The following is a 113269-nucleotide window of genomic DNA, read 5'->3' as shown; positions in this document are numbered from 1 at the left end:
CGCGCTCGCGGACGTCATGACGGCTTCCGTCCGCAGCGGGTTGATCTCGGAGACCGCGCCGACGAACGTGGTCTTGCCCACGCCGAAGCCGCCCGCCACCACGATCTTCGCGGAGGTGGTGGAGCGAGGAGCCGCTCCGCCGTCAGAGCTTGCGAAGTCCACTGAGAACCCTCTCGAGCAGCGTTACATCCGGCGTTCCGCCGGCCTCTCCATTGCCCGGCTGGTGGATGGCCACCATTCCGGCCTCCGCCAGGTCGGCGACGAGGATCCGGGCGACACCGAGCGGCATCGACAGCAGTGCGGAGACCTCCGCGACCGACTTCACCTCGCGGCACAAGGTGCAGATGCGCTGGTGCTCGGGGAGCAGGTTCGAGAGGTGCATCGGGTCGGCCGTGGTACTGACCAGCGCCTCGATGGCGAGCTGGTAGCGCGGCCGGGTACGGCCGCCGGTCATCGCGTACGGACGCACCAGCGGCTGGTCGCCTTCCGAGTACGCATCTCCGTACGCATCGGGATAGGCGGGGGGCGGGGTCATTGATCCTCCGGGCTGGACAGCAGTGGTCAGCGTGCCGTCTGACGGGGCGGCCGGTGGGGGGACGTGATGACGGCCTGGCGGGGGTACTGGGTTCCGGGTCGGGCCCGGCCCCCCGGCCGGAAGTACCGTCCGGCCGGGAGGTGACGAGTCAGATGAGCAGGCTTCCCTGGAGCTCAGCGCGCAGGTCCGGGGTGAGGACGCTGCCCGCGCGGTCCACGAGGAGGGCCATCTCGTAGCCCACGAGGCCGATGTCGCACTCGGGGTGCGCGAGCACGGCCAGGGACGATCCGTCGGAGACGGACATGAGGAAGAGGAATCCCCGGTCCATCTCGACCACGGTCTGGTTGACGGCGCCGCCCTCGAAGATCCGGGAGGCCCCGGCGGTCAGCGAGGTCAGCCCGGAGGCCACGGCCGCCAGCTGGTCGGCGCGGTCACGGGGGAACCCTTCGGACATCGCCAGAAGGAGTCCGTCGGCGGAGACCACCACGGTGTGGGACACCCCTGGGGTGTTGTCCACGAAGTTGGTGATCAACCAGTTCAGGTTCTGTGCCGCCTGGCTCATCGAACTCAACTATCGCTCCTGCTGGTAAGTGGGGTCGATGTGGTAACTGCCGGTCGCGGGGCCGGAGGTACCGGCCTGACGCCCCTGCTGGATACCGCGTCGGAGGTTGGTGAGACGGCCGCGGACGTCGTCCGGGGCGCGCGATACCTGCGGGCCCGCCTGGGCCTCGGCCTGCTGCTGCGCGGTCCCGGCGACGAGGTTCGCCCGCGGGACCCGACGGGGCAGCCCCGAGGTCGTGATGCCGCCGGCGGCGGGCTGGCGCACGCGCTCGGCCTGCCTCATCAGCTCGTCGTTCGGGGACGACTTCCAGCTCACCGTCGGGGAGCTGCCCGTGACCGCCGCGGCGGGCTCGGCCCCGAACTCCTGGCCGCGCTGCGGCTGCTGCTGCTGCGGAGCGGCCGACTGCTGGGGCTGCTGGGGCTGCTGGGGCTGCTGGGGCTGCTGGGGCTGCTGGGGCACGGCCGGGGCCTGCCCGGAGGACGGGGCGCCCTCCTGGTGGACCCAGTTCGACTCCAGCGTGTCGAAGATCGGGCTGCGGACCTCGCCGGTGTGCTGCGCCGGGGCCGGCGGCAGCGCCTCCGGCTGGTACGACTGCGGCGGCCGCGGAGCCTCGGCCCGCGGCAGGTCGGCGCGCGGAGCCGGCACGGGCGCCGGGAGGTAACCGCCCGGCTGCTGCGCCTGCTGCTGGTGGGCCTGCTGGGCCTGCTGCTCGTGGGGCTGGGGCCGCTGCTCGCCGTAGCCGCCCACACCGGGGCCGCCCGGACGGGCGAACTGGCCGGTGGTGGACGGGTCCAGCGGGCCGCCGAGCTGGGGGCGCTCGAACTGGCCGGTCGTGCTGTTGCCCGGGTGGGGGGCGGCGGCCTGCGGGGGCGGGCCGTTGAAGTCCGGACGGGCGAACTCGGCGGTGGAGCCGGGGCCCGACAGCTCGTCGTGCCCGCGCGGTGCCTCCTGGCCACCCTGGCCGGAGCCCCAGCTGGCGGCCTGCGGCAGACCGGCGGGGGAGGCGCCCGTACCCGGAAGCTCCGGGCGGGGGGCGCCGCCGCGCGGCGGCAGCTGCGGACGCCGGCGCTGGACCGGGGCCTGGGCGGAGGACTGCTGCGGGGACTGCTGGGGCTGCGACTGCTGCCCCTGCTGCCCCTGCTGGCCGAACTGGCCCGGCTGCGGCTGCTGCTGCGGCCGCTCGAAGCCGTTGCCCTGCGGGAAGCCGGGGGGAGGCGACACCGGCGGCACGCCGGCCGGCCGGGCCTGCGGGCCACCGCCGAGGAGACCGCCCTGACCGCCCGAGGGGCCGCCCTGGCCGCGGGCCGGCAGCGGAGCGCCGGTGCCGAAGGCACCCTGGCCCTGCGCCTGGCCCGGAGCGCCGCCGGGACCGCCCTGCGGGCGCTGCCCGGGACCGCCCTGCGGGCCCTGGCCGCCGTCGCGTCCCGGCAGGGCGGCGCGCTGGGCGCCGCCGGAGACCTGGCCGCGCTGCTGGCCGGCGCCCACGGGGGGACGCGTACCGGCGCCCGGCACGGAGGCCTGCCCACCGGGGCCGCCCTGAGCGCCCTGGCCGCCCGCGGGGCCGCCCTGGCCGCCCGGACCGCCCTGGCCCGGCATGGGACCCGGCTTCTTGCCGCCCTGGGCGACGTCCACCGGGAGCATGACGAGGGCCGTCGTACCGCCCGAGTCGGAGGGGCGCAGCTGGATGCGGATGCCGTGTCGCAGGGACAGGCGGCCGACCACGAACAGACCCATGCGGCGGGAGACGGAGACGTCCACGGTCGGCGGCGCCGCGAGCCGCTCGTTGATCGCGGCGAGGTCCTCGGGGGAGAGGCCGATGCCGGTGTCGTGGATCTCGACCAGGACGCGCCCGTCGGGCAGCGCGTGACCGGTGACCTTGACCTTGGTCTGCGGGGAGGAGAACGAGGTGGCGTTCTCCAGCAGCTCGGCGAGCAGGTGCACGAGGTCGTTGACGACGCGGCCGGCGACGTCGGTGCCGGGCACCGACGCGAGTTCGATGCGCTCGTACTGCTCCACCTCGGACGCCGCGGCGCGGAGCACGTCGACGAGCGGGACGGGGCGGGTCCAGCGCCGGCCCGGCTCCTCGCCCGCGAGGACGAGGAGGTTTTCGCCGTTACGGCGCATGCGGGTCGCGAGGTGGTCGAGCTTGAAGAGCGAGGACAGCTGGTCCGGGTCGGCCTCGCGCGACTCCAGCTCGGAGATGAGCGAGAGCTGGCGCTGGATGAGGCCCTGCGAACGGCGCGAGAGGTTGGTGAACATCGCGTTGACGTTGCCCCGTAGGAGGGCCTGCTCGGCGGCGAGGCGGACGGCCTCGCGGTGCACGTCGTCGAAGGCCGCGGCCACCTGGCCGATCTCGTCGCGGGTGTGCAGGCCGACGGACTCCACGGAGGTGTCGACGTCCTGCGGGTCCGACTCCGAGAGCTGCTTGACGAGCTCGGGCAGACGGTCCTGGGCGACGCGGGTCGCGGTGTCCTGGAGGCGGCGCAGCGAGCGGATCATGGACCGGGCCATGATGAAGGCGCCGACGAGCGAGACGCCGAGGACGAGGAGGATCAGGGCACCGTTGATGATGGCGTCCTGCTGCGACTCGCTCTTGAGCTCGCGGGCCTTCTGCTCCATGTCCTCGAGCAGGGTGAGCTCGATGACGCCCATCGCGCGGAGCTTGGTGTCGTCGGCGTCGTACCAGTCCATCCAGGACCGGTTCTTCTCCTTGCCGAACTGCCCCTGGGTGCTGAGCACGCGGCGGGCGTAGTGGTCGGCGGTGCCGATCTCCGTGTTGCCGTCGCCGAGCGCCGCGAGGAGTTCCTCGGGCTTGCCCTGGTAGACGAGTTCGAAGGTCTTCTTCTGCTGGCTCTCGCCGCGCAGCGCGGAGAGCGCGTAGAGGCGGTCGTTCTCCTCCAGCTTGCCCGGCTTGTCACCGCTCTCGGGGAGTGAGGCGGCGACGATCGCGCGCTGGATGGAGGCGTACTCCTTGGCGGAGGAGAAGGCCGCGAGGGCGCGGGTGCGCTTGATCATCTCAGGGCTGGACGTGGCCTGGGCCATGTCCTGCGAGAGCGACAGCAGCGAGACGATCAGCGCGTTGTACTCGGTGACGGTCTGCTGGGCACCGTTTTGGTACGCCTTCTTGCGGATGTCCTCGATGCCGGTGAGCTGGCGGCCGATCTGCAGGATGTTGTTGCGGATCGACTTGAGGGTCTCGTCCTTGTCCTGCGCGTTGTCGACCTTGTCGGTCGCCGCGGCGAAGGCCTTGGCGGCGGCGTCGGTCTGGTCGCGGACGCCCTGGACGAGGCTGTTGGGCTTGTCCGCCGGCGGCTTGTCGGGACCCTTGGCGGCGGCGTTGGCGACCGACAGCGGACCCGCCGACTTGTCCCGCTCCTCCTGGAGCATGGCGGCCAGGTTGGTGGCCTGCCGGGTCATCGTCGTCAGCAGCTGCATGTGCTCCAGCTGGGCGATGTCGTTGAGCGAGTCGTTGATGCGGAAGCCACCGAGCGTGGTGGCGGCGACGACCGGCAGCGTCAGCAGCGACACCAGTCGCGTGCTGATGCGCCAGTTCTGCATGGCGAGACGGGAACCGGGCCCACTGGGGGCCTTCGGTATCGCCGTTTCGGGCTGGGCCGGTTCGCCCGGACCCTTGCCGCGCACGGGCTTGGCCGCCTTGGCGCCCTTACCGCGGCCCTTCGCCTTGGCCGGGGCCGGAGCGAGGGGGCCCGCTCCTTCGACAGCCGGCCCGCGGTTCTGGGCGTGCTGGGGTGAGGAGCCACGGTCGGTCCCGCCGCGCGGCTCCTGCTCCGCAGCAGCGTCCCCACGTCCCTGGCGGGCCTGGGGAGACCCCTTGCCATCCCTCTTGAATCGTCCCTGCACTAGCGTCGCAACCTCTGGACCAGGCGCCCCGCCGGATGAACGGCGGGACGGTGTCGAGTCGTGGGGCACTGACGGCCCCATGGTGGTCGTCGGTGACCGGCGCGTCTCCCTCTCCTTGCCACCGCGCTCGGCGCTGTCTCGCGCCACCTGCGCGCCGGCTGATTCCCGCGGCGGTCCCGCGAATTCCAGCACAGTGGCGGATCTCCAACAAGGTGCGCGTGCCGCCCCGGCGAGCCGGTCACGTTTCGTGATGGACGGGCTACGCGACGTGGAACCGCTATCGGGACGAACCGGACTTACGCCAATCAAAGCTTGCGTCTGGCAAGGTGTCCCAGTCCTGATGATCAGGAGCGGAATGGTTGATTCAGTGGCGCAATGTCCGTTTCGCCAGGCGGAATTGACTGTACGTTATGCCCGGAATGCCCGGTCATTGGTGAGCAAACTCACACGGCCATGGCCATTACTTCCCGGTTCAGCCGGGGATTCAGATGTTTAGCCTTGCCTTTTAAAGGGTTGGCGCCACACCCGGCGCATCCGACGACCCCCACCCCACGAGCGAGCCGAGGGCCCGAAACTCCGATGAAGACGACGATGATGTTCCGCAACATAGCCAACCCCCGCCGCACCACCCTCGCGCACCTCAAGGACGCCGAGGAACTGCAGGCGGCCCCGGCCACCCCGGAGCACTCCGTCGAGCTGCCGGCCCAGACCGCGAACCCGCGCCGCACCGTCCTGATGGACGCGCCCGTCGCCGTCGCCGCGCCGTAGCGGCCCGGCGCAGGACGCGAAGCGCCCCCGCCCGCCGCGTTAGCCTGGAGTCCGCAGACTCCAGCCAGCGGAAACACAAGAGGGGCAGACGCAACACGTGCGCATCGCCAGGTTCTCGATCGACGGAAACGTCGCCTTCGGCGCGGTCGAGGGCGACGCCGCCCCCGGTGCCGGGTCGGAGCTCGTGCTCGACATCATCAAGGGCATCCCCTTCGCGGACTTCGAGCTCTCGGGCACGAAGGTCCCGCTGAGCAAGGTCCGGCTGCTGCCGCCGGTGCTCCCGAACAAGGTCGTGGCCGTGGGCCGCAACTACGCGGAGCACGCGGCGGAGCTCGGTAACGAGGTCCCGGACGCCCCCCTGACCTTCTTCAAGCCGTCCACCTCGGTGGTCGGCCCGGGCGACCCGATCACGTACCCCTCCTTCTCCCAGGACGTCCACCACGAGGCCGAGCTGGCCGTGGTCATCGGACGCATGTGCCGCGAGGTGCCGAAGGAGCGCGTCAAGGACGTGATCCTCGGCTACACCTGCGCCAACGACGTCACCGCGCGCGACGTCCAGCAGCGGGAGAAGCAGTGGGCCCGGGCCAAGGGCTTCGACAGCGCCTGCCCGCTCGGCCCCTGGATCGAGACCGACCTCGACCCCGCCGACCTGACCATCCAGTGCACCGTGAACGGCGAACAGCGCCAGCTCGGCCGCACCAGCGACATGGTCCGCTCGGTCGAGGACCTGATCGTGCACATCAGCGAGGCCATGACCCTGCTCCCGGGCGACGTCATCCTCACGGGGACCCCGGCCGGAGTCGGCCCCCTCAACGTCGGCGACGAGGTCGCCGTCACCATCGAAGGCATCGGCACTCTCACCAACAAGGTGATCAAGCGTGGCTAACGCGAACGTCCGCGTACGTTTCTGTCCCTCCCCGACCGGCAACCCCCACGTGGGCCTGGTCCGCACCGCCCTCTTCAACTGGGCGTTCGCCCGCCACCACGGCGGTACGTTCGTCTTCCGCATCGAGGACACCGACGCGGCGCGCGACTCCGAGGAGTCCTACGCCCAGCTGCTCGACTCGCTGCGCTGGCTCGGCTTCACCTGGGACGAGGGCCCCGAGGTGGGCGGCCCGCACGCCCCGTACCGCCAGTCCGAGCGCATGGACATCTACGCGGACGTCGCGCAGCGCCTGCGCGACGGCGGCTACGCGTACGACTGCTACTGCACGACCGAGGAGCTGGACGCCCGCCGCGCCGCCGCCCGCGCGGCCGGCAAGCCCTCCGGCTACGACGGCCACTGCCGTGAGCTGACCCAGGTGCAGCTGGAGGCCTACCGGGGCGAGCACCGCCCCTCGATCGTCCGCTTCCGGATGCCCGACGAGACGATCACCTTCACGGACCTGGTCCGCGGCGAGATCTCCGTCACCCCGGAGAACGTCTCCGACTTCGGCATCCTGCGGGCCAACGGCGCCCCGCTCTACACGCTCGTCAACCCGGTCGACGACGCGCTGATGGAGATCACGCACGTGCTGCGCGGCGAGGACCTGCTGTCCTCCACCCCGCGCCAGATCGCCCTCTACAAGGCGCTCATCGAGCTCGGCGTCGCCAAGGGCGTGCCCGAGTTCGGCCACCTGCCGTACGTCATGGGCGAGGGCAACAAGAAGCTCTCCAAGCGCGACCCGGAGTCCTCGCTCAACCTCTACCGCGAGCGCGGCTTCCTGCCCGAGGGCCTGCTGAACTACCTCTCGCTGCTGGGCTGGTCCTTCTCCAAGGACCAGGACATCTTCTCGATCGAGGAGATGGTCGCGAAGTTCGACATCCCGGACGTCAACGCGAACCCGGCCCGCTTCGACCTGAAGAAGGCCGAGGCGATCAACGCCGACCACATCCGGCAGCTGGACCCGAAGGCCTTCGCGGACGCCTGCGCCCCCTGGCTCACGGCCCCGCACGCCAACTGGGCGCCCGAGGACTTCGACGCCGAGGCCTGGGCGCGCATCGCCCCCCACGCCCAGACCCGTGTGACGGTGCTGTCCGACATCACGGCGAACGTGGACTTCCTCTTCCGCAAGGAGCCGGTCGAGGACCAGGCGTCCTGGGACAAGGCCATGAAGGGCGAGCCCGCGGCCCTGCTGACCACCGCCCGCGAGAACCTGGCCGGCGCCGACTGGTCGGACCCGGAGTCCCTCAAGCAGGCCGTCCTGACCGCGGGCGAGGCCCACGGCCTCAAGCTGGGCAAGGCGCAGGCCCCGGTCCGCGTCGCCGTCACCGGCCGCACGGTCGGCCTGCCGCTCTTCGAGTCCCTGGAGATCCTGGGCAAGGAGCGCTCGCTGGCGCGCATCGACGCGACGCTGGCGAAGCTCGCCGCCTGATCCGCACCCCGGGGAGGGGGCGGCGGCCGACCCGGCCGCCGCCCCCTCCGGCGTTTCCGGCGCCGGGACGCGGGCGGCGCGGTCGCCCGTTCCGTCACGGACTTCTCCGTCGTGCCCGCGCCCGGCGACGCGGCGGCGTAGGCTCGCCCGTATGCCGATCCGCGCCGTGCTGTGGGACATCGACGACACCCTGTTCGACTACACGGGTGCGGACGCGGCGGGCCTCGCCCGGCACCTCGTCGACGAGGGCCTGGGCGGGCGGTACGGCACCCCGGCGGAGGCCCTCGCCCTGTGGCGCCGCCTCACGGAGCTGAACTGGGCCCGGTTCGCCGCCGGCGAGGTCACCTTCCGGGGCCAGCGCCAGGACCGCGTACGGGACTTCCTCGACTCACCCGGCCTGACCGCCGAGCTGGCCGACGCCTGGTTCGACCGCTACGTCACGCACTACAAGGCCGCCTGGGCGCTCTTCCCGGACGTGGTCCCCGCCCTGGACGCGCTGGCCCACGGCTACCGGCACGGCGTGCTCACCAACTCATCGGCCGCCAACCAGGACCCCAAGCTCCGCCACCTCGGGCTGCGCGACCGCTTCGAAGTGCTGGTCTGCGCTGCCGAGCTGGGCGTCAGCAAGCCGGACGCCGCCGCCTTCCTGGCCGCCTGCGAGGCGCTCGGGCTGCCCCCGGGCGAGGTGGCGTACGTCGGCGACCAGCCCGAGATCGACGCCCGGGGCGCCCGCGACGCCGGGCTGCGGGCGGTCTGGCTCGACCGCGACGGCGGCCGCGGCCCGGGCCCGGCGGGCGTGCACCGGATCGCCGGACTGGAGCACCTGCCGGAGCTGCTGGCCACAGATACCCGTTTTGGAGCACGGTCAGGCATCCGGTAATGTTCTTTCTGCGCCGCCGGTGCGGGCCGAAAGGCCGGACACGGAGGCGCTAACCAAACGAAAGCCCCTCAAGGGGTTGAAGTTCGGTGGGCTATAGTGTAATTGGCAACACGAGGGTTTCTGGTTCCCTTATTCTAGGTTCGAGTCCTGGTAGCCCAGCGCAGTTCAGCAGTAACGCAGTGCTTGCCCCCGTTGTGTAGCGGCCTAGCACGCCGCCCTCTCAAGGCGGTAGCGCCGGTTCGAATCCGGTCGGGGGTACAGATCCTTCCCGTGAGATGTCCAGGGTCGCACCCAGACGTTTTGATGCAGGATCGCTAGGGCCCCCGTTGTGTAGCGGCCTAGCACGCCGCCCTCTCAAGGCGGTAGCGCCGGTTCGAATCCGGTCGGGGGTACGGTGTCTAGCTGGTCTAGACCTTTGGGCTATAGTGTAATTGGCAACACGAGGGTTTCTGGTTCCCTTATTCTAGGTTCGAGTCCTGGTAGCCCAGCGCAGTACCGCAGTAACAGCTAGCCCCCGTTGTGTAGCGGCCTAGCACGCCGCCCTCTCAAGGCGGTAGCGCCGGTTCGAATCCGGTCGGGGGTACGCACAGAAGAGGCCCTCCGCGATGATCGCGGAGGGCCTCTTCGCCGTTCCCGGCCCGGCCGGGGCGAACGGGGAGGGCCGGCGGCGACAAGTACGGGCCCGGAGGCGCGAGTCAGGACGTGTGCGGCGTCGTTCGCGCCCCCGGACCCGGGGGTGGTGGGAGGTCGGAGGTGAAGGCCTCAGCCGGAGCGGCGCAGGGCCTCCGTCAGGCGGGCGGCCGCGTCGATGACGGCCTGGGCGTGCATGCGCCCCGGGTGCCGGGTCAGGCGCTCGATCGGCCCGGAGACCGACACGGAGGCCACCACGCGGTTCGACGGCCCGCGCACCGGCGCCGATACGGAGGCCACGCCGGGCTCCCGCTCGCCGATCGACTGGGCCCAGCCCCGGCGGCGTACGCCGGACAGGGCCGTGGCGGTGAAGCGCGCGCCCTGCAGGCCGCGGTGGAGCCGCTCGGGCTCTTCCCAGGCCATCAGGATCTGCGCGGCCGAGCCGGCCTTCATCGGGAGCGTGGAGCCCACCGGGACCGTGTCCCGCAGGCCCGACAGCCGCTCGGCGGCCGCCACGCAGATGCGCATGTCTCCCTGACGGCGGTAGAGCTGCGCGCTCTCGCCCGTCACGTCGCGCAGGTGGGTGAGCACCGGTCCGGCCGTCGCCAGCAGGCGGTCCTCGCCGGCCGCGGCGGCAAGCTCTGCCAGCCGCGGACCGAGGATGAACCGGCCCTGCATGTCCCTCGCCACCATCCGGTGGTGTTCCAGTGCCACGGCGAGGCGATGTGCCGTGGGTCGTGCGAGCCCTGTCGCCGCGACCAGCCCGGCGAGGGTGGCCGGACCGGACTCCAGTGCGCTCAATACCAGAGCTGCCTTGTCGAGAACGCCGACGCCGCTAGAGTTGTCCATGAAACGATATTCGCGTCTCACACTGTGAAACGCAAGTTCAATTTTTCCAAGAACCAGCGAGTCTGTATGTGCGGGTCCACGAACCACTGGGTCCGAGCCGTCGTTCCGCACGTGGGGTAGCGGGCGATCAGGCGCTACAGATCTCTAATAAGCGCCGGCCCGACCGGCCGGCCGGAGGGAAAGCGATGGGTAGGACACTCGCGGAGAAGGTCTGGGACGACCATGTCGTCCGGCGCGCCGAGGGCGAGCCCGATCTCCTCTTCATTGATCTCCACCTGCTGCACGAGGTGACCAGCCCGCAGGCCTTCGAGGGCCTGCGTCAGGCCGGCCGCAAGGTCCGACGCCTCGACCTCACCATCGCGACCGAGGACCACAACACCCCCACCCTCGACATCGACAAGCCGATCGCGGACCCGGTCTCCCGGGCCCAGCTGGAGACGCTGCGCAAGAACTGCGCGGAGTTCGGTGTCCGCCTGCACTCCCTGGGCGACGTCGAGCAGGGCGTCGTCCACGTCGTGGGCCCCCAGCTGGGTCTGACCCAGCCCGGCACCACCGTGGTCTGCGGCGACTCGCACACCTCCACGCACGGCGCCTTCGGCGCGCTGGCCTTCGGCATCGGCACCAGCCAGGTCGAGCACGTGCTGGCCACCCAGACGCTCCCGCTGGCCCGCCCCAAGACGATGGCGATCACCGTCACCGGGTCGCTGGCCGAGGGCGTCACCGCCAAGGACCTGATCCTGGCGATCATCGCCAAGATCGGTACCGGCGGCGGCCAGGGCTACGTCCTGGAGTACCGCGGCGAGGCCGTCGAGAACCTCTCGATGGAAGCCCGCATGACCATCTGCAACATGTCGATCGAGGCCGGCGCCCGCGCGGGCATGATCGCCCCCGACCAGACCACCTTCGACTACCTCCAGGGCCGCGACCACGCCCCGGTCGGCGAGGACTGGGACGCGGCGGTCGCGTACTGGAAGACGCTGCACACCGACGAGGACGCGGTCTTCGACGCGGAGGTCGTCATCGACGGCGCCTCGCTGTCCCCGTTCGTCACCTGGGGCACCAACCCGGGCCAGGGCGCGCCGCTGTCGGCGAACGTCCCCGACCCGGCTTCGTACGAGGACGCTTCGGAGCGCCACGCCGCCGAAAAGGCCCTGGAGTACATGGGGTTGACCGCCGGCCAGGCACTGCGCGACATCCGTGTCGACACCGTCTTCGTAGGTTCCTGCACCAACGGCCGCATCGAGGACCTGCGGGCCGTCGCCGGCATCATCGAGGGCCGCAAAGTCGCCGACGGCGTACGGATGCTGGTCGTCCCGGGCTCCGTACGGGTGGCCCTGCAGGCCGTGGAAGAGGGCCTGGACAAGGTCTTCAAGGAGGCCGGCGCCGAATGGCGGCACGCGGGCTGCTCGATGTGCCTGGGCATGAACCCCGACCAACTGGCGCCGGGCGAGCGTTCCGCGTCCACCTCCAACCGCAACTTCGAGGGCCGGCAGGGCAAGGGCGGACGCACCCACCTGGTCTCCCCGCAGGTGGCCGCCGCCACCGCGGTGCTGGGCCATCTGGCCTCTCCCGCCGACCTGTCCGAAGCCCCCGTGAACGCCGGAGTCTGAGAACCATGGAAGCCTTCACCAAGCACACCGGCCGGGCCGTCCCGCTGCGCCGCAGCAACGTCGACACCGACCAGATCATCCCGGCCCACTGGCTGAAGAAGATCACCCGCGACGGGTTCGAGGACGGCCTCTTCGAGGCCTGGCGCAAGGACCCGGAGTTCGTGACGAACCGCCCCGAGCGGGCCGGCGCGACCGTACTGGTCGCCGGTCCCGACTTCGGCACCGGCTCCTCGCGCGAGCACGCCGTCTGGGCCCTGCAGAACTTCGGCTTCAAGACGGTCATCTCCGCCCGCTTCGCCGACATCTTCCGCGGCAACTCGCTGAAGAACGGTCTGCTGACCGTCGTCCTGCCGCAGGAGACGGTCGACCGGCTCTGGGCGCTGACCGAGGCCGACCCCACTGCCGAAATCACCGTCGACCTCGTGGACCGCAAGGTCCGAGCCGAAGGTGTCGAGGCGGAGTTCGAACTCGACGACAACGCCCGCTGGCGTCTCCTGGAGGGGCTGGACGACATCTCGCTCACCCTTCAGAACGAAGGGGACATCGACGCTTACGAAAGCACCCGTCCGTCCTTCAAGCCGCAGACGATTCGGGCGTGATTCCAGCCTGATCAGCGCTTATTCACCCCCGGGTGATCACATCGGCAACACTGTGCCCCCCGCCTTCCGGCGGGGGGCACAGCCGTATGTTGAGGCCCCGTGAGGCGACAACTCGCCCCAGATGGCACAATCTGTGCATGGAACGCGACAGTCAACTCGAGCTCTACGAACTCGTCGCGGACCGCCTGAAAGAAGCACACACACTGGTGCGCACACTGCAAGTCCCGGAGGGCGTAAGGATGGCGCTGTCCCGGAAGCTGTTGGTCGTCACTGCCGCGGCGAAGCACGATCTCGTCGATGCGGCAAGGCGCCTGGACAGGTTGATGAAGGACCTCGACGAGGGTCGATTCCCTGAAGGCGACTGATGCGAAGGAACTCCGTAACGGCCTACAACGTTGCGGCACTAGGGTGATTAGCCCGTTTCGTGTTTGATTTGCGGTATATATCCGCCTAACGTGCGAAATAAGCTTGAACACATTCGTTCTGGCGAAGTCTCCGAAGGGGAAGACGTGAACAAGGCGCAGCTCGTAGAAGCGATTGCCGACAAGGTTGGCGGCCGCCAGCAGGCCGCGGACGCTGTCGACGCGGTACTCGACGCGATCGTCCGCGCGGTCGTCGCGGGCGACCGGGTCTCGGTCACGGGCTTCGGCTCGTTCGAGAAGGTCGAGCGGCCGGCCCGGTACGCCCGTAACCCGCAGACGGGTGAGCGCGTCCGGGTCAAGAAGACCTCGGTTCCCCGCTTCCGCGCTGGTCAGGGCTTCAAGGACCTGGTCAGCGGCACCAAGAAGCTCCCCAAGGGCGGCGAGGTGTCCGTGAAGAAGGCGCCGAAGGGCAGCCTGTCGGGCGGTTCCGCGTCCGCGACGGTCAAGAAGGCCGCGGCCAAGAAGGCCACCACCGCCAAGAAGGCGGCGGCCAAGACCGCGGTCGCGAAGAAGGCCACGCCGGCCGCGAAGAAGACCGTGGCCAAGAAGGCCACCGCGACCGCCAAGAAGACGACCGCGGTCGCGAAGAAGGCGTCCACGGCCGCCAAGAAGACCACCGCCGTCAAGGCGACCACGGCGAAGAAGGCCACGGCCACCGCCAAGAAGACCGCCCCGGCGGCCAAGAAGGCCACCCCGGCGACCAAGGCGCCCGCCACGAAGAAGGCGACGGCGCGCAAGACCACCGCGAAGAAGACCACCGCCCGCAAGAAGTAAGGGGCACGAGTCACACACGCCGGGCCGGCTTCCCCCACGGGGGAAGCCGGCCCGCGGTGCGTTCCGCCGGGGCCGTCCGCCCCGCGTCGGCGCAGGTCAGAAGGTTTGCAGGGTCACCAGGGTGATGCGCAGGGCGGGGCCCTCGCCGTCCGTCTCGACGCGGACGCGCTGGCCGGGACGCAGCAGCAGCAGGCCGCCCGCGTCGAAGGCGGCGGCCTCGAAGGGCACCGGGGTGCCGTCGTCCAGCAGCACACTGCCGCTGCGGGTCCGGGAGTCGTACGTGTACGCGGTCGCCTGCATACGGGCACTGTATCGGGCCGTGTGCCGCCCCACGCCGAGGGAGAGGGCCGTGCGCAGGTCCGCCGCCGTGTCCACGTCCCGGCGCACGCTGTCGACGTCCGGCAGGGCGATTTCCACCGCCCCCGAGGCCGAATGGCGGGCCCGGGACGCGCCGCCGAACGCGGGTGCCAATTCCACGCCGGGGCCGGCGGAAAGCAGGGTCGTCCCGATTCCGGCCGCATCCGCCAGGAATGCCCGGGGAAATGCCGCGGCGCGGTCGAGCACGCGTAGCAATTCCGCCGGGCGCAGAGCGGGCAGATCCGCGTTGACGGCCGCGAGACGGGCCCCAGGACGGCCCGCGCGCACGGCCCGCGCGCCGTGGTCCAGCGCGGCGTTGAGGCCGCCCCCCGGGGAGTCGGGAAGGATCCGCGCCCCCAGTCCGGCGAGTTCCGCACCGGCCGCGCGGTCGTTCGTGACGACCACCACATCCACCACCGAAGCGCAGGCCAGCGCCCCCGCCACGGTGTCCTGGGCGAAGGCCAGCGCCAGCCCGGCGCGGGAGGTGCCGACGGCCGCCGCGAGACGGCTCTTGGCCAGCGCCAAGGGCTTCAGCGGCACGACGAGACTCCAGTCGGCGTTCGTGACGCACCCCTTCCCTCCGGTGCGCTCGCGCACCCGCCCCGGCCGTCGGCGGGCCGCGGCCCGGCCCCCGGTCGGCCCATTGTCGCCGCAGAGCGGCCGGAGGGAGCCCCGGCGGTGCGAGCGGGGCGTACGGTGTCCTCGACAGAGAACGGACCCGGGGCGACACTTGTCCGGCCCACAAGGTGCCCAAGCCACGCACCGGTCCTAGAGGAAGGTGTCCGAGTGTCCCGCCGCAGAATCGGCTTCTGGTACCGCCTGGCGGCGGTCATCGCAAAACCGCCGCTGGTAGTGCTCTTCAAGCGGGACTGGCGGGGAATGGAGCACATTCCGGCCGAGGGCGGATTTATCACCGCCGTCAATCACAACTCGTATCTGGACCCGCTCTCCTACGCGCACTTCCAGTACAACACCGGCCGGGTGCCCCGATTGCTCGCGAAGGCCGGCCTCTTCAAGGTGCCTTTCGTGGGGATGATCCTCCGCGGCTCCGGCCAGATCCCCGTCTACCGGGAGACCACCAACGCCCTGGACGCATTCCGGGCGGCCGTCGACGCCATCGAGCGCGGCGAATGCGTGGCCTTTTACCCGGAGGGAACGCTCACCCGCGATCCCGAGATGTGGCCGATGGCCGGGAAGAGCGGCGCCGCCCGCGTGGCACTGATCACCAGGGCCCCCGTCATTCCGGTGGCCCAGTGGGGCGCCAACCTGGCGATGCCGCCGTACGCCACCGAGAACAAGGTCCGGCTGTTCCCGCGCAAGACCCTCCAGGTCCTCGCGGGGCCGCCCGTCGACCTTTCGGCGTACTACGACCGGGAACCCACCCCGGAGGTCCTCAAGGGGGCCACCGAGGCCATCATGGCCGACATCACCAAGCTCCTGGAGGAGCTGCGCGGACAGAGTGCGCCCGCGCAGCCGTACGACCACCGCAAGGCCAGGGCGCAGCAGCGGCGCGACGCCGCGGGGAAGGGCGACAAGTGACACGTCCCGTGAAGGCGGCCGTCTTCGGAACCGGCTCCTGGGGCACGGCCTTCGGCATGGTGCTCGCCGACGCCGGCTGCGAGGTGACCCTGTGGGGCCGCCGCCGGGAACTCGCCGACGCCGTCAACAACGGCCGGACGAACCCCGACTACTTCCCCGGCGTCGAACTGCCCGCCGGCCTGCGGGCCACCACCGACGCGGCCGAGGCCGCCCGGGACGCCGACTTCGCCGTCCTGGCCATCCCCTCGCAGACCCTGCGCGACAACCTCGCCGCCTGGGCCCCCCTGCTGCCCGCCGACGCCGTGCTCGTCTCCCTGATGAAGGGCATCGAACTCGGCAGCGCCAAGCGGATGAGCGAGGTCATCGAAGAGGTGGCCAAGGTCCCCGCCGAGCGCGTCGCCGTCGTCACCGGCCCCAACCTGGCCCGCGAGATCGTGGACCGGCAGCCGGCGGCCTCCGTCGTCGCCTGTGTGGACGAGTCCGTGGCGCGGCGCCTCCAGGCCGCCTGCCACACCCCGTACTTCCGCCCGTACACGAGCACCGACGTCATCGGCTGCGAGCTCGGCGGCGCCGTCAAGAACGTCATCGGCCTCGCCGTCGGCATCGCGGACGGCATGGGCCTGGGGGACAACACCAAGGGCTCCCTCATCACCCGCGGCCTCGCCGAAGCCACCCGGCTGGGCCTGGCCATGGGCGCCGACCCGCTGACCTTCTCCGGTCTGGCGGGCCTCGGCGACCTCGTCGCCACCTGCTCCTCGCCGCTCTCCCGGAACCACACCTTCGGCACCAACCTGGGCCGCGGGATGACCCTGGAGGAGACCATCGCGGTCACCAAGCAGACCGCCGAGGGAGTCAAGTCCTGCCAGTCGGTGGCGGATCTGGCCGGCCGCTACGGGGTGGACATGCCGATCACCGACACGGTGGTCGACATCGTGCACCACGGCAAGCCGCCCCTGGTCGCGCTGAAGGAACTGATGGGGCGCAGTGCCAAACCGGAACGTCGCTGAGTCCTTTCCGGACGTCTGAGCGGGTACCCTCGTGGCGATATGAGCAGCGAGAACCTCCCCCAGACCCCTGAGCAGCAGGGCCGCAAGCCCCGCGTGGCCGTCGTGTTCGGCGGCCGCAGTTCGGAACACGCCATCTCGGTCGTCACGGCGGGCGCCGTGCTGCGCTCCATCGACCGTGCCAAGTACGAGGTGCTGCCCATCGGCATCACCACGGACGGCCGGTGGGCGCTGACCGCCGACGAGCCGGACCGCATGGCCATCGCGGACCGCGCGCTCCCGAACGTGGAGACCCTCGCGGAGTCCCCGGACGGCACGGTCGTGCTCTCCGTGGACCCCGCCAGCCGCGAGGTCGTCTACACCGAGCCGGGCGCCGTCCCCAAGGCACTGGGCGAGGTCGACGTCGTCTTCCCCGTGCTGCACGGCCCCTACGGCGAGGACGGCACCCTCCAGGGCCTCCTGGAGCTGTCCGGGATCCCGTACGTCGGTTCCGGCGTCCTGGCCTCGGCCGTCGGCCAGGACAAGGACTACATGAAGCGGGTGTTCACGTCCTTCGGGCTGAAGGTCGGCCCGTACGTGACCATCCGGCCCCGCGAGTGGGAGGGTGACCGGGCCGCCGCCACGGCGAAGATCCTGGACTTCGCCGGCGAACACGGCTGGCCGCTCTTCGTCAAGCCCGCCCGGGCCGGCTCCTCCATCGGCATCACCAAGGTCGAGGACGCCTCCGGCCTGGAGGCGGCCGTCCGCGAGGCCCGCCGCCACGACCCGAAGATCATCGTGGAGGCGCTGCTGCGCGGCCGCGAGATCGAGTGCGGCGTGCTGGAGTTCGAGGACGGTCCGCGGGCCAGCGTCCCGGCCGAGATCCCCCCGGTCTCCAGCCACGACTTCTACGACTTCGAGGCGAAGTACATCGACTCGGCGTCCGGACTCGTGCCGGCCCCGATGACCCCGGAGCAGACCGCGGAGGTGCAGCGGCTCGCGATCGAGGCCTTCGAGGCCGCGTCCTGCGAGGGACTGGTGCGCGCCGACTTCTTCCTCACCGAGGACGGCGAGTTCGTGATCAACGAGATCAACACGATGCCGGGCTTCACGCCGATCTCCATGTACCCGCGCATGTGGCAGGAGTCGGGCATCGAGTACCCGGAGCTGGTGGACCGCCTGATCCAGGCGGCCCTGCGCCGCTCCACCGGGCTGCGCTAGCCGCGCCCGGCCCCGTACAGCCGACCGCCCGCCGTCCGCCCCGCGAGGGGCGGCCGACGGGCGGCGGTGTGAGCGGGGCCGGACCGGAAGGACCGGTACCGGTTCCGTCCGAGGAGCAGTCCGAGGATCAGTACGAGGAGATGCCCACCGGCACCGCCCCGGCCACGGCGGCGGACAGACCGACCAGCATGCCCGCGTCCGTGGCATGCTCCTTGTCGACCCGGACCTCCGTGTACGCCAGCCGCGCCCCGGTGGTGAACCGGAAGCCGCCGTCGGACGTCTTCTCCAGCAGCCAGCCGACGCCGTTCACCTCGACGCCCTCCTGCTTCGGATCCGCCATCGCGGGGGGCTTGGGGATACCGCACCGCAGTACGATCGCCGAGCCGCCCCACGAGGCGGTCAGATCCGACTCCGGTTCGGTGGTGGTCCGCGCCAGACCGGCCACCGTCTCCGGGAGCCCGGCGTGCAGCTTCGCACAGAGCCCGGCGACGTCGGCCGGGGGAGCGGCCGGCGGCTCCACCCGGGCCCCGGAATCCCCCGGGGCGCAGCCCGCGAGGGCCAGCAGGGCCAGCAGGGCGGCTAGACGGAACGGCCGGCGGTGGAATGACATCACCGGCCAAGAGTAGACGGGGGCTACAGATGGACCACGGGGCAGGTCAAGGTGCGGGTGATGCCCTCCACCTGCTGGACCTTGGCGACCACCATGCGGCCGAGATCGTCGACCGTGTCGGCCTGGGCGCGCACGATCACGTCGTACGGGCCCGTCACGTCCTCGGCCTGGATCACCCCCGCGATCTTGCCGATGGACTCGGCGACCAAGGACGCCTTGCCCACCTCGGTCTGGATGAGGATGTACGCCTGTACCACGGAACCTCCAGGGCGGCCACGAGGATCATTTCCCCTAACCTTCGGATGGGCCCGGGAAGATCGGGCGGGCCCGGGGAAGAAGGGACGCCACGGTACCGCGTCGCCGTGCGCCGCGGGGAGACCCGCGGGCCCGGCGACGTGCGGGGCGGGGCGCACGGAGAGCTGAAGTTGACGTATCTGTTGACGGTACCCAGAGCTGTGACGGCTCGCGACCGCAAGCGGACCTGCCTAGAAGGGGCACAGCGATGAAGGGCACTGTGGGCGAGCTGGGGGAGTTCGGGCTCATTCGGGAGCTCACCTCACGGCTCACCACCACCCCGGCGGTCCGGCTCGGACCCGGCGACGACGCCGCGGTGGTGTCGGCCCCCGACCGGCGGGTCGTGGCGAGCACGGACATCCTGCTGGAGGGCCGGCACTTCCGGCGTGACTGGTCCACCGCCTACGACGTCGGCCGCAAGGCCGCCGCGCAGAACCTGGCCGACATCGCCGCCATGGGCGCGGTGCCGACCGCCCTCCTCCTCGGCCTCGTGGTCCCGGCGGAACTGCCGGTCACCTGGCCCACCGAGCTGATGGACGGCATCCGCGACGAGTGCCAGGTCGCGGGCGCGGCCGTGGTCGGCGGGGACGTCGTGCGCGGCGACACGATCACCGTAGCCATCACCGCCCTCGGCGACCTGCGCAACCACGAGCCGGTGCTGCGCTCCGGCGCCCGGCCCGGCGACGTCGTCGCGGTCACCGGATGGCTCGGCTGGTCCGCGGCCGGCTTCGCGGTGCTCTCGCGCGGCTTCCGCTCCCCGCGGGCCTTCGTCGAGGCGCACCGCCGCCCCGAGCCGCCCTACCACGCGGGCCCGGCGGCCGCCGGGCTCGGTGCCACCGCCATGACCGACGTCAGCGACGGTCTGATCGCCGACCTCGGACACATCGCCGAGGCCAGCAAGGTGCGGATCGACGTGCGCTCGGGGGCCGTGGACATCCCGACGCAGATGCACGACATCGGCCAGGCGGTCGGCGTGGACCCGCTCCAGTGGGTGCTCACCGGCGGCGAGGACCACGCCATCGTGGCCACCTTCCCGCCCGACGTGAAGCTCCCGGCCCGCTGGAAGGTCATCGGGGAGGTCCTCAACCGTTCCGCACTGCCCCAGGTGACCGTGGACGGTGCCCCCTGGACCAGCACCGGCGGCTGGGACCACTTCGGGGCCGACCCGGCCGACGAGGACGCCGCACGATGACCGCCGGGGCCCCCGCGCTGTGCCTGACCGTCGCCGGATCCGACTCCGGCGGCGGCGCGGGCATCCAGGCCGACCTCAAGACCATGATGGCGCTCGGGGTGCACGGCATGAGCGTGCTCACCGCCGTCACCGCGCAGAACTCCCTCGGCGTGCACGGCGTCTGGGAGCTGCCGCCCGAGGCCGTCACCGCCCAGTACCGGGCGGTGGCCGACGACATCGGGGTGGGGGCCGTCAAGACCGGCATGCTGTCCTCCGCAGCCCTGGTGGAGACCGTCGCCGGCCTGCTCGCCGCCACCGCGGCCCCGGCCGTGGTGGACCCCGTCGGGGTCTCCAAGCACGGGGACCCGCTGCTGGCCGCCTCCGCGCTGGACGCCGTACGCCGGGAGCTGCTGCCCCGCGCCACGGTGGCGACCCCGAACCTGGACGAGGTGACGCAGCTCACCGGGGTGGACGTCCGCGACGAGGACGGCATGCGACGGGCCGCCGACGCGATCCTCGGCTACGGGCCCCGGTGGGCGCTGATCAAGGGCGGCCACCTCGCCGCGCACGGCGACGAGGCCGTGGACCTGCTGACCGACGGCTCCGAGCAGCTGTGGCTGCGGGCCCCCCGGTACGACAACCGGCACACGCACGGCACCGGCTGCACCCTCGCCAGCGCCATCGCGGCGGGCCTGGCCAAGGGCCAGGCCGTACCGGAGGCGGTCACGGCGGCCAAGGAGTACGTCACGGGCGCCATCGCGGCCGGCTTCTCGCTCGGCGGCGGCATCGGCCCGGTCGACCACGCCTGGCGGCAGCGCTAGACCCGGCCCCCCGGGCTCACCGGGGAGCGTCCGGGCAAGGCAAAAGGCCGGTTCACCAGAGGTGAACCGGCCTTCTTGGCAACCGGAAGGGCTGCGCTTACGACGACGTAAGGCGTCAGCGCGAGACCTTGCCGGCCTTGATGCACGAGGTGCAGGCGTTGAGGCGCTTCGGCGTCCCATTGACCACGGCACGAACGCGCTGGATGTTCGGGTTCCAGCGACGCGAGGTGCGGCGGTGCGAGTGGGAGATGCTGTTGCCGAAGCTCGGCCCCTTGGCGCAAACGTCGCAGTTGGCAGCCACAGGTCACTCCAAAGACTTCAGATGCAATTACAGTGAAATCCGGCGCACCGGAATCAGAGATCTGAAGTGGCTTGCCGGACGAATGTCCCGACTCTCGCCGGGCAACCTGAGCAGCATACAACGACTGCTTCGGTCCAAGAAAACTACCACGACCGGACCCCCCTCCGCCCCGGGGTCCCGAGCCGCGGGCCCGCCTTCGTTACCCTGCGGTGAACCCTGGCCCGCACAAGGAGGAACGCCCGGTGGCGCACGAGCCTGGCCCGCACACCCTCGACGCCGAAGCGGTGCGCACCTGGAGCTCGCTGGCCCTGGCCGCACTGGGCCGGGCCCGCGAGGACATCGACGCGATCAACGTCTATCCGGTCGCGGACGCCGACACCGGCACCAACCTCTACCTGACCGCGGAATCCGCCGACCGGGCCCTGGCCGCGGCCTTCGGGGAAGGCCGCGAGGAGCCCGCCGGCGTGACCGAAGGCACACCCGCCGCCCCGGCCCCCACCCTCTCCGACGCCGTACGGGCCTACGCGCACGGCGCCCTGATAGGCGCCCGCGGCAACTCCGGGACGATCCTCGCCCAGCTGCTGCGCGGGGTCGCCGACGTCCTGGGCGCCGAGCCCGCGGGCCGGGCGGCCGGCCCGCTGCTGGCGCAGGCCCTGACCCGGGCCGCCGAGGAGGCCTACCGGGCCGTCGCGCACCCGGTCGAGGGCACCATGCTCACCGTCGCCGGCGCCGCCGCCCGGGCCGGAGCGGCCGCCGGGGCCGTCGCAACCGTCGCCGAGAGCGCCGCGGCGACCGCCGCCGACGTCGCCCGGGCCGCCTACGACGGGGCCCGGGCGGCCCTCGCCGAGACCCCGGGGCAGCTGGCCGCGCTGGGCCGGGCCGGGGTGGTCGACGCGGGGGGCTGCGGGCTGGTCGCCGTACTCGGGGCCCTGTGGCAGGCGCTGTCCGGGCAGGAACCCGCCGCCGAGCCGGTCCGCGGCCGGGCCGTGTCCGTACCGCCGTCGCCGCGGCCCTGCGCGCAGGAGCAGGACGGGCCCGCGTACGAGGTGATCTACCTGCTGGAGGCCGGCGAGGGGGCGGTGGGCGAGCTGCGCGCGCGCCTCGACGGGCTCGGCGACTCCCTGGTGGTGGTCGGCGGCGACGGGCTGTGGAACGTCCACGTGCACGTCGACGACCCGGGCGCCGCCGTCGAGGCGGGGGTCGTCGCGGGCCGGCCGTACCGGATCCGCATCACCCACTTCGGCGACGAGCGCCGCCGCGCGACGGCCCCGCGCGTCCAGCGGGCCGTGGTCGCCGTGGTCCAGGGCGAGGGGCTGGCCGGGCTCTGCGCGGAGGCCGGCGCCACCGCCGTGCCGGCCCGCCCCCAAGAGCCGCCCTCCGTCCCCGAACTGCTCGACGCGATCCGCCGGGCGCACGCCCGCGAGGTGGTCCTGCTGCCCGGCGCCGCCGAACTGCGCGCGGCCGCCGCGGCCGCCGCCGAACAGGCCCGCGCCGACGGCGTACGGGTGGCCGTCATCCCCACCCGCTCCGCGGTACAGGGCCTGGCCGCCCTCGCCGTGCACGACCCCGACGGCAGCTTCGACGAGGACGTCGTCGCCATGACCGCGGCCGCCGGCGCCACCCGCTACGGGGAACTCGCCGTCGCCGAACGGCAGTCCTTCACCTCCGCCGGCATCTGCCAGGCCGGGGACGTGCTCGGACTCATCGACGGGGACGTCGCCGTCATCGGCCGCGGCCTGCCCGAGACCGCCGAGGCCGTCCTGGCGCGGATGCTCGGCTCCGGCGGCGAACTGGTCACCCTCGTCCTGGGACCCGAGGTGCCCGACGCCCTCGCCGCGCGCCTGGAGGCGTACGTCCAGCACGCGCACCTCGCCGTCGACACCGTCACCTACCGGGGCGGGCGGCATTCGGCGCCGCTCCTGATCGGGGTCGAATAAGGGTCGGACGGCGGGCTTGTCAGCGCGATGGTGTGCAATGGAACACGTGCCCGCGCTCGACGAAGACCTCAAGAAGACCCTCGGCCCCGCCACCGCCAAGGTGCTGGCCGAGCAGCTCGGCCTGCACACGGCCCTGGACCTGCTCCACCACTACCCCCGGCGGTACGCCGAGCGCGGCGAGCTGACTCCGCTGGCCGAGCTCGCCGACCAGCTCGACGAACACGTCACCGTCGTCGCCCAGGTCGCCGACGCCCGCGTGCTGACCTTCAACGGCGGCCGCGGCAAACGCCTCGAAGTCACCATCACCGACGGCAGCGGCCGCCTCCAGCTGGTCTTCTTCGGCGCCGGCGTCCACAAACCGCACAAGGACCTGCTGCCCGGCACCCGCGCGATGTTCGCGGGCAAGGTCGGCATGTTCAACCGCAAGCTCCAGCTCTCCCACCCCGCCTACGAACCGCTCGGCGCGGACGCCTCCGACCGGGACGCGGCGACCGCGTTCGCGAGCCAGCTGATCCCGATCTACCCGGCCTGCGCGAAGCTGGAGTCCTGGAAGATCACCAAATGCGTCGACGCCGTCCTGCCCGGGGTCCAGGAGGCCGTCGACCCCCTGCCGCCCGCCCTGCGCGAGGGCCGCGGACTGGTCCCGCTCACCGAAGCCCTCCTCAAGATCCACCGACCCGCCACCAAGGCCGACATCGAGGATGCCCGCCAACGCCTCAAGTGGGACGAGGCCTTCGTCCTCCAGGTCGCCCTCGCCCGCCGCCGGCACGCCGACTCCCAGCTCCCGGCCGTCCCGCGCCGCCCCGCCCCCGGCGGCCTGCTGGACTCCTTCGACGCCACCCTGCCCTTCACCCTCACCGACGGCCAGCGCAACGTCTCGAAGGAGATCTTCGACGACCTCGCCACCAGCCACCCCATGCACCGCCTCCTGCAGGGCGAAGTCGGCAGCGGCAAGACCATGGTCGCCCTGCGGGCCATGCTCGCCGTGGTCGACAGCGGCGGACAGGCCGCGATGCTCGCGCCCACCGAAGTGCTCGCCCAGCAGCACCACCGGTCCATCACCGAGATGATGGGCGAGCTCGCCGAGGGCGGCCTGCTCGGCGGCTCCGAGCTGGGCACCAAGGTGGTGCTGCTCACCGGCTCCATGGGCGTGCCCGCCCGCCGTCAGGCCCTGCTCGACCTGGTCACCGGCGAGGCCGGCCTCGTCATCGGCACGCACGCGCTGATCGAGGACAAGGTCCGCTTCCACGACCTCGGCCTCGTCGTCGTCGACGAACAGCACCGCTTCGGCGTCGAACAGCGCGACGCCCTGCGCTCCAAGGGCAAGCAGCCCCCGCACCTGCTGGTCATGACGGCGACCCCGATCCCGCGCACCGTCGCGATGACCGTCTTCGGCGACCTGGAGACCTCCGTCCTCGACCAGCTCCCGGCCGGCCGCTCCCCGATCGCCACCCACGTCGTGCCCGCCAAGGACAAGCCCCACTTCCTCACCCGGGCCTGGGAACGCGTCCGCGAGGAGGTCGGCAACGGCCACCAGGCGTACGTGGTCTGCCCCCGGATCGGAGACGGCGAGGACGAGCCCAAGAAGAAGAAGGCCGCGGAGGAGGAGGACGGCAAGCGGCCCCCGCTCGCCGTCCTGGAGATCGCCGAACAACTGGCGCGGGGCCCCCTCGCCGGGCTGCGCGTCGAGGTCCTGCACGGGCGGATGGACCCCGCCGACAAGGACGACGTCATGCGCCGCTTCGCGGCCGGCGAGGTCCAGGTGCTGGTCGCCACCACGGTCATCGAGGTCGGCGTGAACGTCCCCAACTCCACGGTCATGGTGATCATGGACGCGGACCGCTTCGGCGTCTCCCAGCTGCACCAGCTACGCGGCCGCGTCGGCCGCGGTTCCGCGCCGGGCCTGTGCCTGCTGGTCAGCGAGATGCACGAGGCCAGCCCCGCCCGCGCCCGGCTCGCCGCCGTCGCCGCCACCCTCGACGGCTTCGAGCTCTCCCGGATCGACCTCGAACAGCGCCGCGAGGGCGACGTCCTCGGCCAGGCACAGTCGGGCGTGCGCTCCTCGCTGCGCATGCTCGCCGTCATCGAGGACGAGGAGGTCATCGCGCAGGCCCGGGAGGAAGCCACCCGCGTGGTCGGCGCCGACCCCGAACTGGAGCACCTCCCCGGCCTGCGCACCGCGCTGGACGCCCTCCTGGACACCGAACGGGAGCGGTACCTGGAGAAGGGCTGACAATGGGGGTGCCCGTTGCACGACCCCCCGGACACCGAAGGACCCCAGATGACCCGCGTGATCGCCGGCACCGCCGGCGGCCGGCGGCTGACCGTGCCGCCCGGCACCGGCACCCGCCCGACCTCCGACCGGATGCGCGAAGGGCTCTTCTCCAGCTGGGAGTCGCTGCACGGCGTGCAGGGCTCGCGGGTCCTCGACCTCTACGGCGGCTCCGGAGCGGTGGGTCTCGAAGCCCTCTCCCGGGGCGCGGCCCACGCCCTGCTGGTCGAGGCCGACGCCAAGGCGGCCAAGGCCATCCGGGACAACATCAAGACCCTGGGCCTGCCCGGCGCCGAATTCCGGGCGGGCAAGGCCGAGCAGGTGGTGGCGGCCGCCGCGCAGGCAGCCCCGTACGACGTGGTCTTCCTGGACCCGCCCTACGCCGTCGAGCACGCCGAACTGGGGGAGATCCTCCTCACACTCCGCGCCAATGGCTGGCTCACGGGCGATGCGCTCGTCACCGTGGAACGCAGCACGAGGAGCGGGGCGTTCCCCTGGCCCGAGGGCTTCGAGGCGCTCCGGTCCCGGAAGTACGGCGAAGGCACGCTTTGGTACGGTCGCGCCGCCTTCACCAGCGAAGATTCATGATGCCCGCACCGGGGAGCGAGGGAATTCAGTTGCGCCGCGCCGTCTGTCCGGGGTCGTTCGACCCCATCACCAACGGGCACCTCGACATCATCGGCCGGGCCTCCCGGCTCTACGACGTGGTCCACGTCGCCGTGATGATCAACCAGTCCAAGAAGGGCCTGTTCACGGTCGAGGAGCGGATCGAGATGATCCGCGAGGCCACCGCCGGCTACGGCAACGTCGAGGTCGAGTCCTTCCACGGGCTGCTCGTCGACTTCTGCAAGCAGCGGGACATCCCCGCCATCGTCAAGGGCCTGCGCGCCGTCAGCGACTTCGACTACGAACTCCAGATGGCCCAGATGAACATGGGACTGTCGGGCGTCGAAACGCTGTTCGTGCCGACCAACCCGACCTACAGCTTCCTGTCGTCCTCCCTGGTCAAGGAGGTCGCGACCTGGGGCGGCGACGTCGCCCACCTGCTGCCCGCACACGTGCACGCGGCGCTGACCGAGCGGCTGCGCGCGAAGTGACCCGGCGGCGGCCGGACCGGGCTCACCCGGTCCGCGCCGCGCCCGCGTCCGGTGGCCCTACAGTCGTCTCGTCAGCGGTCCCGTCCGGCACAGGACCCGTCCGAGGCAGAGAGAGTGCGAGCCCCCATGGACGTACAGAAGAAGCTCGACGAGATCGTCGCGGCCGTCGGCGGCGCCCGGTCCATGCCCATGTCGGCTTCCTGCGTGATCAACCGCTCGGAGCTCCTCGACCGGCTGGAAGAGGTGCGCGAGGCCCTGCCCGGCTCGCTCGCCCAGGCCCGTGAGCTGATCGGCGGACGCGAGCAGATGGTCGAGGAGGCCCGGCGCGAGGCGGAGCGGATCATCGAGTCCGCCCACGCCCAGCGGGGCTCGCTGATCTCGGACACGGAGATCGCCCGCCGCTCGCAGGCCGAGGCCGACCGGATCCTGGCCGACGCGCGCCGGGAGGCCGAGGAGATCCGGGCCGAGGCGGACGACTACGTCGACAGCAAGCTCGCCAACTTCGAGGTCGTGCTCAGCAAGACGATCGGCTCGGTGGACCGCGGCCGCGAGAAGCTCCTGGGCCGCGGCCCGGGGCTGGACGAGCAGGGCTTCGCGGACTCGGACGCCCCCGAGCGCAGCCACGACCCGCAGGTGCAGCGCCAGCAGGCGGACGCGTACGTGGACACCAAGCTGGCCACCTTCGAGGCGGTGCTCGCCAAGACCCTGGAGGCCGTCGGCCGGGGCCGCCAGAAGCTGCTCGGCCGGGTGCCCACCGACGACCTCGGGGCGCACATGGCCGCCCAGGACGCGGCCGGCGCCGCCGGTGTCCGCCCGTCGAGCGACGCGGACTTCCTGGCCGGCCTCGCCGAACCGGGCCCCGAAGCGGTCCGCGCGCAGATCCCGGCGCAGGCGCAGCAGCCCGCACCGCAGTACGACGCGTACCCCTATCCGCAGCAGCAGGCCGTCCACCAGCAGGACGGCTACGGCTACCAGGACCCGTACGCCGGCCAGCCCTACGCGGCCCAGCAGCAGCCCGACGCCTACGCGGCCTACCAGCAGCAGCCGGATCCGTATGCCGCCTACCAGCAGCCCCAGGCCCCTCAGCAGGCGCAGCAGATGCAGCAGATGCACCAGCAGCCGCAGCAGCAGCCCGCGCTCGACGAGACCAGCTTCTTCGACACGAGCATGATCAACCTGGACCAGCTGCGCCAGTACGAGCAGGGGCGCTGATCCCGGATTGGGCTCAGAGCGAAGCGCCGGGTATCCTGGCTCTTCGGTCGCGCGTATGCACCGCGATCCATGCTGCCCGTAAGCGTCGTCCGCTTGTGGGGCAGGACTTTGATCTTCAGCGATCTGTGAAAGCAGGAACGGCCCTGAATACCCGCCTCGACCCCCGCAACCCCCTCGTGTTCGACACGCACGAGCTGGGTCGGCGTCCTGGTGCCATGCAGCGGCTGTCCAGCGAGATCGAGACCCCGGCGGACTTCGGTCTGCTCGGAGTCATCGGAGTGCCGGAAGGCGCGCCGCTGAAGCTCAAGCTCCGCCTGGAGTCGGTCATGGAAGGGGTGCTTGTCACAGGCACCGCCCGTGCATCGGCCGTGGGGGAGTGCGTAAGGTGTCTGGAGACCGTCGAGCGCGAGCTCAAGGCGGACTTCCAGGAGATGTTCTCGTACCCTGACGCCGACGACCGGAACCGCTCTCACGCGGAGCCGGCCGACGACGCCGAGGACGACGAGGACACGCTCTTTCTCGAGGACGGCTTGTTCGACCTCGAACCCCTGCTGCGCGACGTGGTGGTGCTCGCACTGCCGCTGCAGCCGGTGTGCCGGGAGGACTGTCTCGGACTGTGCCCCGATTGCGGGCTCAGCCTGAACGACGACCCGGACCACCACCATGACGCCGTCGACATCCGTTGGGCGGCATTGCAAGGACTCGTCGTGACCGATCAGGACGACGAGAAGGACAACATGAGCGGCACTGCGTCTGACGGAGTTCAGAGCGCCGCCGAGAAGCAGGAGAAGTAGCCGTGGCTGTTCCGAAGCGGAAGATGTCGCGCAGCAACACGCGCCACCGCCGGTCGCAGTGGAAGGCTGCGGTCCCCACCCTGGTTTCGTGTGAGCGTTGCCAGGAGCCGAAGCTCCAGCACATTGCGTGCCCGAGCTGCGGCACCTACAACAAGCGCCAGGTCCTCGAGGTCTGAGCGGCTGGTGAGAGGCGCAATGTCTGAGCTGTCCAACGCTGAGAAGCAGGCAGACAGTAACAACGCGGCCTCGTCCCACACGCTTCTGGAAGGGCGGCTCGGGTATCGACTCGAGACCGCCCTTCTGGTGCGTGCACTGACCCACCGTTCGTACGCGTACGAGAACGGCGGTCTGCCCACCAACGAACGCCTGGAGTTCCTCGGGGACTCCGTGCTGGGCCTGGTGGTCACGGACACGCTGTACACGACCCACCCCGACCTGCCCGAAGGCCAGCTGGCCAAATTGCGGGCCGCGGTGGTCAACTCACGTGCACTTGCGGAGGTCGGGCGTGGCCTCGAACTCGGCTCCTTCATCCGGCTCGGCCGGGGCGAAGAGGGCACGGGCGGCCGGGACAAGGCTTCCATCCTCGCCGACACCCTTGAAGCGGTGATCGGCGCGGTCTACCTCGATCAGGGCCTCGACGCGGCCTCGGAGCTGGTCCATCGGCTCTTCGACCCGCTCATCGAGAAGTCCTCCAACCTCGGGGCCGGCCTGGACTGGAAGACCAGTCTCCAGGAGCTCACGGCGGCCGAAGGCCTCGGCGTACCGGAATATCTGGTCACCGAGACCGGACCGGACCACGAGAAGACCTTCACAGCTGCCGCTCGCGTCGGTGGTGTCTCGTACGGCACCGGCACCGGCCGCAGCAAGAAGGAAGCGGAACAGCAGGCGGCGGAGTCCGCGTGGCGCGGGATCCGCGCCGCCGCGGACGAGCGGATCGCGGCAGCAGCCGCGGCCGCCGCCGCCTCGGCGGAGGTCCCGGCCACGGCCGTGACCGAAGCCGGGAGCGAGGACGGCGGGGCCCCGGCTCCGGCCGGCCCCGCGCCGCAGGCCTGACGCTTCCTTCGGGACGCTTCACCGCCCCGCCCCCTGCCTGGCAGGGGGCGGGGCGGACCCGTTTCCGGGGCCCGGAGCGGGGCCGGTAGGCTCGGCGGCAGCGACCGGATCCGTGTCACCCCGGAGGAGAAACCGTGCCCGAGCTGCCCGAAGTCGAAGTGGTGCGGCGCGGCTTGGAGCGGTGGGTGGCCGGGCGCACCGTCGCCGCGGTGGAGGTGCTCCACCCCAGGGCCGTACGCCGCCACCCGGCGGGCGGGGCCGATTTCGCGGCCCGGCTGGCCGGCCGGACCATCGGCGTCCCGATGCGGCGCGGCAAGTACCTGTGGCTGCCGCTGGACGGGCGCGACCTGTCCGTCCTCGGGCACCTAGGGATGAGCGGGCAGCTGCTGGTGCAGCCGGCCGGCGCCCCCGACGAGAAGCACCTGCGCATCCGGATCCGCTTCGCCGACGCCACCGGGACCGAGCTGCGCTTCGTCGACCAGCGGACCTTCGGCGGGCTCTCCCTGCACGAGACCGTGCCCGGCAGCGCCGAGGGCCTGCCGGACGTCATCGCGCACATCGCCCGGGACCCCATGGACCCGCTGTTCGACGAGGGCGCCTACCACCTCGCGCTGCGGGCGAAGCGCACCACCGTCAAGCGGGCCTTGCTGGACCAGTCGCTGATCAGCGGCGTCGGCAACATCTACGCCGACGAAGCCCTGTGGCGCGCGAAGCTGCACTACGAGCGCCCCACCGGCACCCTCACGCGCCCCCGGAGCACGGAACTCCTGACCCACGTGCGGGAGGTCATGGGCGCCGCCCTGGCCGTCGGCGGCACCAGTTTCGACAGCCTGTACGTGAACGTGAACGGCGAATCCGGGTACTTCGACCGGTCCCTGGACGCGTACGGGCGCGAGGGCGAGCCCTGCCGCCGGTGCGGCACGCCGATGCGGCGCCGGGCCTGGATGAACCGGTCGAGCTACTTCTGCCCGCGCTGTCAGCGGCCGCCGCGCGCGGCGTCGTAGACCGTCCGGGCGGCGAGGACCTCGTCCATGCCGCCCTCCACGAAGCGGATCAGGGAGAGCAGGCGGTCGGCGACCTCGCGGCCGAGCGGGGTGAGCTCGTAGTCGACGCGGGGCGGGTTGGTGGGCTGCGCCTCGCGGTGGACGATGCCGTCCCGCTCCAGTGCGTGCAGGGTCTGGGAGAGCATCTTCTCGCTGACGCCCTCGACGCGGCGGCGCAGCTCGTTGAAGCGGCAGGGGCCCTCGCGCAGCGCGCCGACGGTGAGGCTGCCCCAGCGTCCGGTGACGTGTTCCAGGGTCTCCCGGGAGGGGCAGGCGCGCGCGAAGACGTCGAACGGCAGGTCGGCCGCGTCGGTCCCGGTACAGGCAGGTGTCTCCATGAGGATAAGCCTACTCCCAGGTAGCGCTAACTGTCTGCTTGCGCTTTCCAAAAGTTAGTGTTTCTCTTCTCTCGTCGCACCGCCGCCGCTCCGGCGCACCGCGGCGCACCCGAACCGCTTTCGAGGAGTCCCGCCATGTCCACCATCGCCGCCCCCGTCGTCTCCATCGCCTACCACTCCGGCTACGGGCACACCGCCGTCGTCGCCGAAGCCGTACGGGCGGGCGCCGCCGCCGCGGGGGCAACGGTGCACCTGATCAAGGTCGACACGATCACCGAAGCCGAATGGGACCTGCTCGACGCCTCCGACGCGATCGTCTTCGGCTCGCCGACCTACATGGGCACCGCCTCGGGCGCCTTCCACGTCTTCGCGGAGGCCACCTCGAAGCGCTGGTTCGGCGACGCGTGGCGGGACAAGGTGTCCGCGGGCTTCACCAACTCCGCCTCCAAGGCCGGCGACAAGCTCAACACCCTGCAGTTCTTCCAGATGCTCGCCTCCCAGCACGGCATGAGCTGGGTCAACCTGGGCCTGAAGCCGGGCTGGAACTCCACCACCGGCAGCGAGTACGACCTCAACCGCCTCGGCTTCTCCTCCGGCGCCGCCGCCCAGACCAACTCCGACGAGGGCCCCGAGGGCGTCCACAAGGCCGACCTCGCGACCGCCGAGCACCTCGGGCGCCGCGTCGCCGAGCACACCCGCGTGGTCGTGGCGGGCCGCGCCGCCCTGGCCGCCGCGCTCTAGAAGCCGAAGTCCTGGGTCCACCAGGGGCCGCCGTCGGCGAAGTAGACGCCGACGCCCAGGGTGCGGAATTCGCAGTTGAGGATGTTCGCCTTGTGGCCCGGGCTCTTCATCCAGGCGTCCATCACGGACGCGGCGTCACCCTGTCCGCGGGCGATGTTCTCGCCGCCGAGGCCGCCGATCCCGGCGTTGTCCGCCCGCTTCCAGGGGGTGTTCCCGTCCGGGTCGGTGTGGTCGAAGAAGCCCCGGACGGCCATGTCCTTGCTGAAGGCCCCGGCCAGCGCGGCCAGCGGCGGGTTCGCCCGGACCGGGACGCACCCCGCCTGGGCCCGTGCCTGGTTCACCAGGGTGAGGACGGCGGCCTCCTCCGCGGCGTCCCCGGTGCCGGGCTTCGGCGCGGCGGGGGTGGTGGGCGCGGGGGCCGGGGGCTTGGGCGCGACCGGCTTCGGGGGCGCGGGCTTCGTGGTCGCCGGGGCCGGGGCCGGGCTCTTCTCCGCCGCGGCCTCCGGCTTCTTGACCTCGGGCTTCGCGGCCTCCGGCGTCCCGGGCGCGGGGGCGGCCGAGGGGGTCGTGGAAGGCGTCGGTGAGGCCGGGGCCGAGGGGGACGCCGGGGCCGGGGAGGTCGCGGAGGGGCTGCCCGTCCCGGTTCCCGGCTCGGGGGCGGAGGAGGCGCGGCCGGACAGGTTGGCCAGGCCGCCCTGCTGCTCGGCGTCCGATCCCTCCCGGCTCGGGGCGGGCTTCGCCCCGGCCCGCGCGTCCCCGCCGGAGTCCGTGCCGACGTAGGGGAAGGAGCCGCCGACCGGCACGAAGCCGGTCGTCACGGCGGCCGTACCGAGGGCCACCGCCACGGACACGCCGAGCAGGCCGCCCCGCACGACGGTGCGGCGACGGCCGCCGGGGCGCGGCGTGGTGTCGAGTCGGTGGCGTCCCATCGGCGGCGTGCCTTTCCTGCAAGATCGAGCTCCTCACCCGAACGGGTGAGTCATTGGTGGGGGACTGTAGCCGATGAGCCATGGGGGGCGATGTGCTCGAAAAGTGTTTGCCCGGTTAGCGTTCATGCATGAATGAAGATGTCCGCCTGACCGCCTGGGTACGCGGCCGAGTACAGGGAGTGGGCTTCCGCTGGTTCACCAGGGCCAACGCTTTGGAGATCGGCGGCATGGCCGGCTTCGCGCTCAACCTCGACGACGGACGAGTGCAGGTCGTGGCCGAAGGTCAACGTGAGAATTGCCACCGGCTGCTCGACTGGCTCCGCTCCGCCGACACGCCCGGACGAGTGGACGGTGTGACAGAGATATGGGGCACACCGCGCGGCGGTTACGACGGGTTCGCGATCCGGTGACCGATCGACCGATCATGGTCTGATCGGATCGCGGGACGGTGCGCACCCGGTCGGAACTGCGCATTCGTCGCCGACGCGTTGCCCGGGAGCCCGATCCGTGGAAGGCTCGGAGACGAGGCTGATCTCCCCGCCACCGCCGCGGGCCGGGCCGCCCGCCGATACGGGGCGTGATCGTGTTGACCGTCAAACTTTTTGGTGAGACGCTGGAAGCCCCGCGCACCTGTAGCTGTTTGGCAGTGTTGGCAGTAGTAAGCGCAGTGACTGACAGTCGCTGCCGGACATCCGCGGGTGCGATTCCCTCACGACCCACACCGCTTCGGTCGGTCACTCAGTGTGGAGGACCATCCATCATGGCAAAGGCGCTTCTCGGTTACGTCGGCGGTTCCGATCCGCGACTCCTCGCCGAGATGCGACGGCTTCAGCAGCGCGTCCAGGACCTCGAGTCCGAGCTCGGACGGATCCAGTCCGAGAACGACGCACTGAACGCTGCCGCCGCTCAGCACGGAGACTCGCTGCTGGACAGCATTGACCTCGACGTACCCCAGGCGGAGCCTGCGCTCACCTGATCCGCGCGCTTACCCGTCGCTCGACTCCAGCCCCGCAAGATCTGCAAGGGACGCTCCGGCGTCCCTTCTTTCTTTCACCGCCGCAGCCCCGCCGCGAGCCGCGTACGCCCAGGTGGGGGCCGCTTCCTTTAACGTCTGATCTGCCCCCGCCTTCGAGGGCGAATCCCAACGTGAAAGGTAGAGTCCGGCGGCGTGCACCTCAAGTCCCTGACCCTGCGCGGCTTCAAATCCTTTGCCTCCGCGACCACCCTGCGGTTCGAACCGGGCATCACCTGTGTCGTGGGCCCGAACGGATCCGGCAAGTCCAACGTGGTCGACGCGCTGTCGTGGGTCATGGGGGAGCAGGGAGCCAAATCCCTGCGCGGCGGCAAGATGGAAGACGTCATCTTCGCCGGCACCACGGGCCGCCCCCCATTGGGGCGGGCCGAGGTCTCCCTGACCATCGACAATTCCGACGGCGCGCTGCCGATCGAGTACGCCGAGGTCACGATCACGCGGATCATGTTCCGCGGCGGCAGCAGCGAATACCAGATCAACGGGGACACCTGCCGGCTCCTCGACATCCAGGAGCTGCTCTCCGACTCCGGCATCGGCCGCGAGATGCACGTCATCGTCGGCCAGGGCCAGCTCGATTCCGTGCTGCACGCCGACCCGATGGGCCGCCGCGCCTTCATCGAAGAGGCCGCCGGGGTACTGAAGCACCGCAAGCGCAAAGAGAAGGCGCTGCGCAAACTCGACGCGATGAAGGCCAACCTCGCACGGGTGCAGGACCTGGGCGACGAGCTGCGCCGCCAGCTCAAGCCCCTGGGACGACAGGCCGCCGTCGCCCGGCGGGCCGCGGTCATCCAGGCCGACCTGCGCGACGCGCGGCTGCGGCTGCTCGCCGACGACCTCGTCGCGCTGCGCGGCGCGCTCGACGCGGAGGTCGCCGACGAGGCCGCGCTGAAGGAGCGCAAGGAGGCCGCCGAACGGGCCCTCGCCGAGGCGCTGGACCGCGAGGCCGGCCTGGAGGAGTCGGTGCGCCGCCTCGCGCCCCGGCTCCAGCGGGCCCAGCAGACCTGGTACGAGCTCTCGCAGCTGGCCGAGCGGGTGCGGGGGACGGAGTCCCTCGCGGTGGCGCGGGTCAAGAGCGCCTCGGCGCCGCTGGAGGAGGAGCGGCGCGGCCGCGACCCCGAGGACCTGGAGCGGGAGGCCGCGCGGATCCGGGAGCAGGAGGCGGAGCTGACGGCCGCTCTGGAGGCGGCCGAGCGGGCGTTGGAGGACACCTCCGAGCACCGGGCCGAACTGGAGCGGGCCCTCGCCGGGGAGGAACGCCGGCTGCGGGACGCGGCGCGGGCCCTCGCCGACCGCCGCGAGGAGCTGGCCCGGCTGACGGGGCGGCTGGGCGCGGCCCGCTCCCGGGCCGGCGCCGCCCAGGCCGAGATCGACCGGCTGGTGGCCGCCCGGGACGAGGCGCGGCTGCGGGCGGAGGGCGCCCGGGAGGAGTACGAGGCGCTGGCCGAGGAGGTCGGCGGGCTGGAGGACCCCTCGGTGGAGGGGGAGTACGAGCGGGCGCGGGCCGGGCTGGCCGGGGCGGAGGCCGCGCTGGCCGCCGCCCGGGAGGCGGTGACCGCCGCCGAGCGGTCCCGGGCGGCGGTCGCGGCCCGGCGGGAGGCGCTCGCGCTGGGGCTGCGGCGCAAGGACGGAACGGGGGCGCTGCTTGCCGCGCGCGAGCGGCTGGCCGGAGTGCTGGGGCCGGCCGCGGAGCGGGTCACGGTCGTCGCGGGGTACGAGGTCGCCGTGGCGGCGGCGCTCGGGGCCGCCGCCGACGCGCTGGCCGTCGTCTCGCCGGGGTCGGCGGCCGAGGCCATCCGGCACCTGCGCGAGACCGACGCCGGCCGCGCCACCTTCCTGATCACCGGACCCCGCACCCCCGCGGTCCCGCCCCAGCCCGCCGCCCCGGACCCGGACCCGGCCGCGGTTCCCGCCCCGGACCCGGACCCGGCCGCGTTTCCCGCCCAGGCCCAAGGCCCGGACCTGACCGACGGCCAGGACCCTGACCCGTGCCAGGGCCAGAGCCAGGGCCAGGGCCGGGACCAGGACCAGGACCAGGGCCAGGGCCTGAGTCTGGGCCAAGGCCAAGGCCAAGGCCAAGGCCAGCGCCGGGGCCAGGGCCGGGACCAGGACCAGGCCCTGAGTCTGGGCCAGGGCCAGGGCTTCGGTCAGGGGTCGGGTCGGGCTTCGGAGCCCGGGCTCGCCGCGGGGCCGGTTCCGGTGGCGGGAGAGGGGCTGCTGCCCGGGGGCGGCGGGCGGGCGGCCGCGGTGGCGCCGGACGCCGCGCGGCAGACGTGGGTGGAGGCGGCCCGGTTGGTGGCCGGGGACGCCGGGGCGCGGGAGGCCGTGGCCCGGGTGCTCCGGGACCACGTGGTCGTCGGCTCCCTGGAGGAGGCCGAAGCCGTGGTGGCCGCACACCCCGGGCTCGTCGCGGTGACCGCCGACGGCGACGTCCTCGGCGCACACCTCGCCCACGGCGGCTCCGCCGGCGCGCCCAGCCTGATCGAGGTGCAGGCCGCGGTGGACGAGGCGGCCGCGGAACTGGAACGGCTCGACGGCGAGTGCCGGGAGCTGGCCGGGGCCCAGGACCGGGCCCGGGGGCTGCGGGACGCGGCGGCGGCCCTGGCCGAGGAGCTGGCCGAGCGGCGCCGGGCCGGTGAGCAGGCCAGGGCCGGGGTCGCCCAGCAGCTCGGGCGGCTGGCCGGGCAGGCGAAGGGGGCCCTCGGCGAAGCGGAGCGCACCGCCCGGGCCGTGGTCCAGGCCGGCGAGGCGCTGGAACGCGCGCGGGCCGACGTAGCGGAATGCGCCGAGCGGCTCGCGGCGGTGGAGGAGATGCCGGCCGAGCGGGAGCCCGACACCGGCGCGCGGGACCGCCTCGCGGCCGACGGGGCGAACGCGCGGCAGACCGAGATGGAGGCCCGCCTCCAGCTGCGCACCCACGAGGAGCGGGTCAAGGGCCTGGCAGGCCGCGCGGACGGTCTCGACCGCGCGGCCCGGGCCGAGCGCGAGGCCCGGGCGCGCGCCGATCGGCGCCGGCTGCGGCTGCGCCACGAGGCCGAGGTGGGCCGGGCAGTGGCCGACGGCGCCCGGCAGCTGCTGGCGCACCTGGAGGTGTCGATCGGCCGGGCGGACCGGGAGCGTACGGCGGCGGAAGGGGCCAAGGGGCGCTCCGAGCGTGAGCTCGGCGAGGCCCGCGGCCACGGCCGGGACCTGAAGGCCGAACTCGACAAACTCACCGACTCGGTGCACCGCGGCGAGGTGCTCGGCGCCGAGAAGCGGCTGCGGATCGAACAGCTGGAGACGCGGGCGCTGGAGGAACTGGGCGTGGAGCCGACCGCGCTCGTCGCGGAGTACGGCCCCGACCAGCCGGTGCCGCCGTCCCCGGCGGCCGAGGGCGAGGCCCTTCCGGAGGACCCCGGTGATCCCCGCAACCGGCCCGGCCCCTTCGTCCGGGCGCAGCAGGAGAAGCGGCTGAAGACGGCCGAACGGGCCTACCAGCAGCTCGGCAAGGTCAACCCGCTCGCACTGGAGGAGTTCGCGGCACTCGAAGAGCGGCACAAGTTCCTCAGCGAACAGCTGGAGGACCTGCGCAAAACGCGGGCCGACCTCCTTCAAGTGGTGAAGGAAGTGGACCGGCGGGTCGAGGAGGTGTTCACCGAGGCCTACCGGGACACGGCCCGGGAGTTCGAGGGGGTCTTCTCGCGCTTGTTCCCCGGCGGAGAGGGAAGGCTGGTGCTGACCGATCCCGACGACATGCTGGCGACCGGGGTGGACGTGGAGGCCCGCCCGCCGGGCAAGAAGGTCAAGCGGCTGTCGCTGCTCTCGGGCGGCGAGCGGTCGCTGACGGCCGTGGCGCTGCTGGTCTCCATCTTCAAGGCGCGGCCCAGTCCGTTCTACGTGATGGACGAGGTCGAGGCGGCCCTGGACGACACCAACCTCCAGCGGCTGATCCGGATCATGGCGGAGCTGCGGGAGAGCTCGCAGCTGATCGTCATCACGCACCAGAAGCGGACGATGGAGGTCGCGGACGCGCTCTACGGGATCTCTATGCAGGGCGACGGGGTCTCGAAGGTGATCAGCCAGCGCCTGCGGTGATCCTCCTTCTGCGTTCAGAAACTGAAGTCAACCTGCCCCACCGTGCGGATTTCATGACTTTCACATCCGCTATTGACTTCAGGAAATGAACGAATAGGCTCGCTCCGCTGTCTCCCGGCTTCCGGTGGTGCCCGATCTTGACCTGTGCGCCACTAGGAGAACGGACGAACCCCCCACGGAGCACACCTTGACCAGCAGCACAGCGAAGGCACCGACGCCCGGCGGCGCAGGCTCCGGGCAGCCCGACCACCTCGGGCACGTCATCTTCATCACCGCCGCCGCGGCCATGGGCGGATTCCTCTTCGGCTACGACAGTTCCGTCATCAACGGAGCGGTCGAGGCGATCCGGGACCGGTTCGACGTCGGCTCCGCCACCCTCGCCCAGGTGATCGCCGCCGCCCTCATCGGCTGCGCCCTCGGCGCCGCCACCGCCGGCCGCATCGCCGACCGGATCGGCCGTATCCGGTGCATGCAGATCGCGGCCGTCCTCTTCACCGCGAGCGCCATCGGCTCGGCCCTGCCGTTCGCCCTCTGGGACCTCGCCGTGTGGCGCGTCATCGGCGGCTTCGGCATCGGCATGGCCTCGGTGATCGGCCCCGCCTATATCGCCGAAGTCTCGCCGCCCGCCTACCGCGGCCGGCTCGCCTCCTTCCAGCAGGCCGCCATCGTCATCGGCATCGCCGTCTCGCAGCTGGTCAACTGGGGCATCCTCAACCTCGCCGGCGGCGACCAGCGCGGCGAGATCGCCGGCCTGGAAGCCTGGCAGTGGATGCTCGGCGTCATGGTCGTCCCGGCCGTGCTCTACGGCCTGCTGTCCTTCGCCATCCCCGAGTCCCCGCGCTTCCTCGTCTCGGTCGGCCGCATGGAGAAGGCCAAGACGGTGCTGCGCGAGGTCGAGGGCGAGGGCATCGACGCCGACGCCCGGGTCCGCGAGATCGACAGCGCCATCCACTCCGAGGTCAAGTCCACCTTCAAGGACCTCCTCGGCGGCCGCTTCGGCTTCCTGCCGATCGTCTGGATCGGCATCGGCCTGTCGGTCTTCCAGCAGCTCGTCGGCATCAACGTGATCTTCTACTACAGCTCCTCGCTGTGGCAGTCGGTGGGCATCGACCCGAGCTCCTCGTTCCTGTATTCCTTCGAGACCTCGGTCGTGAACATCATCGGTACGGTGATCGCGATGCTCTTCGTGGACCGGATCGGCCGCAAGCCGCTGGCCCTCATCGGCTCCGTGGGCATGGCGATCTCCCTCGGGCTCGCCGCCTGGGCCTTCTCCTACAAGGACACCAGCGGCGGCGAGATCGCCCTGCCGCACGCCCAGGGGCTCGTCGCCCTGATCGCGGCGAACTGCTTCGTCCTCTTCTTCGCCCTCTCGTGGGGCGTGGTGGTCTGGGTGCTGCTCGGCGAGATGTTCCCGGGCCGCATCCGCGCCGCCGCCCTCGGCGTGGCCGCCGCCGCCCAGTGGATCGCCAACTGGGTCATCACGGTGTCGTTCCCGACCCTCTCGGACTGGAACCTCTCCGGCGCCTACGTCATCTACGCGGTCTTCGCCGTGCTCTCGATCCCCTTCATCCTCAAGTGGGTGCCGGAGACCAAGGGCAAGGCGTTGGAGGAGATGGGGTAACCATCCCCCGCCACCACCCCTCTCCTCCACGGGTGCTGCCCCGGCTCAGTCCTTGAGCCGGGGCAGCACCCGTTCGCACAGCAGCTGGAGGCTGCGCCAGCCCTCGTCCACGGGCATCCCTCCGCACAGCGGGTGCAGCACCAGGTTCCCCGTCTCGCCCGCGCTCCGGGCGTACGCCACCGCCTCGTCCGGGGTCAGCACCCGGTAGACGCCCTCGGCGCGCAGCTCGGCCACCGAGCGGGCGCCCGAGCGCACGGCGCTGCGGATGTCCTTGGACTGCCAGGAGGCGTACATCCCGGCCTCGTGCAGGAACCGTTCCCCGTACTGGGCCCAGACCCGGTCCGGGTCCTCGGCGATGTGCAGCAGCGGGGTCTCGGCGGCGGGCATCATGCAGAACCCCTCGGTGCCGTACTCCGCCAGCCGCGCCCGGTAGTAGGCCTCCAGCTCCGGCAGGTGGGCGCTGGGGAAGAAGGGCAGCCCGAGCCGGGCCGCGCGCCGGGCCGCGGCCTCGGAGCTCCCGCCGACCAGGAGCAGGGGGTGCGGCCGGGTCAGGGGGCGCGGGGTGACGCGTACGGTGCGGCCGCGGAAGACGAAGGGTTCGCCGGTCCACGCCTTCAGCAGGGTCTCCAGCAGCTCGTCCTGGAGGCGGCCGCGCCGGCCCCACTCCACGCCCTGCTGCTCGTACTCCTCGGGGCGGTAGCCGATGCCCGCCACCGTCACCAGCCGGCCGCCGCTCAGCAGGTCCAGCACCGCGATGTCCTCGGCGGCCCGGAGCGGATCGTAGAGCGGGCCGATGATCGCCGAGACGGTGACCGCGATCCGGCGGGTGGCGCCGAACACCGCGCCCGCGAAGGCGAAGGGGGAGGGCAGCCAGTTGTTGGCGGTGCCGTGGTGCTCCTCCGTCTGGATGGTGTCGATCCCGCGGTCGTCCGCGTACTTCGCCATCTCCAGGGCCGCCCGGTAGCGGGCGGAAAGGGTCTCGGGAGTGCCGTTCGGGTCGACCAGATTGAACCGGGCCACGGTGATGGGCATGGGGCGGTCCCCCTTCGCCGGAGGTGGGTGGGCGGGCGAAGGGGGACGCTAGCTGACGAAGCGTCAGTTGGACAGGGATCCGACCGGCTCGGGCTCCTCGGCGGGCCCCCGCCCCGCAGGGGCCGCGGTGCGCGGCAGTACGGCGTACAGCACGCCGGAGGTCAGGACGCCGGTCACCCAGCCGAGGCCGTTCTCGCCGATCCAGGTCGAAGCCAGCGGCCCGCTGAACCAGTCCACCTTGGTGAACAGCAGCCCCGCCACCAGGGCGGATCCCCAGGCCGTCATCGCCTGCCAGGCGAATCCGCCCCGGTACCAGTAGGCGCTGCCCGGGGTGGTGTCCAGCAGGGCGGCGCCGTCGTAGGAGGTGCGGCGCAGCATGTCCACGCCGAAGACGCCGATCCAGGCGGAGAAGGCCACGGCCAGCAGGGTCAGGAAGGAGATGAAGGAACCGAAGAAGCTGGTGGCGACGACCATCAGCAGGAACCCGCAGACGAGGCTGATGACCGCGTTGACGCTGACCGCCCAGGCGCGGGGGACCTTGATGCCCAGGGTCTGGGCGGTGAACCCGGCCGAGTACATGGACATCGAGTTGATCAGCAGCATGCCGATGAGGGCGATGAGCAGGTACGGGACCGCGATCCAGGTCGGCAGCAGCTCGCCGATGAAGGAGACCGGGTCCTGGGCCGTGGCCAGGTCCGGAGTGCCGACGGCCATGACCGCGCCCATCAGCACCATCGGCAGGACGACCACGCCCGCGCCGCCGATCGTCGCGCCGACCAGTCCCCTGGAGGAGGCGGTGCGGGGCAGGTAGCGGGTGAAGTCCGGGCCGGAGGGCACCCAGCTGATGCCGCCCGCCGCGATGGTGCCGATGCCCGCGATCATCATCGCCGTCGAACCGGCCGGCTTGCCGAAGACGGCGGACCAGTCGGTGGTGAAGAGCAGGTAGCCGAGGACCAGCACGCTGAACGCGCCGAACAGGTACGTCGACCACTTCGAGCAGACGCGCAGCGCGTTGATGCCGAGTCCCGAGACCACGAAGGTGCAGCCCACGAAGAAGAGCAGGGTGATGACGATGAGGGGGGTGTTGCTCTTGATGCCGAAGAGCAGATCGAGGACGGTCAGCACGGCATAGGCGCCGCTGACGGCGTTGATCGTCTCCCAGCCCCAGCGGGCCACCCAGATCAGGGCGCCCGGGAAGAGGTTGCCGCGCTGGCCGAACACGGCCCGCGAGAGGGCCATGCCGGGCGACCCGCCGCGCTTTCCGGCGATGGAGATGAGGCCGACCATCCCGTACGAGACCACGGGGGCGGCGACCGCGACGACGAGCACCTGCCAGATGTTCAGCTTGTTGAAGATCACCAGTCCCGCACCCATGGTGAGCAGCAGCACGCTGATGTTCGCGGCCACCCAGGTGGGGACGAGCTCGCGGACCCGGCCGCCGCGCTCCGCGTCGGGGACGGGCTCCAGACCGCGGGTCTCGACGGAGGTCTCTTCGGCAGGCATGCGGTACTCCGGTGGGGGAGGGTCGGGGCAAGTCGTCCATCATCGTAGATTTGTCGTTAAAACAACAAATAGAGGCTTACGGCCTGGTGGGAACATCCAAGGTCCGAGGTCCGGGGCGGCTCGTGGCCGATACTGGGGTGGTTATGGAAATCCTGATCCTTGCTGTAGTCATCGCCCTGGTCGCGGTCGGCGCGATCAGCGGGCTCGTGGTCAGCAGCCGCAAGAAGAAGCAGCTGCCCCCCACGGCGCCGCCGAGCACGCCGACCATCACTGCCCCGCCTGCCGAACCGCAGGTGGGGGAGGACGCCGTAGAGACGGCGCAAGAGCCGCGCCGCACCATCGAGGAGGTCGGGCTCCCGGAGGCGGAGCCGGCCACCGAGTCGCCGGTCGCCATCGAGGACCCGGTGGTCGCGGCGCCCGAGATCGAGGTGCCCGAGCCCACCGCCGGCCGCCTGGTCCGGCTGCGCGCCCGGCTCGCCCGGTCCCAGAACTCGCTCGGCAAGGGACTGCTCACGCTGCTCTCCCGCGAGCACCTCGACGAGGACACCTGGGAGGAGATCGAGGAGACCCTCCTCATCGCCGACGTCGGTGTCGCGCCCACCCAGGAGCTGGTGGAGCGGCTCCGCGAGCGGGTCAAGGTGCTCGGCACCCGGTCCCCCGCCGAGCTGCGCGCGCTGCTGAAGGAAGAGCTGGTGACCCTGCTGGGCACCGACTTCGACCGTGCCGTGAAGACCGAGAGCGGCGTCGACACCCCGGCCGTCGTGATGGTCGTCGGCGTCAACGGCACCGGCAAGACCACCACCACCGGCAAGCTGGCCCGCGTGCTCGTCGCCGACGGCCGCAGCGTGGTCCTCGGCGCCGCGGACACCTTCCGCGCCGCCGCCGCCGACCAGCTCCAGACCTGGGGTGAGCGGGTCGGGGCGCGCACCGTGCGCGGCCCCGAGGGCGGCGACCCCGCCTCCATCGCGTTCGACGCTGTCAAGGAGGGCATCGCCGAGGGTGCGGACGTCGTGCTCATCGACACCGCCGGCCGCCTGCACACCAAGACCGGCCTCATGGACGAGCTCGGCAAGGTCAAGCGGGTCGTCGAGAAGCACGGCCCGCTGGACGAGGTGCTGCTCGTCCTCGACGCCACCACCGGCCAGAACGGCCTGACCCAGGCGCGCGTCTTCGCCGAGGTCGTCGACATCACCGGCATCGTGCTGACCAAGCTCGACGGCACCGCCAAGGGCGGCATCGTCATCGCCGTCCAGCGCGAGCTGGGCGTTCCCGTCAAGCTCATCGGCCTCGGCGAGGGCGCGGACGACCTGGCCCCCTTCGAGCCGGAGGCGTTCGTCGACGCCCTCATCGGCGACTGACCGGCGACTGAGGCCCGGCTCCGGGATCAGCCGCCCTTACGCGTACCAGTGCCCCCGCATCCGCGCCGGATGCGGGGGCACTGGCGATCGTGGGGGCGGGGGTCAGGCCCTGAAGCGGTGGCAGGTGTAGGCGAGGGTGCCCAGCAGCAGCCGGGCCTGCGGGGGCCCGCCGGCGCAGTCCAGCGCGGGGCCGCGCAGCCAGCCGGCCGGGCCCAGGCCCGCGTGGTCGCTGGGCGGAGCGGTCAGGAAGGAGCCGTGGCCCAGGGCGCGCAGGTCCAGATCGGCGTCGTCCCAGCCCATCCGGTACAGCAGCTGCGGCAGCCCGGCGGCCGCCCCCGGGGCGACGAAGAACTGCGCGCGGCCGTCCGGGGTCACCGTCACCGGGCCCAGCGGCAGCCCCATGCGTTCCATCCGGACCAGGGCGCGCCGGCCGGCCTCCTCGGACACCTCGATCACGTCGAAGGCGGGGCCCACGGGGAGCAGGATCGCCGCGCCCGGGTACTCGCCCCACACTTCGGCGACCTCGTCCAGGGTGGCGCCGCCGGGAACGGTGGGAGCGAAGTCGAGCGGATGCGCCCCCGGCGCGGGGCAGTTCGTATGACCGCAGGAGCAGTCGCGGCCCGGGGCCGCGGCCCGGGCGCCGGGGACCGCGGCCCAGCCCCACAGTCCCGTGTACTCCGCCACCGTCGTGCACTCCGAAGTCCGGCCGCGGCGCCGGACGCCGGAACGGAACTCCTTGGTGCCGCGGCTGCCGCCGATCGTGAAGCCCATGCCCATGCCCCCTCCAACGGGTCGGACGCGCCGGTGGTTACGACGTCGGCGGGACCGGTCGGCGGACGGGTGCGGTGCGCCCTCCACCGGGGCCGCCCGGCGCACTCCTCGCCGCGCGCGCCCCGTGCGCACTCCCGTCCAACCGTTCCGTTTCGCCTCGGTGTCAAGTGAATCGCGCCTGGCCGGTGGGGAGTTCATTCGAAGGGGTGGCGAATGGTGGCGTTTCCGGGATCGACCTCGCGGCAGGGGTGATCGTAGGATTACTTTCGGTGCACGAACCCGTAGGACGGACCCGGCCGTGGGTATGCCGGAGGCAATCTGTGAAGGACCTGTGAAGGTCCCCGGCGGCGCCACCCGCTCCGGTCAGGGTTCGTGGTGAAGAGGCGATGCAGGATGGGGGCGTTCCAGTGAGCGGCAGCGGCGCAAGCGGAACGAGTGGCGAGGCCGCCGACCGGAACGACCAGCTGACCTCGTGGTTCGTCCGCAGCGGCTGGTCCAAGGGCGAACTCGCCCGCCAGGTGAACCGTCGCGCCCGCCAGATGGGCGCCCACCACATCAGCACCGACACCTCCCGGGTGCGCCGCTGGCTCGACGGCGAGCAGCCCCGCGAACCGGTGCCCCGCATCCTCTCCGAGCTGTTCTCCGAGCGCTTCGGGTCCGTCGTCGCCATCGAGCAGCTCGGCCTGCGCACCGCCCACCAGACCCCCTCCGTCTCCGGGGTCGACCTGCCGTGGGCTGGCCCGCAGACGGTGGAGCTGCTCAGCGAGTTCTCCCGCAGCGACCTCATGCTGGCCCGCCGGGGCTTCCTCGGGACCTCCCTCGCCCTCTCCGCCGGCCCCGCCCTCATCGAGCCCATGCAGCGCTGGCTCGTCCCCGTCCCGGCCGCCGACCCGGGATCGCGGGAGGGGGGCGGTGCGGCGGGCGCCGCCGGACACCGGCCGCCCCGGCTCTCCGAACCGGAACTCGGCCTGCTGGAGGCCACCACCGTGATGTTCCGGCAGTGGGACGCCCAGTGCGGCGGCGGACTGCGCCGCAAGGCCGTCGTCGGGCAACTGCACGAGGTCACCGACCTGCTCCAGGAGAACCACCCGGCCCCGGTCATGAAGCGGCTCTTCAAGGTCGCCGCGGAGCTCTCCGAACTCGCCGGCTGGATGAGCTACGACATCGGCCTGCACCCGACCGCCCAGAAGTACTTCGTCCTCGCGCTGCACGCCGCGAAGGAGGGCGGCGACAAACCGCTCGGGTCGTACATCCTCTCCAGCATGAGCCGCCAGATGATCCACCTCGGACGGCCCGAGGACGCCCTGGAGCTCGTCCACCTCGCCCAGTACGGCAGCCGCGACTGCGCCGGACCGCGCACCCAGGCCATGCTGTACGCGATGGAGGCCCGCGCCTACGCCAACATGGGACAGCCCAGCCGCTGCAAGCGGGCCGTGCGCATGGCCGAGGACACCTTCTCCGACGTCGGCTTCGACGGCGAGCCCGAGCCCGACTGGATCCGCTTCTTCTCCGAGGCCGAGCTCAACGGCGAGAACTCCCACTCGTACCGCGACCTGGCCTACGTCGCCGGGCGCAGCCCCACCTACGCCTCGCTCGCCGAGCCGGTGATGCAGCGGGCCGTCGACCTCTTCTCCAAGGACGACGAGCACCAGCGCTCCTACGCCCTGAACCTCATCGGCATGGCCACCGTCCACCTCCTCCAGCGGGAACCCGAGCAGGCCACGCTCCTCGTGGACCAGGCCCTCGACGTGGCGCGAAAGGTGCGCTCCGAACGGGTGAACAACCGGCTCCGCAAGACCGTCGACAGCGCCGCCCGTGAATACGGCGACGTCGCCGAGGTGGTCCGCCTCACCGACCTGCTCGCCTCCCGGCTGCCCGAGGCCGCCGAGGCGGTCTAGGCGGTCCGCCCCTCCCGGGGGCTCCAGGAGCCTTCGAGTTCCGTTCATTGACGTGTAACACGCACGACCTCTTCGTCATCGCGGCGAAACACCCAGCGGCGCCGCCGGAAACCGGCCTGCGCGAACCTCAGGGCTCATAACCGGCCAGTCCCCAGGCCAGCCCCCCGGCCTACGCCTTGCGCCGCTCAGGTTTTCACGCTCGCCCGCACGCGAACGTACCGACGACGAGGAGACGCCGATGGCATCAGCCATCACGACCCTCGCGGCAGACGCCCCGACCCTGTCTGCCGCGAACACCGGGTTCATGCTCATCTGCTCCGCCCTGGTCATGCTGATGACCCCGGGACTCGCCTTCTTCTACGGAGGCATGGTCCGCGTCAAGAGCAGCCTCAACATGCTGATGATGAGCTTCATCAGCCTCGGGATCGTCACGATCCTGTGGGTCCTGTTCGGCTTCAGCCTCGCCTTCGGCACCGACTCCGGCTCCCTCATCGGCTGGAACTCCGACTACGTCGGCCTCAGCGGCATCGGGATCACCGAGCTGTGGGACGGCTACACGATCCCGGTCTACGTCTTCGCCGTCTTCCAGCTGATGTTCGCCGTCATCACCCCGGCCCTGATCAGCGGCGCCCTCGCCGACCGCGTGAAGTTCAGCGCCTGGGTGCTGTTCTCCGCCCTGTGGGTCACCGTCGTCTACTTCCCCGTCGCCCACTGGGTCTGGGGCGCCGGCGGCTGGCTCTTCGAGCTCGGCGTCATCGACTTCGCCGGCGGCACCGCCGTCCACATCAACGCGGGCGCCGCGGCGCTGGGCGTCATCCTCGTCATCGGCAAGCGCGTCGGCTTCAAGAAGGACCCGATGCGCCCGCACAGCCTGCCCCTCGTGATGCTCGGCGCCGGTCTGCTGTGGTTCGGCTGGTTCGGCTTCAACGCCGGATCCTGGCTCGGCAACGACGACGGCGTCGGCGCGGTCATGTTCGTCAACACCCAGGTCGCCACCGCCGCCGCCATGCTCGCCTGGCTCGGCTACGAGAAGCTCCGCCACGGCTCCTTCACCACCCTGGGCGCCGCCTCCGGCGCGGTCGCCGGTCTCGTCGCCATCACCCCCGCGGGCGGCTCCGTCAGCCCGCTCGGCGCGATCGCGGTCGGCGCCATCGCCGGAGTGCTCTGCGCCATGGCCGTCGGCCTGAAGTACCGCTTCGGCTACGACGACTCCCTCGACGTGGTCGGCGTCCACCTCGTCGGCGGCATCGCCGGCTCCCTGCTCGTCGGCCTCTTCGCCACCGGCGGGGTCCAGTCCGACGCGGCCGGCCTCTTCTACGGCGGCGGCCTGGCCCAGCTCGGCAAGCAGGCCGTCGGGGTGTTCTCGGTCCTCGCCTACTCCCTCGTCGTCTCCGCCGTCCTGGCCTTCCTCCTCGACAAGACCATCGGGATGCGGGTATCCGAGGACGTGGAGGTCTCCGGCATCGACCAGCACGAGCACGCCGAGACCGCCTACGACTTCAGCGGAGCGGGCGGCGGCATCTCCTCCCGGAGCACCACCGCCCCCGCCTCCGCCCCCGCAGCGAGCAAGAAGGTCGACGCATGAAGCTGATCACCGCGATCGTCAAGCCCTACAAGCTGGACGAGATCAAGGAAGCCCTCCACGCCTTCGGGGTCCAGGGACTGACCGTCTCCGAAGCCAGCGGCTACGGGCGCCAGCGCGGCCACACCGAGGTCTACCGGGGCGCCGAGTACACCGTCGACCTCGTACCGAAGATCCGCATCGAGGTGCTCGTCGACGACGCCGACGCCGAGGAACTGATCTCCGTCATCGTGAGCGCCGCCAGCACCGGCAAGATCGGCGACGGCAAGGTGTGGAGCGTCCCCGTGGACTCGGTCGTCCGGGTCCGCACCGGCGAGCGCGGCGCCGACGCGCTCTAGGTGACGGGAGCCCCCGGGTGACGAGCCTCGAAGACACCACCGACGGCACGGCCGGCCCGGGCCGCCCGGACGGTCCGGGACCCGGCGGCTACGCCGCGGCCCGGCTGCGGCTCCTCCAGGAGGAGACGCGGTCCGGGCCCGCCCGGCGTTCCGCCCTGTCCACACTCTCCGACCGGTGGCTGAACGCCCTGTTCACCACCGCGGCCCGGGACGCCGGCGTACGGGGCGCCGCCCTCGTCGCCGTCGGCGGCTACGGGCGCGGGGAGCTCTCCCCGCGCAGCGACCTCGATCTGCTGCTGCTCCACGACGGCAAGGCCCGGCCCGCCGCGCTGAGCGCCCTCGCCGACCGCCTCTGGTACCCCGTCTGGGACCTCGGGCTGTCCCTGGACCACTCCGTGCGGACCCCGGCCGAGGCCCGCAAGACCGCCGCCGAGGACCTCAAGGCCCACCTCGGACTGCTGGACGCGCGGCTCGTCGCCGGGGACGCCGGGCTCCTCGCCGGGGTGCGCACCTCGGTCCTGGCCGACTGGCGCAACCAGGCGCTGCGGCGGCTCCCCGAACTGCACGCCCTGTGCCTGGAACGGGCCGAACGGGCCGGAGAGCTGCGCTTCCTGCTGGAACCCGACCTGAAGGAAGCCCGCGGCGGGCTGCGCGACGCCACCGCGCTGCGCGCCGTCGCCGCCTCCTGGCTGGCCGACGCCCCCCGCGAGGGACTCGCCGACGCCCGGCGGCGGCTGCTGGACGCGCGGGACGCGCTGCACCTGGTGACCGGCCGGGCCACCGACCGGCTCGCCCTCCAGGAGCAGCCCCAGGTCGCCGCCCGGCTGGGGCTGCTCGACGCGGACGCGCTGCTGCGCGAGGTGTACGAGGCCGCCCGGGTGATCTCCTACGCCGGCGACGTGACCTGGCGCGAGGTCGGCCGGGTCCTGCGGGCCCGCGCGGCCCGGCCCCGGCTGCGCGGACTGCTCGCCGCCCGGGGGGCGCCCGCCGCCCCGCGGGCGCCGCTCGCCGAGGGCGTGGTGGAGTCCGACGGCGAGGCCGTACTGGCACTCGCGGCCCGCCCGGACCGTGACCCCGTACTGCCCCTGCGCTTCGCCGCGGCCGCCGCCCAGGCGGGCCTGCCCGTCTCGCTGCACGCCGTACGCCGCCTCGCGGCCCAGGGCAGGCCGCTGCCCGTCCCCTGGCCGGCGGAGGCCCGGGAACAGCTCCTCACCCTGCTGGGCGCCGGGGAGCCCACGGTGGCCGTGTGGGAGGCGCTGGAGGCCGAGGGGCTGATCACCCGGCTGCTCCCCGACTGGGAACGGGTGCGCTGCCGGCCGCAGCGCAACCCGGTGCACACCTGGACCGTGGACCGCCACCTCATCGAGACGGCCGTACGGGCCTCCGCGCTGACCCGCCGGGTGGGCCGCCCCGACCTGCTGCTGATGGCGGCCCTGCTGCACGACATCGGCAAGGGCTGGCCCGGGGACCACTCGGTGGCCGGCGAGACCATCGCCCGGGACACGGCCGCCCGGCTCGGCTTCGGCCACGAGGACGCCGCCGTGCTGGCCACCCTCGTACGCCACCACCTGCTGCTGGTCGACACCGCGACCCGGCGCGACCTCGACGACCCCGCGACGGTCAAGGCCGTCGCCGAGGCCGTCGGCTCCACCGCCACCCTGGAGGTGCTGCACGCCCTCACCGAGGCCGACGCGCTCGCCACCGGGCCCGCGGCCTGGAGCACCTGGCGCGGCTCCCTCGTGGCCGACCTCGTCTCCCGGGTCGCCGCGCTGCTGAGCGGCGCCGCCCCCGCCCCCGCCGAGCCGGAGATCCCGAGCACCGCACAGGAACGCCTCGCCGTGGAGGCCCTGCGCACCGGGGAGCCGGTGCTCGCGCTGCACGCCCGCCGGGAGGAGGACGACGCGGTCGGGGCCGAACTCGTCGTCGCCGTCCCGGACCAGCCCGGGGTGCTCCCGGCGGCGGCCGGGGTCCTGGCACTGCACCGGCTGACCGTACGGGCGGCCGAGCTGCGCTTCCTGGAACTCCCCGACCGGCTGGGCGAGGCCCTGGTGCTGCGCTGGCGGGTGGCCGCCGAGTACGGGTCGCTGCCGCAGGCCGCCCAGCTGCGGACCGACCTGCTCCGGGCGCTGGACGGCTCGTTGGACGTCCCGGCGAAGCTGGCCGACCGCGAGGCGGCGTACCCCCGGCGGCGCGGGGTGGTCCCGCCGCCTCCCCGGGTCGCGGTGGTCCCGGACGTCTCCTCGCTGGCCACCGTCCTGGAGGTGCGGGCGCCCGACGCGGTGGGGCTGCTGCACCGGATCGGGCGCGCCCTGGAAGCCTGCGGGGTCCGGGTGCGCAGCGCCCACGTCTCGACGCTCGGCGCCAACGCCGTGGACACCCTCTACGTGGTCGACACCGACGGCAAACCCCTGCCCGCTCCCGACGCCGCCGCCCTGGCCGCGGCGGTGGCGGCGGCCCTGTCGTAGGCCCCGGCCCGCCTCCCGTACCCCCGTCCGGGGCCCTGGGAGGCGGCCGTGGGGGCCCGCGGGGGGCGGTGCCGGGCAGAAATGCGCCCGCAGGGCCGGGCAGGCGGCGTGGCCCGATACCCTGGGGGACGACCACCACGCCCCCGACCCGAGGAATCGCGACCACCGTGTTCGATACGCTTTCCGACCGCCTCAGCGCGACCTTCAAGTCCCTGCGGGGCAAAGGCCGCCTCTCCGAGCAGGACATCGACGCTGCGGCGCGGGAAATCCGTATCGCCCTCCTCGAGGCCGACGTCGCGCTTCCCGTCGTCCGCTCCTTCATCGCGAACGTCAAGGAAAGGGCCCGTGGCGAGGAGGTCAGCAAGGCGCTGAACCCCGGCCAGCAGGTCCTGAAGATCGTCAACGACGAGCTGGTCTCCATCCTCGGCGGCGAGACCCGCCGGCTGCGCTTCGCCAAGACCGCGCCCACCGTGATCATGCTGGCCGGCCTCCAGGGCGCCGGCAAGACCACGCTGGCCGGAAAGCTCGGCCTCTGGCTGAAGGGCCAGGGCCACTCCCCGCTGCTGGTCGCCTGTGACCTCCAGCGCCCCAACGCCGTCAACCAGCTGTCCGTGGTCGCCGAGCGCGCGGGCGTCGCGGTCTACGCGCCCCAGCCCGGCAACGGCGTCGGCGACCCGGTCCAGGTCGCGAAGGACTCGGTCGAGTACGCGCGCACCAAGCAGTACGACATCGTCGTCGTCGACACCGCCGGCCGCCTCGGCATCGACGCCGAGCTGATGCAGCAGGCCGCGGACATCCGCGACGCCGTCAGCCCGGACGAGATCCTCTTCGTCGTCGACGCCATGATCGGCCAGGACGCGGTCAACACCGCCGAGGCCTTCCGCGACGGCGTCGGCTTCGACGGCGTGGTGCTCTCCAAGCTCGACGGCGACGCCCGCGGCGGTGCCGCGCTGTCGATCGCGCACGTCACCGGCAAGCAGATCATGTTCGCCTCGAACGGCGAGAAGCTCGACGAGTTCGACGCCTTCCACCCCGACCGCATGGCGGGCCGGATCCTCGACATGGGTGACATGCTCACCCTGATCGAGCAGGCCGAGAAGACCTTCTCGCAGGCCGAGGCCGAGAAGATGGCGGCCAAGCTCGCCAAGGGTCCCAAGGAGTTCACGCTCGACGACTTCCTGGCCCAGATGGAGCAGGTCCGCAAGATGGGCTCCATCTCCAAGCTGCTCGGCATGCTCCCGGGCATGGGCCAGATCAAGGACCAGATCAACAACATCGACGAGCGCGACGTGGACCGCACCGCCGCGATCATCAAGTCGATGACCCCGGCCGAGCGGCACGACCCGCACATCATCAACGGCTCGCGCCGCGCCCGCATCGCCAAGGGTTCCGGCGTCGAGGTCAGCGCCGTCAAGAGCCTCGTCGAGCGGTTCTTCGAGGCCCGCAAGATGATGTCCCGCATGGCCCAGGGCGGCGGCATGCCCGGAATGCCGGGCATCCCGGGCATGGGCGGCGGTCCCGGCCGGCAGAAGAAGCAGATCAAGCAGGCCAAGGGCAAGCGCAAGAGCGGCAACCCGATGAAGCGCAAGGAAGAGGAGGCCGCGGCCGCGGCCCGGCGCGAGCAGGGTCCGCAGACGCCGGCCGAGCCCGCCGCCGGCGGCAACCCGTTCGGCCTCCCCGCGGGCGGCCAGGCCGGTCAGGACTTCGACCTGCCGGACGAGTTCAAGAAGTTCATGAAGTAGACCGGGCGGGCGTACCCGGTACGCGAAGAGGGCCCCGGCCGTGCACGCGCACGGCCGGGGCCCTCTCGTTCCTGCGGGGGCATGCGTCCTGTTTGTCGCCTATGGTCGGCCGGGAGGAGACGGCATAAGGAGGCCCCCGTGCCCAGCCCCACCCCCGTACCGCCGCGCGACCGGGCCGACACCCCCTGGCGCTCGGAAGGCGCCCCGCCCGCCCCGCCGCCCAAGAAGCGGATGCCCGGCGGCTGGCGCGGACTGGTCCTCGCCGCCCTGATCGTCTACCTGATCGCCAACGTGGTGCTGTCGTTCTTCAACGAGGGCGACGAGCCGGTCATCTCGTACACGGAGTTCAGCAAGCAGGTCGCCGCCGGCAACGTGGAGAAGATCTACTCCAAGGGCGACGCGATCCAGGGCGAACTCAAGGGCAAGCAGCCCGTCCCCGGCGGGAAGGGCGACTACACCAAGTTCGTCACCCAGCGCCCCGCCTTCGCGGACGACCAGCTCTGGGCCAACCTCACCCAGCACCAGGTCACCGTGACGGCCTCACCGGTCGTCGAACAGCGCAGCTTCCTCGCCAATCTGCTGCTCTCGCTCGCCCCCATGCTGCTCCTGGTCGTCCTGTGGGTGTTCATCGCCCGCCGGATGAGCGCGGGGATGGGCGGCGGCATGGGCGGCCTCGGCCGCAAGACCCCGCCCAAACCGGTCGAACTGGCCGGGACCGAGCGCACCACCTTCGAGGACGTGGCGGGCATCGACGAGGTCGAGGGCGAGCTCAACGACGTCGTCGACTTCCTCAAGAACCCCGAGCAGTACCGCCGGATGGGCGCCCGGATGCCGCGCGGGGTCCTGCTCGCCGGGCCGCCCGGAACCGGCAAGACCCTGCTGGCGCGCGCCGTGGCCGGAGAGGCCGGGGTGCCCTTCTTCTCGGCGTCCGCCTCCGAGTTCATCGAGATGATCGTCGGCGTCGGCGCCTCCCGGGTGCGCGAGCTCTTCTCCGAGGCCCGCAAGGTGGCCCCCGCGATCATCTTCATCGACGAGATCGACACCATCGGCCGGGCCCGGGGCGCGGGCGCCGGCATGGGCGGCCACGACGAACGCGAACAGACCCTCAACCAGATCCTCACCGAGATGGACGGCTTCTCCGGCTCCGAGGGCGTGATCGTGCTGGCCGCCACCAACCGGGCCGACGTCCTGGACCCGGCGCTGACCCGGCCCGGCCGCTTCGACCGCACGGTCGTCGTCTCGCCGCCCGACCGCGCCGGGCGCGCGGCCATCCTGCGCATCCACACCCGCGACATCCCGCTCGCCCCGGACGTGGACCTGGACCAGGTCGCCCGCACCACCCCGGGCATGACCGGCGCCGAACTGGCCAACCTCGCCAACGAGGCCGCCCTCCTCGCCGTCAAGCGCGGCCGCGCGCAGGTCGGCCCGGCGGACCTGTCCGACGCCCTGGAGAAGGTGCAGCTGGGGGCGGAGCGGTCGCTGGTGATGCCCGAGGACGAGCGCCGCCGTACAGCCTACCACGAGAGCGGCCACGCCCTGCTGGGCATGCTCAGGCCCGGCGCCGACCCCGTACGCAAGATCACCATCGTCCCCCGCGGCCGGGCCCTCGGCGTCACCCTCTCGGCCCCGGACGCCGACCGGTACGCGTACACCGAGGACTACCTCCGCGGCCGCATCATCGGCGCGCTGGGCGGCATGGCCGCCGAGCAGGTGGTCTACGAGGTCATCACCACCGGCTCGGAGAGCGACCTGGAACAGGTCACCGGCCTCGCCCGCGGCATGGCCGGCCGCTGGGGGATGAGCGAACGCGTGGGCCGGCTGACCGCGATCCCCTCCGACGGGCAGAGCCCGTACGGCCTGTCCGCCGCCCCCGCCACCCTCGACGCGGTGGACCACGAGATGCGGCGCATCGTCGACGACTGCTACGAGGAGGCCTGCCGCGTCCTGCGCGAGCACCGCCCGCAGCTCGACGCCCTGGCCGAGGCCCTGCTCGCCAACGAGACCCTGGACGAGAAGGCGGCGTACGCGGCGGCCGGGATCACCCGCCTGGAGAAGTAGCGCCGGGGGGCCCGGACCGCCCGGCGGCGCACACCGCCCGGCGGGCCCGCGCCGCCCGGCCTACCGCACGCGGGCGACGACGTAGCGGAAGATGTTCGGCAGCCAGACGGCGCCGTCGGTCCGCTCGTACGGGTGAAGCGCCTCGGACAGCTCCTTCTCCGCCAGCGCGGGATCGGCCGCCGCGTCGTAGAGCCCCGTCGACAGCAGCCCCCGTACCGCGCTGTCCGCGTCCGCGTACCCGAACGGGCAGAACACCCGGCCCGAGCCGTCCGGCAGCAGCCCGGCCCCGGCCGCCAGCGCGTCCAGGTCCCGGGCCACCGGGCCGCCGCCCAGCACCGAGGGGACCGTGCAGCGCTCCGCCGGACCCCAGTCCGCCAGCACCACCGCTCCGCCCCGCCGGACCGCGGGCAGCGCCTCCGCCAGGGCGGCGGCGCCGGGCGAGAGGGCCAGCAGTACGTCGTAGGGCCGCGCGGCGGGCACCGGGGGAGCGGCCACCACCTCCAGCAGCCGTTCGCGGGCCAGCGCCCGCCGGGCCGGGTCCGCCTCCACTCCCGTGGCGGCGGCGCCCCGGCCGGCGGCCAGCAGCAGCGGCAGACCGGCCCCGCAGCCGAGGCCCAGCAGCCGGTCGCCCGGCCCGACCTCCAGCCGGTCGTAGACCGCCTCGTACAGCGGTACCAGCATCCGTTCCTGGATCTCCGCCCAGTCCCGGGCGACGAGCGTCGCCGTCGGCGTCGGTGTCATCGAAAGAGCGCTCCTGATTCCTTTGTCGCCCCCTGGCCCCCGTTGCCAGAGAACTCCCCATTGGCCCCCGCGTCCAGAGGAGTGCGCCACCCGATTCACGCTCGGTGCGCCCGGCGCCGTACCATTCGCGCCATGGCAAAGGCACCCGTTCTCACCCCCCAGGCGGAGGATTTCCCCCGCTGGTACCAGGATCTGATCAACAAGGCCGAGCTGGCCGACAACGGTCCGGTACGCGGCACCATGGTCATCCGACCGTACGGCTACGGGCTGTGGGAGCGGATGCAGCAGGAGATGGACGCGCGCATCAAGGACGCGGGCGCCCAGAACGCGTACTTCCCGCTGTTCATCCCGCAGTCGTACCTGACGAAGGAAGCCGAACACGTCGAGGGCTTCGCCCCCGAGCTCGCGGTCGTCACGCACGGCGGCGGCAAGGAGCTGGACGAGCCCGTCGTCGTCCGGCCCACCTCCGAGACGATCATCAACGACTACTTCTCCAAGTGGGTCCAGAGCTACCGGGACCTGCCCCTGCTGATCAACCAGTGGGCCAACGTGGTCCGCTGGGAGATGCGCCCGCGCGTGTTCCTCCGTACGAGCGAGTTCCTCTGGCAGGAGGGCCACACCGCCCACGCCACGTACGAGGACGCCCGCGACTACGCCGCCCGCATCCACACGGACGTCTACGGCGACTTCATGACGAACGTGCTCGGCATCGACGTCGTGCTCGGCCGCAAGACCGCCAAGGAGCGCTTCGCCGGCGCCATCAACACCCTCACCCTCGAGGGCATGATGGGCGACGGCAAGGCCCTCCAGCTGGGCACCAGCCACGAGCTCGGCACCAACTTCGCCAAGGCCTTCAACACGCAGTACCTGTCGAAGGAGGGCAAGCAGGAGCTCGTCTGGCAGACCTCGTGGGGCGTCTCGACCCGCATGGTCGGCGGCCTGATCATGTCCCACGGCGACGACAACGGCCTGCGCGTCCCGCCGCGGCTCGCGCACGTCCAGGTCGTGGTCATGGCGATCAAGGGCGACGAGGCCGTGGCGAAGGTCCGCGAGCTCGGCGCGCAGCTGAAGGCCGCGGGCCTGCGCGTCCAGGTCGACGACCGCGTCGACACCCCCTTCGGCCGCCGCGCCGTGGACTGGGAGCTCAAGGGCGTACCGGTCCGCATCGAGATCGGCCCCCGCGACCTGGAGGCCGGCACCGCGATGCTGGCCCGGCGGATCCCCGGCGGCAAGGAGGCCGTGCAGATCTCCGCGCTGGCCGACCTGCTGCCCAAGGTCCTCGACGAGGACCAGGCGCAGCTGCTGCGCGAGTCCCGCGAGCGCCGCGAGGCCCGCACCTCGGACGTGGCGACCATCGAGGAGGCGGCGGAGGCCGCCATCGCCGGTGGCTGGGCGCGCATCCCGTGGGCCGACCTGGGCCCCGAGGGCGAGGCCAAGCTGGCCGAGCAGGCCGTCTCGGTACGCTGCCTCGTCGCGGCGGACGGGTCGGTTCCGGAGTCGGACGACGCCCCCGGTACCCTCGCCATCGTCGCGCGCTCGTACTGACGCACCCCACGCCCCCAGCGCGCGGCTCAGGCCGCGCTCCGGGGGCGTGGCCGTCATTGGTACTCCTTACGTACCGACTCCTCCTGAGATCGGCGCACCCGTCCTCGTCAGGACGCATCAGACTGAACTGACTGGTACGTGCAAAAAATTTGGAATGGCCCGGAATCGGAACACCGGGGCACCTCGGCTCGTTGTCACGACGTGAGCACGACACCACCTGTTCTCGCCGCAGAGCTGGCGCAGGCGTGGGCCGATATTCAGCGGTACCACCCCGAGCTGCCTGACCTTGCCGCGCCCGAGTCCCTGATCGGAGAGTCCTCGTCCGCCTGTGGCGCCGAGCTCTCCTTCGAGCGACTGCTGCACGAGGCAGTCCACGGCATCGCCGCCGCCCGCGGAGTCCGTGACACCTCGCGAGCCGGCCGCTACCACAACCGCAGATTCCTCGCGATCGCCGAGGAGATGGGGCTGGACCACTCCGAGGAGCCGCACGCCAGCAGCGGGTTCTCCCTGGTCTCCCTCAACCCCGAGGCGAAGAAGCGCTACCGCCCCACCATGGAGCGGCTCCAGCGCGCCCTGAAGGCGCACACGGCCGCCACGGCCGCCGACACCAAGCGCAGCTTCCGCGGTCCGGCCGCCCGGCACGGATCCTCGGGCGGCGGCGTACGGGTCAAAGCGGTGTGCGACTGCGGGCGCAACGTGCGGGTGGTCCCGTCCGTACTGGCCCAGGCGCCGATCGTGTGCGGCGGCTGCATGAAGCCGTTCCGCATCCCGGAGGTCGCCACCGCGGCGGCCTCCTGACCCCGGCTGGGCGTGCCGCGGGCGTATGGCACAATGGACAGCTGTACTCGACAGTCGCATAGGACCCCTCTCTCCTCCGGCTGACGCGTCCATCGGGCACCCGAGTACCGCAACCCCACGTGGCATCTCATGTGCCCAACCACGTCAAGTTCAGGAGACACCACTCCAGTGGCAGTCAAGATCAAGCTCAAGCGTCTCGGCAAGATTCGCCAGCCGCACTACCGCATCGTCGTCGCCGACGCCCGTACCCGTCGGGACGGTCGCGCGATCGAAGAGATCGGTATCTACCACCCGACGTACAACCCGTCGCGCATCGAGGTCAACGCCGAGCGTGCGCAGTACTGGCTGTCCGTGGGCGCCCAGCCCACCGAGGCCGTGCTCGCCATCCTGAAGCTGACCGGTGACTGGCAGGCGCACAAGGGCCTCCCGGCCCCCGCGCCGCTGCTGCAGCCGGAGACGAAGGAGAGCAAGCGTCGCTCCTTCGACGAGTTCGCCAAGGCCCTCGAGGGCATCGGCGAGACCAAGGGCGAGGCCATCACGCAGAAGGCGAAGAAGGCCGACAAGAAGGCGGACGAGGCTGAGGCCGCCGCCGAGTCGACCGAGGCCTGATCGTGCTCGAGGAGGCTCTTGAGCACCTCGTGAAGGGCATTGTGGACAACCCCGACGAAGTGCAGGTCGCCTCGCGCAACCTGCGCCGCGGACAGGTGCTCGAGGTCCGGGTCCACCCGGACGACCTCGGGAAGGTGATCGGCCGCAACGGCCGCACCGCGCGTGCGCTGCGTACCGTCGTGGGCGCCATCGGCGGCCGGGGGATCCGCGTCGACCTCGTCGACGTGGACCAGGTCCGCTGAGAAGTTGAAGTACCGGCACGGGCCGGGGAGGGCGTTCTTCGCCTTCCCCGGCCCGAGTCGTTTCCGCCCCTGAGGGCGCCGCGCGCCGCCGCGCGGAGCGCCGCCGGGCGATCACGGGCAGAGCGGCCCCTGACTGAGAAACCACAACGGAGACACACAGTGCAGCTGGTAGTCGCGCGGATCGGCCGCGCCCACGGGATCAAGGGTGAGGTCACCGTCGAGGTGCGCACCGACGAGCCGGAGCTGCGGCTCGGGCCCGGTGCCGTACTGGAGACCGAGCCGGCGTCGGCGGGTCCGCTGACCATCGAGACGGGACGGGTGCACAGCGGCCGGCTGCTGCTCCGCTTCGCGGGGGTCAAGGACCGCACCGGGGCCGAGGCACTGCGCAACATCCTGCTGATCGCCGAGGTCGACCCCGCGGAGCTCCCCGCCGAGCCCGACGAGTACTACGACCACCAGCTGATGGACCTCGACGTGGTGCTGGAGGACGGTACGGAGGTCGGCCGGATCACCGAGATCTCCCACCTGCCCTCGCAGGACCTCTTCATCGTCGAACGGCCGGACGGCACCGAGGTCATGATCCCCTTCGTGGAGGAGATCGTCGCCGAGATCGACCTGGAGGAGCAGCGGTGCGTCATCACGCCGCCGCCCGGGCTGATCGACGACCGTGCGGAGGTCGCCTCCGCGCGGGAGGCGGAGGAACACACCGACGGCGAGGCCGAGGGCAAGACCGAGGGCAAGACCGAGGGCAAGACCGAGGGCAAGACCGAGGGTGAGGTCGGGGCCTGATGCGGCTGGACGTCGTCACGATCTTCCCGGAGTACCTGGAGCCGCTCAACGTCTCGCTCGTCGGCAAGGCGCGGGCGCGCGGCCAGCTCGACGTACACGTGCACGACCTGCGGGAGTGGACGTACGACCGGCACAACACGGTCGACGACACCCCGTACGGCGGCGGTCCCGGGATGGTCATGAAGACCGGCCCCTGGGGCGAGGCCCTGGACTCGGCGCTGGCCGACGGGTACGAGGCGGGCGCCCGCGGCCCCGTGCTGGTCGTTCCGACGCCCAGCGGCCGTCCCTTCACCCAGGAACTGGCCGTCGAGCTCTCCGAGCGCCCGTGGCTGATCTTCACCCCGGCCCGCTACGAGGGCATCGACCGCCGGGTCATGGACGAGTACGCCACCCGGATGCCGGTCTACGAGGTCTCCATCGGGGACTACGTGCTCGCGGGCGGCGAGGCCGCCGTCCTGGTGGTCACCGAGGCCGTGGCCCGGCTGCTGCCCGGGGTCCTCGGCAACGCCGAATCGCACCGCGACGACTCGTTCGCGCCCGGCGAGATGGCCAACCTGCTCGAAGGCCCCGTTTACACCAAGCCCCCGGAGTGGCGCGGACGCGGCATCCCCGAGGTGCTGATCAGCGGCCACCACGGGAAGATCGCCCGCTGGCGCCGGGACGAGGCCTTCCGGCGCACCGCGCGCAACCGTCCCGACCTGATCGAACGCTGCGAGGCCGCCGCCTTCGACAAGAAGGACCGCGAAATCCTCAGCATCCTGGGCTGGAGGCCCAGCGACGACGGGCGATTTTGGCGCAGGCCCCGGGCCGTGGAAGAATAGGCGGCTGCTGTGTGCTCGCGTGCGCCCCTGCCACAGGGGGACCGTCGCCCGCGACGTCCCACGGCTCCCGAATTCTCTACGGAAATCCGCACCGGCGACCTGTGGCGTCGTGCGAAGAAAGCAGACGAAGAACATGTCTCACCTGCTCGATGGCGTCAACGCCGCCTCCCTGCGCACGGACGTCCCGGCCTTCCGCCCCGGTGACACCATCAACGTGCACGTCCGCGTGATCGAGGGCAACCGCTCCCGTATCCAGCAGTTCAAGGGCGTTGTCATCCGTCGCCAGGGCTCTGGCGTCTCCGAGACCTTCACCGTTCGCAAGGTCTCCTTCAGCGTCGGCGTCGAGCGCACCTTCCCCGTGCACTCCCCGATCTTCGAGAAGATCGAGCTCGTCACCCGCGGTGACGTGCGTCGCGCCAAGCTGTACTTCCTCCGTGAGCTCCGCGGCAAGGCCGCGAAGATCAAGGAGAAGCGCGACCGCTGATCTCCTCTCCGGCTCCAGGGGACGGCCGGATAGGCTCGCCCCCGATGGACACCGAAGCAGAGCTCACACAGCGCGGCCACTCCTCCCCCGAACAGGGGGAGGGGCGGCCGCGTTCTGCGTTTTCCGGGTGGTGGGGAACCCCCCGGTCCCGGCGGCGGGCCGGCCTGCTCGGCGTGGCCTGCGCCGTGTTCCTGCTGCTCCTCTCCAACTTCGTGGTCCAGCCGTTCCTCATCCCCAGCCGCTCGATGGAGCCGACGCTGAAGGTCGGCGACCGGGTGCTGGTCAACAAGCTGGCGTACCGGTTCGGCGACCGGCCGCGGCGCGGCGACGTGGTCGTCTTCGACGGCACCGGCTCCTTCGTGCGCGAGCGCCCGGCGGGCAACCCCGTCGGCGAGGTCGTGCACGGGGCCTTCTCGGCGCTCGGGCTCGCCGAGCCCTCCGACACGGACTTCGTGAAGCGGGTCGTGGGCGTGGGCGGGGACGACGTGGTGTGCTGCGACGCGGGCGGCCGGCTCAAGGTCAACGGAGTAACGGTGGACGAGCCCTACCTGTACCCCGGGGACGCGCCCTCGACGGTGCCCTTCCGGATCGTCGTCCCGCTCGGAACCCTGTGGGTGATGGGCGATCACCGCTCCCAGTCCCGGGACTCGCGCGACCACCTGGGGGAGCCGGGCGGGGGGATGGTGCCGGTGGACAAGGTGATCGGACGGGCCGACTGGCTCGGCTGGCCGGTGACGCGGTGGGGGTCGGTGCCCGGCAACGGCGCCCAGGCCTGGTCGCGGGTCGGAGGCGGGTCGCATGGGTAGCAGGGGCCGGCCGAGAGGCGGCCGGGACGACCGGGACGGCAGGGACGAGGTGCCCGGACCGCAGTTCCAGCGGCCTCCGTCGCCGTCGCCGTCGCCGTCTTCGTCGCCGGCGCGCGAGCCGCTGCCGCGTGGACCCCTTCCGCCGCGGCGGGGCGGTCCGGCGGGCGGCGGCCCGCTGTGGAGCGAGCCGGAACAGGGCGCGGCCGGGCGGCGGGTCCCCGAAGCGGAGCAGCCGCTGTGGCGCGGACCGGAGCCGGAAGCGGAACGGCCGGAGGTGCAACGGCCGGGACGGTACGCGGCCGATGCCGATGTGGGTGCCGACGCCGATGCCGGTGCGGGTGTCGGTCGCGGTGCCGAGGCTCCCGCGGCGGCGCCCGGCGGGCCCGTGGAGCCGGCGCCGGAGCCCGGTGGACGGGCCGAGCGGCGCAGGCTGGCCCGCCGGGTCCGGCGGCGCAGGCGCACCCGGCGGGCGGGCGAGCTGCCGCTGCTCGTGGTGGTCGCGCTGTGCATAGCCCTGCTGCTCAAGACCTTCCTGGTGCAGGCCTTCTTCATCCCTTCCGGGTCGATGGAGCAGACGATCCGCATCGGTGACCGGGTACTGGTCGACAAGCTCACCCCGTGGTTCGGCTCCAAGGTCGAGCGGGGCGACGTCGTGGTGTTCAAGGACCCCGGAGGCTGGCTCAAGGGCGAGGCCGCCCGGCCGGCCCAGGACCCGGCGGGGATCAAGCAGGTCAAGCAGGCCCTGACCTTCATCGGCCTGCTCCCGTCCGCCGACGAGCAGGATCTGATCAAGCGGACCATCGGCGTCGGCGGGGACACCGTGAAGTGCTGTGACGCGCAGGGACGGGTCACCGTCAACGGCGCGCCCCTCGATGAGCCGTACGTGTCACCGGGCAACGCCCCCTCGGAGATCCGCTTCGAGGTGCACGTACCGGCGGGACGGCTCTTCGTGATGGGCGACCACCGGGCGAACTCCGCCGACTCCCGCTACCACCTCGACGAGGCCTTCGAGGGCACCATCGACGAGAACGGTGTGGTGGGGCGGGCGGTGGTGATCGCCTGGCCCTTCGGCCACTGGCGCGAGCTGGAGCAGCCGGCCACCTTCCTCTCGGTGCCGGATCCGGCGCGAACCGGTCGGCGGCGCGGGCGCCTTGGGCGTCGGCGGGGCACGGCGTTCGCATAGTGTGTCCTCGGTCTCCCGCGCCTTAGGGAACTCCCGCTCGTTAAGGGAGGGGAGGGCCCGTCGACCGATCCGGCGCGGGACGCGAATTCCGAATGAGGAGTGGATGTGGGGGATGTGGCGGTAGGCGCCCGGTCCGGACGCGATGAGGGCGAGGAGCGGCCGGACGACGCCGTAGGGCGCGAGACCGGGGCCGAGGACGACGGCGCGGCCGAGCGCCCTCAGCGCTCGTTCTGGAAGGAGCTCCCGCTCCTCATCGGTATCGCCCTGCTGCTGGCCCTGCTGATCAAGACCTTCCTGGTCCAGGCGTTCTCGATCCCCTCCGACTCGATGCAGAACACCCTCCAGCGCGGGGACCGGGTGCTGGTGGACAAGCTGACCCCGTGGTTCGGATCGGAACCCGAGCGCGGTGAGGTCGTCGTCTTCCACGACCCGGCGAGCTGGCTGGCCGGAGAGCCCACCCCGGAGCCCAACATCGCGCAGAAGGCCCTCAGCTGGATCGGCCTGATGCCGTCCGCCGAGGAGAAGGACCTGATCAAGCGGACCATCGCCATCGGCGGGGACACCGTGGAGTGCAAGAAGGGGGGACCGGTCGTCGTCAACGGCAAGGAGCTGGACGAGCCGTACATCTACCCCGGCAACACCCCGTGCGACGACGCTCCCTTCGGGCCGATCACCGTGCCCAAGGGCAAGATCTGGGTGATGGGCGACCACCGCCAGAACTCCCAGGACTCCCGCTACCACATGCAGGACTCCACGCAGGGCTTCGTGCCGGTCGACAAGGTCGTCGGGCGGGCCGTCGTCGTCGCCTGGCCGGTCACCCGGTGGGCCACGCTCCCGGTCCCGGACACCTTCGACCAGCCCGGCATCAACCACCAGGCCGCGGCGACCGCCCTCGGTCTGGGCGCCTCCGGTCTCGCACCGGTCGGCCTCGGCCCGGCCGCGCTGGGCGTGGCGGGCGCCGTTCCGGTCGTGCTGTGGCGCAGGCGGAGGCTGACCAACGGGCGTACCGCCCGGTAGGGTGCCGCCCAGGTCGACGATCTCCGAGGCGGGGGCGCTGCAATGGGCGGAACACAGGCAATACGCGGGACCACCGGTGGCCGCGGCGGCCTCGGCAACGTGCTGTCGGGCATCGTCGTGGCCATCGGTTTCGTGCTGTTCCTGGGCGGTTTCGCCTGGGGCGCGCTGATCTACCAGCCGTACACGGTGCCGACCGACTCGATGGTGCCCACCGTGCGGCCGAACGACCGGGTGCTGGCGCAGCGGATCGACGGCGACGAGGTGCGCCGCGGTGACGTGGTCGTCTTCATCGACGCGCAGTGGGGCGCCTCGCCCATGGTCAAGCGGGTCGTCGCCGTGGGCGGGGACACCGTCCGCTGCTGTGGTCAGGGCGGCCGGCTGAGCGTGAACGGCAAGGAGCTCGACGAGCCCTACCTCGACCACGCGGGCAGTGAGGCCGCGGCGATCGGGACCGGTGGCGCCCCGTTCGAGGTGAAGGTGCCCGACGACAACCTCTTCCTCATGGGCGACCACCGCGTGGCCTCGCTCGACTCCCGCGCTCACCTCCAGGAGGCGGGCCAGGGCACCGTGCCCCGGTCGGCGGTGTCGGCCCGGGTCGACGCGCTGGCATGGCCGTCCATGAAGATGCTGGACCGCCCGGAGACCTTCGCCTCCCTGCCCGGCGGGATCTCCGGACCCGGGCCGCTGCGGCTCCAGCTGGCCGCGGTCGTGGGCGGTGCGGCCCTGGTGCTGCTGGGGGCGGCCTACGGGCCCCTCGTACGGATCCTGGGGCGCGGGCGGCGGCGGGAGTCCTCCGGTGCCCGCTGACCCCGGCGCCGGGGGCCCGGCTCCCGGCGCGCCGGGGCCGCCGCGGCCGGCGGGCCGGGATCCGCGGAAGGTGTCGCGGGTGATCCTGCTGGACCCGGCGGACCGGATCCTGCTCCTGCACGGCTTCGAACCGGCCGATCCGGCCGACGACTGGTGGTTCACGCCGGGCGGCGGCCTGGAGGGCGACGAGACGCGCGAGCAGGCGGCCCTGCGGGAACTCGCGGAGGAGACGGGGATCACAGAGGTCGAGCTGGGGCCGGTGCTGTGGCACAGGTACTGCTCCTTCCCCTTCGACGGGCGGCGCTGGGAGCAGGACGAGTGGTACTTCCTCGCCCGTACCGACCGGACCGATACCCGGATGGACGGCCTCACGGAACTCGAGCGGCGCAGCGTCACGGGAGCCAGGTGGTGGACCTCCGGGGAACTGCTGGCGGCCCGTGAGACGGTGTACCCGACCAGACTCGCCGGGCTGCTGCGCACGCTGCTCGTCGACGGTCCTCCGGGTGCTCCGGTGGTCCTGCCCCCGGAAATCGTTTAGGGGCGCACGGCGCTGGCGCACAATAGGGGGACGCACGGCTGAAGGGGAACATGCCATGAGCGCCGAGGACCTCGAGAAGTACGAGACCGAGATGGAGCTGAAGCTCTATCGGGAGTACCGCGACGTCGTCGGGCTGTTCAAGTACGTGATCGAGACGGAACGTCGTTTCTACCTGACGAACGACTACGAGATGCAGGTGCACTCGGTCCAGGGGGAGGTCTTCTTCGAGGTCTCGATGGCGGACGCCTGGGTCTGGGACATGTACCGGCCGGCCCGCTTCGTCAAGCAGGTCCGGGTACTGACCTTCAAGGACGTGAACATCGAGGAGCTCAACAAGAGCGACCTCGAACTTCCCGGCGCCTGACCGGCCGCCCGCGCCCGGCGCCGGACCACCCGCTCACCCTGGAGGGTGAGCGGGTTTTCCACATCACCGGAGTTGTCCACCAAGATCCACTCGTGGGGCGCTCCCGCGGGACCCTCGGCACGGAGGTGGTGCCGGATGAACGCGAAGGGCGTGGCACAGCAGGCATTGGGGCGGTACGGCGAGGACCTCGCCGCGCGGCGGCTGACCGAGTCGGGGATGACGGTGATCGCCAGGAACTGGCGCTGCCGAGCCGGGGAGATCGACATCGTCGCGCGGGAGGGGGACGCCCTCGTCGTGTGCGAGGTCAAGACGCGCCGGGCGGGCGGCTTCGAACACCCCATGGCGGCCGTCCGGGCCGCCAAGGCCGACCGGCTGCGCAGGCTCGCCGGGCGCTGGCTCGCCGACCACGGGGGACCACCCGCCGGAGGCGTGCGGATCGACCTCGTCGCGGTGCTGCTGCCACGGCGCGGCGCGCCCCGGGTGGAGCACGTCAGGGGGGTGGCGTGATGGGGTTCGCGCGGGCCTGCTCGGTGGCCCTGGTGGGCGTCGAGGGCGTACTGGTGGAGGTCCAGGCCGACCTGGAACCGGGGGTCGCGGCCTTCACCCTGGTGGGGCTGCCCGACAAGACCCTGATCGAGAGCCGCGACCGGGTGCGGGCCGCCGTGGTCAATTCCGGCGCCCAGTGGCCGCAGAAGAAGCTCACGGTCGGGCTCAGCCCGGCGTCCGTGCCGAAGTCCGGGGCGCATTTCGACCTCGCCGTCGCGGCGGCCGTACTGGGCGCCGCCGAAGTGCTCGATCCGGGAGCCATCGCCGACCTGGTGCTCATCGGGGAGCTCGGCCTCGACGGCCGGGTCCGGCCGGTGCGCGGGATCCTGCCCGCGGTGCTCGCCGCCGCCGAGGCCGGGTACCGGCAGGTGGTGGTGCCCGAGCAGTGCGCGGGCGAGGCCGGCCTGGTCCCCGAGGTGTCCGTCCTCGGCGTCCGCAGCCTGCGGCAGCTGATCGCGGTCCTGACCGACGGGGCGGTGCCCGAGGAGGAACCGGTCCCGGCGGGGCGTCCCGACCCGATGCTCGCGGGGCTGGTGGTGCCGGGCGCCGGGCTGGGCACGGGCCTGGCCCGGGCCGGCGCGGAGGCCGCCGAGGTCCCCGACCTCGGCGACGTGGCCGGCCAGCACCGGGCCCGGCGCGCCCTGGAGGTGGCCGCCGCCGGCGGTCACCACCTCTTCCTCAGCGGGCCCCCGGGCGCGGGCAAGACCATGCTGGCCGAGCGGCTGCCGTGGATCCTGCCGCCCCTCACCCGACAGGACTCCCTGGAGGTGACGGCCGTCCACTCCGTCGCGGGAATCCTGCCGCCCGGCGAACCGCTGGTCGCCAGGCCCCCGTACTGCGCCCCGCACCACTCCGCCACCATGCAGTCGCTGGTCGGCGGCGGGGCCGGGATCCCCAGGCCCGGGGCGGTCTCCCTGGCCCACCGCGGGGTGCTCTTCCTGGACGAGGCCGCGGAGTTCGCCGGCAAGGCGCTGGACGCCCTGCGGCAGCCCCTCGAAGCGGGACACGTGGTCATCGCCCGGGCCGCCGGGGTGGTACGGCTGCCGGCCCGCTTCCTGATGGTCCTCGCCGCGAACCCCTGCCCCTGCGGCCGGCACAGCCTGCTGGGGGCGGGGTGCGAATGTCCCCCCTCCGTGGTCCGGCGCTACCAGGCCCGGCTGTCGGGGCCGCTGCTCGACCGGGTCGACCTCCGCGTGGACGTCGAGCCGGTCACCCGCTCCGACCTGCTGGGCCGGGGCGGCCGGGGCGAGTCCACCACCGCCGTCGCGGCCCGGGTCCGCGAGGCCCGGGAGCGGGCCGCCGCCCGGCTGGCGCAGACCCCGTGGCGGCTCAACTCCGAGGTTCCGGGGCACGAGCTGCGCACCCGCTGGCCGGCCGGCGCCGGGGCGATGGCCCAGGCGGAGCGGGACATGGAGCGCGGACTGCTCACCGCGCGGGGGCTGGACCGGGTGCTGCGGGTCGCCTGGACCGTGGCCGACCTGCGGGGGCGCGAGCGGCCCGACACGCTGGACGTGGCCGTCGCGCTGGAGCTGCGCACCGGGATCGCCCGCGGGGCCGTCCTGGCGGCGTCGGCGGAGGCGGGGCCGTGAGCGCCGCCGGCGGGGCGCCGGAGCCGGGGCCGGAGGTGCTCGCCCGGGCGGCGCTGACCCGGGTGCTGGAACCGGGGGACGAGCACGGCGGGCGCTGGCTGCGCGAGTTCGGCGCCGCCCGGCTGATGGGCCTGCTGACCGGCCCCGAGGCGCGGTGCGGGGCGCTGACCGGGGCCGGTCCCGAGCGGCTCGCCGGGTACCGCAGACGGGCCGCCGTCGCGCAGCCCCGGCGGGACCTGGCGCAGGCGGCCGGGGCGGGCTGCCGGTTCGTCTGCCCCGGGTCGGCGCAGTGGCCGACCCAGCTGGACGACCTCGGGGACGCCCGGCCCGTCGGGCTGTGGCTGCGGGGCGGGCCGGACCTGCGGACCTGGGCCCTGCGCTCGGTCGCCGTGGTCGGAGCCCGCGCGTGCACCCCGTACGGGTCCCACATGGCGCAGACCCTCGCCGCCGGACTCGCCGAGCGCGGCTGGGTGGTGGTCTCCGGCGCCGCCTACGGGATCGACGGCGCCGCGCACCGGGGCGCCCTCGCCGCGGGCGGCGCCACCGCCGCGGTGCTGGCCTGCGGGGTGGACGTCGGCTACCCGCGCGGCCACGCCGGGCTGCTCGGCAGGATCGCCCGTCAGGGGCTGGTGCTGGGGGAACTGCCGCCCGGCGCTCACCCCACCCCGAGCCGGTTCGTGCTGCGCAACCGGGTCATCGCAGCCCTCACCCGGGGAACCGTGGTGGTGGAGGCGGCGCTGCGCAGCGGCTCCCTGGTCACCGCCCGCCGGGCGCTGCGGCTGGGCCGCCCCACCATGGGCGTCCCCGGGCCCGCCACCAGCGGCCTCTCGGCAGGGGTCCACGAACTGCTGCGCGGCGGGGCGGAGCTCGTCACCGACGCCGACGAGATCATCGAACTCGTCGGCGACATGGGCGAGCTGGCGCCCGCGCGGCGCGGCCCCGTCCTCGCCCGGGACCTGCTGGCCCCGGCCGCCGCACGGGTGCTCGAAGCCCTCCCCGCGGGCCGGGCCGCGAAACCGGAGGAGATCTCGCTCGCCGCGGGCACCGGCACCGATGAAGTCATCGGCAGACTGTACGAACTTCACTCTCTGGGGTTCGTCGAACGGCAGGGCGACGGCTGGCGGTTGGCCCCGCGCGCGCCGGGAGAGGGGGCGCAATCCGGAGCCGACCGGCGAGGCGGTCGTTGACCTGGGGCGTTCCGGTGAAAGAGTGACGGCGATGAGAGACGCGGTCTTCCCGGTGGCAGCCGCCGGGACCGAGCGCCAGGCGCCGGTCCCGGGCCGCCCGCGCGAGTCCGGACGCCGCCCGGCCCCCGGGTCATCCCGTACTCTTCGCGCACCGCGACACTTCCGTCACGCTACGCTCCCAACGAATCCGGCTCCGGCAAAGGCGAAGCATGCCCCAGCACACCTCAGGGTCCGACCGCGCTGCGGTGCCCCCCGCTGCCCGTGGCAGCGTGCGGTCCACCGCGCCCTCGTCCCTGGAGCTGCTCTGGCGCTCATACAAGGGCTCGGGTGACGAACGCCTGCGGGAGCAGCTGATCCTGCACTACTCGCCGCTGGTGAAGTACGTGGCGGGCCGGGTCAGCGTCGGCCTGCCGCCCAACGTCGAGCAGGCCGACTTCGTCTCCTCCGGCGTGTTCGGACTCATCGACGCGATCGAGAAGTTCGACATCGAACGCTCCATCAAGTTCGAGACGTACGCGATCACCCGCATCCGCGGCGCGATGATCGACGAACTGCGGGCCCTGGACTGGATCCCGCGCTCGGTGCGGCAGAAGGCGCGGGCGGTGGAGCGCGCCTACGCCACGCTGGAGGCCCAGCTGCGTCGGACCCCCACCGAGAGCGAGGTCGCGGGCGAGATGGGGATCGGGGTGGAGGAACTCCACACGGTCTTCAGCCAGTTGTCCCTCGCCAACGTGGTCGCCCTCGAAGAGCTGCTGCACGTCGGCGGGGAGGGCGGCGACCGGCTGTCCCTGATGGACACCCTGGAGGACCACGCCGCCGACAACCCGGTGGAGGTGGCCGAGGACCGCGAGCTGCGCCGGCTGCTCGCCCGGGCCATCAACACGCTCCCCGAGCGGGAGAAGACGGTGGTCACCCTCTACTACTACGAGGGGCTCACCCTCGCCGAGATCGGCAACGTGCTGGGCGTCACGGAGAGCCGGGTCAGCCAGATCCACACCAAGTCGGTGCTCCAGCTGCGGGCCAAGCTCGCCGACGTCGGCCGCTGACCCGGCGGGCGGGGCCGCGCCCGGGGCACGGGCCTTGCGCACCCTCCGTACAGTGGTGACGTGCCCAGGATTCGAGCGGCCTCCGTGGCCGAGCACCGGTCGATGCAGCGCGGCGCCCTCTTGGACGCGGCGCGTTCCCTGCTGTCCGAAGGCGGGACCGACGCCCTGACCTTCCCCGCCCTCGCGGAGCGCACCGGGCTGGCCCGGTCGTCCGTGTACGAGTACTTCCGGTCGCGCGCGGCCGTCGTCGAAGAGCTGTGCGCGGTGGACTTCCCCGTGTGGGCCGCCGAGATCGAGGCGGCGATGGAGGCGGCCCGGACGCCGGAGGGCAAGATCGAGGCGTACGTGCGCAGCCAGCTGGGGCTGGTCGGGGACCGCCGGCACCGCGCGGTGGTGGCGATCTCGGCCAGCGAGCTGGACGCGGGGGCGCGGGAGAAGATCCGCGCCGCGCACGGCGGTCTGGTGGCCATGATCGTCGAGGCGCTGGGCGCGCTCGGCCAGGCGGAGCCGCGGCTGGCCGCGATGCTCCTGCAGGGCGTCGTGGACGCGGCCGTGCGCCGCATCGAGCTCGGCGCCGCCGAGGACCCCGAGGTGGTGACCGAGACCGCCGTCGCCATGGCCCTGCGCGGTGTGCGGGGCGAGCGCTCCGAGGGCGGCGAGTCCCAGGGGCGCCCCTAAGGCGATCCGTCCCCCGGCCGCGCCGCGGGGAGCAGCCGTGGGGTGGGCCGGGGGAGCAGCGTGAGCGGGTCGAGATAGGCGTCCTCCCCGGTCAGCAGCCCCCAGTGCAGGCACGGTCCGGGACAGTGGGAGCCGGCCGTCAGGACCGCGACCTCCTGCCCCGCCGTCACGGCCTCCCCCTGCGTGACCAGCGGCCGCACCGGCTCGTAGGTCGTGCGCAGCCCTCCGGGAAGGGTCAGCGAGAGCACCCCGCGGCCTGCGACCGGCCCCGCGTAGTGCACCCGCCCCGGTCCGACGGCCCGGATCCGCGCCCCGACCGGGGCCGCCAGGTCCACCCCGCGGTGGCCGGCGGCGTAGGGCGTCGGCGGCGGGTCCCACCAGCGGGCGACGGACAGGGGCGGGGGCAGCGGCCGGACCCCCGGTACGAGGGTCTGGGCGAGCGCCAGCATCACGGTGAGCAGCAGTGTCGTCATGCCCACCAGGCTCCCGCGCGGACGCGGGCGGACCGCCGTGCCTGTGGATGGCCGACCGGGTGTGGACAAAGGCGTCACCCGGCATACCGCCGGGTCCCGTACACTTCTTGTGGCGATCCGGGTCACCGGGTCGACTTCGCACGCCCCAGCACCAGCCCGATACGGCCTGGTGAAAGCGTCTCTCGGTCCCTTCTGCGGGGCAGGGCGCGGCGGGGCGTCAGGAACCAAACCGAGAAAACAAGGAGATGGCCATGGCCGTCGTAACGATGCGGGAGCTGCTGGAAAGCGGCGTCCACTTCGGTCACCAGACCCGCCGCTGGAACCCGAAGATGAAGCGCTTCATCTTCACGGAGCGCAACGGCATCTACATCATCGACCTGCTGCAGTCGCTGTCGTACATCGACCGCGCCTACGAGTTCGTGAAGGAGACCGTCGCGCACGGTGGCTCCATCATGTTCGTCGGTACCAAGAAGCAGGCGCAGGAGGCCATCGCCGAGCAGGCGACGCGCGTCGGCATGCCCTACGTCAACCAGCGTTGGCTCGGTGGCATGCTCACCAACTTCTCGACCGTCTACAAGCGCCTGCAGCGTCTGAAGGAGCTCGAGTCGATCGACTTCGAGGACGTCGCGGCCTCGGGTCTCACCAAGAAGGAGCTCCTGGTCCTCTCCCGCGAGAAGACCAAGCTGGAGAAGACCCTCGGTGGTATCCGCGAGATGTCGAAGGTTCCCAGCGCCGTCTGGATCGTCGACACCAAGAAGGAGCACATCGCGGTCGGTGAGGCGCGCAAGCTGCACATCCCCGTCGTCGCGATCCTCGACACCAACTGCGACCCCGACGAGGTCGACTACAAGATCCCGGGCAACGACGACGCGATCCGCTCCGTCACCCTGCTCACCCGCGTGATCGCCGACGCCGTCGCCGAGGGCCTCATCGCCCGTTCCGGTGCCGCGACCGGTGACTCGAAGCCGGGCGAGAAGGCCGCCGCCGAGCCGCTCGCCGAGTGGGAGCGCGACCTGCTCGAGGGTGAGAAGAAGGCCGACGACGCCGAGGCCCCCGCGGCCGAGGCTCCGGTCGAGGCCGCTGCCGAGACCGAGGCCCCCGCGGCCGAGGCCGAGGCCGTCGTCGAGGCTCCGGCCGCCGACGCCGAGCAGGCCTGACCCACCCACTGAGGGAGCCCGGCGTTCATCCGCCGGGCACCCGCAGCACGGACGATGACGGCGGGGGAGCCGCGCCACGAGCGCGACTCCTCCGCCGTTCACCCGTAGATCTACGACTTCGAGAGAGAATCACAGACTCATGGCGAACTACACCGCCGCTGACGTCAAGAAGCTCCGCGAGCTCACCGGCGCCGGCATGCTGGACTGCAAGAACGCGCTCGTCGAGGCCGACGGTGACGTCACCAAGGCCAACGAGATCCTGCGCGTCAAGGGCCTGAAGGGTGTCGCCAAGCGCGAGGGCCGTTCCGCCGAGAACGGTGCCGTCACCTCCCTCATCGCCGCCGACGCCACCTCCGGCGTGCTCGTCGAGCTCAAGTGCGAGACCGACTTCGTGGCCAAGAGCCCGAAGTTCCTGGCCGTCGCCGACCAGCTCGCCGCCCACGTGGCCGCCACCGCCCCCGCCGACATCGAGGCGCTGCTGGCGTCCGAGATCGAGGCCGGCAAGACCGTCCAGGCGTTCGTGGACGAGGCCAACGCCAACCTCGGCGAGAAGATCGTCCTGGACCGCTTCGCGGCGTACCAGGGTGCCTTCGTGGCCTCCTACATGCACCGCACCATGCCCGACCTGCCCCCGCAGATCGGTGTCCTGGTCGAGCTGGACAAGGCCGACGCCGAGCTGGCCAAGGGCATCGCCCAGCACATCGCCGCCTTCGCGCCGAAGTACCTCACCGCTGACGAGGTCCCGGCCGAGATCGTCGAGTCCGAGCGCCGCGTCGCCGAGGAGACCACCCGCGCCGAGGGCAAGCCCGAGGCCGCGATCGCCAAGATCGTCGAGGGTCGCGTCAACGGCTTCTTCAAGGACGCCACGCTGCTCGGCCAGCCGTACGCGCTGGACAACAAGAAGTCCGTCCAGAAGGTTCTGGACGAGGCCGGTGTCACCCTGAAGCGCTTCACCCGCATCAAGGTCGGCATCTGAGTCCGTCCGTACGCGACGGACACCGGACCCCGGTAGGGTCTGAAGCAGTCGTCCGCGCACGCGCGAGGCGACCGCAGATCTGACGAGGAGGCCATTGCCGAAGAGGGAACCGCGAGGACCCACCGGCAATGGCCTTCTTCGTATGTGCACGAGGAGATCTCCATGAATCAGGGCGTGGACCCCCACACCGCTTCCGACGACAAGAGCGACCACGAGAAGAAGGGCCGCCGCTTCATGCTGAAGCTGTCCGGCGAAGCCTTCTCCGGCGGCGGCGGGCTGGGTGTCGACCCCGACGTCGTGCACGCCATCGCCCGCGAGATCGCGGCCGTGGTCCGAGACGGCGCCGAGATCGCGATCGTCATCGGCGGCGGCAACTTCTTCCGCGGCGCCGAGCTGCAGCAGCGCGGCATGGACCGGGCCCGGTCCGACTACATGGGCATGCTCGGCACCGTCATGAACTGCCTCGCCCTCCAGGACTTCCTGGAGAAGGAGGGCATCGACAGCCGCGTCCAAACCGCCATCACCATGGGCCAGGTCGCGGAGCCGTACATCCCGCTGCGCGCCGTCCGCCACCTGGAGAAGGGCCGCGTCGTGATCTTCGGCGCCGGTATGGGCATGCCCTACTTCTCCACCGACACCACGGCCGCCCAGCGCGCCCTGGAGATCGACGCCGAAGCCCTCCTCATGGGCAAGAACGGCGTCGACGGGGTCTACGACTCCGACCCGAAGACCAATCCGGGCGCGGTGAAGTTCGACGCGCTGGAGTACAGCGAGGTGCTGTCCCGGGACCTCAAGGTCGCCGACGCCACGGCCATCACGCTGTGCCGCGACAACGCCCTGCCGATCCTGGTCTTCGAACTGCTCGCCGAGGGCAATATCGCCCGCGCCGTCAAGGGTGAGAAGATCGGCACGCTCGTGAGCGACCAGGGCACCCGGGTCTGAGCCCCACCGCGGTCCGGCTCCGGCCGGGCCCGGTCCGGGCGGCTCGCACCGCCCCCGCCCGCCTGAACCATCCATATCTGACATGCAGGAGCACGTGGTGATCGAAGAAATCCTCCTCGAGGCCGAGGAGAAGATGGAGAAGGCCGTCGTCGTCGCCAAGGAAGACTTCGCGGCGATTCGCACGGGACGTGCGCACCCGGCCATGTTCAACAAGATCGTGGCGGACTACTACGGTGCCATCACGCCCATCAACCAGCTCGCGTCGTTCGCGGTGCCCGAGCCGCGCATGGCGATCGTGACGCCGTTCGACTCGTCCGCCCTGCGCAACATCGAGCAGGCCATCCGCGACTCCGACCTCGGTGTCAACCCGAGCAACGACGGCCGCATCATCCGGGTGACCTTCCCCGAGCTGACGCAGGACCGCCGCAAGGAGTACATCAAGGTCGCGCGCACCAAGGCCGAGGACTCCAAGGTCTCCATCCGCGCCGTCCGCCGCAAGGCCAAGGACGCCCTCGACAAGCTCGTCAAGGACAAGGAAGCCGGCGAGGACGAGGTGCGCCGCGCGGAGAAGGAGCTCGACGACACCACCGCGAAGTACGTCGCGCAGGTGGACGAGCTGCTGAAGCACAAGGAATCCGAGCTGCTCGAGGTCTGATGAACGACTCTCCCTGGGCCGCGGAGCCGGTCGCGGCGGGTCCCGCATACGATGCGCTGGTGGGCCCGCACACTCGGCCCATGCCCATCGTGCCCGATGCCGCCGGCCGTGACTTCGACGACCGGGAAGCACGCGATCGGGGGGCCGCCACCTTCGGCGGCCCCCCGTTCCGCGCCGAGACGCCGCCGCAGGAGCCCATGCCCAGCCCCCCGCCTCCGCCTTCGCAGGCACCGCAGGACGCCTCCCCGCCACCGCCGAAGAAGCGCGCGGGGCGGGATCTGCGTGCCGCCATAGGGGTCGGTGTCGGCCTCGGTGCGGTGATCTTCGCTTCGCTGTTCATCGTCAAGGCGGTCTTCGTCGGCGTGATCGTCGTCGCCGTCGTGGTCGGCCTGTGGGAGCTCACCTCCCGGCTCCAGGAGAAGAAGGGCATCAAGGCCCCGCTCGTCCCGCTCGCGGTCGGCGGCGCGGCCATGGTCATCGCCGGATACGTCCGCGGCGCCGAGGGCGCCTGGGTGGCGATGGCGCTCACCGCGCTGGCGGTGCTCGTCTGGCGGATGACCGAACCGCCCGAGGACTACCTCAAGGACGTCACGGCCGGCGTCTTCGCGGCGTTCTACGTGCCGTTCCTCGCCACCTTCGTGGCGATGCTGCTCACCGCCGACGACGGCCCCCAGCGGGTGGTCACCTTCCTGGTCCTGACCGTGGTCAGCGACACGGGGGCGTACGCGGTCGGCTGGCGCTTCGGCAAGACCAAGCTGGCGCCGCGCATCAGCCCCGGCAAGACCCGCGAGGGGCTCTTCGGGGCGGTGGCCTTCGCGATGGTGGCCGGCGCGCTGTGCATGGAGTTCCTGATCGACGGCGGTGCCTGGTGGCAGGGCCTGCTGCTGGGCCTGACGGTCGCGGTCAGCGCCACCCTGGGCGACCTGGGCGAGTCGATGATCAAGCGGGACCTCGGGATCAAGGACATGGGCACGCTGCTCCCGGGCCACGGCGGCATCATGGACCGGCTCGACTCGCTGCTGCCGACCGCCCCGGTGGTCTGGCTGCTGCTGGCGGCCTTCGTCGGCACCGGCTGACCCGTCCGGGTTATCCTGGAAAGCGCGCCACCGACACGTGGCGCGCTTTCCCGCTTCTGCGGGGATGGACCCGTGAGCTCTCCGGGCACCGGGCGTGCCATCACATCGACTCCGCTCGTGCGCGGAGGTCGCCCGCGCAGGGTTCGTCAGACTTGAGGAGTACCACCCATGGCCCCCCGTCCCGTCCCGGGAGAGCTCACCTTCGTCGCCCCTCGCGGGGCCAAGAAGCCGCCCCGCCACCTCGCCGACCTGACCCCGGCCGAGCGCCGGGAGGCGGTGGCCGCGATCGGCGAGAAGCCGTTCCGGGCCAAGCAGCTCTCCCAGCACTACTTCGCGCGCTACGCGCACGACCCGGCCGAGTGGACCGACATCCCCGCGGGCTCGCGCGAGAAGCTCCAGCAGGAGCTGCTGCCCGACCTGATGTCGGTGATCCGGCACATCTCGTGCGACGAGGACACCACCCGCAAGACCCTGTGGAAGCTGCACGACGGCACGCTCGTCGAGTCCGTGCTGATGCGCTACCCCGACCGGGTCACCATGTGCATCTCCTCGCAGGCCGGCTGCGGCATGAACTGCCCGTTCTGCGCCACGGGCCAGGCCGGTCTGGACCGCAACCTCTCCACCGCCGAGATCGTGCACCAGATCGTCGACGGCATGCGCGCCCTGCGCGACGGCGAGGTCCCCGGTGGCCCGGCGCGGCTTTCCAACATCGTCTTCATGGGCATGGGCGAGCCGCTCGCCAACTACAACCGCGTGGTCGGCGCCATCCGCCGGCTCACCGACCCGGAGCCCGACGGTCTGGGCCTGTCGCAGCGCGGCATCACCGTCTCGACCGTCGGCCTGGTCCCGGCCATGCTGCGGTTCGCCGACGAGGGCTTCAAGTGCCGCCTCGCCGTCTCGCTGCACGCCCCGGACGACGAGCTGCGCGACACCCTCGTCCCGGTGAACACCCGCTGGAACGTCCGCGAGGTCCTCGGCGCGGCCTGGGAGTACGCGGAGAAGTCCGGCCGCCGCATCTCCATCGAGTACGCGCTGATCCGTGACATCAACGACCAGGCGTGGCGCGGTGACCTGCTCGGCAGGCTGCTCAAGGGCAAGCGCGTGCACGTCAACCTGATCCCGCTGAACCCGACGCCGGGCTCGAAGTGGACCGCCTCGCGTCCCGAGGACGAGAAGGCCTTCGTCGAGGCCATCGCGCGGCACGGCGTACCCGTGACCGTACGGGACACCCGTGGCCAGGAGATCGACGGCGCGTGCGGCCAGCTGGCCGCCTCCGAGCGCTAGATTCCGGCCAGGAACGCTCACAATCGGCCACGGGGTACCCTGTGGCCGGACAACTTCATCATTCCGACAGGGGAGCGCCACAGCGCTGAGAGTGCGGTAACCGTCATCCGCAGACCCTCTGAACCTCGCCCCGGTCATTCGGGGTAGGAAGTTCGGTCATCACTCAAGCTGTTGCGCCCTGCCCGGCGTCCGCTCCCACAGAGCGCCGGGCAGGGCCGCGTCTTCTCCTGGACATCCCAGGAGGAATTCACCAGTGAGCACCACCAAGAAGATCGCGGGCGCCGCGCTCGCGGCCGCACTGGGCATCACCACGCTCAGCGCCTGCGGCGGCGGCGACGCCAAGGGCAAGCCGTCGGGCCCGGTCGACGCCCCGAAGGGCAAGACGGTCACCCTCGTCTCCCACGACTCCTTCAACGTGACCGACACGGTCCTCAAGGAGTTCGAGCAGCAGAGCGGCTACACCGTCAAGGTCCTGAAGTCCGGGGACGCCGGCGCCGCGCTGAACCAGGAGATCCTCACCAAGGGCTCCCCCCGCGGCGACGTCTTCTTCGGCGTCGACAACACGCTGCTCTCGCGCGCCCTCGACAACGGGATCTTCACCCCGTACCAGGCCAAGGGCCTCGACCAGGTCAAGCCGGAGTTCGTGCTCGACCAGCAGCACCGGGTCACCCCCGTCGACTCCGGCGACATCTGCGTCAACTACGACAAGCAGTACTTCGCCGACAAGAAGATCGCCCCGCCGCAGACCCTGGACGACCTGCTCAAGCCGGAGTACAAGAACCTGCTGGTCACCGAGAACGCCGCGACCTCCTCGCCCGGCCTCGGCTTCCTGCTCGCCTCCGTCGGAAAGTACGGGGACGACGGCTGGAAGGACTACTGGAGCAAGCTGAAGGCCAACGGCGTCGAGGTCGTCGACGGCTGGGAGCAGGCCTACAACGAGCGCTTCTCCGGCTCCGCGGGCGGCAAGAAGGCCAAGGGCGACCGGCCGCTGGTCGTCTCGTACGCCTCCAGCCCGCCGGTCGAGGTCCTCTACGGCGAGCCGCAGCCCGCCGAGGCGCCCACGGGCGTGGCCACCGGCACCTGCTTCCGCCAGGTCGAGTTCGCGGGCCTGCTCAAGGGCGCGAAGAACGAGGAGGGCGGCAAGGCCCTCGTCGACTTCCTGGTGAGCAAGAAGTTCCAGGAGGACATGCCGCTCCAGATGTTCGTGAACCCGGTGGTCAAGGACGCGAAGCTGCCGGAGGTGTTCACGAAGCACGGCGCGGTCGTCGAGAAGCCGGAAACGGTCGCTCCCGACGCCATCGCCAAGAACCGTGAGCAGTGGGTCAAGGCATGGTCAGCGCTCGTCGTGAAGTAGTGCGGCAGGACTCCCCGAAGGAGGGCGGGCGCGCCACGGCCGTCCGGCTGGCCCTGATGGCCGTGCCGCTCGCCTTCTTCGGGCTGTTCTTCGCCTATCCCGTCGCCGCGATCGTCGGGCGCGGGCTCAAGACGGACGCGGGCTGGCAGTTCGGCCGCGTCGGCGAGGTCCTGGCCCGTCCGGACATCGCCGGCGTGCTGTGGTTCACCACCTGGCAGGCCCTGGCCTCCACCGCGCTGACCCTGTTGCTCGCACTGCCCGGCGCGTACGTCTTCGCGCGGTTCGAGTTCCCGGGCAAACAGCTGCTGCGCGCGCTGGTCACCGTCCCGTTCGTGCTGCCGACCGTGGTCGTCGGCACGGCCTTCCTCGCCCTGGTCGGGCGCGGCGGACTGCTGGACGAGCTGTGGGGCGTCCGGCTGGACACCACCGTCTGGGCGATCCTGCTCGCGCACGTCTTCTTCAACTACGCCGTCGTCGTGCGGACGGTCGGCGGGCTGTGGGCCCAGCTCGACCCGCGCCAGGAGGAGGCCGCCCGGGTGCTGGGCGCCGGCCGCTTCGCCGCGTGGCGGCGGGTGACCCTGCCCGCGCTCGCGCCCGCCGTCGCCGCCGCCGCGCTGATGGTGTTCCTGTTCACCTTCACCTCCTTCGGCGTCGTGCAGATCCTGGGCGGGCCCTCGTACTCCACCCTGGAGGTGGAGGTCTACCGGCAGACCGCGCAGCTGCTGGACCTGCCGACGGCCGCGGTGCTGACCATGGTGCAGTTCGCCGCGGTCGGCCTGATCCTCGCCGTGCACGCCTGGACCGTGCGCCGGCGGGAGGGCGCCCTGCGGCTCGTGGACCCGGGGCGCACCGCTCACCCGCCGCGCGGAGCGGCGCAGCGCGCGCTGCTCGGCGGGGTGCTGCTGACGGTGCTGCTGCTCATCGTGGCGCCGCTGGCGGTGCTGGTGGAGCGGTCCTTCGACGCGCCCGGCGGGTACGGGCTGGGCTTCTACCGGGCGCTCCAGGACGCGGGCGCCGGTGGCGGAACCTTCCTGGTGCCGCCGCTGGAGGCCATCTGGAACTCCCTGCAGTACGCGCTCGCCGCCACCGCCATCGCCCTGGCCGTCGGCGGGCTCGCCGCCGCCGCGCTGACCCGGCGCGGGGGGCGCTTCGTACGGGGCTTCGATGCGCTGCTCATGCTGCCGCTCGGGGTGTCCGCCGTGACGGTGGGCTTCGGTTTCCTGATCACTCTGGACGAGCCGCCGCTGGACCTGCGCACCTCCTGGATCCTGGTGCCGCTGGCGCAGGCGCTGGTCGGGGTGCCGTTCGTGGTGCGGACGATGCTGCCCGTGCTGCGGGCCGTGGACGGCCGGCTGCGGGAGGCGGCGGCGGTGCTGGGCGCGTCGCCGCTGCGGGCCTGGCGGGAGGTGGACCTGCCGCTGGTGCGGCGGGCCCTGCTGATCGCGGCGGGCTTCGCCTTCGCGGTCTCGCTGGGCGAGTTCGGGGCGACGGTGTTCATCGCCCGGCCCGACCACCCGACGCTTCCGGTGGCCGTGGCGCGGCTGCTGGGGCGGGCCGGGGAGATGAACTACGGCCAGGCCATGGCCCTGAGCACGATTTTGATGCTGGTGTGCGCGGTGTCCCTGCTGGTGCTGGAGCGGCTGCGCCCCGACAAGACCTCGGGAGAGTTCTGATGACCCTGCTCCGGCTCGAAGGGGTGTCGGTCCGCTTCGGCGACCGGGCGGTCGTGGACGCGGTGGACCTGGCGGTCGCCGAGCACGAGGTCGTCTGCGTCCTCGGGCCGAGCGGCAGCGGCAAGTCGACGCTGCTGCGGGTGGTGGCCGGTCTCCAGCCGGTGTCCGGCGGCCGGGTGCTGCTCGGCGGCGCCGACCAGGCCGCGGTGGCGGTGCACCGGCGCGGGGTGGGCCTGATGTTCCAGGACCACCAGCTGTTCCCGCACCGGGACGTCGGCGGGAACGTCGGCTTCGGCCTGCGGATGCGGGGTGCGCCGGGCGGCACCCGGCAGGCCCGGGTCGCCGAGCTGCTGGAGCTGGTCGGGCTGCCGGGCGCGCAGGGCCGGGCGGTGGCCTCGCTGTCGGGCGGCGAGCAGCAGCGGGTGGCCCTGGCCCGGGCCCTGGCGCCCTCGCCGCGGCTGCTGATGCTGGACGAGCCGCTGGGTCAGCTCGACCGGGGGCTGCGGGAGCGGCTCGTCGTGGAGCTGCGCTCGCTCTTCTCCCGGCTGGGCACCACCGTGCTCGCCGTCACCCACGACCAGGGCGAGGCCTTCGCCCTCGCCGACCGGGTGGTGGTGATGCGGGAGGGACGGATCGCGCAGGCGGGGACCCCGCTGGAGGTGTGGCAGCGTCCGGCCTCGGAGTTCGTCGCGCGCTTCCTCGGCTTCGACAACGTGGTCCCGGCGACGGTGGCGGGCGGCGCGGCCGCGACGCCCTGGGGGAAGGTCCCGGTGGCCGCGGGAGCCCCGGAAGGCGAGCGGAATCTTCTGATCCGCCCGGCCGGGGTGGTGCTCGCCGAGGACGGCCTGCGCTGCGAGGTGGTCTCCCGTACCTTCCGCGGCACCCATGTGGCCCTGCTGCTGCGGCCGGAGGCCGGCCCGGTGCTGGAGGCGGAGTGCGATCTGGCGGGGGCCCCGGCCGTGGGCGACCGGGTCTCGGTGGGCTTCAGCCCGTCCGAGGTGGTCGTCCTGCCCGGGGCCCCATGAGGCCGGCGCGGCGCGGGTCCGTCAGGGCCTGATGCCGTCGCAGGCGATCGGCAGGTGGCGCGGACCGCGGAGCACCGCGTTCTGGCGGTACGGGGGCGGGTCGGCCAGCAGCCGGGGGTTCTCCAGCCTGCGGGCCAGCTCGCTCAGCGCCAGCTGTGCCTCCTGCCGGGCCAGCGGCGCCCCGAAGCAGCTGTGGATGCCGCTGCCCAGACCCAGGTGCTGGACGTCCTTGCGGTCCGGGTCGAAGCGGTCGGGGTCCTCGAACCGCAGGGGGTCGCGGTTGCCGGCGGCCAGGACCAGCCAGAGGGAGGCACCCTTGGGGACGGTCACCCCACGGACCTCGACGTCCGCCAGCGTGGTGCGCTGCGGCACCAGCTGCACCGGGGGCTCGTAGCGCAGCAGTTCCTCCACGAGCGGGACGGAGAGCTCCGGATCGGTGCGCAGCCGCTCCAGGACCTCGGGGTGGCGCAGCAGCGTCAGCATGCCGTTGGTGATCAGGTTGACGGTGGTCTCGTGACCGGCGATGAGCAGCAGGGCCGCGGTGCTCAGCACCTCCATCGTGGTCATCGTGCCGTCCGGCCCGCCCCCCGCGGCCAGCTCCGAGAGCATGTCGCCCTTCGGGTTCTTGCGCCGCTCCTCGATCAGCCCGGACAGGTACATGCCCAGTTCCATGCGGGAGTCGTGGGTGCGCCGCTCGCGTTCCTTGGGGTCGGCGTCGGGGTCCGGGTCCAGGCTGGCCGCGAGGGTGTCCGCCCACACGTGGAACTTGGGCTCGTCCTCGCTGGGCACGCCGAGCAGCCGGCAGATCACCGTCACCGGGAAGGGATAGGAGAACTGCTCGACCAGGTCGATCTCCGCGGCATTGCCGTTCTGCGCGATCCCGTCGATCAGTCCGCCGACGATGTCGTGCAGCTCGCCGCGCATGTCGTGGACGCGGTGCGGCGAGTGCGGGGGCCCGAAGGGCCGGTTGGTCATGCGGCGCAGCCGGTCGTGCTCCGGCGGGTCGAGCTTGAGGAAGGACGGCGGCAGGACCGTTTCCTCCTCCTCGCCCGGCTCGGCCAGCGGATCGTGGGCCGACGCGGCCAGGTTGCGGGCGTCGGAACTGATCCTCGGGTCGTGGAGCAGGCCCTGGATGTCGTAGTACGTGCTGACGACGAACGGACCGGAACCGTCGTGGTAGACCGGGGTCTTGCGGAGCTCCGTGTAGAGCGGGTACGGGTCGGCCCGGTTGGAGTAGTCCAGGATCTGCCGCAGGATGTCTTGGGTCATGAGGGGTCCTCGTGCTCCTCGTGCTCCTCGGTGGAGGGCGCGGCCGGGTCAGTGGCGGGCAGGGGTGAACGTGATCCGCCGGTCGGCCGGCGAGTACCCGCTGAGCGTGATCGTCGGGCCGTGGGTGGGCACCGACGGGTCCGGGAAGTCCGCGGGGAGCGGCTTGTTGCCCTCGGGGCGCCGGTCCATCGTGGGGAACGGTGGCGGGAAGGGAGCCGTCTCCTCGATCTGCCGCTGGTAGAAGTCCAGCCAGCGGGAGTTGTCGAAGGTCACCGCCCCGATCACGCGGCCCTGGTAGCCGTAGACGCCGGTGAAGCGCCGCTCGTCGCGGGAGCCCTGGGCGATGAGGATCTCCGTGCCCATCGACGGCACGCCGACCGACTTGATGTTGATGCCGAACTGGGAGGACCAGAACGCCGGGACCCACAGGTGGGGGCGCCGGTCCACGCTCTCGCTGAGCATGTTGTGCGCGGCCGTCTCGGCCTGGGCCACCGCGTTGCCCCAGTGCTCCAGGGACAGGAACTGGTAGCCGAACAGCGCGTGCGGGGAGCGGGCCACGTCACCCGCCACGTAGATGTCGTCCGTGACGATGCCCCGGATGTCGAACGCCCGGCAGCCCGCGTCGCAGGCGATGCCGCGCGGGCCCGCCCCGAGGCCGGAGCCGGCCAGCCATTCGGTGTTGCGCATCGCGCCGAGGGAGACGATGACGACGTCGGCCTCCAGCGAGCTGCCGTCCGACAGGTGCGCCGCGCGCACCCGCCCCGAGGAATCGCCCTCCAGGCCGGTCACCATGACCCCGGTCCGCAGGTCGACGCCGTGCTCGCGGTGCAGGCCCGCCGCCACTTCGCCGATCACCCCGCCGAGCGCCCCGACCAGGGGGGCTCCGCCGCGCTCGGCGACCGTCACGGGGATGTCCCGCTCCCGGCAGGCGGAGGCGATCTCCGAGCCGGTGAACCCTGCGCCGATCACGAGCACCCGCCGGGGGCCGGCCGCCAGGGCCCGTTCCAGGCCGATGGCGTCGTCGCGGGTGCGGAGCACGAAGACCCCTTCCAGCGACCCCTGGTCCTCGTGCGGCCACGGGCGCGCCCGTACTCCGGTCGCGATCAGCAGCCGGTCGTACTCCACCGCGTCGCCGTCGGCGAGCAGCACCCTGCGGGCGGCCATGTCCAGGCCGCTCGCGGGCACCCCGAGCCGCCACTTGGCGTCGATGTCGAGGCGGCGGGGGAGCAGGGTGCGGTCCGCCGTGGCCTTGCCGAGCAGCACCTGCTTGGACAGCGGGGGCCGGTCGTAGGGTTCGTACGGTTCGTCGCCGATCATCGTCAGGGAGCCGGCGAACCCCTTCTCCCGCATGGTCTCGGCGGCCCGCAGACCGGCCAGCGAGGCGCCGACCACCACGATGCGTCCTTCGCGCTTGAGCCGTTCCAGGGCCGCGTCACCGCTCACCGCTCGCCTCCGGGGTGGACAGGGAACCGTTCATCGCGTCCACGAGAATGGCCCGCACGGGGCAGGCGTGGACGGCGCGCTCGACGTTCTCCCGCTGGTCGTCCGAGGCCTGCGGATCGTAGAGCAGTGACTCGTCGCCGTGCATGGCGAACACGTCAGGAGCGAGGAACGCGCACTGCGCGTAGCCCTGGCAGCGGTTGAGGTCGACGACAAGCCTCATGAGGCATCAGCCCTTCCGTGGCCCGAACACCCCCGTCACCCCCGAATTCCAGAATGCACGGACCGGGGGGAGGCCGCCTGCCGGGAGGGCTACAGCCTGCTCACGCGCAGGATGTAGAGGCTGATGGCCAGCGCCCAGGCCGGGAAGACCAGCTCGGACCAGGGCACGCTGGAGCCCACCAGGAGCAGCACCAGCCCCACCCCGTAGCCCAGCACGGCCAGGGCGTGCGGGAAGACGCCGAGCCGGCGGCCGATGGTCGAGGTCGCGAAGACGAACACGGCCGCCATCCGCATCCCGTACGTGGTCAGCACCGTGTACGCGAAGGAGCGGCCGAAACCGGAGGGCGCGGTGCTGGTGCTCTCCGCCAGGACGGTGCCCGCGGCGGCGGCGGCGACGAACAGGGCGGCGGCGAAGACGAAGCCGCTGCCGAGGAAGACGGTGGCGACGAACCGGTCCTCGGCCGCACCGGTGTGCGCGCGCAGCGCCCCCATGAACCAGAGGAAGAAGATCCCCGCGAAGGGCACGATCTCCAGGGCCGCGCTCACCGCCCAGCGGCGGCCGGGGTCGACCGGGGCGTGGGCGGCGTCCGACGGGAGCGCGTACCGCATCAGGACGATCGAGGCCGCCAGCAGCAGCGCGAAGAGGACGCCCGCCGCTCCCGCGGCGCGTGGCGTCTCCATCCGGGCGGTCGTGGTCTCCATGCACCCAGCAAGCGGCAGCGGCCGCGGGCCCGCCACCCCGCACACCCGTGGGGGTGAACGGCGGGGGCGGGACCGCGGCCGCTTGCCGTAGTCGGTCCGGAGTCAGGACACCGGCGCCGGAACCTGTTCCTCCGCGGGCGCCGCGGCCCCGTCGTGGTTCCCGTACCAGGCCACCGCCACCGCGCCCGCCACCGCCAGGACGAAGCCCAGCACGGCCAGCCAGGCCAGACCCGGACGGGAGGCGTCCCCGAGCCACAGCACGCCGATGGCGCCCGGCAGCACGGTCTCGCCGACGACCAGCGCCGCCGTGGCGCCGTTCACGGAGCCGATCTGCAGGGCGATGGTGTGCAGGTACATGCCGCCGGCGCCGGCGAGCACGATCGCGTACAGGGCCGGGTCCGCGAGCAGCGTGCCCAGGGAGAAGGGCTCCACGCCGTTCAGGATGCGCACGCCGACGCCCAGCGCGCCGAAGGCCAGGCCCGACAGCAGGCCCGCCAGGATCGCGGCCCGGGCGCCGAGGAACCGTACGGCGACCGTGCCGCCGACGATGATGAGCGCGGTCACGCCCAGCAGCCACCAGTGCGTGGACATCGGCGCGTGGTGGCCGCCCTCGTGCCCGGCGGCCGTGGCCAGCAGCACCAGCGCGGCGCACACCACCCCGATGGAGGTCCACTCCTTGCGGGTCAGCCGGATCCCGAGCATCTTGACGCTCAGCACCGCCGTGATGACCAGGTTGGCGCTGATCACCGTCTGCGACAGGAACAGCGGCAGCAGCCGGGCGGCCAGCGCGCCGAGCCCGAAGCCGACGAAGTCGAGGATCGTGCCGACGATGAACTCCCACGTCATCGCGGCCTTGGCGGTGGAGGCCAGGTTCGGTCCGCCGTGCGCGGTCACCCCGGCGGCGGCCGGGGAGGTCCGGGCCGCACGGCGCGAGCCCACGGCTTGCAGGACGGATCCCGTGCCGTAACAGATGGACGCCGCGACAGCGGTCAGCAGGCCTATGAGCACAGAGGGCTCCGTTCACGTCTGGCAGGTTTTGCGTACCTCTGCCAGACGTGTGAACGGCCCCGGAAGTTGCCTCCGGAGGTCAGCGCATTGCGGCGAGGGCCGCCGGGACCTCGTCCACCGAGTCCACCAGCGCGATCCGGGACTCCATCGCGCGGCCGCGCGCGAGCGCGCGGAGAAGAGGCCAGGCGGGCAGCTGCTCGGTCCAGTGGACGCGGTCCACCAGGACCATGGGGGCCGGCTCGCCGCGCGACGCGTAGTAGTTGGGCGTCGCGTTGTCGAATATCTCCTGCACCGTGCCCGCCGCACCGGGCAGGAACACCACGCCCGCCGTGGACCGGGCCAGCAGCCCGTCCTCGCGGACGGCGTTCGCGAAGTACTTGGCGATCTGGCCCGCGAAGGCGTTCGGCGGCTCGTGCCCGTAGAACCAGGTCGGGATGCCGACCGAATCGCCGCCCGCGGGCCAGCGCTCCCGTACGGCGAAGGCGGCGCGCGCCCACTCGGAGACCGACGGGGCGAAGGAGGGGGCCTTGGCCAGCAGTTCCAGGGCTTCGGCGAGGGCCCCGTCGGGGGCGGGCGCCAGGTAGGCGCCGAGGTTGGCGGCCTCCATCGCGCCGGGGCCGCCCCCGGTGGCCACCGTCAGCCCCGACCGGGACAGGGTCCGGCCGAGTTCGGCGGCGCCCCGGTAGGCGGCGCTGCCGCGGGCCATCGCGTGGCCGCCCATCACACCCACCACGGGGGTGCCCGCAAGGTGCTCGTCGAGGGCGTCGGAGACGGCGTCGTCGTGGACCGAGCGCAGCATCGAGGAGAAGACGTCGCCGTCGGCCAGGGTCTCCTGGAACCAGGCGTAGGCCTGCGCGTCGGGGGTGGCCTCGTAGCCCTCGGCGAGGCCGGCGAACAGCTCGTCCGGCGTGTAGAGCAGGCCCCGGTACGGGTCGAACGGCAGGTCCGGTACCGGGGGGAAGACGAGCGCGCCGTCCGCCCGGACCTTCGCCGAGGCGTCGGGCTCCATCGGACAGCCGAGGAAGACGGCGTCGGACGTGTCGGCGGACAGCAGGGCGAAGGTGCGCTCGAGCAGGTTGACCGACTGGATGCGGTAACCGCTCAGCGAGCCCCGGGCGGCGACCCGGTCGAATTCCGCGAGCGTCTCGATCTCGATGTCTGGGTTGACCATTCGGCCCACCCTAGGCGCTCATTTCAGCGGGTCAACGCCATGGACGTGAGCTGTGCGACACCCCAGCTGAGCGGGAGGCACACGGCGATCAGGGCGCCCGCGCGCAGCGTCACGGCCGTACGCAGCACCGTTCCCGGGGTTCCGAGGTCGAGGAGGGCCGCCCGGGCGGCGGAGCGGGACCGACGGGATTCGGCGGCGGATGTGAGAAGGGTCGCGGCCGCGCACAGCGCCACCAGCGCCCCGGCCGGAGCGGTGAGCGGACCGAGGGGGGTCAGCGGCCCGCCCTGCTCGCGCAGGGCCACGGCGGTGAGCGCGGCGGCCCCGACGGCGCAGAGCACCCCGAGGGGACGGCCGAGCCGGGGCGCCTCCTCCTGGAGGGCCCGCCCGGCCAGCAGCCGCAGCGCGCCCGGGCGGGCGGACTGCACGAGGGTGCCGCAGGCGTAGGCCAGCCCCGGTCCGGCGAGGGCCAGCCCCGTCGCGATCAGGACCCAGCCGGCCGGGAGGGCCGCCCCGCGCGGGCCGGCGTAGGCCTCGACGGTGAGTCCGCAGGCGGCGAGCGCCACCCCCCACGGCACCCCGGCCTGCGGGCTGAGCGCGGTCATCGGCGGGCGGGGGCGCAGCGCGAGGGCGGTGGCGGCGGAGGCCGTGAGCGGGATCAGGGCCAGCAGGGTGAGGGCGGCCGCCACCGGGAAGGGCTGGTCGGCGTGGAGCAGCCGGGCTCCGGCGCCGTCGAAGGGCAGGCCCGCCAGGTCGCCCCGCAGGTGCAGGAAGGCGGCCAGGGCCAGGAGGCTGCCCAGGGTGGCGGCGACGGCGGTGGAGACGGCGCCGACCAGGGTGAGCCGTACGGGTCCCAGCCCCACGGCGTCGAGCCCCTCGCGGGGCCGGGTCGCCGGGTCGGTCCGGGCCACGGCCACCGCGAGCTGGACGGTGGCGGCGAGCGGCACCAGGGCCCACAGCAGCCGGAGCAACGATCCAGCGGGCCGGTCCATCGCCTCGGTGAGGACGTACAGCAGCAGGAAGCCGGTCCCGGCCGAGGCGGCCGCGACGAGCAGTCGGCGCAGCTGTACCGCGGGGCGGGAGCCGCGGGCTAGGCGGAGAGCGAGCACGCGGCCTGGTCCTCCGTGGTCCGGGGGGTACCGGCGGCCGCGGTCGCGGTCCCGGCCGGCCGGCCGTCGAGCAGGGCCAGCGTTCGGTCGGCCGCCGCGGCGGTCTCCTCGTCGTGGGTGGCGAGCACCACGGTGATCTCGTGCGAGCGGGCGGCCGTGGTCAGCGTGCGCAGCAGCAGGGCGCGCTCCGCACGGTGCAGCGGGGCCGTCGGCTCGTCGGCGAAGAGCACGGCGGGCTCCTTGACCAGGGCCCGGGCCAGGGCCACGCGCTGGCATTCGGCCCGGGTCAGGGCGGCCGGGCGCTTGCGGGCGAAGCCGCCGATGTCGAGCCGGTCCAGCCAGGCGCAGGCGGTCTGCCGGGCGGCCCGCCCGGGGGAGCCGGTGAGCAGCAGCGGCAGGGCCACGTTCTCCCACACCTTGAGCTCGGGCAGCAGCTGCGGCTCGGGCCCGAGCCAGGCGAACCGGTCGCGGCGCAGCCGTTCGCGGATCACCGTGCCCAGGGTGTGGACGGGGATGCCGTCGAACCAGACCTCGCCCTGCTCGGGGGCCAGCTGGCCGGTCAGACAGCGCAGCAGGGTGGTCTTTCCGCTGCCGCGCGGGCCGGTCACGGCCAGGATCTCGCCCCGTCGCACTCCGGCGGTGACCCCGATGAGGCCGGGGGAACCGCTGTGGGAGTAGTGCAGGGACCGTGCCCAGAGCACGTCGTCGGCCGGTGGGGCTTCGGCTTGGTCCGGGGCATTGTCCGATGGAGCCACCATGGCGTACACCTCCGTCCGGGGAACGAAGCGGAGCCCTTTCGGTCACTGGCGCCGCACATGAGATGTAAAGAGATGAACGTCTTGGATGGTGACAGCACACGGCCCGGACCCCCGCGTTCTCACTCGAACGGGGGATCCGGGCCGTGTGGTTCGGACCAGTGGGGCCGAGGCCGGCGGGGCCGGCCGCGCCGTGCCTAGAGCTTGGTCCAGGCCTCGGTGAGCACCGAGCGCAGGATGCCCTCGATCTCGTCGAAGGTGCCCTGGTCCGCGATCAGCGGCGGCGCCAGCTGGATGACCGGGTCGCCACGGTCGTCGGCGCGGCAGTACAGGCCGTTCTCGAAGAGCGCCTTGGAGAGGAAGCCGTAGAGCACGCGCTCGGTCTCCTCGTCCGTGAAGGACTCCTTGGTGACCTTGTCCTTGACGAGCTCGATGCCGTAGAAGAAGCCGTTGCCGCGGACGTCGCCGACGATCGGAAGGTCGTGCAGCTTCTTCAGGGTGTTGAAGAAGTTGCCCTCCTGGTCCAGCACGTGCTGGTTCAGGCCTTCCTTGTCGAAGATGTCGAGGTTGGCCAGCGCCACCGCGGAGGACACCGGGTGTCCGCCGAAGGTGTAGCCGTGCAGGAAGGTGTTGTCGCCCTTGTAGAAGGGCTCCGCGAGGCGGTCCGAGATGATGCAGGCGCCGATCGGGGAGTAGCCCGAGGTCATGCCCTTGGCGCAGGTGATCATGTCCGGCACGTAGTCGAACTTGTCACAGGCGAACATCGTGCCGAGACGGCCGAAGGCGCAGATCGTCTCGTCGGAGACGAGCAGCACGTCGTACTCGTCGCAGATCTCGCGGACGCGCTGGAAGTACCCGGGCGGCGGCGGGAAGCAGCCACCAGCGTTCTGCACCGGCTCCAGGAAGACGGCGGCGACGGTGTCGGCGCCCTCGAACAGGATCTCCTGCTCGATCTGGTCGGCGCACCAGCGGCCGTAGGCCTCCGGGTCGTCGCCGAAGATCGGGGCGCGGTAGATGTTGGTGTTCGGCACCTTGTGCGCGCCGGGGACCAGCGGCTCGAAGGGGGCCTTCAGGGCCGGCAGGCCGGTGATGGACAGGGCGCCCTGCGGGGTGCCGTGATAGGCGACCGCACGCGAGATGACCTTGTACTTGGTGTGCTTGCCCTGGAGCTTGAAGTACTGCTTGGCGAGCTTCCAGGCGGTCTCGACGGCCTCGCCGCCACCGGTGGTGAAGAAGACCTTGTTCAGGTCGCCGGGGGCGTAGTGGGCGAGGCGCTCGGCGAGCTCCACGGCCTTGGGGTGCGCGTACGACCAGATGGGGAAGAACGCGAGTTCCTGCGCCTGCTTGTAGGCGACCTCGGCCAGTTCCTTGCGGCCGTGACCGGCGTTGACCACGAACAGGCCGGCGAGGCCGTCCAGGTAGCGCTTGCCCTTGTCGTCCCAGATGTAGGTGCCCTCGCCCTTGACGATGGTCGGGACGGGGGAGTTCTCGTAGGACGACATGCGGGTGAAGTGCATCCACAGGTGGTCGTACGCGGTCTTGGAGAGGTCCTGGCTCACGGTTATCTGGTTCCCCACATGTAGGTCTGCTTCTTCAGCTTCAGGTAAACGAAGCTTTCGGTTGATCGCACGCCGGGGAGCGTGCGGATCTTCTTGTTGATCGTCTCCAGCAGGTGGTCGTCGTCCTCGCAGACGATCTCCACCATGAGGTCGAACGACCCCGCGGTCATCACGACGTACTCGCACTCGGCCATGGCCGTCAGCGCGTCCGCCACCGGGTCGAGGTCACCCTCGACGTTGATGCCGACCATCGCCTGGCGTCGCAGGCCCACGGTGAGCGGGTCGGTGACGGCGACGATCTGCATGACGCCCTGGTCGAGCAGCTTCTGTACGCGCTGGCGTACGGCTGCCTCGGAGAGGCCCACGGCCTTGCCGATCGATGCATAGGGACGGCGACCGTCCTCCTGCAGTTGCTCGATGATCGCCAGGGACACAGCATCGACCGAAGGGGACGGTTGTCTGTTCCTGGAATCTGCGCTTCGACTGACCACGACCTCACTGTGCACGAGGAGTCGTCTGTTCCGCAACCCGTGAGCGATGAAATCCGTTGTTGAGGATCTCGGATTGCACGGATTTCGTAGTTCGTGGTGTCCAGCTCTGTCGAAAGCGTCTTCCAAGGGGCTACTCTTGCAGGGTCGTCTCAATCGTTGGACATGTGATCAGGAGAGTGGCTGGAGTGACCACCGAACTGCGTCGTCTGCGCAACTACATCGGCGGGGAGTTCAAGGACGCCGCCGACGGGCGGACCACCGAGGTGGTCAACCCCGCCACCGGCGAGGCGTACGCGACCGCGCCGCTGTCCGGCCAGGCCGATGTGGACGCCGCCATGGCCGCTGCCGCCGCCGCCTTCCCGGCCTGGCGCGACACCACCCCCTCCGAGCGGCAGAAGGCCCTGCTCAAGATCGCGGACGCCTTCGAGGCGCGCGCGGACGAGCTGGTGGCCGCCGAATCGGAGAACACCGGCAAGCCGCTGGGCCTGACGGCCAGCGAGGAGCTGCCGCCCATGGTGGACCAGATCCGCTTCTTCGCCGGCGCCGCGCGCCTGCTGGAGGGCCGCTCGGCCGGCGAGTACATGGACGGGATGACCTCGATCGTCCGCCGCGAGCCGGTCGGCGTCTGTGCGCAGGTCGCGCCGTGGAACTACCCGATGATGATGGCCGTGTGGAAGTTCGCCCCGGCGATCGCCGCGGGCAACACCGTGGTGCTCAAGCCCTCGGACACCACCCCCGCCTCCACCGTCCTGATGGCGGAGATCATCGACTCCGTCCTGCCCAAGGGCGTCTTCAACGTCGTCTGCGGTGACCGCGAGACCGGCAGGGCCATGGTCGAGCACTCCACCCCGGCGATGGCCTCCATCACCGGCTCGGTGCGCGCGGGCATGCAGGTGGCCGAGAGCGCCTCGAAGGACGTCAAGCGCGTCCACCTGGAGCTCGGCGGCAAGGCCCCGGTCGTGGTCTTCGAGGACGCCGACCTGGCCAAGGCCGTCGAGGACATCGCGGTCGCCGGTTACTTCAACGCCGGCCAGGACTGCACGGCCGCCACCCGCGTGCTCGTGCACGAGTCGATCCACGACGAGTTCGTGGCCGCGCTCGCCAAGGCCGCCGCCGACACCAAGACCGGTCAGCCGGACGACGAGGACGTGCTGTACGGCCCGCTGAACAACCCGAACCAGCTCAAGCAGGTCGCGGGCTTCATCGAGCGCCTGCCCGCCCACGCCAAGGTCGAGGCGGGCGGCCACCGCGTCGGCGAGAAGGGCTACTTCTACGCCCCGACCGTGGTCTCGGGCCTCAAGCAGGACGACGAGATCATCCAGAACGAGGTCTTCGGCCCCGTCATCACCGTCCAGTCCTTCACGGACGAGTCCCAGGCCCTGGAGTACGCGAACGGCGTCGAGTTCGCCCTCGCCTCCTCCGTGTGGACCAAGGACCACGGCCGCGCGATGCGGATGTCCAAGAACCTCGACTTCGGCTGCGTGTGGATCAACACCCACATCCCGCTCGTCGCCGAGATGCCCCACGGCGGCTTCAAGAAGTCCGGCTACGGCAAGGACCTCTCCGCCTACGGCTTCGAGGACTACACCCGGATCAAGCACGTGATGACCTCGCTCGACGGCTGATCCGCCGATGCCGCCGCGGTGGCGGACGCACTGATCACCGCAGGCCGCTGACGGGGCGGGCAGTAGACATCTTGTCTATTGTCCGCCCCTTCGCGTTGTCCGAGGCTGTGCCCATGCCTGAACTCGCCTTCTCCCGCCGCGCGGCGCTGCGCGGCCTCGGTGCCGCGGGCCTGCTGGCCGCCCTCACCGGCTGTGGTGTGCCCGCCGCCTACGTTCCGGAGGGCCGGCGCCAGGGCCCGGACCTCTCGGACCGCGACCAGGCCCTCGCCTTCTCGAACTGGCCGCTCTACATCGACACCGACGAGGAGGACGAGGAGAGCCGCCCGACCCTGGACGCCTTCACCGAGAAGACCGGGATCGAGGTCCGGTACACCGAGGAGATCAACGACAACGACGAGTTCTTCGGCAAGGTCAGCCCGGCCCTCATGAACCACCAGTCGACCGGCCACGACCTCGTGGTGATCAGCGACTGGATGGCCGCCCGCTTCGTCCATCTGGGGTGGGCCCAGAAGATGGACCGTTCGGCCCAGGCCAACGTGGCCCGGTACCTGGACCCCCAGCTGCGGTCCCCCGCCTTCGACGAGGGCCGGCTGCACACCGTCCCCTGGCAGTCGGGGATCACCGGCATCGCTTACAACCGCAAGGCCCTGGGCCGGGAGATCAAGTCCGTCAAGGACCTCTGGGAGCCGGACCTGGCGGGCAAGGTGACGCTCTTCTCGGGCCTGGACGAATCCTTCGCCCTCCTCATGCAAGGTGACGGCGTCGACGTCACGCGGTGGACCGAACCGGACTTCCACCGGATGTGCGACCGGGTCGAGAGCATGGTGAAGAAGAAGCACATCCGCCGCTTCACCGGCAACGACTACACCTCCGATCTGAGCAAGGGCGACGTCCTGGCCTGTCAGGCCTACTCCGGCGACGTCATCCAGCTCCAGGCCGACAACCCCGACATCGAGTTCGTGGTCCCCGAGGAGGGCGCCGAGCTCTGGGCGGAGAGCCTGCTCATCCCCAACCTCGCCCGGCACAAGGCCAACGCCGAGGCCCTCGTCGACTACTACTACGACCCCGCCGTGGCGGCGCAGCTGGCCGCCGCGGTCAACTACGTCTGCCCGGTGCCCGCCGCCCGCGAGGTGCTGGCCGCCTCCTCCGACAAGGGGACCGCCGAGCTGGCCGCGAACCCGCTGATCTTCCCCGACGGCGAGATGCGCAAGCGGCTCGTCGTGGCCCGGGACATCTCCTCGGCCGAGCGCCAGTCCTTCGCGAAGCGGTGGAACGCCATCGTCGGCCTCTGACGGCTCCGCCCGGGGCGCTCGACGGCTCCGGAATCAGCGGCCTCACTGCCTTCCCCCTGGTCACCGAGCTGCGCTGGGCCAACTCCCTGGTGGAGCACGACTGGCTGCGCCGGGTGGGTGACGGACTCGACCGGGCCGACGCCGACTACCCCTTCCTCCTCTACGGCACCGACTGGCTCGCCTTCGCCCACCTGGTGATCGCCGTCTTCTTCTACGGAGTCCACCGCGACCCCGTCCGCAACATCTGGATCGTCGAGGCGGGCATGATCGCCTGCCTCGGGATCGTCCCGCTGGCCCTGATCTGCGGCGCGGTGCGGGGCATCCCCTTCTGGTGGTCGGTGATCGACATGTCGTTCGGCGTCTTCGGGGTGATCCCCCTGCCGGCCCTGCGCCGCATGATCAAGCGACTGGAGGCCCTGCCCGCCGACTGAAGCCCCTTACCGGGCGAAGGCCGCCCCCACGATGCCCATGGCCACCTTGTTCATCTCCTCAGCCTTGGCATCCGTGGAGTTCACCGAGTACACGAGGGTGCGCGAGAGGTCGCGGGTACCGCCGATCACCGTGTTGTAGCCGAAGCGGGCTCCCGTCTTGCCGTACAGCACCGTCCCGTCCGCCAGCACGAACTCCTTCATGCCGGCCGTCTCGACCGCGTGCTCACCGGACTCGGCGTCCCTCACGTCGGGCACGGTGAACATCTCCTCCAGCTGTGCCTTCGGCACGACCTTGCCGCCGAACAGCGCCACCGTGAACCGCTCCAGATCCTCCGTGGTCGATATGAGGTCCCCCGCCGCCCAGTTGGAAGTGGAGTTCCACTCCGTCACGTCCACCAGCGTGCTGCCGCCACCGGCCTTCGCCACCGCCTGGTACCCCCGGTTCTGCGGACCCGGTATCCGGTTCTGGGCGGGAGACGGGAACGAGGTGTGCCGAAGCCCCAGCGGCTTGAAGATCCGCTCGGACACGGCCTTCTCATACGTCGTGCCCGTCACCTTCTCGATCAGCACGCCCAGCACCGTGTAGTGGATGTTGCTGTAGCGCTGCTTCTCGCCCGGCCGGAACTCGGGCCCCTTGGCCACGGCGTTGGCGATCAGGGCCCGCGGGTCCACCACGTCGAAGCGGTGGGCGTAGGCGTCCGCGAAGGTGTCGCCCGGACCGTCCGCCGACCTCAGCCCGCTCGTGTAGTTCAGCAACTGGCGTACGGAGACCGGCGCGAAGCCGCCCGGCCCCCCGGGCAGCAGCCCCGGCAGGTACTGCTGCACCGGCCGGTCCAGATCCAGCCGCCGCTCGGCGGCGAGCTGGAGCACCACGGCCGCCGTGAAGGTCTTCGTCACCGACCCGGCGCGGAACCGGGCGTCCTCGATCGCCCCGCGCCCGCTGCGGATGTCCGCGACCCCGGAGCGCCCGCGCCAGACGCCGCTCGTTCCGCCGACCCGCACCAGCGCGGCCGTCGCGTCCGGGTGGCGGGCGCCCAGTCCCGCGATGGCCCGCGCCAGGGCCGCCGCATCGGGCGGGGTCGTGAACTCGGACCCGGTCGACCCGGACCCGCCGGCCCCGGCCGCGGCGGGTGCCGGAGCCGTCGCCGGGACCGGCGCCGCCTGGGCGGCGGCCACCGGGCCGGCCGCGATCCCGAGGACCAGCGCGGTGGCGATCAGCGTGCGCCTGCGAACGTTCATGACGGGCTCCCCCTGGTGTGCTCCGCAGGGCCCACTGCCCCGCCGATGACCCCATGCTCCCGTTCGGGGCCGTAGTCGCGGATCACCGGCGAGAGGGGTCTTCAGCGGTACGACAACTCACCGGCGCGGGGGAGGGGACACGCCCGAACTCACTCCCCAGAGGGAGAACCGGCCGCGATCAGCCCCGTCTCGTACGCGCAGATCACCGCCTGGATCCGGTCCCGCAGGCCCAGTTTCGCCAGCACGTTGCCCACGTGCGACTTCACCGTGTGCTCGCTCACCGTCAGCGCCACCGCGATCTCCGCGTTCGACAACCCCCGCCCCAGGTGCAGCAGCGTCTCCCGCTCACGGGCCGTCAGCACCTCCAAACGCCGCACCGACAGCCCCCGCACGGCGGCCGGCCGCGCCGTCGCCGCCGTGTACTCCTCGATCAGCCGCCGCGCCACCGAAGGGGCCAGCAGCGACTCGCCCGCCGCCACCACCCGAACCGCGTGCACCAGATCGTCCCGCCGCACGTCCTTGAGCAGGAACCCGCTCGCCCCCGCGTGCAGCGCCTCGTACACGTACTCGTCCGAGTCGAAGGTCGTCAGCATCACCGTCCGGCACCGGCTGCCCGCCGAGATCCTCCGGCAGGCCTCGATCCCGTCCAGCACCGGCATCCGGACGTCCAGCAGGGCCACGTCCGGGGCGAGCCGGTCCACCGCCGCCACCGCCGCCGCGCCGTCGCCGACCTCCGCCACCACCTCGATGTCGTCCTGGACGTCCAGGATCATCGCGAAGCCGCTGCGCACCAGCTCCTGGTCGTCGGCCACCACCACACGGACCGTCATGTCCCCACCGCCCCCACCGCTCGCACCACTTCCATGACTTCCGGCGGTGAGAGGACCAGGCGGACCCCGACCGTGAACCCGCCGCCCGGTCCCGCTCCGAACGAGGCCGTCCCGCCGTGCGCCGCGGCCCGCTCGCGGATCCCGATGAGCCCGTGCCCCCCACCCGCAGAGCTGAGCGCCGGGCCGCCCGCCGCTCCGGCCGCCGGCCCCCGCCCGTCGTCGGCGACCGTCACCGTCAGGTCCCGCTCCCCGTACTCCAGGCGTACGTCCACCGACGTAGCCCCCGCGTGCCTGACCACATTGGTCAGCGCCTCCTGCACCACCCGGTGCACCGTCGCCTCCAGCGCCGCCGGAAGCTCGCGCACCGCGCCCGTACGCGCGTAGGTGACCGCCGTGCCCCCGGCCCGCACCCGCTCCAGCAGCGCCGGCAGGGCGCCGATCCCCGGCTGCGGGGCCCGCGGAGCCGGCTCGTCGGTGCGCAGTACCCCCAGCATGGTGCGCAGCTGCGCCATCGCGTCCCGGCCCGTCTCGGCGATGGCCTCGAAGGCCGCCTCCGCCCGCGCGGGCGCCCTGCGGACCGCCACCGGGCCCGCCTCCGCCTGCACGATCATGATGCTGACCGCGTGCGACAGGATGTCGTGCATCTCCCGTGCGATGCGGGCCCGTTCGCGCGCCGCCGCCTGCTCGGCCTCGATGCGGTTGGCCCGTTCCAGCTGCGCCGCCCGGTCCTCCACGGCCTGCGTGTACGCCTGCCGGGTCGCCTGGAGCCGCCCCAGCGCGAACGCCGCCGCGAACACGAACAGCGCGAACAGCAGCTCCCGGGCCGTCCGCGTGTTCAGCGCCACCGAGGCGAAGACCAGCACCGTCACCACCACGGCCATGACGGTCCGCACCCGCTCCGAGGAGTACAGCGCGATCGTGTGGACGGCGATCAGCCCGGCGTACGGCAGCGGCTGCCCGGGACCGTCCAAGGCCAGCCCGTACACCGAGCCCGCCGCGACCACCCCGAACAGCACCGCGACCGGGGCCCGCCGCCGCCACACCAGCGGCACGTTGCCGAGCGAGGTCAGCAGGTACGCCGTCCAGGTCGCGGGCGATTCCCGCGGATCGCGGGGCACCACGAACGGAATGGTCACCGCCGCCTGCACCAGCAGCGCCAGCCCCAGGTCCCGCCAGCGCGGATCGGCGGCCCACAGCCGCTCCCCCCAGGCCCGTATCACCGCCCGGGCTCGGCCCGTACGGAGGTCAGCGCGTCCACCCGGTTCGTGGTCACGGAGTCCACGCCCGCCCGGATCAGGGCGCGCATCGACCGCTTCGTGTCGGCCGTCCAGGCCGACACCAGCAGCCCGTCCCGGTGCAGGGCGTCGGTCAGCTCCCGGTCGACCAGGCCGAAGCGGTAGTTCAGCCAGCGCGGGGCCACCGCGTCGATCAGCACCCGGCGCGGCGGCGAGAGCGTCGTCCAGGTCAGCGCGATCTCCGCGCCCGGATCGGCGGCCCGCACCGCGAGCATGGTGTCCGGCCCGGCGCAGTAGTACGCGCGCTCGCGCGCCCCGCACTCGCGCACCAGGCCGACGACGGTCTTGACGGCCTCGAACGTGGCGCCCGGCAGGTCGATCATCACCCGGCCCGCCCCGGCGGCCATCAGGGCTTCGCGCAGGGTCGGGATCCCGCCCCCGGTGAGTTCCACCAGTTGCGGGGCCGTCACGGCGTCGAGCCGCACGTCGTGCCCCCACAGCCGTTCCAGGGTCTCGTCGTGGAGCAGGACCGGGACCCCGTCGCGGGTCAGTCGTACGTCGATCTCCACCGCGTCCGCCCCGCGCGCGAAGGCGGAGCGGACGGAGGCGAGGGTGTTCTCACGGAAGCGGTAGGGATCGCCGCGGTGGCCGACGGCCGTCAGGGTGCTCATGCACCCATTCTCGGGGGTCGGGCCGTGCGACGGGGCGTCAGCGGGCCAGCCATTCGGCGGTGTAGGCGTCGATCTCCGCGTTCAGCCGCGCCTTTCCGGCCGGGTCGAGGAAGGACGCCTCGACGGCGTTCTTGGCGAGTTGCGCGAGACCGCGCTCGTCGAGGTCGAGCAGCCGGGCGGCGACCGCGTACTCGTTGTTGAGGTCGGAGCCGAACATCGGCGGGTCGTCACTGTTGATGGTGACGAGCACGCCCGCGGCGACCATCTCCTTGACCGGGTGCCGGTCGAGGTCCGTCACGGCGCGGGTGGCGATGTTGGAGGTCGGGCAGACCTCCAGCGCGATCCGGTGCTCGGCGAGGTACGCGAGCAGGTCGGGGTCGCGGGTGGCGCTGGTGCCGTGGCCGATGCGCTCGGCGCCGAGCTCGCGGACGGCGTCCCAGATGGTCTCCGGGCCCGTCGTCTCGCCGGCGTGCGGCACGCTGTGCAGCCCCGCGGCCCGCGCCCGGTCGAAGTACGGCTTGAACTGCGGGCGCGGCACGCCGATCTCCGGACCGCCCAGGCCGAAGGAGACCAGGCCCTCGGGGCGCAGGTCGACGGCGAGCCGCGCGGTCTCGGCGGCGGCCTCCAGACCGGCCTCGCCGGGGATGTCGAAGCACCAGCGCAGGATGACGCCGAGCTCGGCCTCGGCGGCCTTGCGGGCGTCCTCGATGGCCTCCATGAAGGCCTGCTCGTCGATGCCGCGGCGGGTGGAGGAGTAGGGGGTGATGGTGAGTTCGGCGTAACGGATGTTCTGCCGGGCCATGTCGCGGGCCACTTCGTACGTGAGGGTGCGCACGTCGTCGGGGGTGCGGACCAGGTCCACGACCGAGAGGTAGACCTCGATGAAGTGGGCGAAGTCGGTGAAGGTGAAGTAGTCCGCGAGCGCCTCGGGGTCCGTGGGGACCTTCGAGTCGGGGTGGCGGGCGGCGAGTTCGGCCACGATGCGCGGGGACGCCGAGCCGACGTGGTGGACGTGGAGTTCGGCCTTGGGCAGCCCCGCGATGAAGGGGTGCAGGTCGGGCATGGGGGCCTCCGGGAGGACGCGGTGCGGGCGGGTCGGCTTCATCGTAGGCAGGCCGGGGGAGTGTCGGCGGCAGCGCATAGCATGGCTGTACGAGAGGGGGGCGCCGTATGACCGACCAGAGCCCCGAGCCGAGGGACCCGTGGGCGCCGCCCGAGCGGCCGGCCGTCGACCTGGGCAAGGCGGGCGGGGGACCCGCCGACGCGCCCGCAGCCGGGCGGCCGCCGCTCGCGGAGCCGGCGGCGGCCGGACCGACGCCCGCACCGGCCGCGCCGCCGGCGGACGCCCCGCCCGCACCGGCCCCGCCGCCCGCCGGCGCCGCCCCCGCGCAGCCGTTGCCGCCGTGGGCCGAGCCGGCGCGGACGGCTCCGGGCCGGACCCCGCCCGCGGGTCAGGCTCCGCCCGGGCAGGTCCCGCCCGCCCAGGCGCCGCCCGCCCCGGCCCCCGCCCAGGCGCCGTACGCGCCACCCGCGTCGGCCGCCTACGGCTACCCGGCCCAGCCGGACCCCGGGGCGTACGCGTACCCCGGGCCGCCGCCGGCTCCGGGCCCGCCCGGCCACCCTGGATATCCGGGCTACCCCGGCTACGCCGGTTATCCCGGCTACCCCGGTTATCCCGGCTACCCCCGGCCCGCCAGCAACGGCTTCGGCATCACCGCGCTCGTGCTCGGCATCCTCGCGGTGTTCGCCTGCACCACGGTCGTCGGCGGCATCCCGCTCGGCATCGCGGCGGTCGTCTTCGGTGCGCTCGGCCGGGGCAAGGCGGGCCGCGGTGAGGCCACCAACGGCGGGATGGCCCTCGCGGGGATCATCCTCGGCGGGGTGGGCATCCTGCTGGGCATAGGCATGACCCTGCTGATGTTCTTCATGCCCGCGCTGGACGACTCCACCGGCGACACCACCCCCCACGGCCCCGCCTCGATCTCGCAGGTCGACGCCCCGCAGCGCGCACGGGCCTGATCCCGCGGCCCGGCCCGGCCGCAGGCTCCCGGCCGCACGGGCCGGGAGCCGGTCAGGAGTACGCCGGGGACAGCAGGGTGGGGACCATGTACGGCCCGTCCGGGGCGCTGCGGGCCACCGGGACCCGGACCGGCCCCACCATCCGCGGGCAGGCGCACTCCAGGTCCGCGTCCACCCCCAGGACCGGCTCCCCGGCGCCGGTCTCCACCCGGAAGCAGACGGTCCAGCCGGAGGGGTACGGCGCCTCGTGGGAGCGGCGCACCGACAGCGCCCGCAGCCCCGTCTCCTCGGCGACCTCCCGCCGCACCGCGGCCTCCAGGTCCTCCCCGGGCTCCACCCCGCCGCCCGGCAGGGTCCAGTACTCGGGCCCGTCGTGCCGGCCGGAGGGTCCCCGGCCCCGCTCCCGCACCATGAGCACGCTGCCCTCCCGCAGGATGACGGCCGCCACCCTGCGGCGGCCCGCTCCGCTCACTGCCCGGCCTGCGCCGCAGTCCGCGCCCGGAGCTCTTCCCGGGCCTCCATCAGGGCGAAGCCCAGCAGGTTCAGCCCGCGCCAGCGCGCCGGGTCGAGGGCGCGCTCGTCGTCGGCGGCCAGCCCGATGCCCCAGATCCGGTCCACGGGACTCGCCTCCACCAGCACCCGGGACCCGGTCCCCAGCAGGTAGGACCGCAGCCCCGGATCGGAGCCGAACTTGTGCACGCTGCCCGCCACGACCAGCGCGAACCGCTCGCGCTCCCACACGGCGTCCTCGAAGCCGCGCACCAGCCGCCCGGCCTTCTTCGCTGCGGCCGGGCTCGTCGCCTCCAGCGCCGCCCGCTCCGCCTGCGGGTCCCCGAACAGCCTGGCCTTGCCGGCCATCATCCAGTGCTCGGCCGTGGCGTAGCTGACGTCACCCACAGTGAAAGCGGAAGGCCACCACTGGCTCAAACAGCTCGGTCCGAGCTGCCCGTCCGGCCGGGGCCGGTGCCCCCAGAAGGGCAGGTACTTCACCCGTTCACCACGGCTGACCTGCTCGATCAACGTGTCGATCATCTCCATGCACGCGAGTCTTTCAGCCACCACTGACACTTCGTACGGGATTTCGGGCGCGCCTCGACACATGGTCGACCGATTCCGTCGCGTAATCAAAAGGCAACAACGGAATCACTTGGCGGAGGAGAAGGCCTCTGTCAGGATCGGCACTCAATTCGAGCTGTAGCTACGGAGAGCGTGAGAGCGTGATGGGTAACCGCTTCCAGGTTAAGGACCGCTTCGCAGACGGCGCGCAGTACATCGACGGCCGGCTCCGCTCCGGTACCTCGGGTCGCTCGCACACCGTGGTCGACCCGGCGACCGGAGAAGAGGTGCTGACCTACGAGCTGGCCGGCACCGCGGACGTGGACGAGGCCGTCGCCGCCGCCAAACGGGCCTTCCCGGCCTGGTCGGCCGCCACCCCCGGGGAGCGGTCGGACGCGCTGCACCGGCTGGCCGGCGTACTGGCCGAGCAGGCGGAGGACTTCGCCCTGGCCGAGTCGCTCCAGTGCGGGAAGCCGCTCAAGCTGTCCACCGAGTTCGACGTACCGGGGACCATCGACAACACCGCCTTCTTCGCGGGGGCGGCCCGTCACCTCCAGGGCCAGGCGGCCGGCGAGTACTCCGGCGACCACACCTCCTACGTGCGCCGCGAGGCCATCGGCGTGATCGGCTCGATCGCCCCCTGGAACTATCCGCTCCAGATGGCCGCCTGGAAGATCCTCCCGGCTGTCGCCGCGGGCAACACGATCGTCCTGAAGCCCGCCGAGCTCACCCCGCTGACCTCGCTGATGTTCGCACAGGCGGCCAAGGAGGCGGGGCTGCCCGACGGCGTGATCAACATCGTCACCGGCGCCGGACGGGACGCGGGCGAGCACCTGGTCGGCCACCCCGACGTGGTCATGACCTCCTTCACCGGCTCCACGGCCGTCGGCAAGCGGGTCGCCGAGATCGCGACCGCCACCGTCAAGCGGCTCCACCTGGAGCTCGGCGGCAAGGCGCCCTTCCTCGTCTTCGACGACGCCGACCTGGAGGCCGCCGCGCACGGCGCGGTCGCCGCCTCGCTGATCAACACGGGCCAGGACTGCACCGCCGCCACCCGCGCCTACGTCCAGCGTCCGCTGCACGACGCCTTCGTCGCCCGGGTCGCGGAACTGATGGAGACCGTGCGGCTCGGCGACCCCTTCGCGCCCGGCACCGATCTCGGCCCGCTGGTCTCGCACGCCCAGCGCGACCGGGTCGCCGCCTTCGTCGAGCGCGCCCGCGCGTACGCCACCGTCGTCACCGGCGGCGAGGCCCCGGGCGGCGAGCTGGCGGCGGGCGCCTACTACCGGCCGACCCTGATCTCGGACGCCGCCCAGGACAGCGAGGTCGTGCAGTCCGAGATCTTCGGACCGGTCCTGGTGGTGCTGCCCTTCGACACCGACGACGAGGGACTCGCGCTGGCCAACGACACCCCGTACGGGCTCGCCGCCTCCGCCTGGAGCCGGGACCTCTACCGGGCGAACCGCGCCACCCGCGAGCTCAAGGCGGGCTGCGTGTGGGTCAACGACCACATCCCGATCATCAGCGAGATGCCCCACGGCGGCTACAAGGCCAGCGGCTTCGGAAAGGACATGTCCGTGTACTCCTTCGAGGAGTACACGCAGGTCAAGCACGTGATGTACGACAACACCGCGGTGGCGGCCAAGGACTGGCACCGCACGATCTTCGGGGACCGATAGCAGCCCGCCGCCCGACCGGCGGCACACCTCCCGAAAGGGCACAGCCCATGGAGCAGTTCGAGCCCGACCGCCTCTCCGCGGCCCAACTCGCGGCGATGCGGCGCAGCCTCACCGGTGGACGCGGGGCCCTCACCCGCCGTTCGCTGCTGCGCGCCTCCGGCGTCGGGGCCCTCACCGTCGGCGGCCTCGCGGCCCTGACCTCCTGCGGGATCCCGCCCGCCCGGCGCGAGGGCGGAGCGGCGGCCTCGGACGACCGCTCGGAGCGGGAGAAGGAGATCAGCTTCTCCAACTGGACCGAGTACATGGACACCAGCGAGGACGAGAAGTCCCGTCCCACGCTGGAGGAGTTCACGAAACGGACCGGAATCCAGGTCAAGTACACCGAGGACATCAACGACAACGTCGAGTTCTTCGGGAAGATACGTCCGCAGCTCGCGGCCGGCCAGGACACCGGCCGCGACCTGATCGTCGTCACCGACTGGCTCGCCGCCCGCATGATCCGCCTCGGCTGGGCGCAGAAGCTGGACCCCGCCCGGCTGCCGCACGCGTACGCCAACCTCTCCCCGCAGTTCCGCAGCCCCGACTGGGACCCGGGCCGCTCCTACAGCTATCCCTGGACCGGCATCTCGACCGTCATCGCCTACAACTCCAAGGCCACCGAAGGCAGGAAGGTCGATTCCGTCACCCAGCTGCTCGACGACCCCACCCTCAAGGGCCGGGTCGGGTTCCTCACCGAGATGCGCGACAGCGTCGGCATGACCCTGCTCGACCAGGGCAAGGACCCGGCGGACTTCACCACCGCGGACTTCGACGCCGCCGTCGGCCGGCTCCAGAAGGGCGTGGACAGCAAGCAGATCCGCCGCTTCACCGGCAACGACTACACCGCCGACCTCGACAAGGGCGACATCGCGGCCTGCCTCGCCTGGGCGGGCGACGTCATCCAGCTCCAGGCCGGCAATCCCGACATCAAGTACGCGGTCCCGGCGGCCGGGTACATCACCTCCAGCGACAACCTGCTGGTGCCCGCCCAGGCCCGGCACAAGGCGAATGCCGAGCGGCTCGTCGACTACTACTACGAGCTTCCCGTGGCCGCGCGGCTGGCCGCGTTCATCAGCTACGTCTGCCCCGTCGAAGGGGTCAAGGACGAGCTCGCCAAGATCGACCCGGCGCTCGCGGAGAACACGCTGATCGTCCCGGACAAGGCGATGACCGCCAAGTCCCACGCCTTCCGCTCGCTCAGCAGCGAGGAAGAGACGGCGTACGAGGAGAAGTTCACCAAGCTCATCGGCGCCTGACCGCCCCGTCCGGCCCCGCCGCGCCCCCGTTCCCCCCCCCCGCCCCGTCCCCCCCGTTCCACCCACCCTCCGCGCTCCCGCACCCTTCCGACACCATCACCGAAGGCCGCGACCCATGACTGACAAGACCGCGAGCGGCGACGTCCGCCTCGCCGGGCTCAGCAAGCACTACGGTTCCTTCACCGCCGTGCACCCGCTGGACCTCACCATCCCCCAGGGCTCCTTCTTCGCCCTGCTCGGCGCATCGGGCTGCGGGAAGACCACCACCCTGCGCATGATCGCCGGCCTGGAGGAGCCCTCCACCGGCACCGTCAGCCTGGGCGAGCGCGAGGTGACCCACCTGCCGCCGTACAAGCGGCCGGTGAACACCGTCTTCCAGAGCTACGCGCTGTTCCCGCACCTGAACATCTTCGAGAACATCGCCTTCGGGCTGCGCCGCCGCGGCATCAAGTCCGTCAAGAAGCAGGTCGACGACATGCTGGAGCTGGTACAGCTCGGCCAGTTCGCCCAGCGCAAGCCGCACCAGCTCTCGGGCGGCCAGCAGCAGCGGGTCGCCGTCGGCCGCGCCCTGATCAACCACCCCCAGGTGCTCCTGCTCGACGAACCGCTGGGCGCCCTCGACCTCAAGCTGCGCCGCCAGATGCAGCTGGAGCTCAAGCGGATCCAGACGGAGGTCGGCATCACCTTCGTCCACGTCACGCACGACCAGGAGGAGGCCATGACGATGGCCGACACGGTCGCGGTGATGAACGGCGGGCGGGTCGAGCAGCTGGGCGCCCCCGCCGAGCTCTACGAGAACCCGCGGACCACCTTCGTCGCCAACTTCCTCGGCACCTCCAACCTCATCGAGGCCGAGGTCCTGGAGGCCGGTGCCACCGACGTCACCGTCACCTCGGCGGGCACCAGGCTCCGGCTGCCCGCCAAGCGATGTTCGACCACGCCCAGCGCGGGCGGAAAGCTGCTGGTCGGAGTGCGTCCGGAGAAGATCTCCCTGGTCCACGCGGACGACGAGGACACCGTCGCGGCCGGCCGCAACAAGATCGCGGGCCGGATCGCGGACTCCTCCTTCATCGGCGTCTCCACGCAGTTCGTCATCGACAGCCCGGTCTGCCCGGAGCTGGAGGTGTACGCGCAGAACATCGAGCGCGACGCCCGCCTCGTGCCCGGCGCCGAGGTCATACTCCACTGGAACCCCGAGCACACCTTCGGCCTCGACGCGGCCCAGGACATCGAGGCGGGCATCGAGACCGTCGAGGAGAACGCGTGACCGCCGTGGCCGCGCCGCCCGAGGCGCCCGCTCCGGCCGGCCCCCCGGTGCACAAGGCGTCGCTGCGCAAGCGCCTGATCCCGTACTGGCTGCTGCTGCCCGGCATCCTGTGGCTGCTCGTGTTCTTCGTGCTGCCGATGGTCTACCAGGCCTCCACCTCGGTGCAGACCGGCTCCCTCGAAGAGGGCTTCAAGGTCACCTGGCACTTCCAGACCTACTGGGACGCCTTCACGGGCTACTACCCCCAGTTCCTGCGCTCCCTGCTCTACGCGGGCACCGCGACCGCGCTCTGCCTGCTGCTCGGGTACCCCCTCGCCTACCTGATCGCGTTCAGGGCGGGCCGCTGGCGAAACGTTTTGCTGATCCTCGTCATCGCCCCCTTCTTCACCAGCTTCCTCATCCGCACCCTGGCCTGGAAGACGATCCTGGCCGACGGCGGCCCGGTGGTCGGCGCCCTCAACGCGGTCGGCTTCCTGGACGTCACCAGCTGGCTCGGCATGACCGAGGGGGACCGCGTGCTGGCCACGCCGCTCGCGGTCGTCTGCGGTCTCACGTACAACTTCCTGCCCTTCATGATCCTGCCGCTGTACACCTCGCTGGAGCGCATCGACACCCGCCTCCACGAAGCGGCCGGGGACCTGTACGCACGCCCCGCCACGGTGTTCCGGAAGGTGACGTTCCCGCTCTCGATGCCGGGCGTCGTCTCCGGGACGCTGCTCACCTTCATCCCGGCCAGCGGCGACTACGTCAACGCGGAACTGCTCGGCTCCACGGACACCCGGATGATCGGCAACGTCATCCAGTCGCAGTACCTGCGCATCCTCGACTACCCGACGGCGGCCGCGCTGTCCTTCATCCTCATGGCCATCGTGCTGATCATGGTGTCCATCTACATCCGCCGAGCGGGGACGGAGGACCTGGTCTGATGGACAAGCCCCTTGGCTGGCTCCGCCGCAACGCCGTCGTCATCGCGGGACTGGGCACGCTGGCGTACCTGATCCTGCCGAACGTCGTCGTCACGGTCTTCTCCTTCAACAACCCCGCCGGGCGCTTCAACTACGCCTGGCAGGAGTTCTCGCTCGACGCCTGGAAGGACCCCTGCGGGGTCGCCGACCTGTGCGGATCCCTCTCGCTCTCCCTCCAGATCGCCCTGTGGGCGACCATCGGGGCGACCGTGCTGGGCACCGCCATAGCCTTCGCGATGGTCCGCTACCGGTTCCGGGGGCGCGGCGCGGTCAACTCGCTGATCTTCCTGCCCATGGCCATGCCCGAGATCGTGATGGCGGCGTCCCTGCTCGCCCTCTTCCTGAACATGGGCATCCAGCTGGGCTTCTGGACGATCCTGATCGCCCACGTGATGTTCTGCCTGAGCTTCGTCGTCGCCGCCGTCAAGGCGCGCGTCCTGTCGATGGACCCGAGGCTGGAGGAGGCCGCGCGCGACCTCTACGCCGGACCGGTGCAGACGTTCCTGCGGGTGACCCTGCCGATCGCCGCCCCCGGCATCGCGGCCGGCGCGCTGCTGTCGTTCGCGCTCTCGTTCGACGACTTCATCATCACCAACTTCAACTCGGGCAACACCGTCACCTTCCCCATGTTCGTGTGGGGATCGGCCCAGCGCGGTACGCCCGTCCAGATCAACGTCATCGGCACGGCGATGTTCGTCATCGCGGTACTGGTGGTGCTCGCCGGCCAGTGGGTCGGCAACCGCCGCAAGAAGGCACAACCGAAGTAATCAGTTCAGTTCCGTAGGGAGTTGGAAGCCATGGCCCCAGTCGCCATGCGAAGTGTTGCGAAATCCCTTTCCGAAGCGAAGCCGGTCGCGTACTGGCTCGACGACCCCGGCAAGCCCGCCGCGCAGCCGGCCCTCACCGGGGACGAGCGCTGCGACCTGCTCGTCGTCGGCGGCGGCTACAGCGGACTGTGGACCGCGCTGATCGCCAAGGAGCGCGATCCCGGCCGGGACGTGGTCCTGATCGAGGGCAAGGAGGCGGGCTGGGCCGCCTCCGGCCGCAACGGCGGTTTCTGCGCCGCCTCGCTCACCCACGGGCTCGCCAACGGCATCGCCCGCTGGCCCGGGGAACTGGCCAAGCTGGAGGAGCTGGGCGCCCGCAACCTCGATGAGATCGAGGCGGCGGTCGCCCGCTACGGCATCGACTGCGACTTCGAGCGCACCGGCGAGATCGACGTGGCCACCGAACCCCACCAGGTCGAGGAGCTGCGCGAACTCCACGAACAGGCGCGCGAGCTCGGCCTCGCCGACGGCTCCGAATGGCTGGACCGGGACGCGCTGCGCGCCGAGGTCGACTCCCCGACCTTCCTCGCCGGCCTCTGGGACCGCGACGGCGTCGCCATGCTCAACCCGGCGAAGCTCGCCTGGGGCCTCAAGCGGGCCTGCCTGGAGCTGGGCGTACGGATCTACGAGAACACCCGCGGCCTGAAGATGTCCGCGGTCGGCGCCGGGATGGCCGTCACCACCCCGTACGGCACGATCCTGGCCCGCAGGGTCGCGCTGGGCACCAACATCTTCCCCTCCCTGGTCAAGCGGATCCGCCCCTTCACGGTGCCGGTGTACGACTACGCGCTGATGACCGAGCCGCTCAGCGAGGAGCAGCTGGCCTCCATCGGCTGGAAGCGCCGCCAGGGCCTGGGTGACAGCGCCAACCAGTTCCACTACTTCCGGATCACCAAGGACCACCGGATCCTGTGGGGCGGCTACGACGCCATCTACCCCTACCGCGGCAAGCTCGACTCCGAGTACGACCACCGGCCCGAGACCTACCTCAAGCTCGCCGAGCACTTCTTCACCGCCTTCCCGCAGCTGGAGGGGCTGCGGTTCAGCCACGCCTGGGGCGGCGCCATCGACACCTGCTCCCGCTTCTCGGCCTTCTTCGGGACGGCGCACGCGGGGAAGGTCGCCTACGCGGCCGGCTTCACCGGCCTGGGCGTGGGCGCCACCCGCTTCGGGGCCGACGTGATGCTGGACCTGCTGGACGGGGTGAGCAGCGAGCGCACCCGGCTGGAGATGGTGCGCAGCAAGCCGATGCCGTTCCCGCCGGAGCCGTTCGCGTGGACGGGGATCACCCTCACCAAGTGGTCGCTGGCCCGCTCCGACGCCCGCGGCGGCCACCGCAACCTCTGGCTGCGCACCCTTGACCGCTTCGGACTCGGCTTCGACAGCTGACGCAGGCGGCGCCCGGGGATGGCGCACGCCCCCGGCGCACACCCGTACGGACCCTGTGACCCGGTTCACTACTACGAAGTAACGGAACCCGCGTCATAACGCCGCCCGGCCCCGCTCTCTCCCGGTGAGAAGGCTTCACCGCACACGAGACGAACGGAGGCCGGGCGATGACGTTCCCGGGGGCCAAGACGGCAGTGGAATGGCTGGTATCGGTGGCGCCGGACCCCGATGCCTGCCGGTGGGAGTGGGAGCGCAACCCCCTCGGGGTCGCCCTCCTGCCCGCCGGCCGGAGCTGGGACGTGCTGATCCTGCCGGGGGAGCTGGGGCAGGGCACCCTCGACGTGCTGCACCTGCTCACCGCCCGGCCCGGCCCGGTGCTCTCCGACTTCGGGAACGCCCGGCTGGGCTTCTTCGTGCCGCCGGGCACGGCGTCCCGCTGGCTCGGCACGGGCGTACGGGGAGCCGGGCGCGGCAGCTGGATCGTGGTCCCGTACCCGGGCCGGGCGACGGGCGGGGTGCGCTGGCTGGTGGTCCCGGACGGCGAGGGGACGCTCACCGACCCGGTGGCGCTGGAGCTCGCGATGCACGAGGCGGCGGCGGGCGTACGGGCGGGGGAGGGCCGCACCCCTTGACAAGAGGATTGGTCTGGACCATCTTGGGCGCCGCCGCCGCTCCCACGCCAGGGGGCCGGCGCCATCCCCCCATGCCCCGGAGGCAGTTGTGCGCAGAGTGCTCCCCCTCCTCACGGCCGTCGCCCTGGCGGCGGCCGGACTCCTCACCGCGGGCCCGCCCGCGGCGGCCGCCGACGCCGACCTCGTCCGCAACGGCGGCTTCGAAGCCGGCCTCGACGGCTGGAGCTGCTCCGGCGGATCCGGAGCCGTCGTCACCGCCCCGGTCCACGCCGGGAGTTCCGCCCTCAGGGCCACCCCGGCCGGCCAGGACAACGCCCGCTGCTCCCAGAACGTCACCGTCAAACCCGACTCGGCGTACACCCTCACCGCCTGGGTGCAGGGCCCCTACGTCTACCTCGGCGCGAGCGGCACCGGCACCACCGACACCTCCACCTGGACCCAGACCCCGGGTGCCTGGAAGCAGCTCACCACCACCTTCCGCACCGGCCCCGCCACCACCTCCGTGACGGTCTACACCCACGGCTGGTACGGCCAGGGCGCCCACCTCACCGACGACGTCACCCTGATCGGCCCCGATCCCGGCGGCACCGGCCCCGGCCAGCCCCAGCCCCCGGCCGCCCCCACCGGCCTGACGGGCACCGCGGGCTCCGCCTCCACCGTCGCCCTGTCCTGGGCGGCGGCCACCGGGGCGACCTCGTACAAGGTCTACCGCGACGGCGCCGACCCCGTGACCGCCGCCACCACCTCGGCCACCGTCACCGGCCTCGCCGCCGCCACCCCGTACACCTTCCGGGTCGCCGCGGTGAACGCGGCGGGCGAATCCCCGAAGAGCACGCCGGTCACCGTCACCACCGGCCCCGGCGGCGGCAACCCGGGCAACCCCGGCCTGCCCGCGCACGCCCTCGTCGGCTACCTGCACAGCAGCTTCGCCAACGGTTCGGGTTACGTCCGCATGGCCGACGTGCCCGCCTCCTGGGACGTCATCAACCTCGCCTTCGGCGAACCCACATCGGTCACCTCCGGCGACATCCGCTTCCAGCTCTGCCCGGTCACCGAATGCCCGAACGTCGAGACCCAGGCCGAGTTCAAGGCCGCCATCAAGGCGAAGCAGGCCGCGGGCAAGAAGGTCCTGATCTCCATCGGCGGCCAGAACGGCCAGGTCCAGCTCGCCACCACGGCCGCGCGCGACGCCTTCGTCTCCTCCGTCGGCAAGATCATCGACGAGTACGGGCTCAACGGCCTCGACATCGACTTCGAGGGCCACTCCCTCTCCCTCGCGACGGGCGACACCGACTTCCGCGCCCCGACCACCCCCGTGATCGTCAACCTGATCTCCGCCGTGAAGACCCTCAAGGCCAAGTACGGCCCGGACTTCGTCCTGACCATGGCCCCCGAGACCTTCTTCGTCCAGCTCGGCTACCAGTACTACGGCTCAGGCCCCTGGGGCGGCCAGGACCCGCGCGCCGGCGCCTACCTGCCGGTCATCCACGCCCTGCGCGACGACCTCACCCTGCTGCACGTCCAGGACTACAACTCGGGCTCCATCATGGGCCTGGACAACCAGTACCACTCCATGGGCGGCGCCGACTTCCACATCGCCATGACCGACATGCTGCTCACCGGCTTCCCCGTCGCGGGCAACACGGCCCGGGTCTTCCCGCCGCTGCGCCCCGACCAGGTCGCGATCGGCCTCCCGGCCACCCCGAACGCGGGCAACGGCCACACCCCGCCCGCCGAGGTGAACAAGGCCCTGGACTGCCTGACGAAGAAGACCAACTGCGGCAGCTACCAGACCCACGGCACCTGGCCCGCGCTGCGCGGCCTGATGACCTGGTCGATCAACTGGGACCGCTTCGGCGGCGCCGAGTTCAGCCGCAACTTCGACACCTACTTCGGCGGCTGACCGCTCACCCGGCCGCCCGGTGGTCGGGCCTGAGCGGCGCCCCCGCTCCGGCCCGGCCGCTTCGAGGCGGCCGCGCGGACGCCCAGCAGCGAGGGGGTGCACAGGAGGAGGCTGGCCAGGACGTCCAGGGGCCAGTGGAAGCCGCGCAGGATCAGGCCCGTCGCGGTGAGGGCCGTCAGGAGGGCGGCCAGGGCCTGGGGCCAGGGGCGGCGGGTGTCCGGGGCGATGAGGAGGGCGGCGCAGGTGTAGGCCGTCAGGGCCGTGGCGGTGTGCCCCGAGGGGAAGTAGCCGGCGGCCCAGGGTTCCAGGGGGCCCGGACGGGCGGTCCAGTCCTTGAGGGGGACGATCAGCGCCGGTACCAGGGCCATCGCCAGGCCCGCCGCCAGGGCCGCCCGGCCCCGGCCGCGCCGGGCGGCGTACGCCATGGCGAGGGCCAGGACGGGTACGGCGACCGGGATGTTGCCGAGGTCGGCGAGGCGTTCGGTGACGGAGTCCGGGACGGTGCGCACCAGGGCGCGGCTCAGCGCGCGATCCGGGGTCAGCAGCGGTCCCGACACCAGGACCTGCCAGGTGATCAGGGCGAAGAGGGCCGCGCACGAGGCGGCGCAGAGGGCCGCGAGCGCGGCGGGAGATGTGGCCGGCCGTCCCGGAACAGGGGGGGTGGTTCCGGGACGGCCGCCCGGATCGGGTTGCCGTGCGCCCCGGGGGGTTTGGGGCGGACGGCCGTCCGATCTGAGAGGAGTGTGCGCGAACGCATGCCCAGTACGGCGCTGGGGAAGCCCGGTACCGGTATCGCTTCCGGTTTCCCGGGAGCGGTCTGTCTCACTCATCTGCAGAAACCGTACGCCAGCGAAAGGGGGACCGACAGCGGGAAAGCGCTCCCGCCATCGGCCCCCCACACGTTCTTCACAGCGCCCGACCGTTACCACCGGTAGGGAAGGGCCCGTCTGTTCGGACGCTCGATCAGATGGCCGCGAAGGCGGCCTCGATGACGTCCAGGCCCTCGTTCAGGAGGTCCTCGCCGATGACGATCGGGGGGAGGAAGCGGAGCACGTTGCCGTAGGTGCCACAGGTGAGGACGAGGACGCCCTCGGCGTGGCAGGCCTTGGCGAGCGCGCCGGCCGCCTCCGGGAACGGGGTCTTGGAGACCGGGTCCTTGACGAGCTCGATCGCGATCATGGCGCCGCGGCCGCGGATGTCGCCGATGATGTCGTACTTCTCCTGCATGGCCGTCAGGCGGGTCTTCATGACGGACTCGATCTTCTTCGCCGCGGCGTTGAGGTCGAGCTCCTTCATGGTCTCGATGGAGCCGAGCGCACCGGCGCAGGCGACCGGGTTGCCGCCGTAGGTGCCGCCGAGGCCGCCGCCGTGGACCGCGTCCATCATCTCGGCGCGGCCGGTCACCGCGGCGAGCGGCAGGCCGCCCGCGATGCCCTTGGCGGTGGTGATCAGGTCGGGGACGATGCCCTCGTCCTCGCACGCGAACCACTGGCCGGTGCGGCAGAAGCCGGACTGGATCTCGTCGGCGACGAAGACGATGCCGTTGTCGTTGGCGAACTTCACGAGCGCCGGGAGGAAGCCCTTGGCCGGCTCGATGAAGCCGCCCTCGCCGAGGACCGGCTCGATGATGATCGCGGCGACGTTCTCGGCGCCGATCTGCTTGCTGATCTGGTCGATCGCCTGGGCGGCGGCCTCGGGGCCGCAGTTCTCGGCGCCGGTGGGCCAGCGGTAGCCGTAGGCGACCGGGACGCGGTAGACCTCGGGGGCGAACGGACCGAAGCCCTGCTTGTACGGCATGTTCTTCGAGGTCAGCGCCATCGTCAGGTTCGTACGGCCGTGGTAGCCGTGGTCGAAGACGACGACGGCCTGGCGCTTGGTGTACGAACGGGCGATCTTGACGGCGTTCTCGACGGCCTCGGCGCCCGAGTTGAACAGGGCCGACTTCTTGGCGTGGTCGCCCGGGGTCAGCTCGGCGAGGGCCTCGCAGACCTCGACGTAGCCCTCGTAGGGGGTGACCATGAAGCAGGTGTGGGTGAAGTCGGCGAGCTGTGCGGAGGCGCGGCGCACGACGGCCTCGGCGGAGGCGCCGACGGAGGTCACGGCGATGCCGGAGCCGAAGTCGATGAGGCGGTTGCCGTCGATGTCCTCGATGATGCCGCCGCCCGCGCGGGCCGTGAAGACGGGCAGTACGGAGCCCACGCCGCCGGCGACCGTCGCGAGACGGCGGGCCTGCAGCTCCTGCGACTTGGGGCCGGGGATCGCGGTGACGATGCGGCGCTCCTGCGGGACAGCGGTCATAGGGGGCTCCTGGGGGTGTTTTCGGACGCACTTGTGTCTTTGTCCGCAGGCTAGGCCCGGGGGAGGGGGTACGGCATGCGCCGATCGGGAGTGGTGTCCGCGTGTCCTTGTCCGCGGCGGCCATAGGAGGGGGGCGGGACGCGTCGTGTGGATCACGGCGGGGTACGGGGCCAAGGCGGGGGCCGGGCACTAGATTGAGCGCCGCGGTGCGCGCGCATGGCACGGGTAGGGGGCAGGGGTTCATGGACACCGAAGGCACGTACGACGGACGCACGGCCCGGGAGGGCCGCATCCCCCGGCCGGCGGCCCCGCCGATGCCCGCTTCGGTCCCTCCCCGGCCGGACTACGCCCCCGGCCGGCCCGCGGGCGACCAGGATTCCGGTCTCCTGCGCTGGCTGCGCACCGCCCGCCCGGCGGCCGAACCCGGTATCTGGCGGTACGGGTACACCCCCCGCGCGA

General features: G+C 72.1%; 108 protein-coding genes, 5 tRNA genes, 1 pseudogene and 1 riboswitch (2 of these 115 only partly in view). Of the genes and pseudogenes, 79 read left to right on the top strand and 35 right to left on the bottom strand.

What is annotated here, in order from left to right; translation table 11 throughout:
* From ACGFXC_RS16795 to ACGFXC_RS16780, 4 genes are all read right to left on the bottom strand, one after another.
* On the bottom strand, nt 1-162 hold the start of the coding sequence (locus ACGFXC_RS16795) for an ATP/GTP-binding protein (RefSeq protein WP_266573764.1). The gene continues 423 nt to the left of window position 1, outside the view; 162 of the gene's 585 nt are visible here — the first part of the coding sequence; the start codon lies at nt 160-162; its stop codon lies beyond the left edge, outside the window.
* The gene (locus tag ACGFXC_RS16790) at nt 143-535 is read right to left on the bottom strand and encodes a DUF742 domain-containing protein (RefSeq protein ID WP_393713407.1); all 393 of its coding nucleotides are present in this window, start codon (nt 533-535) and stop codon (nt 143-145) included. The genes ACGFXC_RS16795 and ACGFXC_RS16790 overlap by 20 nt, the downstream gene beginning before the upstream one ends.
* A gap of 148 nt (nt 536-683) precedes the next feature.
* Nucleotides 684-1097, bottom strand: coding sequence for a roadblock/LC7 domain-containing protein (locus ACGFXC_RS16785; protein ID WP_008739864.1), 414 nt, complete (start codon nt 1095-1097; stop codon nt 684-686).
* 9 nt (nt 1098-1106) lie between these two features.
* Nucleotides 1107-4958: a nitrate- and nitrite sensing domain-containing protein gene (locus ACGFXC_RS16780; protein ID WP_393713405.1), complete on the bottom strand. Its 3852-nt coding sequence runs from the start codon at nt 4956-4958 to the stop codon at nt 1107-1109.
* 579 nt (nt 4959-5537) lie between these two features.
* Here ACGFXC_RS16780 and ACGFXC_RS16775 point away from each other — a divergent pair.
* The 9 genes from ACGFXC_RS16775 (at nt 5538) to ACGFXC_RS16735 (ending at nt 9543) form a co-directional block, all read left to right on the top strand.
* Nucleotides 5538-5726, top strand: a complete 189-nt coding sequence (locus ACGFXC_RS16775) for a hypothetical protein (RefSeq protein ID WP_393713403.1) — start codon at nt 5538-5540, stop codon at nt 5724-5726.
* 97 nt (nt 5727-5823) lie between these two features.
* Nucleotides 5824-6612, top strand: a complete 789-nt coding sequence (locus tag ACGFXC_RS16770; RefSeq protein WP_393713401.1) for a fumarylacetoacetate hydrolase family protein — start codon at nt 5824-5826, stop codon at nt 6610-6612.
* Complete coding sequence (gene gltX / locus ACGFXC_RS16765) at nt 6605-8080, top strand: glutamate--tRNA ligase (protein ID WP_393713399.1); 1476 nt, start codon at nt 6605-6607, stop codon at nt 8078-8080. Before ACGFXC_RS16770 ends, gltX begins: the two co-directional genes overlap by 8 nt.
* A gap of 151 nt (nt 8081-8231) precedes the next feature.
* Entirely contained in the window at nt 8232-8960 is a 729-nt protein-coding gene (locus ACGFXC_RS16760) for an HAD family hydrolase (protein WP_393713397.1), read from the top strand.
* A gap of 87 nt (nt 8961-9047) precedes the next feature.
* Nucleotides 9048-9119: transfer RNA gene (locus ACGFXC_RS16755), tRNA-Gln, on the top strand.
* 26 nt (nt 9120-9145) lie between these two features.
* Nucleotides 9146-9218 (top strand) — tRNA-Glu (locus ACGFXC_RS16750).
* A gap of 61 nt (nt 9219-9279) precedes the next feature.
* A tRNA-Glu gene (locus ACGFXC_RS16745) sits at nt 9280-9352 on the top strand.
* A 24-nt stretch (nt 9353-9376) separates the two neighbouring features.
* Nucleotides 9377-9448: transfer RNA gene (locus ACGFXC_RS16740), tRNA-Gln, on the top strand.
* Nucleotides 9449-9470: 22 nt separating this feature from the next.
* Nucleotides 9471-9543: transfer RNA gene (locus tag ACGFXC_RS16735), tRNA-Glu, on the top strand.
* Nucleotides 9544-9722: 179 nt separating this feature from the next.
* On the opposite strand, the gene ndgR is transcribed toward ACGFXC_RS16735, so the two are convergent.
* Nucleotides 9723-10439 carry an IclR family transcriptional regulator NdgR gene (gene ndgR, locus ACGFXC_RS16730; protein WP_007266782.1) on the bottom strand — a complete coding sequence of 239 codons (717 nt, stop codon included), beginning with the start codon at nt 10437-10439 and terminating at the stop codon, nt 9723-9725.
* Between the two features lie 185 nt (nt 10440-10624).
* Between ndgR and leuC the strand changes: the two genes are divergently transcribed.
* From leuC to ACGFXC_RS16710, 4 genes are all read left to right on the top strand, one after another.
* The gene (gene leuC, locus ACGFXC_RS16725; RefSeq protein ID WP_393713395.1) at nt 10625-12049 is read left to right on the top strand and encodes a 3-isopropylmalate dehydratase large subunit; all 1425 of its coding nucleotides are present in this window, start codon (nt 10625-10627) and stop codon (nt 12047-12049) included.
* A gap of 5 nt (nt 12050-12054) precedes the next feature.
* Nucleotides 12055-12648, top strand: coding sequence for a 3-isopropylmalate dehydratase small subunit (gene leuD, locus ACGFXC_RS16720; protein WP_393713393.1), 594 nt, complete (start codon nt 12055-12057; stop codon nt 12646-12648).
* 137 nt (nt 12649-12785) lie between these two features.
* Nucleotides 12786-13013 carry a hypothetical protein gene (locus ACGFXC_RS16715; protein WP_393713391.1) on the top strand — a complete coding sequence of 76 codons (228 nt, stop codon included), beginning with the start codon at nt 12786-12788 and terminating at the stop codon, nt 13011-13013.
* Between the two features lie 144 nt (nt 13014-13157).
* On the top strand, nt 13158-13844 hold the full coding sequence (locus ACGFXC_RS16710; RefSeq protein WP_393713389.1) for an HU family DNA-binding protein: 687 nt from the start codon (nt 13158-13160) through the stop codon (nt 13842-13844).
* Between the two features lie 315 nt (nt 13845-14159).
* On the opposite strand, the pseudogene cofC reads toward ACGFXC_RS16710, so the two are convergent.
* A pseudogene (cofC, locus tag ACGFXC_RS16705) lies at nt 14160-14798 on the bottom strand (2-phospho-L-lactate guanylyltransferase); the annotation flags it as partial.
* Nucleotides 14799-14987: 189 nt separating this feature from the next.
* On the opposite strand from cofC, the gene ACGFXC_RS16700 reads away from it, so the two are divergent.
* From ACGFXC_RS16700 to ACGFXC_RS16690, 3 genes are read left to right on the top strand one after another with little or no spacing between them, the layout of a single operon-like run.
* Nucleotides 14988-15740 carry a lysophospholipid acyltransferase family protein gene (locus ACGFXC_RS16700; RefSeq protein ID WP_393713387.1) on the top strand — a complete coding sequence of 251 codons (753 nt, stop codon included), beginning with the start codon at nt 14988-14990 and terminating at the stop codon, nt 15738-15740.
* The gene (locus tag ACGFXC_RS16695; RefSeq protein ID WP_393713385.1) at nt 15737-16747 is read left to right on the top strand and encodes an NAD(P)H-dependent glycerol-3-phosphate dehydrogenase; all 1011 of its coding nucleotides are present in this window, start codon (nt 15737-15739) and stop codon (nt 16745-16747) included. The genes ACGFXC_RS16700 and ACGFXC_RS16695 overlap by 4 nt, the downstream gene beginning before the upstream one ends.
* Nucleotides 16748-16786: 39 nt before the next feature.
* Nucleotides 16787-17944 (top strand): D-alanine--D-alanine ligase family protein, encoded by a 1158-nt coding sequence (locus tag ACGFXC_RS16690; protein WP_393713383.1) that lies wholly within the window; start codon nt 16787-16789, stop codon nt 17942-17944.
* A gap of 127 nt (nt 17945-18071) precedes the next feature.
* Here the strand turns inward: ACGFXC_RS16690 and ACGFXC_RS16685 are convergent, their stop codons facing one another.
* Nucleotides 18072-18554 (bottom strand): DUF3515 family protein, encoded by a 483-nt coding sequence (locus ACGFXC_RS16685; protein ID WP_393713381.1) that lies wholly within the window; start codon nt 18552-18554, stop codon nt 18072-18074.
* Nucleotides 18555-18577: 23 nt separating this feature from the next.
* On the bottom strand, nt 18578-18811 hold the full coding sequence (locus ACGFXC_RS16680; RefSeq protein ID WP_266573747.1) for an Lrp/AsnC ligand binding domain-containing protein: 234 nt from the start codon (nt 18809-18811) through the stop codon (nt 18578-18580).
* A 245-nt stretch (nt 18812-19056) separates the two neighbouring features.
* Between ACGFXC_RS16680 and ACGFXC_RS16675 the strand changes: the two genes are divergently transcribed.
* Both ACGFXC_RS16675 and thiD read left to right on the top strand, forming a co-directional pair.
* Nucleotides 19057-20040, top strand: coding sequence for a thiamine-phosphate kinase (locus tag ACGFXC_RS16675; RefSeq protein WP_351829758.1), 984 nt, complete (start codon nt 19057-19059; stop codon nt 20038-20040).
* Nucleotides 20037-20840 (top strand): bifunctional hydroxymethylpyrimidine kinase/phosphomethylpyrimidine kinase, encoded by an 804-nt coding sequence (thiD, locus tag ACGFXC_RS16670; RefSeq protein ID WP_393713379.1) that lies wholly within the window; start codon nt 20037-20039, stop codon nt 20838-20840. The genes ACGFXC_RS16675 and thiD overlap by 4 nt, the downstream gene beginning before the upstream one ends.
* A 115-nt stretch (nt 20841-20955) precedes the next feature.
* Here the strand turns inward: thiD and rpmB are convergent, their stop codons facing one another.
* Nucleotides 20956-21141, bottom strand: coding sequence for a 50S ribosomal protein L28 (gene rpmB / locus ACGFXC_RS16665; RefSeq protein ID WP_073911113.1), 186 nt, complete (start codon nt 21139-21141; stop codon nt 20956-20958).
* 242 nt (nt 21142-21383) lie between these two features.
* On the opposite strand from rpmB, the gene ACGFXC_RS16660 reads away from it, so the two are divergent.
* From ACGFXC_RS16660 to mutM, 9 genes are all read left to right on the top strand, one after another.
* Nucleotides 21384-23078: a DAK2 domain-containing protein gene (locus tag ACGFXC_RS16660; protein ID WP_393713377.1), complete on the top strand. Its 1695-nt coding sequence runs from the start codon at nt 21384-21386 to the stop codon at nt 23076-23078.
* Between the two features lie 37 nt (nt 23079-23115).
* Entirely contained in the window at nt 23116-25311 is a 2196-nt protein-coding gene (gene recG / locus ACGFXC_RS16655) for an ATP-dependent DNA helicase RecG (protein WP_393713375.1), read from the top strand.
* 48 nt (nt 25312-25359) lie between these two features.
* Entirely contained in the window at nt 25360-25938 is a 579-nt protein-coding gene (gene rsmD / locus ACGFXC_RS16650) for a 16S rRNA (guanine(966)-N(2))-methyltransferase RsmD (protein ID WP_393713373.1), read from the top strand.
* 29 nt (nt 25939-25967) lie between these two features.
* Nucleotides 25968-26447: a pantetheine-phosphate adenylyltransferase gene (gene coaD, locus ACGFXC_RS16645; protein WP_393713791.1), complete on the top strand. Its 480-nt coding sequence runs from the start codon at nt 25968-25970 to the stop codon at nt 26445-26447.
* Nucleotides 26448-26573: 126 nt separating this feature from the next.
* A complete protein-coding gene (locus tag ACGFXC_RS16640) occupies nt 26574-27659 on the top strand; it encodes a cell division initiation protein (RefSeq protein ID WP_393713371.1) in 1086 nt (361 codons plus the stop codon).
* Nucleotides 27660-27802: 143 nt separating this feature from the next.
* Nucleotides 27803-28453, top strand: coding sequence for a YceD family protein (locus tag ACGFXC_RS16635; protein WP_393713789.1), 651 nt, complete (start codon nt 27803-27805; stop codon nt 28451-28453).
* A gap of 2 nt (nt 28454-28455) precedes the next feature.
* Complete coding sequence (gene rpmF / locus ACGFXC_RS16630) at nt 28456-28629, top strand: 50S ribosomal protein L32 (RefSeq protein ID WP_003965982.1); 174 nt, start codon at nt 28456-28458, stop codon at nt 28627-28629.
* 19 nt (nt 28630-28648) lie between these two features.
* Nucleotides 28649-29506, top strand: coding sequence for a ribonuclease III (gene rnc / locus ACGFXC_RS16625; protein WP_393713369.1), 858 nt, complete (start codon nt 28649-28651; stop codon nt 29504-29506).
* Nucleotides 29507-29640: 134 nt separating this feature from the next.
* The gene (mutM, locus tag ACGFXC_RS16620) at nt 29641-30510 is read left to right on the top strand and encodes a bifunctional DNA-formamidopyrimidine glycosylase/DNA-(apurinic or apyrimidinic site) lyase (RefSeq protein ID WP_393713367.1); all 870 of its coding nucleotides are present in this window, start codon (nt 29641-29643) and stop codon (nt 30508-30510) included.
* Here mutM and ACGFXC_RS16615 read toward each other — a convergent pair.
* Nucleotides 30483-30887: a winged helix-turn-helix transcriptional regulator gene (locus ACGFXC_RS16615; protein ID WP_393713366.1), complete on the bottom strand. Its 405-nt coding sequence runs from the start codon at nt 30885-30887 to the stop codon at nt 30483-30485. The two genes, mutM and ACGFXC_RS16615, sit on opposite strands and share 28 nt — an antisense overlap.
* 135 nt (nt 30888-31022) lie before the next feature.
* Here ACGFXC_RS16615 and ACGFXC_RS16610 point away from each other — a divergent pair, with 135 nt between their 5' ends.
* Nucleotides 31023-31628 carry a flavodoxin family protein gene (locus ACGFXC_RS16610; RefSeq protein WP_393713364.1) on the top strand — a complete coding sequence of 202 codons (606 nt, stop codon included), beginning with the start codon at nt 31023-31025 and terminating at the stop codon, nt 31626-31628.
* Here ACGFXC_RS16610 and ACGFXC_RS16605 read toward each other — a convergent pair.
* On the bottom strand, nt 31625-32557 hold the full coding sequence (locus tag ACGFXC_RS16605; protein WP_393713362.1) for a CAP domain-containing protein: 933 nt from the start codon (nt 32555-32557) through the stop codon (nt 31625-31627). The two genes, ACGFXC_RS16610 and ACGFXC_RS16605, sit on opposite strands and share 4 nt — an antisense overlap.
* 128 nt (nt 32558-32685) lie before the next feature.
* Between ACGFXC_RS16605 and ACGFXC_RS16600 the strand changes: the two genes are divergently transcribed.
* The 4 genes from ACGFXC_RS16600 to ACGFXC_RS16585 all read left to right on the top strand — a co-directional run bounded on the left by ACGFXC_RS16600 (nt 32686) and on the right by ACGFXC_RS16585 (nt 39282).
* A complete protein-coding gene (locus ACGFXC_RS16600; RefSeq protein ID WP_362131584.1) occupies nt 32686-32967 on the top strand; it encodes an acylphosphatase in 282 nt (93 codons plus the stop codon).
* Nucleotides 32968-33317: 350 nt separating this feature from the next.
* On the top strand, nt 33318-33533 hold the full coding sequence (locus ACGFXC_RS16595; protein ID WP_030227372.1) for a hypothetical protein: 216 nt from the start codon (nt 33318-33320) through the stop codon (nt 33531-33533).
* Nucleotides 33534-33725: 192 nt separating this feature from the next.
* A complete protein-coding gene (locus ACGFXC_RS16590) occupies nt 33726-37661 on the top strand; it encodes an AAA family ATPase (RefSeq protein ID WP_393713360.1) in 3936 nt (1311 codons plus the stop codon).
* Between the two features lie 187 nt (nt 37662-37848).
* Nucleotides 37849-39282 (top strand): sugar porter family MFS transporter, encoded by a 1434-nt coding sequence (locus ACGFXC_RS16585; protein WP_393713358.1) that lies wholly within the window; start codon nt 37849-37851, stop codon nt 39280-39282.
* A gap of 45 nt (nt 39283-39327) precedes the next feature.
* Here the strand turns inward: ACGFXC_RS16585 and ACGFXC_RS16580 are convergent, their stop codons facing one another.
* A complete protein-coding gene (locus ACGFXC_RS16580; RefSeq protein WP_393713356.1) occupies nt 39328-40314 on the bottom strand; it encodes an LLM class flavin-dependent oxidoreductase in 987 nt (328 codons plus the stop codon).
* Nucleotides 40315-40377: 63 nt separating this feature from the next.
* The gene (locus tag ACGFXC_RS16575; RefSeq protein WP_393713354.1) at nt 40378-41817 is read right to left on the bottom strand and encodes a cytosine permease; all 1440 of its coding nucleotides are present in this window, start codon (nt 41815-41817) and stop codon (nt 40378-40380) included.
* 143 nt (nt 41818-41960) lie between these two features.
* On the opposite strand from ACGFXC_RS16575, the gene ftsY reads away from it, so the two are divergent.
* Nucleotides 41961-43175 (top strand): signal recognition particle-docking protein FtsY, encoded by a 1215-nt coding sequence (gene ftsY, locus ACGFXC_RS16570; protein WP_393713352.1) that lies wholly within the window; start codon nt 41961-41963, stop codon nt 43173-43175.
* Nucleotides 43176-43277: 102 nt separating this feature from the next.
* On the opposite strand, the gene ACGFXC_RS16565 is transcribed toward ftsY, so the two are convergent.
* The gene (locus tag ACGFXC_RS16565) at nt 43278-43946 is read right to left on the bottom strand and encodes a bifunctional DNA primase/polymerase (RefSeq protein ID WP_393713350.1); all 669 of its coding nucleotides are present in this window, start codon (nt 43944-43946) and stop codon (nt 43278-43280) included.
* 407 nt (nt 43947-44353) lie between these two features.
* Here ACGFXC_RS16565 and ACGFXC_RS16560 point away from each other — a divergent pair, with 407 nt between their 5' ends.
* The 6 genes from ACGFXC_RS16560 to ftsH all read left to right on the top strand — a co-directional run bounded on the left by ACGFXC_RS16560 (nt 44354) and on the right by ftsH (nt 54029).
* Nucleotides 44354-45844, top strand: a complete 1491-nt coding sequence (locus ACGFXC_RS16560) for a hypothetical protein (protein WP_393713348.1) — start codon at nt 44354-44356, stop codon at nt 45842-45844.
* 238 nt (nt 45845-46082) lie between these two features.
* Nucleotides 46083-47429 (top strand): ammonium transporter, encoded by a 1347-nt coding sequence (locus ACGFXC_RS16555; RefSeq protein ID WP_393713346.1) that lies wholly within the window; start codon nt 46083-46085, stop codon nt 47427-47429.
* A complete protein-coding gene (locus ACGFXC_RS16550; RefSeq protein ID WP_393713344.1) occupies nt 47426-47764 on the top strand; it encodes a P-II family nitrogen regulator in 339 nt (112 codons plus the stop codon). The genes ACGFXC_RS16555 and ACGFXC_RS16550 overlap by 4 nt, the downstream gene beginning before the upstream one ends.
* Nucleotides 47765-47781: 17 nt before the next feature.
* Nucleotides 47782-50229, top strand: coding sequence for a [protein-PII] uridylyltransferase (locus ACGFXC_RS16545; RefSeq protein WP_393713342.1), 2448 nt, complete (start codon nt 47782-47784; stop codon nt 50227-50229).
* 167 nt (nt 50230-50396) lie between these two features.
* On the top strand, nt 50397-51971 hold the full coding sequence (gene ffh, locus ACGFXC_RS16540; RefSeq protein WP_393713340.1) for a signal recognition particle protein: 1575 nt from the start codon (nt 50397-50399) through the stop codon (nt 51969-51971).
* Nucleotides 51972-52202: 231 nt separating this feature from the next.
* Complete coding sequence (ftsH, locus tag ACGFXC_RS16535) at nt 52203-54029, top strand: ATP-dependent zinc metalloprotease FtsH (RefSeq protein WP_393713787.1); 1827 nt, start codon at nt 52203-52205, stop codon at nt 54027-54029.
* A gap of 60 nt (nt 54030-54089) precedes the next feature.
* Here the strand turns inward: ftsH and ACGFXC_RS16530 are convergent, their stop codons facing one another.
* On the bottom strand, nt 54090-54770 hold the full coding sequence (locus tag ACGFXC_RS16530; protein ID WP_393713339.1) for a methyltransferase type 11: 681 nt from the start codon (nt 54768-54770) through the stop codon (nt 54090-54092).
* A gap of 132 nt (nt 54771-54902) precedes the next feature.
* Here ACGFXC_RS16530 and proS point away from each other — a divergent pair, with 132 nt between their 5' ends.
* The 18 genes from proS (at nt 54903) to ACGFXC_RS16440 (ending at nt 69819) form a co-directional block, all read left to right on the top strand.
* Nucleotides 54903-56315, top strand: coding sequence for a proline--tRNA ligase (gene proS / locus ACGFXC_RS16525; protein ID WP_393713338.1), 1413 nt, complete (start codon nt 54903-54905; stop codon nt 56313-56315).
* A gap of 201 nt (nt 56316-56516) precedes the next feature.
* Nucleotides 56517-57113: a hypothetical protein gene (locus ACGFXC_RS16520; protein WP_351818228.1), complete on the top strand. Its 597-nt coding sequence runs from the start codon at nt 56517-56519 to the stop codon at nt 57111-57113.
* A 168-nt stretch (nt 57114-57281) separates the two neighbouring features.
* A complete protein-coding gene (rpsP, locus tag ACGFXC_RS16515; RefSeq protein WP_030162461.1) occupies nt 57282-57722 on the top strand; it encodes a 30S ribosomal protein S16 in 441 nt (146 codons plus the stop codon).
* A 2-nt stretch (nt 57723-57724) separates the two neighbouring features.
* The gene (locus ACGFXC_RS16510) at nt 57725-57964 is read left to right on the top strand and encodes an RNA-binding protein (protein WP_030011889.1); all 240 of its coding nucleotides are present in this window, start codon (nt 57725-57727) and stop codon (nt 57962-57964) included.
* Nucleotides 57965-58123: 159 nt separating this feature from the next.
* The gene (gene rimM, locus ACGFXC_RS16505; protein WP_393713337.1) at nt 58124-58753 is read left to right on the top strand and encodes a ribosome maturation factor RimM; all 630 of its coding nucleotides are present in this window, start codon (nt 58124-58126) and stop codon (nt 58751-58753) included.
* Nucleotides 58753-59574, top strand: a complete 822-nt coding sequence (trmD, locus tag ACGFXC_RS16500; RefSeq protein WP_393713335.1) for a tRNA (guanosine(37)-N1)-methyltransferase TrmD — start codon at nt 58753-58755, stop codon at nt 59572-59574. Before rimM ends, trmD begins: the two co-directional genes overlap by 1 nt.
* A 133-nt stretch (nt 59575-59707) precedes the next feature.
* Nucleotides 59708-60058, top strand: a complete 351-nt coding sequence (gene rplS, locus ACGFXC_RS16495) for a 50S ribosomal protein L19 (protein WP_030227407.1) — start codon at nt 59708-59710, stop codon at nt 60056-60058.
* 44 nt (nt 60059-60102) lie between these two features.
* Entirely contained in the window at nt 60103-60864 is a 762-nt protein-coding gene (gene lepB / locus ACGFXC_RS16490; protein ID WP_393713333.1) for a signal peptidase I, read from the top strand.
* A 385-nt stretch (nt 60865-61249) separates the two neighbouring features.
* Entirely contained in the window at nt 61250-62047 is a 798-nt protein-coding gene (gene lepB / locus ACGFXC_RS16485) for a signal peptidase I (protein ID WP_393713331.1), read from the top strand.
* Between the two features lie 114 nt (nt 62048-62161).
* Nucleotides 62162-63064: a signal peptidase I gene (gene lepB, locus ACGFXC_RS16480; protein WP_393713329.1), complete on the top strand. Its 903-nt coding sequence runs from the start codon at nt 62162-62164 to the stop codon at nt 63062-63064.
* A 42-nt stretch (nt 63065-63106) separates the two neighbouring features.
* Nucleotides 63107-63871 (top strand): signal peptidase I, encoded by a 765-nt coding sequence (gene lepB / locus ACGFXC_RS16475; RefSeq protein WP_393713327.1) that lies wholly within the window; start codon nt 63107-63109, stop codon nt 63869-63871.
* A 70-nt stretch (nt 63872-63941) separates the two neighbouring features.
* Nucleotides 63942-64409, top strand: coding sequence for an NUDIX hydrolase (locus ACGFXC_RS16470; protein ID WP_393713326.1), 468 nt, complete (start codon nt 63942-63944; stop codon nt 64407-64409).
* Between the two features lie 55 nt (nt 64410-64464).
* Nucleotides 64465-64773: a DUF2469 domain-containing protein gene (locus ACGFXC_RS16465; protein WP_214947872.1), complete on the top strand. Its 309-nt coding sequence runs from the start codon at nt 64465-64467 to the stop codon at nt 64771-64773.
* 135 nt (nt 64774-64908) lie between these two features.
* Nucleotides 64909-65280: a YraN family protein gene (locus ACGFXC_RS16460; protein WP_393713325.1), complete on the top strand. Its 372-nt coding sequence runs from the start codon at nt 64909-64911 to the stop codon at nt 65278-65280.
* A complete protein-coding gene (locus tag ACGFXC_RS16455) occupies nt 65280-66908 on the top strand; it encodes a YifB family Mg chelatase-like AAA ATPase (protein WP_393713324.1) in 1629 nt (542 codons plus the stop codon). The genes ACGFXC_RS16460 and ACGFXC_RS16455 overlap by 1 nt, the downstream gene beginning before the upstream one ends.
* Complete coding sequence (gene dprA, locus ACGFXC_RS16450; RefSeq protein ID WP_393713322.1) at nt 66905-68095, top strand: DNA-processing protein DprA; 1191 nt, start codon at nt 66905-66907, stop codon at nt 68093-68095. Before ACGFXC_RS16455 ends, dprA begins: the two co-directional genes overlap by 4 nt.
* Nucleotides 68096-68304: 209 nt before the next feature.
* Nucleotides 68305-69141 carry an RNA polymerase sigma factor WhiG gene (gene whiG / locus ACGFXC_RS16445; RefSeq protein ID WP_393713321.1) on the top strand — a complete coding sequence of 279 codons (837 nt, stop codon included), beginning with the start codon at nt 68305-68307 and terminating at the stop codon, nt 69139-69141.
* An 84-nt stretch (nt 69142-69225) separates the two neighbouring features.
* The gene (locus ACGFXC_RS16440) at nt 69226-69819 is read left to right on the top strand and encodes a TetR/AcrR family transcriptional regulator (protein WP_393713785.1); all 594 of its coding nucleotides are present in this window, start codon (nt 69226-69228) and stop codon (nt 69817-69819) included.
* Here the strand turns inward: ACGFXC_RS16440 and ACGFXC_RS16435 are convergent.
* Entirely contained in the window at nt 69816-70292 is a 477-nt protein-coding gene (locus ACGFXC_RS16435; protein WP_393713320.1) for a M23 family metallopeptidase, read from the bottom strand. The two genes, ACGFXC_RS16440 and ACGFXC_RS16435, sit on opposite strands and share 4 nt — an antisense overlap.
* A 251-nt stretch (nt 70293-70543) precedes the next feature.
* Here ACGFXC_RS16435 and rpsB point away from each other — a divergent pair, with 251 nt between their 5' ends.
* The 9 genes from rpsB to ACGFXC_RS16390 all read left to right on the top strand — a co-directional run bounded on the left by rpsB (nt 70544) and on the right by ACGFXC_RS16390 (nt 80434).
* The gene (gene rpsB / locus ACGFXC_RS16430) at nt 70544-71449 is read left to right on the top strand and encodes a 30S ribosomal protein S2 (protein WP_393713318.1); all 906 of its coding nucleotides are present in this window, start codon (nt 70544-70546) and stop codon (nt 71447-71449) included.
* 139 nt (nt 71450-71588) lie between these two features.
* Entirely contained in the window at nt 71589-72425 is an 837-nt protein-coding gene (gene tsf, locus ACGFXC_RS16425) for a translation elongation factor Ts (protein ID WP_393713316.1), read from the top strand.
* 162 nt (nt 72426-72587) lie between these two features.
* Nucleotides 72588-73367, top strand: a complete 780-nt coding sequence (gene pyrH, locus ACGFXC_RS16420; protein ID WP_393713315.1) for a UMP kinase — start codon at nt 72588-72590, stop codon at nt 73365-73367.
* Between the two features lie 97 nt (nt 73368-73464).
* Nucleotides 73465-74022 (top strand): ribosome recycling factor, encoded by a 558-nt coding sequence (frr, locus tag ACGFXC_RS16415; RefSeq protein WP_351818270.1) that lies wholly within the window; start codon nt 73465-73467, stop codon nt 74020-74022.
* Nucleotides 74022-75098, top strand: a complete 1077-nt coding sequence (locus tag ACGFXC_RS16410; RefSeq protein ID WP_393713313.1) for a phosphatidate cytidylyltransferase — start codon at nt 74022-74024, stop codon at nt 75096-75098. Before frr ends, ACGFXC_RS16410 begins: the two co-directional genes overlap by 1 nt.
* A 168-nt stretch (nt 75099-75266) precedes the next feature.
* Entirely contained in the window at nt 75267-76382 is a 1116-nt protein-coding gene (gene rlmN, locus ACGFXC_RS16405) for a 23S rRNA (adenine(2503)-C(2))-methyltransferase RlmN (RefSeq protein ID WP_351818275.1), read from the top strand.
* A gap of 58 nt (nt 76383-76440) precedes the next feature.
* Nucleotides 76441-76550: riboswitch (TPP riboswitch) on the top strand.
* 85 nt (nt 76551-76635) lie between these two features.
* Complete coding sequence (locus ACGFXC_RS16400; RefSeq protein ID WP_393713311.1) at nt 76636-77736, top strand: thiamine ABC transporter substrate binding subunit; 1101 nt, start codon at nt 76636-76638, stop codon at nt 77734-77736.
* 56 nt (nt 77737-77792) lie between these two features.
* Nucleotides 77793-79409 (top strand): ABC transporter permease, encoded by a 1617-nt coding sequence (locus ACGFXC_RS16395; RefSeq protein ID WP_393713783.1) that lies wholly within the window; start codon nt 77793-77795, stop codon nt 79407-79409.
* Nucleotides 79409-80434, top strand: a complete 1026-nt coding sequence (locus tag ACGFXC_RS16390; RefSeq protein ID WP_393713309.1) for an ABC transporter ATP-binding protein — start codon at nt 79409-79411, stop codon at nt 80432-80434. The genes ACGFXC_RS16395 and ACGFXC_RS16390 overlap by 1 nt, the downstream gene beginning before the upstream one ends.
* A gap of 21 nt (nt 80435-80455) precedes the next feature.
* Here the strand turns inward: ACGFXC_RS16390 and ACGFXC_RS16385 are convergent, their stop codons facing one another.
* From ACGFXC_RS16385 to ACGFXC_RS16340, 10 genes are all read right to left on the bottom strand, one after another.
* Nucleotides 80456-81703, bottom strand: coding sequence for a cytochrome P450 (locus ACGFXC_RS16385; RefSeq protein ID WP_393713307.1), 1248 nt, complete (start codon nt 81701-81703; stop codon nt 80456-80458).
* A 48-nt stretch (nt 81704-81751) separates the two neighbouring features.
* Nucleotides 81752-83146 (bottom strand): NAD(P)/FAD-dependent oxidoreductase, encoded by a 1395-nt coding sequence (locus ACGFXC_RS16380; RefSeq protein ID WP_393713306.1) that lies wholly within the window; start codon nt 83144-83146, stop codon nt 81752-81754.
* Complete coding sequence (locus ACGFXC_RS16375; RefSeq protein ID WP_393713304.1) at nt 83136-83366, bottom strand: ferredoxin; 231 nt, start codon at nt 83364-83366, stop codon at nt 83136-83138. Before ACGFXC_RS16375 ends, ACGFXC_RS16380 begins: the two co-directional genes overlap by 11 nt.
* 89 nt (nt 83367-83455) lie before the next feature.
* Nucleotides 83456-84067 (bottom strand): hypothetical protein, encoded by a 612-nt coding sequence (locus ACGFXC_RS16370; RefSeq protein WP_393713303.1) that lies wholly within the window; start codon nt 84065-84067, stop codon nt 83456-83458.
* A 102-nt stretch (nt 84068-84169) separates the two neighbouring features.
* Nucleotides 84170-85075, bottom strand: a complete 906-nt coding sequence (locus tag ACGFXC_RS16365) for a hypothetical protein (RefSeq protein WP_393713301.1) — start codon at nt 85073-85075, stop codon at nt 84170-84172.
* A gap of 79 nt (nt 85076-85154) precedes the next feature.
* Nucleotides 85155-86246: an LOG family protein gene (locus ACGFXC_RS16360; protein ID WP_393713300.1), complete on the bottom strand. Its 1092-nt coding sequence runs from the start codon at nt 86244-86246 to the stop codon at nt 85155-85157.
* A 23-nt stretch (nt 86247-86269) separates the two neighbouring features.
* Entirely contained in the window at nt 86270-87352 is a 1083-nt protein-coding gene (locus ACGFXC_RS16355; protein ID WP_393713299.1) for a hypothetical protein, read from the bottom strand.
* The gene (locus tag ACGFXC_RS16350; protein ID WP_393713297.1) at nt 87334-88110 is read right to left on the bottom strand and encodes an ABC transporter ATP-binding protein; all 777 of its coding nucleotides are present in this window, start codon (nt 88108-88110) and stop codon (nt 87334-87336) included. The genes ACGFXC_RS16355 and ACGFXC_RS16350 overlap by 19 nt, the downstream gene beginning before the upstream one ends.
* A 194-nt stretch (nt 88111-88304) precedes the next feature.
* A complete protein-coding gene (locus ACGFXC_RS16345; RefSeq protein ID WP_388901872.1) occupies nt 88305-89684 on the bottom strand; it encodes an aspartate aminotransferase family protein in 1380 nt (459 codons plus the stop codon).
* Nucleotides 89669-90172 (bottom strand): Lrp/AsnC family transcriptional regulator, encoded by a 504-nt coding sequence (locus ACGFXC_RS16340; protein ID WP_007266859.1) that lies wholly within the window; start codon nt 90170-90172, stop codon nt 89669-89671. The genes ACGFXC_RS16345 and ACGFXC_RS16340 overlap by 16 nt, the downstream gene beginning before the upstream one ends.
* A gap of 170 nt (nt 90173-90342) precedes the next feature.
* On the opposite strand from ACGFXC_RS16340, the gene ACGFXC_RS16335 reads away from it, so the two are divergent.
* The 3 genes from ACGFXC_RS16335 to ACGFXC_RS16325 all read left to right on the top strand — a co-directional run bounded on the left by ACGFXC_RS16335 (nt 90343) and on the right by ACGFXC_RS16325 (nt 93505).
* Nucleotides 90343-91782, top strand: coding sequence for a gamma-aminobutyraldehyde dehydrogenase (locus ACGFXC_RS16335; RefSeq protein ID WP_393713295.1), 1440 nt, complete (start codon nt 90343-90345; stop codon nt 91780-91782).
* 113 nt (nt 91783-91895) lie between these two features.
* Nucleotides 91896-93074, top strand: coding sequence for a spermidine/putrescine ABC transporter substrate-binding protein (locus tag ACGFXC_RS16330; protein WP_393713294.1), 1179 nt, complete (start codon nt 91896-91898; stop codon nt 93072-93074).
* Nucleotides 93050-93505 carry a hypothetical protein gene (locus ACGFXC_RS16325; protein WP_393713292.1) on the top strand — a complete coding sequence of 152 codons (456 nt, stop codon included), beginning with the start codon at nt 93050-93052 and terminating at the stop codon, nt 93503-93505. Before ACGFXC_RS16330 ends, ACGFXC_RS16325 begins: the two co-directional genes overlap by 25 nt.
* Before the next feature lie 6 nt (nt 93506-93511).
* On the opposite strand, the gene ACGFXC_RS16320 is transcribed toward ACGFXC_RS16325, so the two are convergent.
* The 5 genes from ACGFXC_RS16320 to ACGFXC_RS16300 all read right to left on the bottom strand — a co-directional run bounded on the left by ACGFXC_RS16320 (nt 93512) and on the right by ACGFXC_RS16300 (nt 98543).
* On the bottom strand, nt 93512-94744 hold the full coding sequence (locus ACGFXC_RS16320; protein WP_393713291.1) for a serine hydrolase domain-containing protein: 1233 nt from the start codon (nt 94742-94744) through the stop codon (nt 93512-93514).
* 149 nt (nt 94745-94893) lie between these two features.
* Complete coding sequence (locus ACGFXC_RS16315; protein WP_393713289.1) at nt 94894-95574, bottom strand: response regulator; 681 nt, start codon at nt 95572-95574, stop codon at nt 94894-94896.
* The gene (locus tag ACGFXC_RS16310; protein ID WP_393713781.1) at nt 95571-96791 is read right to left on the bottom strand and encodes a sensor histidine kinase; all 1221 of its coding nucleotides are present in this window, start codon (nt 96789-96791) and stop codon (nt 95571-95573) included. Before ACGFXC_RS16310 ends, ACGFXC_RS16315 begins: the two co-directional genes overlap by 4 nt.
* Nucleotides 96791-97480 (bottom strand): glycerophosphodiester phosphodiesterase, encoded by a 690-nt coding sequence (locus ACGFXC_RS16305; RefSeq protein WP_393713288.1) that lies wholly within the window; start codon nt 97478-97480, stop codon nt 96791-96793. Before ACGFXC_RS16305 ends, ACGFXC_RS16310 begins: the two co-directional genes overlap by 1 nt.
* Before the next feature lie 37 nt (nt 97481-97517).
* On the bottom strand, nt 97518-98543 hold the full coding sequence (locus ACGFXC_RS16300) for an adenosine deaminase (RefSeq protein WP_393713286.1): 1026 nt from the start codon (nt 98541-98543) through the stop codon (nt 97518-97520).
* Between the two features lie 107 nt (nt 98544-98650).
* On the opposite strand from ACGFXC_RS16300, the gene ACGFXC_RS16295 reads away from it, so the two are divergent.
* Nucleotides 98651-99499, top strand: a complete 849-nt coding sequence (locus tag ACGFXC_RS16295) for a DUF4190 domain-containing protein (protein WP_393713285.1) — start codon at nt 98651-98653, stop codon at nt 99497-99499.
* Between the two features lie 52 nt (nt 99500-99551).
* Here ACGFXC_RS16295 and ACGFXC_RS16290 read toward each other — a convergent pair whose 3' ends face one another.
* Together ACGFXC_RS16290 and ACGFXC_RS16285 are read right to left on the bottom strand one after the other, a co-directional pair.
* Entirely contained in the window at nt 99552-99947 is a 396-nt protein-coding gene (locus ACGFXC_RS16290; RefSeq protein ID WP_393713284.1) for an NUDIX domain-containing protein, read from the bottom strand.
* Between the two features lie 20 nt (nt 99948-99967).
* Nucleotides 99968-100537, bottom strand: coding sequence for an NADAR family protein (locus ACGFXC_RS16285; protein ID WP_393713282.1), 570 nt, complete (start codon nt 100535-100537; stop codon nt 99968-99970).
* A gap of 182 nt (nt 100538-100719) precedes the next feature.
* Between ACGFXC_RS16285 and ACGFXC_RS16280 the strand changes: the two genes are divergently transcribed.
* From ACGFXC_RS16280 to ACGFXC_RS16245, 8 genes are all read left to right on the top strand, one after another.
* On the top strand, nt 100720-102234 hold the full coding sequence (locus ACGFXC_RS16280) for a gamma-aminobutyraldehyde dehydrogenase (protein WP_393713779.1): 1515 nt from the start codon (nt 100720-100722) through the stop codon (nt 102232-102234).
* 47 nt (nt 102235-102281) lie between these two features.
* The gene (locus ACGFXC_RS16275; RefSeq protein ID WP_393713280.1) at nt 102282-103529 is read left to right on the top strand and encodes a spermidine/putrescine ABC transporter substrate-binding protein; all 1248 of its coding nucleotides are present in this window, start codon (nt 102282-102284) and stop codon (nt 103527-103529) included.
* Nucleotides 103530-103644: 115 nt separating this feature from the next.
* Nucleotides 103645-104796 (top strand): ABC transporter ATP-binding protein, encoded by a 1152-nt coding sequence (locus ACGFXC_RS16270; RefSeq protein WP_393713278.1) that lies wholly within the window; start codon nt 103645-103647, stop codon nt 104794-104796.
* Nucleotides 104793-105722 carry an ABC transporter permease gene (locus ACGFXC_RS16265; RefSeq protein ID WP_393713276.1) on the top strand — a complete coding sequence of 310 codons (930 nt, stop codon included), beginning with the start codon at nt 104793-104795 and terminating at the stop codon, nt 105720-105722. Before ACGFXC_RS16270 ends, ACGFXC_RS16265 begins: the two co-directional genes overlap by 4 nt.
* Nucleotides 105722-106528 carry an ABC transporter permease gene (locus ACGFXC_RS16260; protein WP_393713275.1) on the top strand — a complete coding sequence of 269 codons (807 nt, stop codon included), beginning with the start codon at nt 105722-105724 and terminating at the stop codon, nt 106526-106528. Before ACGFXC_RS16265 ends, ACGFXC_RS16260 begins: the two co-directional genes overlap by 1 nt.
* Nucleotides 106529-106558: 30 nt before the next feature.
* Nucleotides 106559-107977 (top strand): NAD(P)/FAD-dependent oxidoreductase, encoded by a 1419-nt coding sequence (locus ACGFXC_RS16255; RefSeq protein WP_393713273.1) that lies wholly within the window; start codon nt 106559-106561, stop codon nt 107975-107977.
* A 167-nt stretch (nt 107978-108144) separates the two neighbouring features.
* Nucleotides 108145-108609, top strand: a complete 465-nt coding sequence (locus ACGFXC_RS16250; protein WP_393713271.1) for a hypothetical protein — start codon at nt 108145-108147, stop codon at nt 108607-108609.
* 88 nt (nt 108610-108697) lie between these two features.
* Nucleotides 108698-110512: a chitinase gene (locus tag ACGFXC_RS16245; RefSeq protein WP_393713270.1), complete on the top strand. Its 1815-nt coding sequence runs from the start codon at nt 108698-108700 to the stop codon at nt 110510-110512.
* Here the strand turns inward: ACGFXC_RS16245 and ACGFXC_RS16240 are convergent.
* Together ACGFXC_RS16240 and gabT are read right to left on the bottom strand one after the other, a co-directional pair.
* Entirely contained in the window at nt 110497-111069 is a 573-nt protein-coding gene (locus tag ACGFXC_RS16240; RefSeq protein ID WP_393713268.1) for a phosphatase PAP2 family protein, read from the bottom strand. The two genes, ACGFXC_RS16245 and ACGFXC_RS16240, sit on opposite strands and share 16 nt — an antisense overlap.
* A gap of 406 nt (nt 111070-111475) precedes the next feature.
* Nucleotides 111476-112810 (bottom strand): 4-aminobutyrate--2-oxoglutarate transaminase, encoded by a 1335-nt coding sequence (gene gabT / locus ACGFXC_RS16235; RefSeq protein WP_393713266.1) that lies wholly within the window; start codon nt 112808-112810, stop codon nt 111476-111478.
* 242 nt (nt 112811-113052) lie between these two features.
* Here gabT and ACGFXC_RS16230 point away from each other — a divergent pair, with 242 nt between their 5' ends.
* Nucleotides 113053-113269: the start of an ATP/GTP-binding protein gene (locus ACGFXC_RS16230; RefSeq protein ID WP_393713264.1), read on the top strand. The gene runs 2210 nt beyond the window's last position; only the first 217 of its 2427 coding nucleotides appear in the window; it begins with the start codon at nt 113053-113055; its stop codon lies off the right edge, out of view.

The organism is Streptomyces sp. NPDC048507, from assembly GCF_043199995.1.
GTDB lineage: Bacteria > Actinomycetota > Actinomycetes > Streptomycetales > Streptomycetaceae > Streptomyces.
This window is presented reverse-complemented; position numbering and strand designations above follow the sequence as displayed.

What these genes read in the sequence shown, in the direction of transcription:
- ACGFXC_RS16790 (WP_393713407.1), bottom strand. Translation starts at nt 535, where the DNA reads ATGACCCCGCCCCCCGCCTATCCCGATGCGTACGGAGATGCGTACTCG.
- ACGFXC_RS16785 (WP_008739864.1), bottom strand. Translation starts at nt 1,097, where the DNA reads ATGAGCCAGGCGGCACAGAACCTGAACTGGTTGATCACCAACTTCGTG.
- ACGFXC_RS16775 (WP_393713403.1), top strand. Translation starts at nt 5,538, where the DNA reads ATGAAGACGACGATGATGTTCCGCAACATAGCCAACCCCCGCCGCACC.
- ACGFXC_RS16760 (WP_393713397.1), top strand. Translation starts at nt 8,232, where the DNA reads ATGCCGATCCGCGCCGTGCTGTGGGACATCGACGACACCCTGTTCGAC.
- ndgR (WP_007266782.1), bottom strand. Translation starts at nt 10,439, where the DNA reads ATGGACAACTCTAGCGGCGTCGGCGTTCTCGACAAGGCAGCTCTGGTA.
- leuC (WP_393713395.1), top strand. Translation starts at nt 10,625, where the DNA reads ATGGGTAGGACACTCGCGGAGAAGGTCTGGGACGACCATGTCGTCCGG.
- leuD (WP_393713393.1), top strand. Translation starts at nt 12,055, where the DNA reads ATGGAAGCCTTCACCAAGCACACCGGCCGGGCCGTCCCGCTGCGCCGC.
- ACGFXC_RS16715 (WP_393713391.1), top strand. Translation starts at nt 12,786, where the DNA reads ATGGAACGCGACAGTCAACTCGAGCTCTACGAACTCGTCGCGGACCGC.
- ACGFXC_RS16690 (WP_393713383.1), top strand. Translation starts at nt 16,787, where the DNA reads ATGAGCAGCGAGAACCTCCCCCAGACCCCTGAGCAGCAGGGCCGCAAG.
- ACGFXC_RS16685 (WP_393713381.1), bottom strand. Translation starts at nt 18,554, where the DNA reads ATGTCATTCCACCGCCGGCCGTTCCGTCTAGCCGCCCTGCTGGCCCTG.
- ACGFXC_RS16675 (WP_351829758.1), top strand. Translation starts at nt 19,057, where the DNA reads ATGAAGGGCACTGTGGGCGAGCTGGGGGAGTTCGGGCTCATTCGGGAG.
- thiD (WP_393713379.1), top strand. Translation starts at nt 20,037, where the DNA reads ATGACCGCCGGGGCCCCCGCGCTGTGCCTGACCGTCGCCGGATCCGAC.
- recG (WP_393713375.1), top strand. Translation starts at nt 23,116, where the DNA reads ATGGAACACGTGCCCGCGCTCGACGAAGACCTCAAGAAGACCCTCGGC.
- rsmD (WP_393713373.1), top strand. Translation starts at nt 25,360, where the DNA reads ATGACCCGCGTGATCGCCGGCACCGCCGGCGGCCGGCGGCTGACCGTG.
- ACGFXC_RS16640 (WP_393713371.1), top strand. Translation starts at nt 26,574, where the DNA reads ATGGACGTACAGAAGAAGCTCGACGAGATCGTCGCGGCCGTCGGCGGC.
- rnc (WP_393713369.1), top strand. Translation starts at nt 28,649, where the DNA reads ATGTCTGAGCTGTCCAACGCTGAGAAGCAGGCAGACAGTAACAACGCG.
- ACGFXC_RS16615 (WP_393713366.1), bottom strand. Translation starts at nt 30,887, where the DNA reads ATGGAGACACCTGCCTGTACCGGGACCGACGCGGCCGACCTGCCGTTC.
- ACGFXC_RS16610 (WP_393713364.1), top strand. Translation starts at nt 31,023, where the DNA reads ATGTCCACCATCGCCGCCCCCGTCGTCTCCATCGCCTACCACTCCGGC.
- ACGFXC_RS16605 (WP_393713362.1), bottom strand. Translation starts at nt 32,557, where the DNA reads ATGGGACGCCACCGACTCGACACCACGCCGCGCCCCGGCGGCCGTCGC.
- ACGFXC_RS16600 (WP_362131584.1), top strand. Translation starts at nt 32,686, where the DNA reads ATGAATGAAGATGTCCGCCTGACCGCCTGGGTACGCGGCCGAGTACAG.
- ACGFXC_RS16595 (WP_030227372.1), top strand. Translation starts at nt 33,318, where the DNA reads ATGGCAAAGGCGCTTCTCGGTTACGTCGGCGGTTCCGATCCGCGACTC.
- ACGFXC_RS16580 (WP_393713356.1), bottom strand. Translation starts at nt 40,314, where the DNA reads ATGCCCATCACCGTGGCCCGGTTCAATCTGGTCGACCCGAACGGCACT.
- ACGFXC_RS16575 (WP_393713354.1), bottom strand. Translation starts at nt 41,817, where the DNA reads ATGCCTGCCGAAGAGACCTCCGTCGAGACCCGCGGTCTGGAGCCCGTC.
- ftsY (WP_393713352.1), top strand. Translation starts at nt 41,961, where the DNA reads ATGGAAATCCTGATCCTTGCTGTAGTCATCGCCCTGGTCGCGGTCGGC.
- ACGFXC_RS16565 (WP_393713350.1), bottom strand. Translation starts at nt 43,946, where the DNA reads ATGGGCTTCACGATCGGCGGCAGCCGCGGCACCAAGGAGTTCCGTTCC.
- ACGFXC_RS16555 (WP_393713346.1), top strand. Translation starts at nt 46,083, where the DNA reads ATGGCATCAGCCATCACGACCCTCGCGGCAGACGCCCCGACCCTGTCT.
- ACGFXC_RS16550 (WP_393713344.1), top strand. Translation starts at nt 47,426, where the DNA reads ATGAAGCTGATCACCGCGATCGTCAAGCCCTACAAGCTGGACGAGATC.
- ftsH (WP_393713787.1), top strand. Translation starts at nt 52,203, where the DNA reads ATGCCCGGCGGCTGGCGCGGACTGGTCCTCGCCGCCCTGATCGTCTAC.
- ACGFXC_RS16530 (WP_393713339.1), bottom strand. Translation starts at nt 54,770, where the DNA reads ATGACACCGACGCCGACGGCGACGCTCGTCGCCCGGGACTGGGCGGAG.
- proS (WP_393713338.1), top strand. Translation starts at nt 54,903, where the DNA reads ATGGCAAAGGCACCCGTTCTCACCCCCCAGGCGGAGGATTTCCCCCGC.
- trmD (WP_393713335.1), top strand. Translation starts at nt 58,753, where the DNA reads ATGCGGCTGGACGTCGTCACGATCTTCCCGGAGTACCTGGAGCCGCTC.
- rplS (WP_030227407.1), top strand. Translation starts at nt 59,708, where the DNA reads ATGTCTCACCTGCTCGATGGCGTCAACGCCGCCTCCCTGCGCACGGAC.
- lepB (WP_393713333.1), top strand. Translation starts at nt 60,103, where the DNA reads ATGGACACCGAAGCAGAGCTCACACAGCGCGGCCACTCCTCCCCCGAA.
- lepB (WP_393713327.1), top strand. Translation starts at nt 63,107, where the DNA reads ATGGGCGGAACACAGGCAATACGCGGGACCACCGGTGGCCGCGGCGGC.
- ACGFXC_RS16465 (WP_214947872.1), top strand. Translation starts at nt 64,465, where the DNA reads ATGAGCGCCGAGGACCTCGAGAAGTACGAGACCGAGATGGAGCTGAAG.
- ACGFXC_RS16460 (WP_393713325.1), top strand. Translation starts at nt 64,909, where the DNA reads ATGAACGCGAAGGGCGTGGCACAGCAGGCATTGGGGCGGTACGGCGAG.
- ACGFXC_RS16455 (WP_393713324.1), top strand. Translation starts at nt 65,280, where the DNA reads ATGGGGTTCGCGCGGGCCTGCTCGGTGGCCCTGGTGGGCGTCGAGGGC.
- whiG (WP_393713321.1), top strand. Translation starts at nt 68,305, where the DNA reads ATGCCCCAGCACACCTCAGGGTCCGACCGCGCTGCGGTGCCCCCCGCT.
- ACGFXC_RS16435 (WP_393713320.1), bottom strand. Translation starts at nt 70,292, where the DNA reads ATGACGACACTGCTGCTCACCGTGATGCTGGCGCTCGCCCAGACCCTC.
- rpsB (WP_393713318.1), top strand. Translation starts at nt 70,544, where the DNA reads ATGGCCGTCGTAACGATGCGGGAGCTGCTGGAAAGCGGCGTCCACTTC.
- tsf (WP_393713316.1), top strand. Translation starts at nt 71,589, where the DNA reads ATGGCGAACTACACCGCCGCTGACGTCAAGAAGCTCCGCGAGCTCACC.
- pyrH (WP_393713315.1), top strand. Translation starts at nt 72,588, where the DNA reads ATGAATCAGGGCGTGGACCCCCACACCGCTTCCGACGACAAGAGCGAC.
- ACGFXC_RS16410 (WP_393713313.1), top strand. Translation starts at nt 74,022, where the DNA reads ATGAACGACTCTCCCTGGGCCGCGGAGCCGGTCGCGGCGGGTCCCGCA.
- rlmN (WP_351818275.1), top strand. Translation starts at nt 75,267, where the DNA reads ATGGCCCCCCGTCCCGTCCCGGGAGAGCTCACCTTCGTCGCCCCTCGC.
- ACGFXC_RS16395 (WP_393713783.1), top strand. Translation starts at nt 77,793, where the DNA reads ATGGCCGTGCCGCTCGCCTTCTTCGGGCTGTTCTTCGCCTATCCCGTC.
- ACGFXC_RS16390 (WP_393713309.1), top strand. Translation starts at nt 79,409, where the DNA reads ATGACCCTGCTCCGGCTCGAAGGGGTGTCGGTCCGCTTCGGCGACCGG.
- ACGFXC_RS16385 (WP_393713307.1), bottom strand. Translation starts at nt 81,703, where the DNA reads ATGACCCAAGACATCCTGCGGCAGATCCTGGACTACTCCAACCGGGCC.
- ACGFXC_RS16375 (WP_393713304.1), bottom strand. Translation starts at nt 83,366, where the DNA reads ATGAGGCTTGTCGTCGACCTCAACCGCTGCCAGGGCTACGCGCAGTGC.
- ACGFXC_RS16370 (WP_393713303.1), bottom strand. Translation starts at nt 84,067, where the DNA reads ATGGAGACCACGACCGCCCGGATGGAGACGCCACGCGCCGCGGGAGCG.
- ACGFXC_RS16360 (WP_393713300.1), bottom strand. Translation starts at nt 86,246, where the DNA reads ATGGTCAACCCAGACATCGAGATCGAGACGCTCGCGGAATTCGACCGG.
- ACGFXC_RS16350 (WP_393713297.1), bottom strand. Translation starts at nt 88,110, where the DNA reads ATGGTGGCTCCATCGGACAATGCCCCGGACCAAGCCGAAGCCCCACCG.
- ACGFXC_RS16330 (WP_393713294.1), top strand. Translation starts at nt 91,896, where the DNA reads ATGCCTGAACTCGCCTTCTCCCGCCGCGCGGCGCTGCGCGGCCTCGGT.
- ACGFXC_RS16320 (WP_393713291.1), bottom strand. Translation starts at nt 94,744, where the DNA reads ATGAACGTTCGCAGGCGCACGCTGATCGCCACCGCGCTGGTCCTCGGG.
- ACGFXC_RS16315 (WP_393713289.1), bottom strand. Translation starts at nt 95,574, where the DNA reads ATGACGGTCCGTGTGGTGGTGGCCGACGACCAGGAGCTGGTGCGCAGC.
- ACGFXC_RS16305 (WP_393713288.1), bottom strand. Translation starts at nt 97,480, where the DNA reads ATGAGCACCCTGACGGCCGTCGGCCACCGCGGCGATCCCTACCGCTTC.
- ACGFXC_RS16300 (WP_393713286.1), bottom strand. Translation starts at nt 98,543, where the DNA reads ATGCCCGACCTGCACCCCTTCATCGCGGGGCTGCCCAAGGCCGAACTC.
- ACGFXC_RS16295 (WP_393713285.1), top strand. Translation starts at nt 98,651, where the DNA reads ATGACCGACCAGAGCCCCGAGCCGAGGGACCCGTGGGCGCCGCCCGAG.
- ACGFXC_RS16285 (WP_393713282.1), bottom strand. Translation starts at nt 100,537, where the DNA reads ATGGAGATGATCGACACGTTGATCGAGCAGGTCAGCCGTGGTGAACGG.
- ACGFXC_RS16280 (WP_393713779.1), top strand. Translation starts at nt 100,720, where the DNA reads ATGGGTAACCGCTTCCAGGTTAAGGACCGCTTCGCAGACGGCGCGCAG.
- ACGFXC_RS16275 (WP_393713280.1), top strand. Translation starts at nt 102,282, where the DNA reads ATGGAGCAGTTCGAGCCCGACCGCCTCTCCGCGGCCCAACTCGCGGCG.
- ACGFXC_RS16270 (WP_393713278.1), top strand. Translation starts at nt 103,645, where the DNA reads ATGACTGACAAGACCGCGAGCGGCGACGTCCGCCTCGCCGGGCTCAGC.
- ACGFXC_RS16260 (WP_393713275.1), top strand. Translation starts at nt 105,722, where the DNA reads ATGGACAAGCCCCTTGGCTGGCTCCGCCGCAACGCCGTCGTCATCGCG.
- ACGFXC_RS16255 (WP_393713273.1), top strand. Translation starts at nt 106,559, where the DNA reads ATGGCCCCAGTCGCCATGCGAAGTGTTGCGAAATCCCTTTCCGAAGCG.
- ACGFXC_RS16250 (WP_393713271.1), top strand. Translation starts at nt 108,145, where the DNA reads ATGACGTTCCCGGGGGCCAAGACGGCAGTGGAATGGCTGGTATCGGTG.
- gabT (WP_393713266.1), bottom strand. Translation starts at nt 112,810, where the DNA reads ATGACCGCTGTCCCGCAGGAGCGCCGCATCGTCACCGCGATCCCCGGC.